Source organism: Streptomyces sp. NPDC056480 (genome assembly GCF_042795405.1).
Taxonomy (GTDB): domain Bacteria; phylum Actinomycetota; class Actinomycetes; order Streptomycetales; family Streptomycetaceae; genus Streptomyces.
In genome coordinates, this window is the sequence record NZ_JBHTSA010000018.1 from 7,873 (window position 1) to 99,512 (window position 91,640).

Below are 91,640 nucleotides of genomic sequence, written 5' to 3' on the forward strand. Positions count from 1 at the left end.
CCTTCTTTCCTTTCCCCCCCCCCCCCCGGCCCCGGGGGGTGGTGTGTGTAAACACCCCCCCTCCACCCCCGTTTTGGCGGGGGGGGGGGGGGGGGCCACGGGATCCGCGCGGACCCGTGCCCTCCCACCCGCTCACCCCTTGAGTGAGTACGTGAGCGAGAAGGCGGGAAGTCGGGAACATGGGTCAGCTCATCGCCGTGGCGGTCATCACCATTCTGGCTGTCATCAGCCCCGGCGCGGATTTCGCGATGACCGTCCGCAACAGTTATCTGTACGGAAGGACCGCCGGCGTTCTCGCGGCCGTCGGAATTGCGCTCGGTGTTCTCGTCCACGTCACTTACACCATGCTGGGTGTCGGACTTCTGGTCTCCCGGACGCCGATGCTTTTCACGGCGATGAAACTCATCGGCGCCGCCTACCTCGTGTACATCGGCTACAAGACGTTCGTCACCAAGGCCCAGGTGGACATCGACCTTTCGGAGGACGGCGGCCTTTCGAAGGCCGGTGCGCTGCGCACCGGCTTTCTGACGAACGCGCTCAACCCGAAGACGATGCTGTTCGTGCTGAGCACGTACACCCAGGTCGTCAGCGCCGACACCCCCGTCTTCCAGCAGGTCGGCTACGGACTCTTCATGTCCTTCGCCCACCTGGTCTGGTTCGGCCTGGCCGCGGTCCTCTTCTCCAACCAGGCCCTGCGGTCGCGGCTGCTGCAGCGGCAGACCGTGCTCAACAAGGTGATCGGAGCCGTACTGGTCGGACTGGGCATGCTGCTGGCGCTGACGCCCGCCATGGCCTGACCGGCTGACCGGCTGGCCGGCCGGGCCGGCCTGGTGGCTCCCGTGGCTCAGTCCGTCGAGACCCGCTCCACGCGCGGCTCCGCGATCGCCTTGTAGTCCTCCGACGACAGGGCGATCGAGCGGTCGAGCCGCGCGGCGTTGAAGTAGAACTCCCCGTGCGTCAGCAGGTCGGGGTCCACGAGGAGTTCGAGCCGCTCGTCGAAGGCGAACGGCAGGATCGTGCCGCTCGGCGAACCCGCGAGGTCCTCGGCGATCTCCGGGGACGCGAAGGAGACGTACGTGCCGCCGTACAGCGCCTTCACCGCGTTCAGGTCGATCCGCCGGTCGCCGGGGACGACGACCAGCGCGAAGCGCTTCTCCTTCTTGCCGATCTTCACCATGGCGATGATGCACTTGGCCGCCTCGGCGAGCGTGTGGCCCCGCAGCGCGCTGACCGCCTCGGTGCCGCCCTCGGGGGCGTGCTCGATCACCCGGTAGGCGGCTCCGCGCTCGTCCAGCAGGGCGAGCAGCTTCTCGTACGTCCCGTGGTCGGGCGTCACGTCGGTCACGGCGTCGGTCACGGCATCGGCGGTCATGGGGGTTCCTCCTCGGTACGGCATGTTTCAAGTGGTTTCGTACGACGGCGCGTTGACCCTACGCCGGTTGTCCAGGTGTCTGAGCAGCGCGACACCCGAGGCGTCCAGTTCGTACAGCACCCGTACGCCCGCCCGGCGCCGGCGCACCACGCCCGCGGCCACCAGGGACGTGAGGTGCTCGGAGACGGTGCTGGGCGCAAGGCCGAGCATCGCCGCCAGGTCCGAGGTGGTGGTCGGCGCGACGAGGCCGCGGACCACCCCGGCCCGGCTGCGGCCGAGCAGGATCTCGAGCCGGTCTCCGCGCGCGGGCTCGTCGGCCCCCTCGTCGGCCCGTCCGCCCGCACGGCCGCCGGCCCGCCGCCCGGGCCGGATCTCACAGGCCAGGACGGCGGCCCCCTCGGCCTGGTACGACACGGCGGCCACCCCGTTCGGGGCGAAGCCCAGGAGCGACGCCCCCCGGCCGAACACCAGGGGGACGAGGACGATGCGGGAGACGTCCCGCTTCACCGCGATCCGGCCCGGCGGTCCGGCGTGCAGCCGCAGGACGTCGCCGCGCCGTGAGACGGCCCCGTTCAGGGTGCCGAGGAGGCGGTCGGGGCCCTGGGTGGCGAGCACCCGGGCACGGAGCAGGATGTCGTCGTCCGTGACGGTCCGCAGCGGCGCTTCGTAAGGGGCGAGGGCGGCGCGCACATAGCGCGGGAGGAAGGCGCACAGGTCGGCCATCCGCGCCCCGGGGTCCGCGTACAGCGGGCGCACCTCGACGGGGACGCCCTGCGGGAACCACCGGTCCAGCTCCTCACGCACCCGGGCCGGGGACACCTCGCGGAGCAGCGCGATCTCGTCCGCCAGGTCCGGCTGCCGGGCCGAGGACGGGACGGGCAGGAGGAACGACGGCAGGGTGCCGCCGCCGGCCCGGAAGAGGTGGACGAGCCACCCCGGCAGGGTCACGTCGGCCCGCATCAGCGAGCGGCGGGCCGCCCGGCCCCAGTTGGTGTACGGCCAGGGCGCGAGCCCCCGGTAGGCGGACAGCAGCCCGATGCTGCCGAACGTCTCCCACAGCCGGCTGTCGGCGATCCGAAGGGCTCCGGCGTGGGTCCCGTGTTCGGACGTCGTCAACGAAATCTCGATCACATGCGCCCCCGTGCGCCTGGTCCACCGAGCGGTGGAGCGGGCACACGCTAACGCTCGAATGATCACCCACCCGCGCCCCGGAAGCGCAGAATGTCAGGTCGCGCCCGGAGGAATGTCAGGTCGGGGAGATCAGGAACGCCCGGGCGGCCGGGGGCGGTTCACACCGCGCCGTGCACCACCGACCCGACCGCCCTCACCAGCGCCTGCGCCCGCGGGTCGGCCGTCACGGTCTTCCGCATGCCGTTCGTCACGTACCCGAAGGCGAGGCCGGCGTCGGGGTCGGCGAAGCCGAGCGAGCCGCCGCGGCCCGGGTGGCCGTACGACGACGGCCCGAGGAGCGGGGACGCCGGGCCGTGCAGCATGTGGCCGAGGCCGAAGCGCGTGCCGACCAGCAGCACCTTGTCGGCTCCCGCCGACACCTCGGTCCGGGCGAGCGTGAGGGTGTCGGGGGTGAAGAGGCGCTCGGCGCCGTCCACGGGGCCGAGGGTGGCCGCGTAGAAGCGGGAGAGGGCGCGGGCCGTCGCGACCCCGGCGGAGCCGGGCAGTTCGGCGGCCCGGTAGGCCGGGTCGTTCTCGTCGGGCTTGGGGTCGATGACCCCGAAGGCGCGCCGGGTCAGGGAGTCCGGGTCCTGGTACGCCTCGGTGACGGAGCGCTTGGGGCGGAGCTTGAGGGCGCCGCTGCCGGGCGGTTCGATCTCCTCGACGGGGCCGAGGCGGCCGACCCGGTGGGCCTCCGCGTCGGGGAGCCCGATCCACAGGTCGAGGCCGAGGGGGGCGGTGATCTCCTCGGCGACCCAGCGGCCGATGGTGCGGCCGGTGACCCGGTGGACCAGGCCGGAGAGCAGCCAGCTGAAGGTGTGGGCGTGGTAGCCGTGGGCCGTGCCGGGCTCCCAGACGGGGGCCTGGGCGGCTATGGCGCGGGTCGCGGTCTCCAGGTCGACGGCCTCGGCGAGGGTGAGCGGCCGGTCGAGGACGGGGACTCCGGCGCGGTGCGCGAGCAGCTGCCGTACGGTCACGGCCTCCTTGCCCGCCGCCTTGAACTCGGGCCAGTACGCGGCGACCGGGGCGTCCAGGTCGAGCAGACCGCGCTGGTGCAGGAGCAGGGGGACGGCGGCGGCGACGCCCTTGGTGGCCGAGCGGACGACCTGGGCGGTCTCCTCGGTCCAGGGGGTCCCGCCGTCCACATCGCGGGAGCCTGCCCACAGGTCGACGACCTGGCGGCCGTCGTGGTGCACCGCGACGGCCGCGCCGTGCTCGCCCCGCTGCTCGAAGTTCCGCAGGAACGCGTCCCTGACCGGCTCCCAGCCCGCCGCCACCGTGCCCTGGACGTCCACGTCCCCACTCCTCACTCGCCGATCCGACTCTCCATGGTGCAACGCGGCGGGTGAGGGGCGGATTCCGGGGGTCTCAGGCCACCGAGCTCGGCACGAAGCCGAACGGCAGCTCCAGGCGGTGCCCGGCCATCAGCTCCTCGTCGGCGAGGATGTCGCCGGTCCGCCCGTCGGCGGCGATGACGCCCTCGCTGAGGATCACCGCACGCGGGCAGAGCTCCAGGGCGTACGGCAGGTCGTGGGTGACCATGAGCACGGTGACGTCGAGCGAGCGGAGGATGTCGGCGAGCTCGCGGCGCGAGGCCGGGTCCAGGTTGGACGACGGCTCGTCGAGGACGAGGATCTCCGGCTCCATCGCGAGGACCGTCGCGACGGCGACCCGGCGGCGCTGCCCGAACGACAGGTGGTGCGGCGGCCGGTCGGCGTACTCGGCCATCCCGACCCGGTCGAGGGCCCTCCGTACGACGGCATCCAGTGCGGCGCCGCGGAGGCCGGCCGCCGCCGGTCCGAAGGCCACGTCCTCCCGGACGGTCGGCATGAACAGCTGGTCGTCGGGGTCCTGGAAGACGATGCCGACCTTGCGCCGGATCTCGGCGAGGTGCTTCTTGCCGACGGGCAGCCCGGCGACGGTGACGCCGCCCGCGCCGCCGGTGAGGATGCCGTTGAGGTGGAGGACGAGGGTGGTCTTGCCGGCGCCGTTGGGGCCGAGGAGGGCGACCCGCTCGCCGCGCCCGACGGTCAGGTCGACGCCGAAGAGGGCCTGGTGGCCGTCGGGGTAGGCGTAGGCCAGGCCCCGTACCTCGAGCGAGGGGGGCATCGTCGGGGGGACGGGCGTCGAGGGGGCGGTCATAGGGTCCATCCCAGGAGGCAGATCAGAAGTGCGGTGAGCGGGAGCGCCGCCGCGTACGTCCACTGGGCGCGGGTCGCGGTCACCTCGTCGATGACCGGCATGGTGCCCGTGTAGCCACGGCTGACCATGGCGAGGTGGACCCGCTCCCCGCGCTCGTACGAGCGGATGAAGAGCGCGCCCGCCGACTTGGCGAGGACGCCCCAGTGGCGGACGCCCCGCGCCTCGAAGCCGCGCGAGCGGCGGGCGACGGACATCCGGCGCATCTCGTCGGTGATGACGTCGCCGTACCGGATCATGAAGGAGGCGATCTGGACGAGCAGCGGGGGAAGCTTCAGCCGCTGGAGGCCGAGGAGCAGCTCGCGCAGTTCGGTGGTGGAGGCGAGGAGCACGGAGGCGGCGACGCCGAGGGTGCCCTTGGCGAGGACGTTCCAGGCGCCCCACAGGCCGGGGACGCTCAGCGAGACCCCGAGGACCTCTGTCTGCTCGCCGGGGACCACGAAGGGCATGAGCAGTGCGAACGCGACGAACGGCACCTCGATGAGCAGCCGCTTCAGCAGGAAGCCGGCCGGGATGCGGGCCTTCGCCGCCACGACCGCGAGGAGCAGGGCGTAGAGGGCGAAGGCCCAGACGGCCTCGCGGGGCGTCGAGACGACGACCACGACGAAGCCGAGGACCGCGGCCAGCTTGGTGTGCGGGGGCAGCTCGTGGACCGGCGAGTGCGCGTGCCGGTAGAGCTTGTGCGTGTGCCCCGCGGCCATGTCAGACGGTCGTTTCCGCGTGGGTGCGGGGTTCCTCGTGCGGACGGCGGCGGCGGACGAGCCAGAAGGCCCCGGTGCCGACGGCGAGGGTCGCGCCCACGCCGATCGCGCCGGCCAGACCGCCGGAGAGGCGGGCGGTCTCGATGCCCTTGACGCCGTAGTCGGCGAGCGGGGAGTCGGCGGCCGCGTGGTCCTCGACCTTGCTGTCGATGCCCTTGTCGGCGGCGACCTTCTCCAGGCCGTCGGGGCTGGCGGAGGCGTAGAAGGAGACGAAGCCGGCGAGCACGAGCGCGGTGACGAGGCCGCCGATCCACAGCTTCCTCGGGGACCCGGCGGGAGCGGTGGCGGGCTCGGCGGCCGGGGCCGCGTCGACCAGCTCGCCGCCGACGCGCAGCTTGAGCGGGGCGGTCAGGCCGCGGGCGCCGTACACCAGGTCGGGGCGGACGGCGATGACCGCGCCGACGGTCAGCATGGTGATGACGGCCTCGCCGATGCCGATCAGGACGTGGACGCCGACCATGGCGGTGAGGACCTTGGAGACCGGGACGTCGGTGGTGCCGCCGATCGCGTAGAGGGCGGTGAAGGCGGCGGCCGCGGCCGGTACGGAGACGAGCGCGGCGACGAAGGAGGCCGCGGTCACCGAGGCGCGGGTGCGGGGCAGCAGCAGGACGAGGCCGCGGAAGAGCCCGTACGCGACGACGACCGTGACGACGCCCATGACCGTGATGTTCACGCCGAGCGCGGTGAGGCCGCCGTCGGCGAAGAGGATGCCCTGCATGAGCAGGACGACGGCGATGCAGAGGACGCCGGTCCACGGCCCGACGAGGATCGCCGCGAGCGCGCCGCCGAGGAGGTGTCCGCTGGTCCCGGCCGCGACCGGGAAGTTCAGCATCTGGACGGCGAAGATGAAGGCCGCGACGAGCCCGGCGAGCGGGGCGGTCCGCTCTCCCCCGTGCCCTTCTCCGAGCTCCCGCCGTGCCCCGCGCAGGCTCACGGCGACGGCGCCGGCGGCGACGACACCGGCGGCGACCGATACGGGGGCGTTGATGAATCCGTCAGGTACATGCACGCCCTGAATGATGAGCGCTCCTGCAAAGCACTTGCAAGAGCGCACAGGTCACAGAACAGCGGCGCATGGGTCGTGCGCGCGCCGGGAAGGAGTGGGACATTAGTCGATAAGAGGACAAACGGTGAGGAGCCCCCGATGGCTGCCGCAGACGATCGCGCACTCGACCACGAAGCCGCCCACTCAGTCGACCGCGACACCGACCTCGCGGTCGAGGACCACGCCAGGGGACGCATCATCAGCGACGCCCCCCTCTCCCGCCCCGTCCCCGTCGACCTCCGCTACGACCCCGGCTTCTCGCCCGCGACCGTCCGCTTCGTCTTCCCCGGCGACGTCGAGTGGTCCTTCCCCCGCGTCCTCCTGGAGACCGGCCTGCGCGCCCCGACCCGTCGCGGCGACATAGGCGTCTGGCCCTGCGGCCGCGTCCAGACGGTCGTCGAGCTCCACAAGGACGACGGTGTGGTGACGGTCGTCCAGTTCGACACGACGGCGCTGACCCGGTTCCTGAAACACACGTACGCCGCCGGCCCGTCGATGACGACGAGCTGACGGCGCACGCGATCAGGCCGTGAGGATCAGACCTTCACGAGGTCCGGCTTGGAGCCGGACGCCCCGTCCGCGGGCGTGTCCTTGGCGAGCCCCTCGCCCTCCACGTCCACGTTCGGCAGGATCCGGTCCAGCCACTTCGGCAGCCACCAGGCCTTGTGGCCGAGCAGCGCGAGGACGGCCGGGACGATCGCCATACGGACCACGAAGGCGTCGAAGAGGACCGCGACGGCCAGGCCGAAGCCGATCATCTTGATCATCTGGTCCGTCATGCCGATGAAGCCGGAGAAGACCGCGATCATGATCACCGCGGCGGCGGTGACCACCCGGGCACTGTGCTTGAAGCCGGTCACGATCGCCTCGCCGGGCCGCTCCCCGTGGACGTACGCCTCACGCATCCGGGTGACGAGGAAGACCTCGTAGTCCATCGCGAGACCGAAGACGACACCCACCATGAAGATCGGCATCATCGACATGATCGGGCCGGTCTGCTCGACCCCGAAGAGGCTCCCGAGCCAGCCCCACTGGAAGACCGCGACGACGGCGCCGAGGGCCGCGACCACCGAGAGCAGGAAGCCGAGGGCCGCCTTCAGCGGGACGAGGATCGAGCGGAAGACCACGGTCAGGAGCAGGAAGGCCAGGCCGACGACGAGGGCCAGGTACGGCACCAGGGCGTCGTTCATCTTCTGCGAGAAGTCGATGTTCATCGCGGTGGCGCCGGTGACGAGGACGTCGTCGCCGGTGGCGTTCCGGATGTCGTGGACGAGGGCCTCGGTGGCGCCGGAGGACGGGCGGTCCTTCGGGACCACGGTGATCATCGCGGCGTCGCCGGCCTTGTTCGGGGTCGCCGGGGTGACGGCGGCCCAGCCCTCGAGGCCCTTGATGGTGGAGACCGTCTTGTCGGCGGTCGCCTTGTCGCCGTCCACGACGACGAGCAGCGGGCCGTTGAAGCCGGGGCCGAAGCCGTCCGAGAGGGCGTCGTACGCCCGGCGCTCGGTGGTGGAGGTCGGCTTGACGCCGTCGTCCGGGAGGCCCATCTCCAGGGAGGCGGCGGGCAGCGCGATCGCGCCAAGGCCGAGGACGCCGATCAGCAGCACCATGACGGGGCGGCGGATGACGAAGCGGGCCCAGCGGGTGCCGCCGTTCGGCTTCTCGCCCTTGCCTCCGCTCTCGGCACCGGCTGCGGCACCGGCTTCGGCGCCGGCCTTCGCGGCCTTGCGCTGCTTGCGGCCGATGACCTTGTCGCCGGCGAAGCCGAGCATGGCGGGGATCAGGGTGAGCGCGATCAGTACGGCGATCACGACCGTGCCGGCGGCGGCGAAGCCCATCTTCGTCAGCATCGGGATGTTGACGACGGCCAGGCCGACCAGGGCGATGACGACGGTGAGTCCGGCGAAGACGACGGCGGAGCCCGCCGTGCCGACGGCGCGGCCCGCGGCGTCCTCCTTCTCGCGGCCGTCCGCCAGCTCCGCGCGGTAGCGGGAGACGATGAAGAGGGCGTAGTCGATGCCGACCGCGAGGCCGATCATCATCGCGAGGGTGGAGGTGGTGGAGCCGAGGTCGAGGACGCTCGCGAGCGCGGTGATCGACGAGACGCCGATGCCGACGCCGATGATCGCCGTGAGCAGCGGGAGTCCGGCCGCGACGAGCGAACCGAAGGTCAGGACCAGGACGATGCCGGCGATGACGACGCCGACGATCTCGCCCGAGCCGGTCTCCGGCATGGTCTGGAGGGCGTCACCGCCGACCTCGACGGTCAGTCCCTTGCCCTGCGCGTTGTGTCCGGCCTGGGTCAGCGCCTCGCGCGTCTCGTCGGTCAGCTCCATCGCGTTCACCTTGTAGGCGACGGAGACGTAGGCGGTGGAGCCGTTCTGGGAGACGGCCTGCCCGGTGTACGGGTCGGTGACCGAGACGATCTGGTCCGAGCCGGACTTCAGGGCGGCGACGGTCTCCTCGACTACGGCCTTGTGCGCCGGGTCGGTCATCTTCTGGCCCTCGGGGGCCTTGAAGACGACGCGGGCGGTGGCTCCGTCGGCTCCGGCGCCCGGGAAGCGCTCTTCGAGCAGGTCGAAGGCGCGCTGGGCCTCGGTGCCGGGGATCGAGAAGGAGCTGGAGGTCGCGACGGGTGCGGTGGCGGCGCCGATCCCGGCGACCGCCAGGAGGGCCACCCAGAGGAGGGCGACGAGCCGTCGGCGCCGGAAGGCGGAACGGCCCAACTTGTACAGGAACGTGGCCACGGGGGCGTCTCCCAGTGTGGGGTGGGACAGGGCATGGGGAGCCGGCCCGACGGCGGAGCGGTGCGTCGTCAGGGGGTGCGGTACTGCGGGTACTGCGGTGGGGAGGTGGCTCTAGACGCCGAGTGAGGGGAGCACCACGGCGTTGACATAGGTCTTGAGGAAGGCGTGGTCGACCGGCTGGTCGTCGATCAGCGGACGGGCGATGAACGCACCGATCAGCATGTGCGGGAGGAGTTTCAGCGCCGGGTTGTCGGCGTCGACCTCGCCCCTGCGGACCGCTCGGCGCAGCACCTCGTCGAGGCCGTTCATCTCGGGTTCGATGAGCAGCTCGCGCAGCGCCCGGTGCAGGTCGGGGTTGGTGTGGACGGCATGGGCCAGACCCCGCATCAGCGCGGAGTCCCTCTCCATCTGACAGTCGTCGGACCGGTCGACGAGTTCCTGGAAGTCGCCACGCAGTGTGCCGGTGTCGATCTGCGAGAGATCGGCGGGCTTGTTGTCGCGCAGCGCCCTGGCGACCAGCTCGGGCTTGCTCCCCCACTGGCGGTAGAGGGTGGCCTTGCTGGAGTGGGTGCGGGCGGCGACGGCGTCCATGGTGAGGGCGTCGTAGCCGACCTCTCGGAGGAGGTCGAGCACGGCTCCGTACAGCTCGGACTCACGCTCTGGGGTGAGCCTGCTGCGGGCCATGACCGGACTCCTGTCGAACGAAACGGTTTCGTACAGTACGAAGATACCCCCGCCCTCAACGAAACGAAACCGTTTCGTACGTGTCCTGGACCACACCGGAGCCGCGCCACGCCCCTGAAGACGCCCGCAAGCACGTACGAGTTGCCGCACCCCCTTCGCTTGGAAAGCATGAGGAGGTGAGTGACGACGTCGCGTATCTCCGCTTTCCGCACCTCCACGACGACCTGCTGTGCTTCGCCGCCGAGGACGATCTCTGGATCGCCCCGCTCGTCCCCGAGGGCCACCGCCCCGGCCGTGCCTGGCGGCTCACCGTCGACCGGACGCGGGTCGGCCACCCGCGCTTCTCTCCGGACGGCCGGCAGATCGCGTACACGAACTGGCGCAGCCTCGACCCAGAGATCCACCTCGTCCCCGTCGAAGGAGGGTCCGCCCGGCGGCTCACCTACTGGGGCTCGACCGACACCCGCGTCTGCGGCTGGACACCCCCCGACAAGGACGGCCGCTCGGACATCCTCGCCGTCTCCTCGCACGGCCAGCCCTTCTCGTACTTCTCCTGGGCCTACAACGTCCCCACCGACGGCTCCCCCGGCGGCCGCCTCCCCTGGGGCCCGGTCTCCGACATCGCCGTCACCGAACACGACGCCTACGGAAAGGCCGGCAAGGGAACCGACGAGGGCCAGGACACCGAGCGCCGCACCCTCCTCCTCACCGGAAAGCCGCCCCACGAACCGGCCGCCTGGAAGCGCTACCTCGGCGGCGCCACCGGCCGCCTCTGGCTGCACGGCGAGCGGCTGCTCCCCGACATCGGCGGCCACCTCGACTGCCCCATGGCCGTCGACGGCCGGGTCGCGTTCCTCTCCGACCACGAGGGCGTCGGCAACCTCTACTCCTGCCTGCCCGACGGCACCGACCTGCTCCGGCACACCGACCACGACGAGTTCTACGCCCGGCACGCCTCCAGCGACGGACGCCGGGTCGTCTACCAGTGCGCCGGCGACCTGTGGATCGTCGACGCCCTCACCCCCGGCTCCCGCCCCCGGAGACTGGACGTCCGGCTCGGCGGCCAGCACGTCGGCCGGCGCCCGTACCAGGTGCCCGCCGCCCACCACGTCGACGCCGTCTCCGTCGACGAGACCGGCCGGGCCAGCGCCGTCTCCGTGCGCGGCAGCCTCTACTGGCTGACCCACCGCGACGGCCCCGCCCGCACGATCATCGACACCCCCGGCGTCCGTGTCAGGCTCCCCGAGATGCTCGGCAGCGGCGGCCAGGTCGCGTACGTCACCGACGCCGAGGGCGAGGACGCCGTCGAGGTCGCCTATCTGCCGCGCGCCAGCGGCGACCGGCCGCCCCGCCGCCTCGCCTCCGGCGACCTCGGCCGGGTCGAGGAACTGATCGCCGACCCGGACGGCGAGCGGCTCGCGATCGCCTCCCACGACGGCCGGCTGCTCCTCCTCGACGCGACCGAGGACTCCGCGGACACCTCCGGGACGGAGTCCGGGGGAGAAGGGGTCACCGAACTCATCCGGTCCGTCAACGGCCCCGTCCGCGACCTCGCCTTCTCCCCCGACGGCGACTGGCTCACCTGGTCCCACCCGGGCATCGGCCGCTCCCTGCGCTCCATCAAGATGGCCCGGATCTCCGGCCCCGGCGCCCGCACCGTCATCGACGTCACCAACGGGCGCTTCGAGGACGAGAACCCCGTCTTCACCCGGGACGGCCGCTACCTCGCCTTCCTCTCCTGGCGGGGCTTCGACCCGGTGTACGACGTGCACACCGGCGACCTGTCCTTCCCCCTGGGCTGCCGCCCCTACCTGGTCCCGCTCTCCTCCGCGACGCCCTCGCCGTTCGCGCTGCTCCCCGACGGGCGCCCGGCCGCCGGCGGTCTCGACCCGGCCGACGACGACACGGAGGCGACCACCGACGGCACGGTCACCGTCGAGATCGAGGGGCTCGCCGACCGGGTCACGCCCTTCCCGGTCGCCGCCTCCAAGTACTCCGCCCTCCACCCGGTCAGCGGCGGCGGCCTCGTCTGGCTGCGCTGGCCCATCTCGGGCGCGCTCGGCGAGACCTTCGCCAACCCGACCGACACCTCGGGCAAGCCCACCCTGGAGCACTTCTCCATCACCAAGGCCCGCAAGAGCGAACTCGCCAAGGACCTCGACTGGTTCGCGGTCAGCGGCGACGGCACCCGGCTCGTGATCGCCGACGAGGGGGACCTGCGGGCCGTGCCCGCCACCGAGTCCGGGGACGGCGACTCCACCGTCTACCTGGACCTGCGGCGCATCCTCCACGAGGTCGAGCCGGGCGCCGAGTGGCGGCAGGCCTTCGACGAGGCGGGCCGGATCGTCCGCGCCTACTTCTGGGAGCCCGACATGGGCGGGGTCGACTGGACGGCCGTCCTCGACCAGTACCGGCCGCTCGTCGAACGCGTCTCCTCCCCCGACGAGTTCGCCGACCTGCTCCGCGAGGTCCTCGGCGAGCTGGGCACCTCCCACGCGTACGTCACCCCCGCCCGCCGCAACGAGGGACCCCCGCACTACCAGCGGCCCATGGGCCTCCTCGGCGCCAACCTCGTGCCCCGCGAGGCCGGCTGGACGGTGAAGCGCATCCTGCCCGGCGAGTCCTCCGACTCCAAGGCCCGCTCCCCGCTCGCCGGTACGGGCATCCGCGAGGGCGCCGTCCTCACCCATGTCGACGGCCGGCCCGTGGATCCGGTCACCGGCCCGTATCCGCTGCTCTCCGGCACCGGCGGCACCACCGTCGAGCTCACCTTCGTCCCCGCCGAGGGCGAGGGCCGGGCCCGCCGCGTCGCCGTCGTCCCGCTGATCGACGAGCGTCCCCTGCGCTACCAGGACTGGGTGGCCAAACGCCGGGCGGTGGTGCGGGACATCAGCGGCGGCCGCTGCGGCTACCTCCACATCCCCGACATGGGCGGCTCGGGCTGGGCCCAGTTCAACCGCGACCTGCGCATGGAGGTCTCCCGGCCGGCCCTCATCGTCGACGTACGGGGCAACGCCGGCGGCAACATCAGCGAGCTCGTCATGGAGAAACTCACCCGCAGGATCCTCGGCTGGGACCTCACCCGCAACGCCCAGCCCGTGGCGTACGCCTCCAACGCCCCGCGCGGCCCGGTGGTCGCCCTCGCCGACGAGGCCACCTCCTCCGACGGCGACATGATCACCGCCGCGTTCAAGCTCCTCGGCCTGGGACCCGTCGTCGGCCAGCGCACCTGGGGCGGGGTCGTCGGCATGACCGGCCGCCACCGCCTCGGCGACGGCACCCAGATCACGGTCCCGATGAACGCTGCCTGGTTCCCCGAGTACGGCTGGTCCCTGGAGAACCACGGCGTCGAGCCGGACCTCGCCGTCCTGCGCACCCCGCTCGACTGGGCGGAGGGCCGGCACGCCCAGCTCGACGACGCGGTCGAGGTGGCCCTCGCCCTCCTCGCGGAGACCCCGGCGGCGAGCCCCCCGGGCTACGTGGACCTCCCGGACCGGTCCCGCCCGAAACTGCCGCCGCGAGCGACGACCGAGGAGTGACGCCCGCCGGACAGACCGGCGCGCCACTCCCCGGGAGGCGGCTCGCCGATCAGGCCGGATCGGGGCCGCGAGCCCGCCTGACCGGCACGGCACCCCCTAGGCGGCGCTCCGCCCCACGCCGTCGGCCAGGTCCAGCTCGTACGACGTCCCCGCCCGCCCGTCGAGCGTCACGCTCCCGACCGCGCCGAACCCGACGCGCCCCAGCACGACCCTCGACCCGTCGTTGTCGAGGGTCGTGACGGCGGTCAGCCGGCTGAGCCCGTACTCCTCGCGCGCCAGCCGGCACACCTCCCGCACCCCGGCCGTCGCCACGCCCCGCCCGGTCGCCTTCTCGGCCACCCGGTACCCCAGCTCGGCGGTCCCGTCGGCGACGTCGACGAGGTTGAACCGCCCGAGGATCTCGCCGCCCTCCCCCACGAGCACATGGAAGTGGATCCCCCCGGTCTCCTGCTCGTCGAGCAGCGCCCGGTGCCGTTCCTCGAATTCGGTGAAGTACGCGTCCCCGCGGTCGGGCACGGACGCGGCGAAGTACCCCCGGTTCTCCCGCTCGAAGACGAGCAGGGCGGGGGCGTGATCGGATCGCAGTCGCTCAAGTACGGCCATGGGCGCCACCGTACGAAGATCCGGCGCCCGGTGCGTACGACTTTTCGGCCCGTCACGATCGCGCACACGCGGAGGCGCACCCGGCCTACCGGGTGCGCCTCGCTCGACACGGCACGCCAGGAAGGCGTGTCAGGCGTCGTAGTCCTGGTCGAGACGGTCCTGGGCCTCCTGCTGGGCCCTGCGCGTCTCGTCGTCGGGGCGGCCGCGGCCCTGGGAGGCGCGCGAGGAGGCCTCGTCCTTCGCCTTGCCCATGGCCTGCTTGGCCTGCTGCTTCAGCTGCTCCGACTTGTCCTTGAACTGTTCTGCCTTGCCCATGAAGGTTCACTCCTAGACGGGTGAGAGGGGACGGAGGCGATGCGCCTCCTGGGCCTCGACCAGCCTTGCACGAGCGAACATTCCACGCATGTCGATCGGTTACGGACGGCTACCGCGCGGGGAGCCGCCGACGGCCGCCGGCGGGGTCCCCTCCCGCCGCCCGGCCGGAGCCCGTCAGCGCGCCGCCGAGCCGCCCGTCCGCGCCTCCTCGTCGGCGGCGCCGCCGGCGCCCACCAGGCCCTTGGAGACCGAGCCGAGGCGCGGCTCGAAGCGCTTCATCTCGCGCTGCCCGACGGTCGCGATCATCCCCGGCAGGTAGCCGCGGACCGACTGCATCCCGCGCAGCCACCACTGGGCGTAGACGTGCGGGGAGCGCCGCTCGATGCCCGCGACGATCCGGTCGACGGCCGGGCCGAGGGGGTACGTGCGGTTCGCCGGCCACGGCAGCCGCTGGCGCAGCTCGCGCATCACGTCGTCCTCGTCGGCGCCCCGCACCATGTCCGTGTCGGTCCAGGAGAGGTAGCCGACGCCGACCTTCACCCCCTTGTACGCGACCTCGGCGCGCAGGCTGTGCGCGAAGGCCTCGACGCCCGACTTGGAGGCGCAGTACGCCGTCATCATCGGGGCGGGGGTCAGCGCGGCGAGCGAGGCGATCTGGAGGAAGTACCCCCGCGACTCCATGAGGACCGGCAGGAACGCCCGTCCCGTCACCGCGCCGCCGATCAGATTGACCTCGATGACCCGCCGCCAGGCGCCCGGGTCGGACTCGGCGAAGGGGCCGCCCGCCGCGACACCGGCGTTGGCGACGACGATGTCGACCTTCCCGAACCGCTCCTTCACCTCGGCCGCGACCGTGGCCATCGCCTCGTGGTCGGTGACGTCGGCGTGCCACCAGTCGGCCTCGGTGTGCAGCCGCCCGGCGACCTCCTTGAGCTGCTCAGGCTCCAGGCCGACGAGGGCGATCTTCGCGCCGCGCGCGGACAGCTTGCGGGCCAGGAGCTCCCCGACGCCGCGGGCGCCTCCGGTGACGACCGCGACCTGTCCTTCCAGGCTCACCCGGCTCATGCCTTCTCCTTCAGTTCCAGGTACGTGTCGGTCAGTTCGCGGATCCGCGCGGTGACGGCCTCGGGGGCCTCCACGGGTGTCATATGCCCCATTCCCGCCAGTTCGAGCAGGCCCACGCACTGCGGGAGGGCCTCGGCCATGGCACGGGAGTGGACGGGCGGGGTCAGCCGGTCGGCGGTGCCGACGACGACCGCGACGGGCAGGTCGAGCGCCCGCAGACCCACCTCGAGGTCGAGCTCGGAGAGGACCCTGGACCAGCCGACGCGGGCCCCGCGCGGGCAGGCGTGCACGATCCGGGCGCAGGCGTCGACCCGCTCGGGCGCCGAACCGGGGCCCATCGTCGCGTACTTGAGGATCCGCTTCGAGACGGCGTTGACGGGCCCGAGCGGCGCCTTCGCACCGAGGACGCCCCGGGTCAGCCGGGTGCGCCGGTCGCTGGGCCGGCCCGGGACGACGGTCGCCTCCGCGGTGAGCCGCGAGGGCCCGGTGGAGCAGAGCAGCACGGCCGCCGCGTGCTCCCGGAAGCCCGGCCGGTCGGCCGCGGCCATGAGGGTCATGCCGCCCATGGAGTGACCGGCGAGGACGGCCTTCTCGCCGGGGGCGAGGGTGCTCGCGAGGACCGCTTCGAGGTCGTCGGCGAGCGCCCGGGTGGCGTATCCGGAGGGCCCGGCGGGGGCCGGGGACCGGCCGTGGCCGCGCTGGTCGTAGGCGATGACCCGGTGGTCGGCGGCGAGGGCCCGTATCTGCTCGGCCCAGAAGGCGATCGAGCAGGTCCAGCCGTGGGCGAGGACGACGACGGGCGCACCTTCGGGGCCGTACACCTCGACGTGGATCCGGGCACCGTCGGCGGAGACGGCGGTGAGCTCCCGGGGCGAGGTCAGCGAGGTCAGGTGCCGGCTCACTGGGCGGCCTCCTTCTTGCGGGAGGAGGTACGGGGCTTCGCCGCGGCGGTCTCCCCGGCGGCCTTCACGGGCTTGGGGGCGCGGATGACCTCGTACTCGGAGAGGTCGACCTGCCGGGTCTCGCGCCGGAACTCGCCGGTCGTGCCCGGCCACAGCGTGGTGTTGCGCCCGTTGGCGTCGAGGTACCAGCTCTCGCAGCCGCCGGCCTTCCAGACCGTCCGCTCCATCCGGGCCTGGACCTTGCGGTTCCAGGCGCCGACGGCGGAGGGCCGGACGGCGAGGGCGGCGCGCCCGCCCAGGACGTTCAGCTGGCGCAGGTAGTCGGCCATGTAGTTCAGCTGGGACTCGATCATCAGGATCATCGAGGAGTTCCCGAGGCCCGTGTTGGGGCCGATGACCGTCATGAAGTTGGGGAATCCGGCGGCGGTGGCGCCGCGCAGCGCCTCCATGCCGCCCTTCCAGGTCTCGGCGAGCGTCCGGCCCTCGGCGCCGACGACCCGCTCGGCGATCGGCATGTCGGTGACGTGGAAGCCGGTGCCGAAGATGATCGCGTCGACCTCGGTCTCGGTGCCGTCGGCGGCGACCACGGTCGAGCCGCGGACCTCGCGCAGGCCGGAGGCGACGACGTCGACGTTGGGCTGCGCGATCGCCGGGTAGTACGTGCTGGAGAGCAGGATGCGCTTGCAGCCGATGCGGTACGAGGGGGTCAGCTTGGCCCGCAGGACCGGGTCCTTGACGGACTTGGCGATGTTGGCCTTCGCCAGCTTCTCGACGAGTCCGAGCTCGTTCGGGTGCTTGGTGAAGGCGCCGACCTGGAGTTCGCGGATGCCCCAGAGCAGACCGCGGCGCAGGGTGCCGGTGGCGGGCACGGCGCGGTGGAGCCAGCGCTCGGGTCCGGTGATGGCCCGGTCCATGCGGCGCATGACCCACGGGGGCGTGCGCTGGAAGAGGGTCAGCTTCCCGACCTGCGGCTGGATCGCGGGCACGATCTGGATGGCGGAGGCGCCGGTCCCGATCATGGCGACGCGCTTGCCGGTGAGGTCGTAGTCGTGGTCCCAGCGGGCCGAGTGGAAGACCTTGCCGGGGAAGTCGGCGATGCCGGGGATGTCGGGGATCTTGGGGTCGGAGAGCGGCCCGGTCGCGGAGACGACGACCTCGGCGCTGAAGGAGCCCCGGCTGGTCTCGATCTCCCAGCGGAGCGCCTCGGCGTCCCACTCCATCCGGACGACCTCGTGGTTCAGTCGCAGGTGGGGGCGGATGCCGAAGGTGTCGGTGACATGTTCCAGGTACGCCCGGATGTGGCGCTGTCCGGAGAAGGTCCGCGGCCAGTCGGGGTTGGGCGCGAAGGAGAAGGAGTAGAGGTGGGAGGGGACGTCGCAGGCGCAGCCGGGGTAGCTGTTGTCCCGCCAGGTGCCGCCCACGGAGTCGGCCCGCTCCAGGACCACGAAGTCGGTGATCCCCTCGCGGCGCAGCCGGACGGCGGCGCCGAGGCCACCGAATCCCGATCCGATCACCGCCACACGTACCTGCTCGTGCTTCGCCATGCCGCCTCCCGCGTGCCCGGCCAATCACGCCAGCAATCACTGGCACAGTCGGGACTGTAGAGCAGCTCCATACCGAGCGGTAGGGGTCGGACGAGGGAAAGTTACCGGCGGTACAACATAGGCTGGCGTCCGTGGCTGAAGGATCAGGCAGAGGGACAGGCGAAGGATCAGGACCCGACACGGTGACACACGAGGGTGCACGCGAGGACCGGCGGACCGGCACGGGCGGCAGCCCGCACCAGGTCACGCCCGGAACGCCCGGACCCGAGGGCGTGCGCGACGAGCCCGAGGGCGTGCGCGAGTACCGCATGGAGGAGCTGGCCGCCGCCGCCGGCATCACCGTGCGCACCCTGCGCTTCTACCGTGAGCGCGGCCTGATCCCCCCGCCCCGCCGCGAGGGCAGGATCGCCTGGTACGACGAGCACCACCTGGCCCGGCTGCGCACGATCGCCGCCCTCCTGGAGCGCGGCCACACCCTCAACGGCATCGCCGACCTCACCACCGCCTTCGAGAGCGGGCGCAACGTCCGCGAGGTGCTCGCCCTCGGCGCCCCCAGCGAGGAGGAGCCGGTCCGCCTCACCCCCGAGGAGCTCGCCGACCACTTCGCCGGCGAGGTCACCCCGGAGAACCTCGCCGCCGCCCTGGACCTCGGCTACCTCGTCACCGACGGCGAGGAGATCATCCACATCAGCCGCCGGCTGCTCGACGTCTCCGCCGCACTCGTCCGCGAGGGCGTCCCGCTCGCCGAGGTCCTCAAGGCCGGCGCCCGCGTCCGCGAGCACGCCGACGCCCTCGCCGAGCTCTTCACCGACCTGCTGCGCACCCACGCGGCCGAGGACGACCTGTGGCGGCTGCGCCCGCTCGCGAAGAGCGTGGTGGAGGCGGAGCTGTCGATGGCGCTCGACCGCCGCCTGAGCCCGGGAGCCCCACCGCAGGGCCCCTGAGCACCGACGGACTCCTACAGGTCGTAGACGGCGGTCACGGGCGCGTGGTCGCTCCACCGCTCGGCGTGCGTGGCGGCCCGCTCCACGTACGCCTTGACGGCCTTGGCGGCGAGCCCGGGGGTGGCGAGCTGGTAGTCGATGCGCCAGCCGCTGTCGTTGTCGAAGGCGCGGCCGCGGTAGGACCACCAGGAGTAGGGCCCCTCCTGCTCGGGGTGCAGGACGCGCACGACGTCCACGTAGCCCCCGTCACCCTCCTCCAGCACCCTCCCGAACCACTCCCGCTCCTCGGGGAGGAAGCCGGCGTTCTTCTTGTTGGCCTTCCAGTTCTTGAGGTCGGCCTCCTGGTGGGCGATGTTCCAGTCGCCGCAGACGACGACCTCGCGGCCGTCGGCGGCCGACCGCTCCCGGAGCTCCTTCAGGTACGGCAGGAACTCGGCCATGAACCGGTACTTCTCGTCCTGGCGCTCGGTGTCGACCTCACCGGAGGGCAGGTAGAGGCTGGCGACGGTGACGCCGGGCAGGTCGGCCTCGACGTACCGGCCGCTGGTGTCGAACTCGCTCGACCCGAAGCCCACGCGCACCCGGTCGGGCTCGCGGCGCGTGTAGAGGGACACCCCGGCTCGGCCCTTGGCGGCGGCCGGGGCGTGGACGGTGAACCACCCCTCGGGCGCCCGCACCTCCGGCGGCAGCTGCGCCTCCTCGGCGCGCACCTCCTGGAGGCAGACGGCATCGGCGGAGGTCCCGCCGAGCCACTCGACGAACCCCTTCTTGGCGGCGGCACGGAGACCATTGACATTCACGGACGTCACAGTGAGCATCCCGGGAGAATACCGACACCATGCCGTCGCATACATGTACGATACTCCGCATGAACATCCAGCCCACGCCCTACGACCACCCCGACGCCGTCGCGCTCAACGACGCGGTCCAGGCGGAGTACGCCGTCCGCTACGGCGACGAGGGCGACGCCACACCGCTGGACGCCGGGATGTTCGTCCCTCCCCAGGGCCTCTACCTCCTCGCGTACGACCCCGAGGGCAGGCCGGTCGCCACGGGCGGCTGGCGCACCCAGGACAAGAACGACGAGGGCTACGAGAACGGCGACGCCGAACTCAAGCGCATGTACGTGATCCCCGACGCGCGCGGCCTGGGCCTGGCCCGCCGCATCCTCGCCGCCCTGGAATCCGACGCCCGCGAGGCCGGCCGGAGCCGCATGGTCCTGGAAACGGGCACGGCCCAGCCGGAGGCGATATCCCTCTACACGTCGAGCGGCTACGAACCCTGCGCCAAATTCGGCATGTACCGCGACTACGACAACAGCCGCTGCTTCGCCAAGCCCTTGGTCTGAGGACTCCGGGGCGCCCCCAAGAGGGCGCCTCTCCACGCCACTTCCGGAAAAGCGGAAATCCCGCCCGATCTTTCGATCGGACGGGATTCCCGTTGTCTGTGGACCTGTGGGGATTTGAACCCCAGACCCCCTCGATGCGAACGAGGTGCGCTACCAGACTGCGCCACAGGCCCTTGCGACGTGTGAAACATTAGCATCCCGACCGGCTCAGGCAAAAATCCGTTCCCGCGCAGGTCAGCCGGGGGCCGTCGCGGGCCCCTTCGGGGTCATTCGTTGGCCGCCCGGGGGCGGTCGTCGTCCGCGTACTGGTCGAAGAGCGGAGTGCGGCCGTGGTCGCGGTTGCGGCGCGGAGCGGCGGTGCGCTGACGCGGGGCCGGCGACGGGGCGGGGGCCGGGTCGGCCGCCGTCGAGGAGCGGGCCGCGCTCCAGGTCTCCGGGTCCGTGATGTCGATGCCGCTCGTGGCGCGCGGGGCGACCGGGGCGGTGACGTAGGTGGGGAGCGGGACCGGGACCGGGTCCCAGCTGTCTCCGCGGGCCGGGCCGCGGTCGCGCTGCTGGTCGACCCACTCCGCGTGGTCGGTCTGCTCGACCAGGGCGCGCCGGTCCGCCTCCTGCGGGGAGGGGCCCGGGGCGGACTCGGGCGACGGCTCGGGCGTGGGCGTCGGGCGTCGGCTCTCGCGCAGCCGCGCCGCCGCGGCCTCCGCGCGCCGCCGGTCCATCACGTACACGAAGCGGCGGCGTTCCTGGATCCGCAGGTGCACGATGTACGCGCTGAGGAGCAGCGCGGGCACGGCCGGCACCCACAGGAAGGCGATCCCGCCGACGGCGGCGACGACCGCGCCGAGGGTGAAGCCGGCGAAGAGCAGCGTCGTGGTGCGGCGGCGGCGGGCGAGGACCTTGCCGCGGCGGGCGCGCTCGGCCGCCGCGCCCGTGGCGGGGCGGGGCGGGGCGGGGCTCGGGGCGGGTTGCGGCGCCGGCTCCCGCTCGGGGAGTTCCAGGCGCGCTTCCGTTCTGGCCGCGGGCGCGGAGAACGCCCGGACGTCGACCGAGCTCAGATGCTCGGTTTCCGCGTCCGGGTCCACGTCGGGCGTCGGGCCCTCCGCCGTACGGTCCCGCTGCTTGAGCTCCTTGGCATATCGGCGCTCCATGCCCGCCCGTCCGGAAAGCAGCCGGATGGCGGTGCTGAAGCGTTCCGTCGGACGGGCTTCGTTCAGCTCGTCCTGCCTGCGGAGCCACATCGGTACCAAGTAGGCGGCCCAGGCCCCGACGATGACTGCGTAGATGAGGCCGCTGCTGCTCACGCCTCACACGGTAGAGGGGTTCGCGCGACGGCATCGGCCAATTGGCCCGGTGTGTCGCACGATCTGGCTGATATCACTGAACTTTTTTGTGATTGTTCAGATCGATTGACTGCCAACTACCGATTGAATTCGAACACTTATTTTATTCTCGCCTGATGCCAGCGGCGCAGCAGCCCCTCCGGAACCTCCTCCGCCGTCAGCGCGAAGACCAGATGGTCCCGCCACGCGCCGTCGATGTGGAGGTAGCGGGGCCGCAACCCCTCCTCGCGGAACCCCAGTTTCTCGACGACCCGCCGCGACGGCCCGTTCTCCGGACGGATGCACACCTCCATCCGGTGCAGACCGACCGAGCGGAAGCAGTGATCGACCGCCAGCGCGACCGCCGTCGGCATGACACCGCGTCCGGCCACCTCGCTGTCCACCCAGTAGCCCACGTGCCCGGAGCACATCGAGCCCCAGGTGATGCCCGCGACGGTCAACTGCCCGACCAGCCTGCCCCGGTACTCGATCACGAACGGCAGCATCCGTCCGGCGTTCGCCTCCGACCGCAGATGGCGGACCATCTGACGGTACGTCGGCCGCTGGGCCACCGGCCCGCCCGGAGGCGGCGGCGGAACCGTCGCCTCCCAGGGCCGCAGCCACTCCCGGTTGCGCCGGTTCACCTCGCGCCAGGCCGCGTGGTCCCGCATCTTTATCGGGCGGAGCATCACCTCGCCGTCCACGAGGACGACCGGCCAGGTCGGGATCACGACGGTCTCGGGTGGTCGCCGCCGCGGATCTGGTCGACGGCGTGCCGCAGGACCGGCTCCAGGACGGTCAGCCCGTCCCGTACGCCCCCGGAGGACCCCGGCAGGTTCACGATCAGCGTGCCGCCCGCGACCCCCGCGAGGCCCCGCGAGAGCGCCGCCGTCGGCACCTTCTCCCGGCCGTAGGCCCGGATCGCCTCGGGGATCCCCGGGATCTCCCGCTCCAGGACCCGGCGGGTCACCTCGGGCGTCTCGTCGGTGGGCGAGATGCCCGTACCGCCGGTGGTCACGATCGCGTCGTACCCCGCGGCGATCCCGGCCCGCAGCGCCGCCTCGACCGGCGCCCCGTCCGGAACGACCTGCGGGCCCTCCACGGTGAAGCCCATCCGGGCGAGGGCCTCGGCGATCAGCGGACCGCCCTTGTCCTCGTAGACCCCGGCGGCCGCCCGGTTCGAGGCCGTGACGACCAGGGCGGAGTAGGCCGCCCCGCCCGCCGCGTCCGCCGACGGGGCCTCGGCCCCGCGCGCCTCGTGTCCCGCGTGCGCCTCGTGTCCCGCGTGCTCCTCGTGCTCGTGCACGCCCGACACCCGGCCCCCGCGCGTCACGACTCGCTCCGCGTCCAGTGACCCGACTTCCCGCCCGTCTTCTCCTCCACCCGTACGTCGGAGATGACCGCGCCCTTGTCGACCGCCTTCACCATGTCGACCACCGTCAGGGCCGCCACCGAGACCGCCGTCAGGGCCTCCATCTCGACGCCCGTCCGGTCCGTGGTCTTCACCGTCGCCAGGATCTCGACCGCGTCGTCGGTGACCGCCAGGTCCAGGGTCACGCCCGACACGGCCAGCGGATGGCAGAGCGGGATGAGGTCCGGGGTCTTCTTCGCGCCCATGATCCCGGCGATCCGGGCCGTGGCGAGCGCGTCGCCCTTCGGGACGCCCTCGCCGCGCAGCAGCTCGATCACGCGCGGCGAGACGAGAACCCGCCCGCTGGCGCGCGCCGTGCGGGACGTGACGTCCTTCGCCGATACGTCGACCATGCGGGCCGCGCCCGCCTCGTCGATGTGGGTGAGACCTTGCTGCGTGCTCATCGCCGTGACACTCCCGGTCGCTGTGTGGGACGACACCGTACCCCCACCCTCGCCCCCTCAGCCGAGGAGGACCACTTCCAGCTCGGTGCCCGGCTCCACGCTCTCCGTCTCCTCCGGGACCACGAGCAGGCAGTCCGCGTGCGCGAGGGCCGCGATCAGATGGGAGCCCGCACCGCCCACCGGAGTGACGGTGCCCGCCTCCGGGTCGTACGTCCCCCGGAGGAACTGCCTCCGCCCGGCGGGCGAGGACAGCGCCCCGTCGGCGGCCAGCTCGGCCCGCACCCGGGGCCGGTGCAGGTCCTCGACGCCCATCAGGGCCCGGATCGCGGGGCGGACGAACAGCTCGAAGGAGACGTACGAGGAGACCGGGTTGCCCGGCAGGGCGAGCAGCGGGATCTGCTCGGCGCCGATCGCGCCGAAGCCCTGGGGCTTGCCCGGCTGCATGGCCAGCTTGCGGAAGTCGACCTGCCCGTCGGCCGTCAGCGCCTCCTTGACCACGTCGTACGCGCCGACGCTCACGCCGCCCGTGGTCACGATCAGATCGGCCCGGATGAGCTGGTCCTCGATGGTGGCGCGCAGCGACTCGGCGTCGTCCGCGACGGCCCCCACCCGGTACGCGAGCGCGCCCGCGTCCCGCGCGGCCGCGGCGAGCGCGAAGCTGTTGGAGTCGTGGATCTGGCCCTCGCCCAGCGGCTCGCCGGGCTGGACGAGCTCACTGCCGGTGGACATGACGACCACCCGGGGGCGGGGCCGCACCCGGACGGTGCCGCGGCCGATCGCGGCGAGCAGTCCGATCTGCGGCGGCCCGAGCACCGTGCCGGCCGACAGGGCCAGCTCCCCGGCCCGTACGTCGCCGCCCCGCTCGCGGACATGGGCGCCGGCCTCCGCGGCGCGGTGCACCCGGACCTCGCCGGACGCGCCCTCGGGGGCGGCGCTCGCGGCGGTCATGCCGGTGGCCGCTCCCCCGCCCGTACCGCCGTCGGTCCACTCGACGGGGACGACGGCCTCGGCGCCGGGCGGCAGCGGGGCGCCGGTCATGATCCGGGCGGCCTGGCCGGGGCCGACCTCGGGCAGGCCGCCGGCGCCCGCCGCGACGTCGCCGACGACGGTCAGGACGGCGGGGAACTCATCGGTGGCACCGGCGACATCGGCGACCCGGACCGCGTACCCGTCCATCGAGCTGTTGTCGAAGGGCGGCAGCGCCACCGGCACCGTCACGTCCTCGACGAGGACGCAGCCCTGCGCGTCGAGGAGTTGCAGCTCGATGGGTTCGAGCGGGCCGACCGTCGCGAGGATGTCGGCCAGGTGCTCGTCCACCGACCACAGCCCGCGCGCGGGCCCCGCGCAGGGGTCGACCGCCTTCTCCTCGTCGCCATGGCCGTGATCGCCGTGATCGCCGTGGTCCTGGCCGTCGTGGTCCTGGCCGTCGTGGGACGGCGACGGTGCCGCGCTGCTGCTCAAGGTGCTACATCTCCTCGCTGACGTATCTCCGGAGCCAGGCCCGGAAGTCCGGTCCCAGATCTTCACGTTCGCACGCGAGTCTGACAATGGCACGCAGATAGTCACCGCGGTCACCGGTGTCATAACGGCGGCCCTTGAAGACGACGCCGTGCACCGGACCGCCGATCTTCTCGTCCGAGGCCAGCTTCTGCAGGGCGTCCGTCAGCTGGATCTCCCCGCCGCGGCCCGGCTCGGTCTCCCGCAGCATCCCGAAGACGGCCGGATCCAGCACGTAGCGGCCGATGATCGCGTAGTTGCTGGGCGCCTCGTCCGCGTCCGGCTTCTCGACCAGGCCCGTCACCTTCACGACGTCCGCGTCGACGGTCGCCTCGACCGCCGCGCAGCCGTACAGATGGATCTGCGCGGGCTCGACCTCCATGAGGGCGATCACGCTGCCGCCCTCGCGCTCCTGGATCTCCACCATCCGCGCGAGCAGCGGGTCGCGGGGGTCGATCAGGTCGTCGCCGAGGAGCACCGCGAAGGGCTGGTCGCCGACGTGCGGGGCGGCGCAGAGCACGGCGTGACCGAGGCCGCGCGGGGCGCCCTGGCGCACGTAGTGCATGGTGGCGAGGTCACTGGACTCCTGGACCTTGGAGAGGCGTTCGGCGTCGCCCTTCCGCGTCAGGGCCTCCTCCAGCTCGTAGTTCCGGTCGAAGTGGTCCTCCAGGGGACGCTTGTTCCGACCGGTGATCATCAGGACGTCGGAGAGGCCGGCCGCGACGGCCTCCTCGACGACGTACTGGATGGCCGGCTTGTCGACGACCGGCAGCATCTCCTTCGGCGTCGCCTTGGTCGCCGGGAGGAAGCGGGTTCCGAGGCCGGCGGCGGGGATGACAGCCTTGCTGATCCGGCCCAGCCTGGGGAGCGAGTGATTCATGCGGTGCACCTTAGCCGTTCGGAATGAGAGGAAGATGTGGCTTCGGTTAACTTCCTTCACATAAAGACAGTTTCGAGAGTTTGGCGAGATCGCATGGGACCGACATGACACCTGAGATGTCCGAAAAGACCGTGCTGCGCGGCCGACTTCTGGCCGCCCGCGCCACGCTGAGCACCGATTCCCTGGCCCGCACGGCCGAATCCCTCGCCCGCCGGGGACTGGAACTCGCCGAACTCGCGGAGGCGTCCACGGTCGCCGCCTATGTGTCCGTGGGCCGCGAGCCGGGCACGCGCGCGTTGCTCGACGCGCTCCACGCGCGCGGGGTGCGGGTCCTGCTCCCCGTGCTGCTCCCCGACAACGACCTGGACTGGGCGGCGTACGAGGGCCCGGAGGGGCTCGCGAAGGCCGGCCGGGGCCTGCTCGAACCGGTCGGGCCCCGGCTCGGCCCCGAGGCCGTGTGCGCCGCCGACGCCGTCCTGCTGCCGGGCCTCGCGGTCGACGGGCGGGGGATGCGGCTCGGCCGGGGCGGCGGCTCGTACGACCGGGTGCTCGCCCGGCTCACGCGCGCGGGTGCCGATCCGGCGCTCGTGGTGCTCCTCTACGCGGACGAGGTGGTCGCGCGGGTCCCGGAGGAACCGCACGACCACCCCGTGCACGCGGTGGTGACCCCGGAGGGAGTCACCCGCTTCCGGCCCTGATCAGGGCTTCAGCTTCAGCGTGTCCTTCGTCGCCGCGTCGACGGCCGCCTTGCCGTAGGACCAGTCGTACAGGTCGCCCTTCGCCCACGCGTCCGTCTGGTCGGTGTAGTGGGAGTTGAAGGCGTGACCGGAGGCGCCGGTGAGGTTGATCCACCGGGACTTGTCCCAGTCGCCGACGTTGACGACCATCCGCATCGACGGCACCCAGATGACCTCGTAGCCGCCGGCCGCGTTCCAGCCGGTGGCGTCGACGGCCGCCTCGCCGCCGCCCAGGTTCCAGGGGCCGCGGTTGAGGAGCTGCTGCACGACGCCGGGGCCGGCGGTGCCGAGGGTCTGGTTCTTCAGGGTCAGCTGGTGCAGCCGGCCCCAGCTCCAGGTGGAGACGTCCTTGCCGAGCTTGGCCGTCAGCTCCCAGCGCGCGTCCTTCATGGCGCGGGCGAGCAGCTGGTCACGGGTCTCGGTGGCCTGGTCGGTGCGGTTGCCCGGGGTGACCCACCACTCGCTCTTCTCCTGCTTGAGGAGCGGGCGGACCACCTCGTACCAGCGGTCGCCGCCGTCCGGCTGCGCGGAGTCGGGATCGCGCTGGCCGCATTCCCGTACGAGCTTGTTCTGCTCGTCGACGGGGCCGGTGGCGTCGGCCGGGCGCACGTTGATGCAGTCGCCCTCGGCGCGGAGCTCCTTGGGCAGCTTGTTGCCGAAGGACAGCTTGAGGACGTTGCGCCAGACCGCGTTGAAGTACGCGGCGGCGGCCGAGTCGGGCTCCTGGGTGTAGTCCCAGCCCTCCAGCAGCTTCTGTGCCTCGCGGACGTACGGGTCCGAGATGTCGATCTTCAGCAGGAGCGGGTTCAGGAGGGTCGCGATCTCGCTGCGGTTGTCCGTCTGCATGGTCCGCATGTCGTCCGGCGAGATCTTTCCGCCGTCCTTGATCTTCGACTCGATGAGGTCGTTGATCCGCTGGCTGCGCGAGCCGTAGCCCCAGTCCTTGGTGAGCAGGTCGGGGTAGGTCCCGGCGTCGATCACGGCCTGGTTGGCGGTGACGATGTAGCCGCGCTTCGGGTCGTACTCGTACGGCAGCTGCTCGAAGGGGATGTAGCCCTTCCAGCGGTACGAGGAGTCCCAGCCGGGGGCGGGCAGGGTGCCGTCGCCCTTGGCGCGCTGCGGGATCTTGCCCGGGGACTGGTAGCCGATGTGGCCCTCGGTGTCGGCGTAGATCAGGTTCTGCGAGGGGACCTCGAAGTTCTTGGCCGCGGCCCGGAACTGGTCGAAGTTCTTGGCTCGGTCGAGGGCGAAGATCGCGTCCATCGACCTGCCCGGCTGGAGGGCGGTCCACTGGAGGGAGACGCCGTAGCCGGTGCCGCGGTCGGGGGCGGCGTTGCCGACGGGTGCCTTCTGGCCGACCTTCTCCAGTTCGGAGGAGCGGTCGGAGACGAGCGGGCCCCGGTCGGTGGAGCGGACGGTGATGGTCCGGTCCTCGCCGCCGGCGACCTTGATGATCTCGTCGCGGACCGTGAAGGGCTTGACCTTGCCGTCGACGAGGTAGCCGTCGGGGCCGATCTTCTCCAGGTAGAGGTCGGTGACGTCGGCGCCGAGGTTGGTGAGACCCCAGGCGATCTTGTCGTTGTGTCCGATGATCACACCGGGCATGCCGGAGAAGGTGTAGCCGGAGACGTCGTAACGGCAGGTCGCCGAGACCGAGCGGCAGTGCAGGCCCATCTGGTACCAGAGGGACGGCAGCTGGGGCGCGAGGTGCGGGTCGTTGGCGAGCAGCGGCTTGCCGGAGGTCGTGTACTGCCCGGAGACGACCCAGGAGTTCGAGCCGATGCCGTTGCCGTTGGGGCCGAGCAGGGCGGGCACGCCGTCCAGGACCTCGGAGAGCGCGCCGAGCTGGGACTGCGCACCGGAGCCGTCCGAAGAACCGGAGGAACCGGAGGAGGAGTCGGAGCCGCTGCCGGGGACACCGCCCGGGGTCTCCCCGGTGGTCAGGTCGTCGTCGCCGTCGCCCGCCTTGCCCTTCGGGTCGAACTTCCCGGTGGACTCGTCCACCGCGCCCCCGTCGACGATCGGCTGGTGGAGCGCGTACGGGTAGTCCGGGTACAGCTGCTTGATCTGGCTCGCGCTCATCCGGCTCGTCATCAGCGAGCGGTCGATCTCGTCCTGCATGTTGCCGCGCAGGTCCCAGGCCATCGCCTTGAGCCAGGCCACCGAGTCGACCGGCGTCCACGGCTCGATCGCGTAGTCGTTGGTGAGGGCCAGGGCCGCGTACTCGACGGAGACGTCGGCGGGGTCCCGGTCCTTCAGATAGGCGTTGACGCCCTCCGCGTACGCCTGGAGGTACTTCTTCGTCTCCGGCGACAGGACCTTGTCGTACTCCTGCTGCGCGACCCGGCGCCAGCCGAGCGTGCGCAGGAAGGAGTCCGTCTCGATCTGGCTCTCGCCGAACATCTCCGAGAGCCGGCCCGCGGTCACGTGCCGCCGGACGTCCATCTCGTAGAAGCGGTCCTGCGCCTGGACGTAGCCCTGGGCGCGGAAGAGGTCCGTCTCGTTGTCGGCGTAGATCTGCGGGACGCCGTTCGCGTCGCGCTTCACCTCGACCTCGCCGGACAGGCTGTCGAGCCGGATCTCGCCCGTGGTCTGCGGGAACGAGGCCCGGACGGTGCTCACACCCCAGAACCCGCCGTATCCCACGCCCGCGACCAGAGCGAGGACCAGGACGAGGAGGATCAGGCGGGCGCGCCGCCCTTTCTTCTTGGCGGGAGGCGCGGTCGTGTTGGAGGGCATCGCTGTCCTTCGAGGGGCAGGGTGGTCCTGGAGTACGGGAGCAACCTTAGGCGCAGCGTCTGGAGGGCCCGGACGCGGTGTCCGGAAGAGAACCGTACTGGCGATCGAGGAGGCGCAAAGACGGCGTCAAGAAAACGTTAAAGATTAGGTAAGGTAACGAAGTGTCTGCCGCTGGAGGAACGATCCAGCCGCAGGCGACGGCCGCTGGAAGAACGCTCCAGCTGCATGTGAGGGGAAGGAACGGCCACTGACTGTCCACGAGCTCAACGAACTCCTGCTCATCAGCTCCCTCGTGCTGCTGATCGCGGTCGCGGCCGTACGGATCTCGTCCCGGAGCGGGCTCCCCAGCCTGCTGCTCTACCTCGGCATCGGCATCGCCATCGGCCAGGACGGCATCGGCAACGTCGCCTTCGACAACGCGGAACTGACCCAGGTCATCGGCTACGCCGCCCTCGTCGTGATCCTCGCCGAGGGTGGCCTCGGCACGAAGTGGAAGGAGATCAAACCGGCGCTGCCCGCCGCGGTCGTCCTCTCCACCGTCGGCGTCGCGGTGAGCGTGGGCATCACGGCCGCCGCCGCCCACTACCTCGTGGGCCTCGACTGGCGGCAGGCCCTGATCATCGGCGCCGTCGTCTCCTCGACCGACGCCGCCGCGGTCTTCTCCGTGCTGCGCAAGGTCCCCCTGCCGTCACGGGTCACCGGTGTCCTGGAGGCCGAGTCCGGCTTCAACGACGCCCCCGTCGTCATCCTCGTCGTCGCCTTCTCCACGGCGGGACCGGTCGACCACTGGTACGTCCTCGTCGGCACGATCGCCCTCGAACTCGCCATCGGCGTCGCCGTGGGTCTCGCCGTCGGCTTCCTCGGCGCGTACGGGCTGCGGCACGTCGCCCTGCCCGCCTCCGGCCTCTACCCGATCGCCGTCATGGCCATCGCCGTCGTCGCGTACGCCGCCGGCGCCATGGCCCACGGCTCCGGCTTCCTCGCCGTCTACCTGGCCTCGATGGTCCTCGGCAACGCCAAGCTGCCGCACGCGCCCGCGAACCGGGGCTTCGCCGAGGGACTCGGCTGGATCGCCCAGATCGGCATGTTCGTCCTGCTCGGCCTGCTCGTCACCCCGCACGAGCTCGTCCACGACTTCTGGCCCGCCGTCGTCATCGGCCTGGTCCTGACCGTGGTCGCCCGGCCCATGGAAGTCCTGGTCAGCCTGCTGCCCTTCCGCATCCCCTGGCAGGAACAGGCGCTGATGTCCTGGGCCGGCCTGCGCGGAGCCGTCCCCATCATCCTGGCCACCATCCCGATGGTGTCGGACATCGAGGGCAGCGAGCGGATCTTCAACATCGTCTTCGTGCTCGTCGTCGTCTACACCCTCGTCCAGGGCCCGACCCTGCCCTGGCTCGCGAAGGCCCTCAAGCTCGGCGACTCCGGGGAGGCGGCCGACCTCGGCGTCGAGTCCGCGCCCCTGGAGCGGCTGCGCGGCCATCTGCTCTCCGTCGCCGTCCCGGAGCACTCCCGGATGCACGGGGTCGAGGTCGCCGAGCTGCGGCTGCCCGCCGGAGCGGCCGTCACCCTCGTCGTACGGGAGGAGACGAGCTTCGTCCCGGGGCCCGCGACCGTCCTGCGGCGCGGCGACGAACTCCTCGTCGTCGCGACCGACCCGGTACGGGACGCCACGGAACGGCGACTCCGCGCGGTCGGCCAGGGCGGCAAGCTCGCCGGCTGGCTGGGCACGGGGGGCGCCACGGCGGTCAGCGAGCCGCACGGCACCGAGACACGCTTCCACCGCCATGGCCAGAAACGAACATCCGGTTAATCCGAGGCATTAATTCAAGGACAGGAGCGTTTTCCCAGGCAGGAAGACGCTCCTCCCTGTAGCATGAAGGCACACCTGATCGAACCAACTCTGCCTGACGCAGAGCTGGCGCGACCGTATGGCGGCCGTGGCGCCCCTCCGCAGTGGGGCCGGCCCGGTATCTACCGCAGTAACGCGCATGAGGACAGCTCTCGGCGACACCCGCACCACCGTGCCGGGGCGCGCTACCAGGCGGCAGAAAGGCCAGGACCGTGGCGTCCACGGTCATCTCGGACAAGCGGCCCGGCTACGGGCAGCTTCTGCGCACACCCGGTGCGTTGTCCTTCCTGCTCCCCGGCTTCGCCGCACGGCAGCCCTTCGCGATGCTGACCATCGGCATCGTCCTGCTCGTCCAGCACACCACCGGCTCCTTCGGCAGCGCCGGCGCGGTCGCCGCCGTCACCGGCGTCTCGATGGCGCTGTTCGCACCGCAGAGCGGCAAGCTCGCCGACCGCTTCGGCCAGCGCGCCGTCCTGATCCCCGGCGTCCTCGTCCACACCGCGTCCGTCTCGCTGCTCGTGGTGCTCGCCCTGGGCGGCGCCCCGCTGTGGGCCCTCTTCCTGGCCGCCGTGCCCGCCGGCGCCTCCGTGCCGCAGGTCGGCCCGATGGTCCGGGCGCGCTGGGCCGCCAAGCTGGACGGCACCCCGCTGATGCCGACGGCCGCGGCCTTCGAGTCCGTCACCGACGAGTTCACCTTCGTCGTCGGCCCCGTCCTCGCGACCGCCCTGTGCACCGGCGTCCACCCGGCCGCCGGCCTGATCGCCGAGGCCGCGCTCACCCTCTTCGGCGGGCTCTTCTTCGCCGCGCAGCGCGCCACCCAGCCCGCCTTCGGCATCACCGCGGCCGGCTCCTCGGAGCCGCACCGCTCGGCGCTCTCCATCCCCGGCGTCCGCGTCCTCGTCGTCGCCTTCCTCGGCATCGGCTCCGTCTTCGGCGGCATGCAGGTCTCCCTCACCGCCTTCACCGAGGAGATCGGCAACCCCGGCGCCAACGGTCTGCTCTACGGGGTCTTCGCCGCCGGCAACATGCTCGCGGGCATCGCCATGGGCGCCGTCGCCTGGAAGGTCGGCCCCCGCCGCCGTCTGATCCTCGGCTACGCCGGCCTCACCGTGGCCGCGTCGCTGCTGTGGACCACGCACTCCGTGCTGCTCCTCGGCGCCCTCGGTCTGGTCGTGGGCCTGTGCATCGCCCCGGCCCTGATCACCGGCTACACCATCGTCGAGACCCTGATCCCGGCGTCCGCCCGCACCGAGGCCTTCACCTGGCTCACCGGCGCCGTCGCGCTCGGCCAGGCCGCGGCCGTCACGGTCGCCGGCCGCCTCGCCGACGCCCACGGCGCGAGCACCGGATTCCTGGTGCCGATGGTCGGCACGGCGCTCGCCCTGGCCACGCTCCTCGCCCTGCGGTCGCGCCTCACGCCGCGCGAGACGAGCCGCGTCGCGGCGCGTGGTATCGGTCACCGCGTGCCGGTGGCGGTGGACTGAACCCGCGGAATACGTCAGTATGGATTGTCGTTAGCACTCGATGAGTGTGAGTGCCAGGAGGAAGACAAGTGCCGACCTACCAGTACCAGTGCACCGAGTGCGGCGAAGGCCTCGAGGCGGTGCAGAAGTTCACCGATGACGCGCTGACCGAGTGCCCCCAGTGCAAGGGCCGCCTGAAGAAGGTGTTCTCGGCCGTCGGCATCGTCTTCAAGGGATCCGGCTTCTACCGGAACGACAGCCGCGGCTCGTCGTCCAGCAGCTCGCCGGCCGCGTCGAAGTCCTCGACCCCGTCGTCCTCGTCCACGTCGTCCTCGACGTCGGACGCCAAGCCGGCCGCGTCGACCTCTTCGTCGTCCGCCTCCGCCTCCTCGACGTCCTCGTCGAGCACCGGAAGCTCGGCCGCCTGACCGCCGCCTGCCCCTGCACGAGCCTGATGTCAGGACGCAGTCCGTACGTTCTTCGCCGAGGGCCCCGTCGTTCGCGACGGGGCCCTCGGCGTTTCCCGGCGTCCCGCCTAGGGTGATCGCCATGGCGAACCAAGGCGCGTACGCGGACATCGGCGTGATCGGCGGCTCCGGCCTCCACTCCTTCCTCGAGGACGTCACGGAGGTGTCCGTCGACACCCCGTACGGCAGCCCAAGCGACTCCCTCCTCCTCGGCGAGATCGCCGGCCGGCAGGTCGCCTTCCTGCCCCGTCACGGCCGCGGCCACAGCGTCCCGCCGCACCGCATCAACTACCGCGCCAACCTCTGGGCCCTGCGCTCCGTGGGCGTCCGGCAGATCCTCGGACCCTGCGCGGTCGGCGGACTCCGCGAGGAGTACGGGCCGGGCACGCTCGTCGTCCCGGACCAGCTCGTCGACCGTACGAAGGCCCGCGCGCAGACCTACTTCGACGGGGAGCGGCGGGCCGACGGGGCCGTGCCCCGCGTCGTCCACGTGACCTTCGCCGACCCGTACTGCCCGGACGGGCGGCGGGTCGCCGTCAAGGCCGCCCGGGGGCGGGACTGGGACCCGGTCGACGGCGGCACGATGGTCGTGATCGAGGGGCCGCGCTTCTCCACCCGGGCCGAGTCCCGGTGGCACGCCGCGGCCGGCTGGTCGGTCGTCGGCATGACCGGGCACCCCGAGGCCGTCCTCGCCCGTGAGCTGGGCCTCTGCTACACCTCGCTGGCGCTCGTCACCGACCTGGACGCGGGCGCCGAGACCGGCGAGGGCGTCTCCCACACCGAGGTGCTGCGGGTGTTCGGCGAGAACGTGGGGCGGCTGCGGGAGGTGCTGTTCGACGCCGTGGGCGCGCTGCCCGCGACCTTGGACCGGGACTGCCTGTGCACGCGGGCGCACGAGGGCTGGGACCTGGGCATCGAGCTGCCGTGAACCTCTCGGGAGGGGGATCGAGCGCCGTGAATCCACCGGGAGGGTGAGGGAGTTGTCCACAGGCGGTGGGTGATCCCCAGGCTTGAGCGGGGAGTCGGCGCGGGCCGGAGAGTGGGAGCCGCTCCCATTTCCGACCAGGACGGCGGCACCCATGATGACCCACCCCTTCCCCTCCCCCTCCCCCGTTCCGGCGCCGTGCGTGGTGCCGCCCTTCGAGCCCCTGCGGGTGCGGGGCGCCAGGCTCCGGCTGCGCAGGGCGCTGCGACGCGGGCGCTGGGCCCCCGCGGTGCTCCTGGCCCTCGTGGCGGCGGCCCTCGCCGTCGCGGGCGGCGGCCCGCCACCGCCCGCCGGGGCGGCGCCCCCGCCGGGCGACCGGATCGCCCCCACCGCGGCTCGCGCACGGCCGTCCGTCGCCGTCCGCCTGGTGTCCGCTCCGGTACGGATCGCCGACGCCGCGACCGTACGGCTGCTGCGTCCCGGCGACCGGGTCGACGTGATCGCCGCGCCCAACTCGCCGCTCGGCGGGGAGGGTGAGGCCCGGGTGGTCGCGACGGGCGCCCGAGTGGCCGAAGTTCCGCACCCGGGTGAGACTCGTTCGGACGGAGGGGCGCTCGTCGTCCTGTCGGTGCCGCGGTCGACGGCCGCAGCGCTGGCAGGCGCCGGTGTCACGTCCCAACTGGCAGTGACAGTGTGCTGATTCGCACTGACAACCTGTCAATTCACCGGTCCGTGTGTACGGATTGGACGGCTCTGCGCCGTTCGCGGCCTAATGGCACCGCACACAGCAGCACAAGCGACGAAAGGCACCTTGGTGGCCGAGAAGAAGGAAAGTCTGATGGGCGGCTTCAAAGCCTTCCTGATGCGTGGCAACGTGATCGACCTGGCCGTGGCCGTCGTCATCGGTGCCGCGTTCACCAACATCGTGAACTCGGTGGTCAAGGGCATCATCAACCCGGTCGTCGGCGCCTTCGGCACGAAGGACCTGGAGAGCTACTCGTCCTGCATCAAGGACTCGTGCGTGGTCGTCAACGGCGAGGTGCAGGGCATCCAGCTCCAGTGGGGCCTGGTCCTCAGCGCGGTCCTCAGCTTCCTGATCACCGCGGCCGTCGTCTACTTCCTGATGGTCCTGCCCATGGCGAAGATCCTCGCGAAGCGTGCGGCGCACGAGAAGGCGAAGGAGGGCGTCGCGGAGACCATGGAGATCAGCGAGCTGGAGGTCCTCAAGGAGATCCGCGACCACCTGGTCTCCCAGCGCGGCCCCGTCACGGGCACGGGGACTGGCACGGGGACGGGCACGGGCACGGGGTCCGGTGGCGGTTCGGGGACGCACCCCACCTCCTGACCGACAGCTCGTGCCGGTGTCAGAGGTGGTGCGGCGGCTTCTCGTCGAGGAAGCGCGCGAGGTCGGCGGCGCTGTCGCCGCCGGCCGGAGGCCGCTCGCCCCATCCACGGTCCGTGTCGTCCGCGGACTGCTGGTCCAACGGATCGTCGAAGACGAGTGCCGGCTTCGGACTGTTCTCGGGGCTGGGACGTACGCCGGGCCGCTTCGCGTCTCGCGGTCCATGGGCGGGGGCGGTGCTCATACCTCAAGGGTACGCCCGCCGCCCCGCCCCTCACCCCTCTGATCTGCGTATCTCCGGCCCTTCCGAAGCCCCTCAGCGATCCTTCGGATCGAGCAGCCAGAGGCCGAGCACCACCAGGAACGACAGACAGAGGAAGCCCGCGCCCCACCAGGCGGTGCCGGTGTCCCCGGCCATCCACTCGTCGACGACGATCGTCAGGCCCCAGAGCTGGCCGATGACCACCGTGAGCGCCAGCGTGAGGCGGGCCGTCAGCTTCGACGAGCGCTCCGGCTCCTGCTCCGTGCCGGCCCCCGGCCCCGGCCCGGTGCGGGTGATGCGCGGGTCGCCGTATCCGCTGGTCGGGCGGATCTGCGGATACCGCTCGTGCACGGGACGGTTCAGCCGCGGCTGCGCACTGCCCGGGGTGTACGCCGGAGGCCGGGGGGCCTCCGGGGCGGCGGGCACCGAAGCCGCCGGGGTCGCCGACGACGCCCCGGCGGTGACGGGGGTGACGGGGGTGACGGGGGGCTTCGACGGTTCCGGGGCCTCCGGGTCGCGGGGGAAGGCGTCGTCTGTCATGTGCGCTGACTCCTCTCCGGCACCGCGCCCCGCGCGGACGCGCCGGGGCAGCCCAGCCGGTCGGCGAGTTCGGGGCGGTCGTCGCCGAGCTGGCGGCAGAGGCCCTCGCGGGCGCTCTCGCCCGAGCGGGCCGTGCCGATCGCCCAGACGCTGCCGTCGGCCTCCTCCACGAGCAGCACCTTCGGCAGCCCCCGGGGCGGCGGGCCCGCCGTGACCTCTCCCGTACGGGCGTCGAAGATGCCTTCGTGGCAGGGGCAGTACAGCTCGCCCTCGCTGCCGCGGTCCTTGCGCCAGAGCACGGCGCAGGCGAGGTGGGTGCAGACGGCGGAGTAGCCGGCGAGGGTGCCGTCCTCCAGCCGGATGGCGACCGCGCGGTCCTCGGAGCCCGGGTAGCGGAAGGCGAGGGACTCCCCGGGCAGGATCACGTCCGCGATCTTCTTCGCCTCCGGTGGCCCGTCGCTGTCCCCGTGCCGGTGCAGGATGCCGGAGGCGACGGCGACACCGCCGACGGCGAGGCCGCCGGAGACGGTGGCGACGATCCGCAGGTAGTCACGGCGGGTGGTGAGGGAGTCGGCGGCGATCCGGTCGTGGAGCGCTTCCTGGGCCGCGTCGGAGCGGGGGTCCGACGCGGGCGGCTGGGGGTCGGTGACGCTCAACGGACATCCCTTCCATTGATCTCGACGACGGGAAGCCCACCGGGGACCGGCCACTGGACCTTGTCGGCGGGGACGACCATCGCCACACCGGTGGAGACGGTCGTGGAGCCGAAGGTGAAGGAGTCGGCGACCTGGACGCCGGGGCGTTCGGCCTGGAGCTCTTCGAGGGTTCCGTAGAAGAGGGCGCCGGTGGGGCAGACGGTGGCGCACATCGGGGCGAGGCCGTAGGCGGTGCGGTCGTAGCAGAGGTTGCACTTCATCTGGAGCTTCGCCTGGAGGTCGATCTTGGGGACGCCGAAGGGACAGGCGTTGACGCAGTTGGCGCAGCCGATGCAGCGGGTGGTGTCGGCCTGCTGCACGACGCCGTCGGCGGTGACGAGGATCGCGTCGGCGGGGCAGACCTCGGCGCAGGGCGCGACGGGGTCCTCGCAGTGCATGCAGACGGTGGGGAGGGAGGCGACGGAGTGGCCCTCGTCGGGGTAGTCGAGGTGGATCATCGACTTGCCCCGGTGGGAGTCGCATTCCCGGCAGGCGGAGACGCAGGCCTGGCAGCCGATGCAGCGGCCCGGGTCGATGAAGATCGTGCGGCCCATCATGTGCGGGTCAGCTCCTCTCCGCGGTGCCGCGGCCCTGGGGGGAGGTGGGGGGCAGCGGGTCGGTGCGGGAGACCTGGGTCTCCGGGTAGGCCTGGTGGCCCGGTGCGGTGGGTGGGGCGGGGACCTCGTCGATCCGCTCGGCCGCCTCGATGCGGGCGGCGCAGACCTTGTACTCCGGAATCTTGGAGCGGGGATCGAGGGCGTCGATGGTGAGGGCGTTGGCCGCGGTGGGAACCGGCCAGTGGTACGGGACGAAGACGGTGTCGGGGCGGATGGCCTCGGTGACCAGGGCGGGGAAGACCTCGCTGCCGCGGCGGGTGACGACCCGGACGGGATCGCCGTTGCGGAAGCCGTGGGAGGGGTGGACCTCGACCCAGGGCCGCGGGGTCTGTTCGACGAGGGCGCCCAGGCGGCGGGTCTGGTTGCCGGAGAGGAAGTGGGCGACGGTGCGGCCGGTGGTCAGCGAGAGGGGGAACTCCTCGCTGTACGGGTCCATGGGCGGGTGCCATTCGACGACCTGCATGTGGATCTTGCCGTCGGGGTGGTAGGTGCGGCCGTTCTCGAAGAGGCGGGGGGTGCCGGGGTGCTCGGTGCTGGGGCACGGCCAGGCGATGCCGCCGGTCTCCTCCAGGCGCTCGTAGGTGATGCCGTAGTAGTCGTTGACGGTTCCGGCGGAGGCGACGCGGAGTTCCTCGAAGACCGAGCGGGAGTCGGGGAACTCGAACTTGTCGCCGGCGCCGAGCCGGCGGGCGAGTTCGCAGATGACCCAGGTGTCGGTGCGGACGCCGGCCGGGGGTTCCTGGGCCTTGTTGTGCTTGACGACCCGGGCCTCGGCGTTGGCCATGACGCCCTCGTCCTCGGCCCACACCGTGACGGGGAAGACCACGTGCGCGTTGGCCGCGGTCTCGGAGAGGAAGAAGTCGAACTGGGCGTGGAACTCGAGGGTGTCGTAGCCGTCCTTGACGGTGGCGTAGTTGGGCAGCGAGACGAAGGGGTTGTTGCAGATGCCGACGAGTCCGCGGATCTCCTTGCGCTGCATCTGCCAGACCATCTCCATCATGGAGGTTCCGGCGAGTGGGAGTTCGGCCTCGTCGATGCCCCAGATCTCACAGATCTGGCGGCGGTGCTCGGGGTTGGTGATGGAGCGGCCGCCGGGGAGGAGGTCGGACTTCTGGCCGTGCTCGCGGCCGCCCTGGCCGTTGCCCTGGCCGGTGATGGTGCCGTAGCCGGCGCCGGGCCTGCCGATGTGTCCGGCGGCGACGCACAGGTTGATGATGCTGAGGCAGTTCTCGACGCCCTGGGAGTGGTGCTCGACGCCGCGGGCGTGCCAGGCCATGGCCCGGTCCGCGCCGGCGAACATGCGGGCGACCTGGACGATCTGCTCCTCGGGGACCCCGCAGATCTCGGCCGACCTGGCCGGCGGGTACGCGGCGACCGTCGCCTTGACCTCCTCCCAGCCGGTGGCGTGTGCGGCGAGATAGGCCTCGTCGGTGAGGCCCTCGGCGACCACGACGTGGAGGACGGCGTTGAAGAAGGCGGAGTCGGTGCCCGGCTTGAGGGCGACGTGGAGGTCGGCGGTGCGGGCGATCGCGGTCTCGCGCGGGTCGACGACGATGAGGGTGGCGCCCCGGTCGCGGGCTCCCCACAGGTACTGGGTCATGACGGGGAAGCACTCGCCGACGTTGGACCCTGCGATGAGGAGGCAGTCGGTGAGGAGGATGTCGGAGAAGGGGTTGCCGGCCCGGTCGATGCCGAAGGCGAGCTTGTTGGCGCCGGCGGCGGAGACCATGCAGAGGCGGCCGTTGTAGTCGACGTGCCGGGACTTGAGCGCGACCCGGGCGAACTTGCCGACGAGGTAGGTCTTCTCCGAGTAGAGGCTGGCTCCGCCGAGGAGGCCGAAGGCGTCGTTGCCGTACTCGCCCTGGATCCGGCGGATCTCGGCGACGGTGTGGTCGAGGGCCTCGTCCCAGCTGACCTCGCGGAACTCCTCGTCGCGGTTGCGTCGCATGAGGGGCGCGGTGAGCCGGTCGGGGTGGTTGACCTGCTGGTAGGCGTTGATGCCCTTGGGGCAGAGCCGCATCCGGTTGATGTCGTGGTTGCGTGGTTCGACGCCGAAGACCTTGCCGCCGCGGTCGACGCGGAGGTACATGCCGCACTGGACGCCGCAGAAGCAGCAGTGGGTGGGGACGAGGGTCTCGCCGTTCTGGTCGGCGTGCCAGCGGTCGGCGGGGATGCCGCCGGCGTCGCGGAAGTTGCGGGTGCCGGGCGGGGCGAGGGAGGGATCGAGCGGCAGCGCCCTGTTCGGGTCGGTCGCGGTCACTTGAACCCCTTCTTCACGTGGTCGAGGTAGGCGTTGCCGCGCAGGACGCGTTTGCAGCGGGGGCAGTACTCGGCCCATTCGTCGAAGCCGAGGTCGAGGTCGCGCATGGTGCCCTTGAGGTTCTCCACGTAGGGGGCGGTGTCGATGGGCTCGTGGCAGCGGCGGCAGGTGAGCACCTCCTCGTCCTTGCGGCGGGCGGTGTACTTGAAGAGCTGCATGCCGACGGCGGCGGGCCGCTGCACGATGTGGAAGAACTTCCCGAAGGGGATGTAGATGAGGGTGAAGACGACCGACACCATGTGGAGGATCGCGAGGAACTCGTAGCCGCCGCCGTGCAGGAAGATCGACGAGAAGGTGAGCAGCAGCCCGGTCACGGAGATGACGATGAGGGCGAGCAGCGGCACCAGGTCGTAGGCGAAGCGCTGGCCGGTGATGGCGCCCCGGTCCTTCATGCGGCGCCAGAGGAAGTAGCCGGCGCCGGGGATGACCAGGACGGCGGCGATGTCGAGGCCGTGGAACATCAGCCAGCCGACGACGCTGAGGGCGTCGAAGCCGATGATCTTGAAGCCCCAGATCCGCATCTCGTAGCCGGGGCCCGAGCCGGTGGAGGAGGTGAAGGTGAACCAGCCCCAGGTGAGGGGGAAGGTGATCGCAGCGGCCAGCAGACAGCCCCAGAAGATGAGCTGGTGGGCGGCCCAGCGGGCGTGCGAGCGGGCGCCGAGGAACTTCTGGAAGCCGAGGTAGGTGGCGATCATCTTCGGCAGCGCGGTGGGCGCCGTGCGGAAGTTCGCGACGGAGAAGAAGGAGCCCCAGCCCTTGTGGAAGAGGCGGCGGGCGCCGGGGGCGGAGATCCAGACGGTGTAGCGGTAGGCGACGCCGAAGGCGAGGAAGACCGTGGCGACGGCGTAGGGCAGCAGGGCCGAGTCGAAGTCGCGGAGCAGACGGCTGCCGAAGACGATCGCGAGGATCAGCAGGACGGAGACGACGGTGCCCGCGAGGGTGGCGCGGCGGCGCACGGCTGCCGGGGTCTGCGGAGGGAGACCGGCGGCCGCCGGATCTCCCGGGGCGGGGCCGCCCGGTGCTGGGGCGCCTGGTGTGGGATCGCCCGGCGGAGGGGTCGGCTCGGCTGTCTGCGGTGGCTCGGTCACGCGGCCACGGTAAGGCCGTACGGGCGGTTTTGCCCTGTTTTGAGGGACTGTGGAGTGAGGGCGTCGCCCGGACGGGCCCGGGTGTCGCTCCGGGCCGGACCCCGGGCCTCCTCGGGGTTCCTCGGGCCGCCTCGGACCTCACCGGACGACCCGGGATCCGCCTCGGACCGCACCGGACCGCACCGGACCGCACCGGACCGCGTCAGACCGCGTGCAGGCCGTGGGCGCGGAAGACCTCGCGGACCTCGGCGACCTGACCGGGCGTCGGGGACGGCGTGTCGTGCAGGGTGAACGGCATGGCGAGTGCCTGCCACTTCGCTTCGCCGAGCTTGTGGAAGGGAAGGATGTCCACGCGGGAGACGTTGCCGAGACCCCCGGCGAAGGCGGCGACTCCCTCCACGTTGGCCGGGTCGTCGGTGAGGCCCGGGACGAGGACGAAGCGGACGTGGACCTCCTGGCCGAGGTCGGCGAGACGCCTTGCGAAGTCGAGGGTCGGCGCGAGCGGCCGGCCGGTGACCTTCCGGTACGTGGCGGGGTCCCAGGACTTGATGTCGAGCAGGACCAGGTCGGTGTCGCGCAGCAGGGCGTCGGTGGCGCGGACGCCCAGGAAGCCCGAGGTGTCGAGGGCCGTGTGCAGGCCGAGCTCGTGCTTCATCCGGTGCAGCAGCTCGCCGGTGAAGACGGGCTGGAGGAGCGGTTCGCCGCCGGAGACGGTGGCGCCGCCCCCGGAGGCGGAGATGAAGCGGACGTACTTGCCCGCCTCGGCGATCACGGCGTCGGCGGAGGTGCGCCTGCCGTTGCGCATCCGCCAGGTGTCGGGGTTGTGGCAGTAGAGACAGGTGAGGGGGCAGCCCGAGAGGAAGGTGACGAAGCGGGTGCCGGGTCCGTCGACGCCGGTGGACAGGTCCCAGGAGTGGACCGAGCCCTCGGAGGGACGCTGGGTCGCGGCGGCGGCCGGGGTGGCCGCCGGGGACACCGGGGTGGCCGCCGGGGTCGCGGGCGCGAGGGCGAGGCTTGTCATGGCGGGGCCTCCTTCGGAGGGGCCTTCGGGCGGTGCACGGAGGGACGGGGACACGGAGGGGGTGCGGAGGGACGGGGAGCGGAGGGGGTGCGGAGGGGTGCGGCCCGGGGCCGGGGGTGAGGGCCACCGGCCCCGGGTGCGGGGAGGGGCCGCCTAGAGCGAGCCGTGGAAGGTGCGGTTCAGGACGTCGAGCTGCTGCTCGCGGGTGAGCCGGACGAAGTTGACCGCGTATCCGGAGACCCGGATGGTCAGCTGGGGGTAGTTCTCCGGGTGCTCCATGGCGTCCATGAGGGTGTCGCGGTTGAGGACGTTCACGTTCATGTGGAAGCCGTCGCTCGCCGTGTAGCCGTCGAGGACGCCCGCGAGGTTCGTGATCCGCTCCTCGGGGGTGCGGCCCAGGCCGTCGGGGGTGACCGTGTTGGTCAGCGAGATGCCGTCCTCGGCGTCCTCGTAGGGGAGCTTGGCGACCGAGAGGGCCGAGGCCACGTAGCCGTGGGTGTCGCGGCCGTTCATCGGGTTGGCGCCAGGGGCGAAGGGCTCGCCGGCGCGGCGCCCGTCGGGGGTGTTGCCGGTCTTCTTGCCGTAGACGACGTTGGAGGTGATGGTCAGGACGGACTGGGTGTGTTCGGCGTTCCGGTAGGTGGGGTGCTTGCGCACCTTCTTCATGAACTCCTCGACCAGCCAGACCGCGATCTCGTCGGCCCGGTCGTCGTTGTTGCCGTAGGCCGGGTAGTCGCCCTCGACCGTGTAGTCGGTGGCCAGGCCGGACGCGTCGCGGTGCACGGTGACCTCGGCGTACTTGATGGCGGCCAGCGAGTCGACGGCCACCGAGAGGCCGGCGATGCCGAAGGCCATGGTGCGGCGCACGTCGCGGTCGTGGAGCGCCATCTCGATGCGCTCGTAGGCGTACTTGTCGTGCATGAAGTGGATGACGTTCAGCGCGTGGACGTAGACGCTCGCGAGCCACTCCATCTGCTCGTCGAACTTGGCCATGACCTCGTCGTGGTCGAGGACGTCGGCCGTGATGGCGCCGGTGTCGGGGCCGACCTGGGCGCCGGACTTCTCGTCGCGGCCGCCGTTGATCGCGTACAGCAGGGTCTTGGCGAGGTTCACGCGGGCGCCGAAGAACTGCATCTGCTTGCCGACGGGCATCGCGGAGACGCAGCAGGCGATGGCGGTGTCGTCGCCGAAGCGGGGGCGCATCAGCTCGTCCGACTCGTACTGGACGGAGGAGGTGTCGATGGAGACCTTCGCGCAGAACTCCTTGAAGCCCTGGGGGAGGCGCGGCGACCAGAAGACGGTCATGTTCGGCTCGGGGGCCGGGCCGAGGTTGTAGAGGGTCTGGAGGTAGCGGAAGGAGGTCCGGGTGACCAGCGGACGGCCGTCCTCGCCCATGCCGGCGATCGACTCGGTGACCCAGGTCGGGTCGCCGGAGAAGCCCTGGTCGTACTCCGGGGTGCGCAGGAAGCGGACGATGCGGAGCTTGATGATGAAGTCGTCGACGAGCTCCTGGGCCTGCTCCTCGGTGAGGACACCGGCCTCGACGTCCCGCTGGAGGTAGACGTCGAGGAAGGTGGAGGTGCGGCCGAGGGACATCGCGGCGCCGTTCTGCTCCTTCACGGCGGCGAGGTAGGCGAAGTACAGCCACTGGACGGCGTCGCGGCCGGTGACGGCGGGGCCGGAGATGTCGTGGCCGTAGGAGGCGGCCATCGCCTTGAGCTCGCCCAGGGCGCGGATCTGCTCGGCGAGTTCCTCGCGGAGCCGGATGGTCTCCTCGATCGAGCGGTTCCCGGCGGGGAGGGCGTTGAGCTCCTCCTTCTCCTCCTGCTTGACCTCGACGAGCCGGTCGACGCCGTAGAGGGCGACCCGGCGGTAGTCGCCGATGATGCGGCCGCGGCCGTAGGCGTCGGGGAGTCCGGTGACGACGCCGGCCTTGCGGGCGGCGCGGATCTCGGGGGTGTACGCGTCGAAGACACCGGCGTTGTGGGTCTTGCGGTACTCGGTGAAGACCTTCTCCAGGTCCGGGGAGACGGGGTAGCCGTAGGTCTCCAGGGCGCCGGCGACCATGCGCCAGCCGCCGTACGGCATGATCGCGCGCTTCAGCGGGGCGTCGGTCTGGAGGCCGACGATCAGGTCCTTGTCGCGGTCGATGTAGCCGGGGGCGTGGGCGGTGATGGTGGACGGCACGTCGTACGAGACTTCGTGGACGCCCTTGGCGCGCTCCTCGGGGAACCTGTCCGTGATGGCCTTCCACACGGCGGTGGTCCGCTCGGTGGGTCCGGCCAGGAAGGAGTCGTCACCCTCGTACGGCGTGTAGTTCTGCTGGATGAAGTCGCGGACGTCGACGGCGTCGCGCCACAGTCCGCCCTTGAAGCCCTTCCAGGCCCGCTCGTTCACCGTTGCTTCAGCAGGGGTCGCAGTCACTGCCCGCACCGCCTTCTTCGATTCATTCGATCGCGTTTCTGCCTACCTCCATTGCACCCCTTCTGATCGATCATTCCGGTCGGCATTGGTCACCTCCGGGCGGGCTTTGGTCCCGTTCCGGATACGCAAAAAGACCCCGCCGCGCGGGGTCTTTTTCCGGAGTGCCTCAGCTGGGGGCCTCGGCGCTCTTGCGGGCGTAGAACCACCAGGTCACGACCATGCAGCTGATGTAAAAGGCGACGAATCCCCACATCGCGCTGGTCACGGCCACCGAGCCGAACAGGGCCGGGATGAAGAAGAAGCCGTAGGCGGCGATGGCCGAGGTGAATCCGGTGACGGCGCCGGACTCCATCTCCGCCTGCTTCAGCGCCCTGTCGTATTCCGGGGTGCCTTCCGTGAGTCCCTTGAGGTGGGTTCCCCGGAAGATGACCGGGATCTGGCGGAAGGTCGAGCCGTTGCCGATTCCGGAGAAGAAGAACGCGGCGAGGAAGCAGAAGAAGAAGCCGTAGAACGAGCCGCCGTCGCTGCCCGAGGGCAGGAAGTTGATCACGCCGATGATCGAGACCGCCATGCCCACGAAGGACAGGATGGTGACCCGGGCACCACCCCACTTGTCGGCGATCCAGCCGCCGCCCCAGCGGGCGAGCGCGCCCACGGCGGGGCCCATCCAGGCGTACGTGGCGATCGAGTAGTCCGGGAACGTGGTCTTGATCAGCATCGGCAGGGCGGCGGCGAAGCCGATGAAGGAGCCGAAGGTGCCGACGTACAGCCAGGTCATCAGCCAGTTGTGCTTGCGCTTGAAGATGATCTTCTGCTGCTTGAACGGGGTCGAGGCCACCTTCAGGTCGTTCTGCCCGAACCAGGCGACGGCCGCGAGCACCAGCAGCACCGGGACCCAGAGGAACGCCGCGTTCTGCAGATAGACCGGGGTGCCGTCGGCCTTGTGCTGGGCCGAGCCGATGGCGATGGTCGACCAGGTGATGACGATCGGGGTCAGCAGCTGCACGACGGAGACGCCGAGGTTGCCGAGACCGCCGTTGATGCCGGTCGCGCTGCCCTTCTTCGCCTTGGGGAAGAAGAAGCCGATGTTGGCGAGGGAGGAGGCGAAGTTCGCGCCGCCGATGCCGCAGAGGGCGGCGATGGCGACCATCACGGCGTACGGGGTCGTCGGGTCCTGGATGGCGATGCCGAGCCAGATCAGCGGCACGATCAGCACGACCGTCGACAGCGCGGTGAAGCGGCGCTGGCCGACCATCGGGCCGAGGAAGGTGTAGAGGATCCGGGCGGTGCCGCCGGTCAGACCGGGGATGGCCGTCAGCCAGAACAGCTGGGAGGTCGAGAAGCCGAAGCCGACGTCCTTCAGGTTGGTCGCGGTGACCGACCACACCTGCCAGACGACGAACGCCACGAGCAGCGCCGGCACGGCGATCCACAGGTTGCGGGTGGCGACCTTCCTGCCGATCGACTTCCAGAAGAGCTCGTTCTCGGGCTCCCAGTCGGTGATCGGCCTGCCGGGGCGGTACTGCTCCGTGTCGTACGAGGCGGAGGGCCCGCCCGTCCTTCTGCTGTCCTGGACTACGGAACTCATGGCGCTTCCCTGACTTCCCTGTTCGGGGCTGAGCTTCGAGGCTTTTCCTTGCTCTTCCAGGCTGCGCCGCGGGATGGGGGCCGGGTCAGTGCCGATGGTCGTCGGACGGGCGGGCCTAGGTCGGGCCGCCGGGCGGGCCAAGGTCGGGCCGCCGACGGGCCTAGGTCCCCTCAGGGGCGGGCCATAGGCACCGGGAGCACCGGGAGGGTGACCGCCGGGTCGTCGAGGCAGGCGCCGGTCCGCAGGTCGAACTCCTGCTTGTGCATGGGGGACGCCACCACCGGCACCCCGTCCCGGCTGCCCATGATCCCGTTCGCGATGACATCGGCGCCCGAGAACGGGTCGCGGTTGCCCACCGCGTACACCTCGCCGTCCCCGTCCCGGAACAGCGCCGCCTCGGTGCCGTCGGCGAGGACCGCGGCCCGGCCCCGGCCCGGCTCCAGGAACTCCACCCCGGCCACGTGCGGCTCGAAGCGGGCCAGGGCCGCCGGGTCGTCGAGGACGGCCTGCCACTCGTCGCGGTACGCGGCCACGTGCCGGTCCATCTGCGCCTCCAGCTCCGCGCAGATCCCCAGCGAGTCCTCGATCAGGACCTCCCTGAGGTGGCCGGTCCCGCCGCCGAGCCGTTCCAGCCACGCCGAGGTGCGTTCGAGGCGCTCCCCGGTCCGTACGTAGTACATGAGGAACCGGTCGATCAGCGCGAACAGCTCGGCGGCCGAGAGGTCCGAGGCGAGCAGGTCGGCGTGGCGGGGGTTCGTGCCGCCGTTGCCGCAGACGTACAGGTTCCAGCCGCCGGCGGTGGCGATGACGCCGATGTCCTTGCCCCGGGCCTCCGCGCACTCGCGCAGACAGCCCGAGACCCCGCCCTTGATCTTGTGCGGGGCGCGCAGGCCCCGGTAGCGGAGCTCCAGGTCGATCGCCAGCTGCACCGAGTCGCCCTGCCCGAAGCGGCAGAACCGCGAGCCGACACAGGACTTGACCGTGCGCAGGGACTTTCCGTACGCCTGCCCCGACTCGAGACCGGCCGCGATCAGCCTGCGCCAGATGGCGGGGAGCTCCTCCTTCCGCGCGCCGAAGAGGTCGATCCGCTGACCGCCGGTGATCTTGCTGTAGAGGCCGTGGTCCCGGGCCACCTCGCCGATGACGATGAGCTGCTCGGCGGTGATCTCACCGCCCGGGACGCGCGGCACGACCGAATAGGTGCCGTCCTTCTGGAGGTTGGCGAGGAAGAGGTCGTTGGAGTCCTGGAGCGCGGCCTGCTCGCCGTCGAGGACGTGCCGCAGGCCGAGTTCGGGGGTGAGGGTGCCGAGGACGTTGGCGACGACGGGCTTGCAGACGGTGCAGCCGACACCCGCGTTCCCACCGGCACCCGTGCCTGTGGGGCTCCCGCCCGTGCCCGTGCCTGCGCCGGTGCCGCTCCCGCCCACGTCTGTGCCTGTGCCCGTGCCCGTGGGGCTCCCGCCCACGCCCGTGCCTGTACCCGTGTCCGTGCCCGTGGGGTTCCCGCCCGTGCCCGTGCCCGTGCCCGTGCGCGTGCCGCCGGAGCCGTACCGCTCCATCAGCTCGGTGTACGAGCGGATGTGCTCCGTGTGGATCAGTGCGTAGATCTCGGGCCGGGTGAGTTCCGGGAAGTGCTCGCACAGCCCACAGGACTTCTCCACGCCCGCCGCGTCGAGGACGGCCTGAAGCGTGTTCACACAGCCGCCGCAGCCCGTGCCCGCCTTGGTGCAGCGCTTGACGCCGCCGACGTCGGTCAGGCCGTGCTCGGCGATCGCACCGGCCACCGCGCCCTTGGTCACGTTGTGGCAGGAGCAGACGACGGCGTCGTCGGGGAGCGCGTCCGCGCCGGGCGGCTCCGCCCCCGCCGCCCCGGCCGGCAGCAGGAACGCCTCGGGCGGGCCGGGAAGCCGCCGGCCCGCGTGCGGCTTGAGGGAGCCGTACGCCTCGGCGTCGCCGACCAGGATGCCGCCGAGGAGCTGCCCCTCGGGACCGAGCAGCAGCTTCTTGTAGACGCCCTCGCGTCCGTCCGAGAACACGATCTCGGTGGCCCGCGGCCCGCCGTCCCGTCCGTCCGCGAACGGGTCGCCGAAGGAGGCCACGTCCGCACCGAGCAGCTTCAGCTTGGTGGAGGTGTCGGCGCCCGTGAACACCGCCGCCCCGGATCCCGCGAGCTGGTCGGCGACCGCCTCCGCCATCTGGTAGCCGGGCGCGACCAGGCCGTACACCCGCCCGTCGGAGGTCTGCGCGCACTCGCCGATCGCGTACACGTACGGGTCGGTCGTCCGGCAGCGCTCGTCCACCGCCACTCCCCCGCGGTCCCCGACCGCGAGCCCCGCCTCGCGGGCGAGCCGGTCGCGCGGCCGCACCCCGGCGGAGAAGACGACGACGTCGGCGGGGAGCCGCTCGCCGTTCGACAGCTTCAGGAGACAGGCCTTCCCGTCGGCGTCCGTCTCGACCTCGGCGGCGCCGACCCCGGTGTGCACGGCCACGCCCATCGACTCGATCGTCGCGCGCAGGGCCGCCGCGCCGCCGTCGTCGACCTGGAGCGGCATGAGCCGGGGAGCGAACTCGACGACGTGCGTGGCGAGTCCGAGGGTGCGGAGCGCCCCGGCGGCCTCCAGGCCGAGGAGTCCGCCGCCGATGACGACACCCGTCCTGGCCTGCTCGGCGTACCGGGTGAGGGCGTCGACGTCGTACAGCGTGCGGTACGTGAAGCAGCCGGGCGCGTCGGCGCCGGGGATCGGCGGCACGAAGGGGTACGAGCCGGTCGCCAGGACCAGGGCGTCGTACGGCACGACCGCGCCGGAGGTGGTGGTGACCGTGCGGGCGGCCGGGTCGAGCTGCTCGGCCGGGTCGCCGAGCCGCAGGTCGATGCCGTGGCCGGAGAGGAACTCGGGGGTGGAGAGACCCAGTCGGCCGGGATCGGTGCCGGTGAAGACCGAGGACAGGTGTACCCGGTCGTAGGCCGGTACGTCCTCCTCGGCGAGGACCGTGACCTGCCAGCCGGGGCCGCCGGGCACGGCGGGGTCGGCGAGCGCGCCGCGCTCGGCCAGCGCCTCCAGGAGCCGGTGTCCGACCATGCCGTGGCCGATGAGCACGAGGGTCTGCGTCCGCTGGGCGGCCATGGCGGTCTCCGTGGGGTGGGGTGGGGTGGGGAGGGGCGGGGAGGGGTGGGGGGTTCGGGTTCGCGGGACCGGCCCGGGTGCGCGGGACCGGCGGCCCGGGTGCGCGGGACCGGCTCGCGTACGGGTGGCCGGCTCGTGTGCGGATGCCTTCTCCTCCGACCGTAGGGGCGCCGGGTGGGCGTGTCGGGGCCGTGAAGGGCCCGAGGATCCGGGACTTGCGACCCCCCGACCGGGGCCGAACGGCGCGGCCGCGGGGCGGCGGCGCGGGCTTAGCGTGAACGGGTGGGGCCGCGACGACGAACGACACCGTCGCGCGGCCCCCGACGGGGCCGAAAGGCACTCACCGACCGCACGACCGGGGGCGGGTGGAGGTACGGATGACACCGCGCGACCTGGTCCTCGCCGTGCACGGGAGCACCGTGCCCGAGGCCGCCGCGACGATCGCCCGGCTCGCCGACTCCGTACGCGGACCGACCGGCGCGCCCGTCGCCGTCGGACACCTCGACCACCAGGCCCCCTCCCTGCCGCACGTCCTCGCGGACCGGCCCGGTGCGGTCGTCGTGCCGCTGCTCCTCGGCGACGGCTACCACCGCACCGTCGACATCCCGGCCGTCGCCCGCCCCTTCGACTGCGCGGTCACGCGCGGTCTGAGCGGCGAGCACGCCGTGGCCCTCGCCCTGTACGACCGGCTGCGGGCCGCCGAGCGGGCGGCCGGGGGTCCGGCGGACGCGGTCGTCGTCGCCGGGGCGGGCTCCTCCCGGCCGGGCGGCAACGACGGCACCCTCGCGGCGGTCCGGCAGCTGGGCCTGCTCCTGCCGGTACCGGTGACGGCCGCGTACTGCTCGGCGAGCACCCCGACCCCGGCCGAGGCGGTCGCGCGGCTGCACGCCCGCGGCTTCCGACGGGTCGCGGTGGCCACCCACCTCCTCGCCCCCGGCCGCTTCACGCGCGCGCTGGCCTCGGTCCCGGGCACCTGGGCGATCGGGGCCCCGATCGCCGACCACGCGCGCGTGGCACGGCTCGTGGCGGCGCGGTACGCGTCGGCGGGGGCGGGCGTGGAGGTTCCGATGCGCGTGGCATGTCTGCGGGAGAGCCTTCCGCTCTGATGTGCTGGGGCCATGACACAACCGTTCCTCCCCCTCACCGCGCGCTCCCGCGAGGAGTCGCACCGGGCGGCCACGCCCCTGGAGCTGTTCTTCGACCTGTGTTTCGTCGTCGCCGTCGCGCAGGCGGGCGCGGAGCTCGTGCACGCGGTCGCCGAGGGCCACGCGGGCGAGGGGATCCTCAACTACGCGATGATCTTCTTCGCGATCTGGTGGGCGTGGATGAACTTCACGTGGTTCGCCTCGGCCTACGACAACGACGACGTGCCGTACCGCGTCGTCACCCTCGTCCAGATCGCGGGCGTGCTGATCCTCGCGGCCGGGGTCACGCGGGCCTTCGCGGAGCACGACTTCCTCGTGGTCTACATCGGCTACGTCGTCATGCGGCTCGCGCTCGCCTCGCAGTGGCTGCGGGCCGCGCACCACGCCACCGATCCCGCCGAGCGGACGATGTGCCGGCGGTACGCGGGCGGGGTCGTCGCCGTGCAGATCGGCTGGATCGCCCTGCTCCTCGTGCCGGAGTCGGCCCGTCCGTGGGTCTTCCTCGTCATGGCGCTGGCCGAGATGTCCGTGCCCCTCTTCGCGGAGCGGGACGCGCCCAGCACGTGGCACCCGCACCACATCGCCGAGCGGTACGGCCTGTTCACCATCATCGTGCTCGGTGAGACCGTCGCCGCGGCGACGGTGGCCGTGAAGACCGGCATCGCCGAGAACGACGCCCTGGGCGAGGTGCTGCCGATCGCCGCGGGCGGGCTGCTGCTCGTCTTCGCCGCCTGGTGGATCTACTTCGTCGTGCCCGCGCACAACCGGCTGACCTCCAGCCGCGAGGCCTTCCGGTGGGGGTACGGCCACTACGTGATCTTCGCGGCGGCGGCGGCCGTCGGCGCGGGCCTGGAGATCGCCGTGGAAGAGGCCGTGGGCAAGGCCCACATCTCCACGCTCGCCGCCTCGTCCGCGGTGACGATCCCGTCCGCCGTGTTCCTGCTGTCCGTGTGGCTCCTCCACGCCCGCTACTTCAAGGTCGGCATCGCGCAGCAACTCGTCCTGCCCGTCTCGTCGCTCGCGATCCTGATGTGCTCGTTCGCGGGCCGCTGGGCGGTCCTGGCCGCGGGCGTCGTCGCGGCGGCGACGGTCGCGGTCGGCGTGACCCTGACGGCGAGGAACCCGGCGACGCGACCGGGCACGGGTCCGGGTCCGGGGACGGGTCCGGGGACGGGTCCGGGGACGGGTACGGCGACCGGCTGAGCCCGTACCCGTGGTAGGCAGGAGACATGACACAGCCCGAACAGCACGGGACGACGGACTCGATCACCGATGTGCGCGGACTGCGCGTGGGGCACGCGCGCGTGGCGGGCGCCGGGGCGCTGAGCGGTACGACCGTGGTGCTCGCGCCGGCCGGCGGGGCCGTCGCCGCCGTGGACGTACGGGGCGGCGGGCCGGGCACGCGGGAGACGGACGCGCTCGACCCGCGCAACGTCGTCCAGCGGATCGACGCCGTCGTCCTGACCGGCGGCAGCGCGTACGGCCTGGAGTCCGCCGCCGGGGTGATGGCCTGGCTGGAGGAGCGGCACCGGGGGGTGCGGGTGGGCCCCGATCCCTCCCACGTCGTGCCGGTCGTGCCGGCCGCGTGCGTCTTCGACCTCGGCAGGGGCGGCGACTTCACGGCCAGGCCCGGCCCGGCGACGGGGCGGGCGGCGGTGGAGGCGGCCGACGCGAGCGGGGACCACGCGCGCGTGGAGACGGGCGCGGTCGGCGCGGGCACGGGCGCCGTGGTCGGCGGTCTCCGGGGCGGGGTGGGCACGGCGAGCACCGTTCTGGAGTCGGGGATCACGGTCGGCGCGCTCGTGGTGGTGAACGCGGTGGGCTCGGCCGTCGATCCGGCCACGGGTGCCCTCTACGGGAGTTACGGGGACCACGGGGCGCCCGGGAGCCCCGGAGGTCCTGGAGGTCCCTGGAGTCCCGGGGGCTCCCTCACCGGCGGCCTGCCCTCCTTCCCCGATCCGGCGGTGCACCAGGCCGCGCTGCGGCGTCTCGCCGAGGCGCGGGAGGCGGCGGCCCCGCCCCCGCTGAACACCACGCTCGCCGTCGTGGCGACGGACGCCGTGCTGACCCGTGCGCAGGCGCAGAAGGTCGCGGGAACGGCGCACGACGGCATCGCGCGCGCCCTGCGCCCGGTCCACCTCATGAACGACGGCGACACCGTCTTCACGCTCGCCACCGGGGCGCGCGAACTACCGGAAGGTCCTGGGCCGCTGGCCCTGAACGAGATCCTCGCGGCCGGCGCGGACCTGGTGACGCGGGCGATCGTCCGGGCGGTGCTCGCGGCCCCCGGCGGCCTGCGCGGACCGGGCGGGGACTTCCCCTCGTACCGGGAGCTCTACGGCGGTCCGCACGCGGCGAGCTGACCGCGATCGGAGCCGTACTCCCGGTAACTGCAAGGGAGTTGAGCCGAAACGGCCCCGACAGGGCGGGAACTCCCCTCCGACGCCCTTCGTTTTCCGGAACCCCGGACGCGATGTCGGACCCAGGGACTACGTTAAGCAAGCACCAAGTGACATGCGGCGACGGCCTGGAGACCCTCTTGAACGATCCGCAGGATCCTCACGATCCGTACGAGACGACCGAGACGCACCTTGAGCGCCTCCTCGGCCGGGCGCTCAACTCCTTCGACCTGCCCGACTCGACCGTCGAGCGCCTCGGCACGGCGCTCGCGCACTCCAGCGCGCTCCACTCCTCGCACCACAGCGCGTCGCTGCACCGCGCCACCTACCGCCACACGTATCTGCTGAGCGACGGCTCCGCCCTCAGCCTCTGGGAGCTCACGCACAACGCCGGCCGGGACGGGGCCGAGCAGCACGAGCTGTACGCCGAGGAGTCGGAGGCCCGGCTCGCCGCCTCCCGCCTCCCCGCCGGCCCCCTGCCCGGCTGGACCGCCGAGCACGCCGACGGCCGCGCCCTCGACGAGGACGACGACCTGGAGCTGCTGAGCGCGCTCCTCGCCCGCCCGATACCCGCCCAGCCCCGGATGTACGTGCCGGACAACTCCGCCGACCACGCGCGCCGCGTCCTGCGGCGCGCGGAGAACGCGGACCGGCCGGGCCCGGCGACGGCCCGCCGGCTCCGGCTGGCCTTCGCCCACCACATCACCCAGGCCTTCGGCCGCCACTGCCCGGTGGAGGGGGGCCGGGACGCCGGCTTCACCCTCTACGAGCACCAGTTCCTGCTGCTCGACGGCAGCGAGGCGAGTCTCTGGGAGGTCGAGCACACGGCGACACCGGACGGACGCCACATGTGCGAGGTGTACGAGGACGAGCGCGCCGCCCGCGACGCGATGGAGTCCCGCTCCCGGGTCCGCTGACGTCCCCGAGGACGACCCCGAGGCGGCCCCGCGGTCGTCCCCGCGGTCGTCCTCGCGCCCCGGTCCCGCCCCCGTACGACTCCGGGGGCTCAGACCAGCGCGGGGGCGTCCGCGGTCTCCGTCAGGCGCTGGACGGCGAACGCCCGGTTGGCGCGGGTCTGTTCGCGGTACGTCTCCGGCAGGTCCGGCAGACCGAGCAGCCGGTCGCAGGCGGCGAGGGAGGCGGCGTGGTCGCCGACCCAGTACGCGGTGATCGAGTACTCGAAGAGCAGCCCCCACCGGTACACCCAGGGCTGCATGAACAGCAGGTCGTCGGGCTGCCTCCGGTCCAGGACGGCGGAGACCACGGCGTGGGCCGCCCGGTAACGGCGCATCTTCCGCAGCCGCGCCACCAGCTCGTAGCAGGCCTCGAGGCGCTCCGGCCGGGACTCCCAGGCGCGCGAGAGCGCGTCCATCGCGGTCGGCCAGTCACCGGACTCGGCGCGGAGGACACCGGACTGGAGCAGGGAGTAGTAGACCTCCTCGCCCCAGCCGCCCATGGCCGCGCGCCGCTCGTACAGGTCGGCGGCCTCCTCGGTGCGGCCGAGGTCGCGGTAGGTCTGCGCGAGATAGAAGACCGTGCGCGGGTTCGCGGGGTCGCGCTCCAGCTCGGCGCCCAGGAGGCGGGCGTCGCGCTCGAACTTGTCGTGGCGTGAGCCGCCGTCGGCGTAGTCCTCGATGACGAGGGCGTCGAGGTTCTCCTGGACGCGGTCCCCCTCGGCCGTCAGGTACTCATGGGTGACACCCTCGTACCGCCACGGCAGACCGGCTCTGACCAGGCGTTTGATGCGGTACTCCAGTGCCCCCTCGTGCCGGAGCATGTACCCGTCGGCGGTGAGCGCGGGCAGCGGGCCGTCCTGGCGGAGGACGTGGTCGGCGTCGAGGAGCAGGAGATAGTCGGCGCGGCCGTGGGCGTGCGCGATGTTCAGGCTGCGGTTGTGGCCGAAGTTCACCCACGGCTCCTCGCGCAGCTCGCCGGGAATGCCGGCGAGGGCGGTCCGGATCAGCTCCTGGGTCCCGTCGGTGGACCCCGTGTCCGAGATGACCCAGGTGTCCACGAGACCGCGGACGGAGGCGAGGCAGCGCTCGATGACCGCGGCCTCGTTCTTGACGATCATGCACAGGCAGATGGACGGCTTCACGGCAACACCACCTCCGGTGGGAGCGGGGAGCGGGGTAGGGGCAGCGATCGGGGGGCGACCCTACGGACGCCGCCCGCGCGCGCCGTGGCGGCGCGCCGACGGACCGTTCGAAGTTCGCCGTCGCATACGCATCCATTCGACTGTCCGCGCTAGGCCATGGCGTTGAGAGTGGCGCGAGACCGTCAAGACCTCGCAGGCGCAGTCCGATGAACCGACTAACGGAAGTGAGAATTCCGCTTCCTCGGACCTCACTCGCACCGGATCCGATCCGGTGGAGGAAGGAGCACTGCATGCGTCCTGATGCCAGGACCAGGTCCCCGCTCGGCCCGCTCCCCCGACGACGCCCTTGGCGCGCCGGCGGGGCCATCGCCTCGGTCGCACTCGTTCTCACCGGCTTCGCCTCACCGGCGATGGCCACCACATGGCCCGAGTCCCCCGAACTCGACGTCTCGGGCATGGCGACGACGAACGCGTCGACGGGCGGCCACTGCGAGGAGCGGCCCCCTCACCACCAGGACGGACCGCCGCCGTGGGAGCAGCACGGACCCCCGCCGTGGGAGCAGGACGGCCCGCGCCACGCAGAAGCGTCCGGCGGCTCTCCCTCGGCCGATTCACTCCAGGCGTTCCTGGACGAGCAGATCCAGCCCCTGGTCGAGGGCCGGCCGGCCGCCGCTCTGCGCGCGGTCCCGAGCAGTGGCGGCGACGACTGCAAGGCGGGCCCGACAGGGCCGCCCGGCCCTCAGGGGCCGAAGGGCGACACGGGAGCGACGGGCGCGACCGGGGCGACGGGCGCCACTGGCGCGACCGGAGCCACCGGCGCGACGGGCGCGACGGGCGCCACCGGGGCTGACGGGGCCACGGGAGCCACCGGAGCGACGGGAGCCACCGGAGCAACGGGCACCACCGGAGCCGACGGAGCGACCGGCGCGACGGGCGCGACGGGCGCGACCGGAGCCACCGGAGCTACCGGAGCAACGGGCACCACCGGAGCCGACGGAGCGACCGGAGCGACGGGAGCCACCGGAGCGACGGGTGCGACGGGTGCGACCGGCGCGACCGGCCCTGACGGAGCCACGGGAGCGACCGGCGCGACGGGCGCGACCGGAGCCACCGGCGCCACGGGTGCGACCGGAGCCACCGGCGCCACGGGCGCCACGGGTGCGACCGGGGCCACCGGCCCGTCCTCCTGCTACGAGATCGACACGTTCGCCCCCTCGAACACCGAGGAGTTCAGCGCCGCCCTCATCAACGGGAAGGCGTACGCCGGCCGGGCCACGACGGCGGGTGGACCGATCACCTGGGTCGACCTGACCGACACCCTGCCCAACGGCCAGCCCTCGAACTACCCCGCCAACGCCTGCGGCATCTCCTTCACGGACCAGGGCAACGACGCCTACGTCAAGGTCGTGACCACGGGCGGGGCCGTCTGGCAGACCCACGGCACCACCAACGGCCAGACCTTCACCTGGGTCGAAGCCTGGACGGCGCAGTCGCCCATCCCGACCCTGCGGACCCGAGCAGGGAAGGAGGAGTTCAAGGGCGACCTGGCCTACAGCGGCCGGCCGAACCACCTCCCGAGGACGCTGAACCGCTCATGACGGAGCGCTGAACACACCGAGGGGCGGTTCGTTCGCCGATACCGCGCCGCCCCTCGTGACCGGCCCCGGGCCGGGACCGGTCAGGCCGCCACGGCCACCCCGGTCCCGGTCGGGGCCAGTTCTCCTGCCGGTGCCGCCGCCTCCGGGGCCGGCTTCCGCAGGCCCTCGAGGAGGATGACGACGCCCGCGCTGACGACCGTGCCCGCGACGATCGCGAGCAGGTAGAGCAGCGGGTTGCCGATCAGCGGCAGCACGAACAGGCCGCCGTGCGGGGCCCGCAGGGTGCACTCGAAGGCCATCGACAGGGCACCGGTGACCGCGCCGCCCGCCATCGTCGCCGGGATGACCCGCCGCCCGTGCCCGGACAGGGCGAAGGGCCCTGCTCCCGGGACGATTCCCGGGACCAGGGCCCTTCCACGGCCGACTCAGTGGGTCAGCACCGGCTCCTTCTCGATCACGGCGTCGCCGTCATCGCCGCCGTCGCCACCCTCCAGGTGCTGCTTCGGCTTCGCCGGAAGCGCGAACATCACCAGGAAGATCACGCCGAGCACGACCGCCACCCAGCCCATCGCGTTCTGGAAGGCGTCGGCGAACGCCAGGCCCGCCTCCGTCGGGGACTTCGGCGCGGGCTTGCCGTCGATCACGCCGAAGAAGACCACCGACACCAGGCCGAGCCCGAGCGCGTTGCCCATCTGCCCGGTCGTGTTGATCAGACCCGAGGCCGACCCCGCGTGCTCCTTCGGCACCTCGGAAAGGACCGCGTCCGTCAGCGGCGCCACGATCAGACCCATGCCGAGACCCATGACCAGCAGCGGCGGAATCATCTGCCAGGACTCGATCTCCACCCCGTACCGGCCCGCCTCGAAGAGGTAGAGCAGCACGCCCGCGATCATCGTCAGCGCGCCCGCCTGGAGCACCTTCCGGCCGAAGCGCGGCACCAGCTTCTGCACCGAGAGACCGGCCGCGGTCGACACCGCGATGGAGAACGGCACACCGGTCAGACCCGCCCGCAGCGGGCTCCAGCCGAGGCCGATCTGCATGTACAGCGTCCAGACCAGGAAGAAGATGCCCATCACGACACCGAAGGTCAGCTGCACCGCGATGCCCGCCGCGAAGCTCTTCACCTTGAACAGCGACAGCTCGACGAGCGGCGAGCCGTCCTTCTTCGTCTTGTACTTCTCGTACGCCACGAGGGCGCCGAAGACGACCAGGCTGCCGGCCATCATCAGGTGGCCCCACAGCGGCCAGTCCAGCTCGCGCCCGCGCGTCAGCGGGTAGATCAGCATCAGCAGCGCGGCCGTCACCAGGAGCACGCCGACCATGTCGAGGCGGAGGGCCTTCGGGGCCTTCGACTCGGTGATGAACTTGCGGCCCAGGAGCAGGCCCGCGATGCCGACCGGCAGGTTGATGAGGAAGATCGGGCGCCACTCCAGGCCCGCGATGTTCCACTGCGTGAGCAGCGCGCCGAGCAGCGGGCCGGAGACCGCGCCCAGACCGATGATCGCGCCGAACATGCCGAAGACCTTGCCGCGCTCGTGCGCCGGGAAGGTGACGTGGATGATCGACAGCACCTGCGGCACCATCATCGCGGCCGCCGCGCCCTGGAGCAGGCGGGAGCCGACCAGCATCTCCTGGTTGGCCGCGAAGCCGCAGAGGGCGGAGGCGATCGTGAAGCCCGCCGTGCCGAGCAGGAAGAGCCGCTTGCGGCCGTAGATGTCGCCCAGCCGGCCACCGGTGATCAGACCGGCGGCGAACGCCAGCGCGTACCCCGCGGTGATCCACTGGATGGCCCCGAAGGAGGCGCCGAGGTCCCGCTCGATGCTGGGGATCGCGATGTTGACGATCGTGGCGTCGACCAGGTCCATGAAGGCGGCCGTCATGACGATGGCCAGGGCTATCCAGCGTCGCTTGTCGGACGTGTCGGTGGGGGCCGCGTCCGTGACGGCGTCGGCTTCGTGTGCACTCATACGGAGAAGATAAAGGCCATCTAGGTCAAATGATGTCCTAGATGGCCCTCATCCTGAAACGTATGACGGACACCCCGGTACGACTCCTGAATCTGCTCTCGCTCCTTCAGACCCCGCGCGAGTGGCCCGGAAGCGAGCTCGCCGAACGGCTCTCGGTCTCCCCGCGCACCATCCGCCGGGACATCGACCGGCTCCGCGACCTCGGCTATCCCGTCGAGGCGACGCTCGGCGCGGTCGGCGGCTACCGGCTCGTCGCCGGTACGGCCATGCCGCCGCTGCTGCTCGACGACGAGGAGGCCGTCGCCATCGCGGTCGGGCTGCGGGCGGGTGCGGGGCACGCGATCGAGGGCGTCGAGGAGGCGTCCGTACGGGCCCTGGCGAAGCTGGAGCAGGTCCTCCCGGCCCGGCTCCGGCACCGGGTCTCGACCCTCCAGAACGCGACGCTCCCCCTGACGCGGGGGGACGGCGCGACGGTCACCCCCGCCACCCTGACCGCCCTGGCGGGCGCGGTCACCGGCCGCGAGAAGCTCCGCTTCGGGTACCGGGCGGGCGACGGGGCCGAGTCGAAGCGCCTGGTCGAGCCCTACCGGCTGGTCTCCACCGGGCGCCGGTGGTACCTGGTGGCGTACGACCTGGGGCGGGAGGACTGGCGGACCTTCCGGGTGGACCGGGTGAGCGACCCGCTCGCCACGGGGGCCCGCTTCACACCGCGGGAGCTGCCGGCGGGCGACGCGGCACAGCTCCTGGTGCGCTCCATGTCGCGGGCGCAGCCGGAGCTCGACCTGGACGTCACCTTCGAGGCGCCGGCCGACTTCGTCACGGCGCGGCTCCCTTCCCATCTGGTCCCGACTGCGACGGGCCCGACGACGTGCCGCCTGCGCGCCCGCTCGACGGACTCGGTCGAATGGCTGGCCATCCGCCTGGCCCTGGTGGACGCCCCCTTCACGATCCAGAGCCCGCCGTCCCTGCTGACGTACGTGGAAGACCTGGCGGCGCGGCTGACCGCGTCGACGACGGGGTGAGGGCGGGGGTGCCGGGCGCGGGTGCGGGCGAGTGCGGGCGCGGGTGCGGGCGGGTGCGGGCGGGTGCGGGCGCGGGCGGGTGCGGGCGGGCAGGTGCGGGTGCGGGCGCGGGCGGGTGCGGGTCGCTCGGCCTCCGGCCGAGCGGGATGCTCCCACCCGCGCCACCCGTACAACCAGGACTCCGTCTGCGGGCCTCCCTGTGGGCCCCCTGCGCCGTCGGCGGCCGCAGCCAGGCGGGGCGCCCACGCACGGCGGGCCCGGCGGGGCCCGCCGTGCGCCGACGGCGGGCGACCCCCACGGGGAAGCCCGCAGTCGACATCTCAGCCGCACGGGTGGTGCGGGCGGGAAACCCGAGCCGGCCGCAGGCCGGGCACGTGCGGGCCCGGGGCCCGGGGCCCGGGGCTCGCCCCCGGGCGCCGGGTCCGCGCCGCGCGCCCGGGCCGCCGGCCGCCCTAGGCCACCGCGTCGAAGCCCGTGTCGTGCGCCATCTTCTTCAGTTCGAGCAGCGCGTGCTTCTCGATCTGCCGGATCCGCTCGCGCGTCAGACCGTGCTGCTTCCCGACCTCCGTCAGCGTCCGCTCGCGGCCGTCCTCGATCCCGTACCGCATGCGGATGATCGAGGCCGTCCGGTGGTCGAGCTTGTCGATGAGGTCGTCGAGCTCCTCGCTGCGCAGCAGCGTGAGCACCGACTGCTCCGGCGAGATCGCCGACGTGTCCTCCAGGAGGTCGCCGAACTGCGTCTCGCCCTCGTCGTCCACCGACATGTTCAGCGAGACCGGGTCACGCGCCCAGTCGAGCACGTCGACGACCCGCTCGGGCTTCGTGTCCAGCTCGGCCGCGATCTCCGCCGGCTCCGGCTCGCGGCCGTGCTCCCGGTTGAACTCGCGCTGCACCCGGCGGATCCGGCCGAGCTCCTCCACCAGGTGGACGGGGAGCCGGATCGTGCGGGACTGGTCGGCGATGGACCGGGTGATGGCCTGGCGGATCCACCACGTGGCGTACGTGGAGAACTTGAAGCCCTTCGCGTAGTCGAACTTCTCGACCGCGCGCACCAGGCCCGCGTTCCCTTCCTGGATCAGATCGAGCAGCGGCAGCCCGCTGCGCGGGTAGCGCCGGGCGACGGCCACCACGAGCCGCAGGTTGGACTTGATGAAGAGGTCCTTGGCACGCTCGCCCGCCTCGTAGAGGGCTTCGAGCTCCTCGCGGGACGCGCCGCCGGCCTCGGTTTCCACCTCTCCGTCGAGTATCTGCCGGGCGTAGACGCCCGCCTCGATCGTCTGGGAGAGCTCGACCTCCTTGGCGGCGTCGAGCAGGGGCGTGCGCGCGATCTCGTCGAGGTACATGCCGACCAGGTCGCGGTCGGCGATCTCCCCGCCCACGGCGCGAACGCTGCTGGCCCGTGCGGCCCCGCTCTTGGCGGAGGTCTGACGACGGGCGACGGCACGGGTTGCCATGCGTGCTCCCTTGCTGAGTAGGTCGCGACACCTTTTCGGGTGCCCTGCATCCGACGGAAACAACGACTGGAATCAGGACAGAATTCCCACCCGGCGCATGGATTTTCGCGATCATGCAGTATCCTGCGCGGCCGCCGCCCTTTCGGGCATGCCGCCGGCACCCACGGAGGTGCAGGTCAGACCGGGCACGGGGGTGATTCGACGTCGCTCGCGGGGTCCCCGACCACGCCGTCGGTGAGACCGCGATCACATGCGGCGTCATCCCCCAAGACGCGTGGACGGGCCATCGGGTTGCGCGCGGGCACGGACCATCGGGTGGCGCGCGCACGGGCCATCGGGTGGCGCGCGGGCCGGCGGAGCCCGTCTCGGTCTCCCGGACTAGGTCCCGGGCCGCCTCTCCTCCTAGGTCCCGCGCCCGTTACGGCCCGCCCCTCCCCCGCCCTAGCGTCGCCCCCATGAGCGACGCATCCGGCACCGACACCTCCGGCACCCTCGACGAAGCCCTCGAACGTCTCCACACCACGGGCCCCGAGCGCAACGGCTGGCTCACCAACCACGCCCCCATGGCCGTCGAGGCCCTGGTCCGCAACGGCCAGGCCCCGACCGTGCACCGCTGGCTGGACCACTACGCGCACAAGCTGGAGGAGCTGCCGCCGCCGTCCCGGCCGGTGACGGCCGACGGCTGGCGCGAGGCGCTCGGCGACCCGGCCCGGATCACCGACTGGACCCGTTTCTTCGGCCGCGAGCTCGACGCGCACCCCTGGCGGGAGGTCCTCGCCACCTGGTGGCCCCGGCTGCTGCCGGGGATCTCGGCCTCCGCCACGCACCCCGTGATCCGTACCGGTCACGCCGTGCGGACCCTCCTGGAGTCCGAGGCTCCCGGGGGCGGGGGAACGACCGCGCCCCGCCTCGCCGAGCTCGCCCACGCCCTCGGCTACTGGGCGGCCCGCAATCAGCCGCTGCCGCCGCTCGCCGCGCTGGCGGTGGCGCCGACGGCGGCCGCCGCGCTCGACGCCGTACCGCCGGTTCCGATGCGGGAGGGCGGGATCCGTGACCGGCTCCCGCAGCTGACGGCGTTCCCGGTCTGGGGCGCGGCCTCGGACCCCGACACCGCGAAGGCCCTGCTCACCGAGCTGGTCACGGCGGCCACGCACCGGTACGCGACCCACGGCCACGGCGAGCCGATCATGCTGGTCCACGCGGCGACCGCGCCCAACGCGGTCCTGCGCGCCCTGCCCGCCCTCCCCCGCGAGCTGTGGGCGCCGAGCCTGGCGGCGGCGTGGACGGCGGCGGCCGCGGTGACCGCCGCGTACACACCGCCGGAGCCCGCCGCGTACACCCCCACCCTCCTCAGCGCCGAGGAGGTCTTCGAGCGGGCCGCGGCGCACGGCGACGACCACACGATCAAGTTCACCGACACGGCGCTCGACGTCGGCGATCCGCTCGCCCTGGCCGCCGCGACCCGCTCGATCGAACTGAATCCACCGTTGCTCCAGTGAGCTCGTGCACGGTGGGGCCCGGCGGGAGAGGCGGTCCCGGTACCGGGCGGCCCCCGGGGAGGGCCGGACCCCGCCGGCTACCCGAACTGCACCGACCGCTTGGCGAGTCCCATCCAGAAGCCGTCGATGACCGACCGCTCCGCGTCGAGGTCGCCCGACGCGTCCGCCGCGCCCATCGTGACGAAGAGGGGGGCGAAGTGCTCCGTACGCGGGTGGGCGAGGCGCCCGGCCGGCGACTTGTGCTCGAAGTCGAGGAGCGCGTCCACGTCCTGCGCGGCGAGGGCCTCGTGCCCCCAGGCGTCGAACTCGGCCGACCAGCCCGGCACGCCGCCTCCGGTGTGGCGGAGGGCGGCCAGGTTGTGGGTGAAGAAGCCGCTGCCCACGATCAGGACGCCCTCGTCGCGGAGCGGGGCCAGCCTGCGCCCGATGTCCATGAGGCGGCGCGGGTCGAGGGTGGGCATGGAGATCTGGAGCACGGGGATGTCGGCGCCGGGGAACATCTCGACGAGCGGCACGTACGCGCCGTGGTCGAGGCCGCGGTCGGGGATGTCCTGGACGGGATGGCCGGGCGCGCGGAGCAGCTTGCGGACGGCCTCGGCGAGCCGGGGCGCGCCGGGGGCCGCGTACTGGACGCGGTAGTAGTGCTCGGGGAAGCCCCAGAAGTCGTAGACGAGCGGAATGGTCTCGGTGGCGCCGAGGGCCAGGGGGGCCTCCTCCCAGTGGGCGGAGACCATGAGGATGGCCTTGGGGCGCGGAAGGCCCGCGGACCAGGCGGCGAGTTCTCCGGGCCAGACGGGGTCGTCGGCGAGCGGCGGGGCGCCGTGGGACAGGTACAGGGCGGGCATCCGCGCGCGCGTGGCCTCTGTTTCCAGCGTGGCGTCCATGGCGACCACCTCCGGTTTCTCGATCTGGGGCAGGTTCTTGAAACTTCAAGCGTCCTGCCCCACACCGTAGACCTATGTAGTTCAACTTTCAAGAATGAGTCGTACGATTGGGCACCATGGGAGACATGACCGAACCCCGCTGGCTCACCGACGAGGAGCAGCACGTCTGGCGCGCGTACCTGCACGCCACCACGCTCCTCGAGGACCACCTCGACCGCCAGCTGCAGCGCGACGCCGGGATGCCGCACATCTACTACGGGCTCCTCGTCCAGCTCTCCCAGGCCCCGCGCCGCCGGCTGCGGATGACCGAGCTGGCCAAGAGCGCCAAGATCACCCGCTCCCGCCTCTCCCACGCCATCGCCCGGCTGGAGAAGAGCGGCTGGGTGCGGCGCGAGAACTGCCCCTCCGACAAGCGGGGCCAGTTCGCCCGGCTCACGGACGAGGGCATGGAGGTCCTCCGGCAGAACGCCCCCGGCCATGTCGCGGCGGTCCGCCAGGCCCTCTTCGACCGCCTCTCCCCCGATCAGGTGAAACAGCTCGGCGCGATCATGCGCGTCATGGCCGAGGGCCTCGAACCGGCGGACGCGGACGCGGACCTGCCCTGGCTCCGCTGACGAGCAGCGGAACCAGGGCAGGAGTCACACGACGTACGGGACGAGCGTGCGCGGAACGCGTACGCGCGGCCGGCGTGCGCAGGGAACGCGGAGTGCGGCCGGCGCGCGTGCGGAACGCGTGCGCACGAGGCGCGCGTACCGAACGCGTACGCGCGGCAGGCGCGCCTACGGATCAGTGCGCGATGACCGGCACCTTCATCTCGTCCTCCGCGCCCTCCCCGGAGCCGGCGACGACGCCGGTGTCCGGCTTCCCCGTGTTGATCAGGGTGAAGGCGATCACGGCCGAGGCGACCAGGATGCCGACGGCCCACCAGATGGCCGCGGTGTAGCCCTCGACCATGCCCTGGAGCTGGAGCAGCTTCTGCGCGGCCGGAGTGGTCGCGCCCGCCGCGTTGTCCGTGAGGTACGCGGTGGTCGCCGAGGCGGCGATCGTGTTCAGCAGGGCCGTACCGATGGCGCCGCCGACCTGCTGCGAGGTGTTGACCATCGCGGAGGCCACACCGGCGTCCCGCGGGTCCACGCCGTGCGTGGCGAGCGACATGGCCGGCATGAACGCCGTACCCATGCCCAGACCGAGCAGCAGCTGCGCGGGCAGGATCAGACCGGCGTACGAGGTGCCGATCTCCAGCTGGGTGAGCAGCAGCATGCCGATGCCGGCGGTCAGGAAGCCCGGGGCCATGAGCAGCCGCGGCGGGACGCGGGTCATGAGCCGCGTACCGATCTGCGTCGAGCCGATGATCATGCCCGCGATCATCGGGAGGAACGCGAAGCCCGTCATGACCGGGGAGTAGCCCTTCACGACCTGCAGGTAGTAGGTCAGGAAGAGGAACAGGCCGAACATCGCGATGACGGCGAGGCCCAGCGACAGGTAGACACCGCCGCGGTTGCGGTCGGTCAGGACGCGCAGCGGGAGCAGCGGGGACTTGACCTTCGCCTCGGTGAGCACGAAGGCACCGAGCAGCACGACGGAGCCGACGAACATGCCGATCGTGCCGGCGTCGCTCCAGCCCTCGGACTCGGCGCGGGTGAAGCCGTAGACGAGCGCGACCAGACCCAGGGTGGAGAGGATCACGCCGGGGATGTCGAGCGTGGAGCGGTTGCGGCTGCCCGCGGGCTCACGGATGACGAGGTACGCGCCGACGGCGGCGACGATCGCGAACGGGATGTTGACGAAGAAGGTCCAGCGCCAGTTCAGGTACTCGGTGAGGAAACCGCCGAGGATCAGGCCCACGGCGCCGCCACCACCGGCGATCGCGCCGTAGATGCCGAAGGCCTTCGCGCGCTCCTTGGCGTCGGTGAAGGTCACGGCGAGCAGCGAGAGCGCGGCGGGCGCGAGGAGCGCACCGAAGGCTCCCTGGAGCGCACGGGCGCCGAGCATCATGGCCTCGCCGGTCGCGGCGCCGCCGAGGGCGGACGCGAGGGCGAAGCCGATCAGGCCGACGACGAAGGTGCGCTTACGGCCCCACAGGTCGGCGATGCGGCCGCCGAAGAGGAGCAGACCGCCGAAGGCGAGGGCATAGGCGGTGATGACCCACTGCCGGTTGCCGTCCGAGATCCCCAGGTCCTGCTGGGCGGAGGGCAGCGCGATGTTCACGATCGTCGCGTCGAGCACGACCATCAGCTGGGCGAGCGCGATGAAGACGAGCGCCTTCCAGCGGCCCGGGTCGGGGTGGGTCACGGTGTTGACGGGGACTTTCGGCATGGGGGTAGCCACCTCTTGGCGCGTACTGGTGAAAAAGGACGTAAAGACAGGTCGAACCGGGGGAGTTCGGGTTACGCGAGCCGGAGTCGGTTCACGCGGGCCGGGATCCCCGAGGGAGGACGCTCACGACGAGCACACTCACGGCGAGGACGCTCACGACGAGCAGGAGTCGCGTCTCAGGTCCTCCAGGGTGGCGGCCTTCCCGGGCAGCTCGGAGCGCGCGGGCGCCTCCAGGCCGTCGAGGAACAGCAGCAGATGACGACGGACGAACTGGTCGAAGGACGCGCAGCCCGATCCGGGCAGCGGTCGGGTCAGCTGGGAGAGCGCCACCATCAGGTCCCCGACGCCCACGTCGGTGCGCAGCCGGCCGGCCCGCTGCGCCCGCTCCACGAGTCCCTGGACGGCCTCCTCCAGGCGGTCGCGCTCGGCGATCAGGTCGGGGTGGTCCTTGTCGAAGGCGCCGTCGAGCATCGGGCACAGGGCGCCGACGCGCTCATCGGCGGCGCCGAGGGTGAACCGGCGGAGGGCGGCGAACGTGTCGCCCTCCTCCTCGGCGGCCCGTTCGGCGACCTCGGTGACGCGGGCCATCAGCGAGAGGACGACCTCGTGGACGAGGTCGGTGCGCTCGGGGAAGTTGCGGTAGAGCGTGGCGTTCCCGACGCCGGCCCGGCGCGCGATCTCGTCGTAGGGCACCTGGGAGCCGAACTCGACGAACATCTCGCGGGCCGCCGTCACGATCCGCTCGCGGTTGCGCAGGGCGTCCGCGCGTGGGCGGGGTACGCGCCGGGCGGGCGCGGAATCGGCGACGGTGCTGGTCACGCCACGACCTCCTCTGAGGGTCATCTCGGGGATATCCGGGGAGGGAGTCCCCACTTCGCTGAACACAGTCATAAACGGGGACCCAGTCCCCGGTTATTTCCCCGAATGGATGTGACCTGGGTCACATCTCCCTCGCGGCCCGGCAGACCCGCGCTCGACCGCCTCTCGGGCTCCGCTCGGCCTCCGCTCGACCTCCGCTCGGCCTCCGCTCGGCCCCTGCCGGGCCCCCGCCCCGCGGTCCACCGATCGGGCCACCCGGCGCGCGCACCGGAAGCACTCGTCACAGAGTGATCGCACAGCGCGGCCCCGCGCCGACCGGATGGGGCCGCGCCGCCGACCTGCCCCCACCGGAGAGGCGCCCGTATGCAGCACCCCCGACGACGGATACGCAGACCCGTCGCCATGGCCGCGACCACGGCGCTCTCCCTCACGCTGCTCGCCTCCGCGAGCACCACCCTCCCCGGGCCCGCGCCGGCCTCGGCGGGCCCCGTGGCCGCCGCGCCCGACGGCGCCCAGCTGGGGCCCTGCCGCATCGCCACCACCCTGGGCGTGCAGATGTCGGAGGGGCTCCCCACGGCCCCCGGGTACGTGCGCTCCACAGGCCGGGTCAGGGCCCTGAACCTGATGGTCGACTTCTCCGACGCCCCCGGGGACGGCACCGCGATGGGCCGCTTCCGCGAGTTCTTCCCGCAGACCGCCGAGTGGTTCCGCGTCAGTTCGTACGGGCGGCTGCACTACCAGGCCGAGGCCCCGATACCCGACTGGCTGCGCATGCCGAAGGCCTTCTCGGCGTACGGGATCGAGCGCGGCTCACCGTACGAACCGGGCTACCGCTCCCTCGTCGAGGACATCGTCACGGCGGCCGACCCGAAAGTGGACTTCAGCGCGTACGACCTGGTCAACATCCTGGTCACGCCGAACGCCGGGCCCTCCGCCCTCGACACCGTCCTGTCCGTGACCTTCTCCGGAAACGACGACGCCCCCTACGCGGACGGCGTGCCCCTGGCCAACACGTCCTTCGTCTACAGCCGCCAGGACGACGGCTCCGGCAGCTTCGGGGAGACCGGCTACCGGGTCCTTCCGCACGAGAACGGGCACGTCTTCGGCCTGCCCGACCTGTACACGTCGGACGGCGGCGGGACTGTCGGGCACTGGGACATCATGTCCGAGGACTGGGGGGCCAACAACGACCTGCTCGGCTGGCACAAGTGGAAGCTGGGCTGGCTCGACAACGACCAGATCGGCTGCGCGTCCGGCCCCGGCACCGGCGACTACACGCTCACCCCGCTGGCCGTCGCCGGCGGCCCCAAGCTCGCCTTCGTCCCGCTCTCCGACACGTCCGGATACGCGGTCGAGGTCCGCAGCAAGGAGGGCAACGACGAGGCCGTCTGCGAGCACGGAGTCCTCGTCTACCGGGTGGAGTCCGACGTGGACACCGGCCACGGCCCGGTCACCGTCTCCGACAGCGAGCACGCGAGCGGCGGCTGCACGCGGCGCGCCAACGTCCACGCGGAGCTGTCGGACGCGCCGTACCGCCCCGGCGAGACGTTCACCGACCGGGCCAACGGCATACGGATCAGCGTGCTCGACGAGGACGAGAACGGTACGTACCGGGTGCGGATCACCCGGAGCTGAGGCGGCACCGCGCAGAGCCGGCTCAGCTCACGCGCCGCCGACCGCGCCGCCCTGCCGGCCGACCCGCAGGCTCCCCCGCAACTCCCGCTTGAGGAGCTTCCCGGTCGGGTTCCGGGGCAGCTCCTCCTCGCGCACGAGGACGTGGACGGGCACCTTGAAGGCCGCGAGGCGCGCGCCCACGTGCGTGCGCAGCTCGTCCACGCCGACGGCGGCGCCGGGCCGCAGCCGGACGACGGCCGCGACCTCCTCGCCCAGGAGCGGGTGCGGTACGCCGAGGACGGCGGCGTCGACGACGTCCGGATGCTGCTGCAGCACGTCCTCGACCTCGACGCAGTACACGTTCTCGCCGCCCCGGACGACCATGTCGGTGAGCCGGTCGACGATGGTCACCCGCCCGTCCTCGTCCACCCGCGCGAGGTCCCCGGTCCGGAACCAGCCGTCCTCGGAGAACGCCGCGCGGGTCGCCTCCTCGTTGCCCCAGTAGCCGCGGACGAGGGACTGCCCGCGCAGCCACAGCTCGCCGACGCCCTCGGCGTCGGGCCGGTCGATCCGCACCTCCGTGACGGGCGAGGGCCGGCCGACGCTGCCGGGGTGGGCGCGGTACTCGGCGCCGACGTTGGACAGGACGCCGCCGCTGGTCTCGGTCAGCCCGTAGCCGTTGCGGGGCTCGAGCCGCTCCCCGTACCCGGCGGTGATCCCGTCGACGATCCCGGGCGGGGCGGCGGCGCCACCGGTGCTGAGCAGGGTGAGGCTGTCGAGCGGGTCGCCGGTGGCGCGGGCGAGGTCGAGCAGCTGGAGGGCGGTGGTGGGGACGCCCGCGTAGTGGGTGACGCGGTGCTCCCGGATCAGTTCGAGAGCCCGGCCGGCGTCCCACTTCCGCATCATGACCAGGGTGCCGCCCGCCGCCATCACCCCGTAGAAGGAGGTGAACGCGGCCACGTGGAAGAAGGGGAACGTGGTCAGCGACACGGGCACCGGCCCCGTGCCGGGCACGTCCCCGCGCGCGAGGGCCGCGGCGGCGGCGAAGTACCGCGGGTTCATGGCCGCCCCGGCCTGCGCGAGGTGGGTGGCGACGGCGCCCTTGGGGCGCCCGGTGGTGCCGGAGGTGTAGACGATGGTGGCGTCGTGCTCGGGCAGGACGTCGACGAGGGGCGGCCCGAGGTAGGGATCGGCGTCGGGGACGTACGGCACGAAACCGGCGGCCCCTGGAGCGCGCCCGCCCTCCCCGTCCGCCCGGTCCTCGCCGCCCTCCTCGTCCGCCCGGCCCTCGCCGCCCTCCCCGTGGAAGACGATGCCGGGCACGTGGTTCCGGGCGGCCCACTCCCGCACCCGCCCGACCCGCTCCCCGTCGACGAGCAGCACCGCGGGAGCGCAGTCGTCGAGGGCGTACGTGAACTCGTCCTCGGTCCACCAGGCGTTGAGCGGTACGGCGACGAGCCCGGCGAGCTGGGCGGCCCAGAAGGCGACCTGCCACTCGGGGTGGTTCCGCATGGCGACCACGGCCCGGTCCCCCGGCCGCAGCCCGTACTCCCCGACGAGCCGCCGGGCAAGACCGCAGGCGGCGTCGAAGAACTCGCGATAGGTCGTCCGCCCGTCCTCGGACACCAGGAACACCCGGTCGTCATAGCCCCAGACGACCTCGACGAACTCCCGCAGCGTGCGGGGCCCGGAGGCGTACACCCCGTCCTCGACGGCGAAGGGCGCCCCGTCCGCGGTGAGCCGCTCGTCTCCACCTGGCACTGCCACCGCACAACCCCCTGAGCATCCGCTCGTCGTCCCAGCGCGGCGACGCTATGCGCACCCCCGAACCGGGTCAACCCCGACGGCCCGCCACGAAGCGGCGGGGCGGGGGGGGGCGGCGGTCGGGGTGGTGGTCGGGGGTGGTGCTGTGGCGGGGAGGGCCGGGGGCGGCGGGCAGGGCTGGGGGTGGTGCGGCGGGGAGGGCCGGGGGCGGCCATCGTGGCGCCAACCCGGCAACACTCTGGCGCAGCATGGCGCACCGTGGCGCCAGATGACTTGCAATGGCGCCATGATGGTGCCACTATTGCGTCATGGACCTCACCCCGTACGTGGACAATCTCCGCCATGAGCTCGGCGTGGCCGCCCAGGCGGGCGGCGACGAAGCCCGCGCCCTGGCGGACCGACTCACCGGACAGCTCGAGTCGGCCGCCCGGCTGACCCTGCTCAACGCCCTGTCCGACGCGATGGACGAGATCACCCGCGACCTCGCGCCCGGCTCGGTCGATCTGCGGCTGCGCGGTCTGAACCCCGAGTTCGTGGTGACCGCACCGCCGACCGCCGACCTCTTCGAGGAGACCGAGACCGCGCTGCCGGCCCCGCCGCCCCCGGTCACGACCCCCGTGGAGGGCGAGGACGGCGCCACCTCCCGCATCAACTTCCGGCCGCCCGCCCAGCTCAAGATCCGGGTCGAGGAGGCCGCGAGCCGCGAGGGACTCTCGGTCAACGCGTGGCTCGTCCGGGCCGTGGCCGCCGCCCTCGAACCGGGCAGCGCCCAGGGCCGCACCACCCGCAAGGGCACGACGGGCGTGGGCCCCGCCGTCGGCCAGGGCTTCACCGGCTGGGTCCGCTAGCAGCAGGCCCCCGGCACCGGGCCCGCCCCGACACGGGGCCCGCACACCTCACTGCCGCACCGAGGCACGTCACCCGGCACTCACCTCTCCTCAGTCAAAGGACGGCACAGCCATGCCTACGTTCGACACCCCCGCACCCCTCTCCGCCACCGTCGAGATCGAGATCGGGCGGGCCCGGATCATCGCGGGCAAGCGCACCGACACCGTCGTCGAGGTGACGCCGAGCGACCCCGGCGACAAGCTCGACGTCCAGGCCGCCGCCGAGACCAACGTGACCTGCACGGGTGGAAAGCTGCTGGTCAAGGGCCCCAAGAAGCGCTCGCTCTTCGGCAAGATCGGCGCCGTCGACGTGACCGTCGAACTGCCCGCCGGCTCGGATCTGACCTGCAAGACGGGCCTCGGCGAGCTGATCGGCGAGGGACTGTTCGGGAACTGCCGCCTCACCACCGCCGCCGGGGACATCCAGCTGGACGAGGCCGCGGCCGTACGGCTGAAGACCTCGCACGGCGACATCCTCGTGGACAGCACGACCGGCGAGACCGAGATCCACGGCTCCGGCCGGGTCCGGATCGGCCGGATCGACGGATCGGCGACGATCCGCAACCTCAACGGCGAGACCACGGTCGGCGAGATCACCGGCGAGCTGCAGGTGAACTCGTCCAACGGGCCCATCGGCGTGGGCCGCACGGAGTCCTCGGTCACCGCGAAGACCGCCAGTGGCGCCATCCGCCTCGGCGAGGTCGTCCGCGGCCGGATCACGCTCGACTCCGCCGCCGGCGGCCTCGAGGTCGGCATCGCCGAGGGAACCGCGGCCTGGCTCGACGTACGGTCCACGGCCGGCCGCGTACGCAACGAACTGGGTGCGGCGGAGGGCCCGGGCCAGTCCGAGGAGACGGTCGAGGTCCGCGGCCGCACGAGCGTCGGCGACATCGTCATCCGCCGCGCGTAGACGCCCGGCACAACGAACCGAGGGGGGACGGAAGCCCGATGGAACGCGGACCACAGACCAGCACCACCGGCGCCACCGGCACTCCCGGCGCCTTAGCCTCCTTCGTTCGCTTCGTGATATTCGGCGGCGGGGTCGGCCTCGCGTCCAGCGCGGCCGTCGCCCTGCTCGCCGCCCTCCTGCCGTTCGCCCTCGCCAACGCGCTGGTCACCGTCGTCTCGACGATCCTCGCGACCGAGCTGCACGCCCGCTTCACCTTCGCGTCGGGGCTCCGGCCCTCCGCCGGGCGCGGCCTGCTGCGCTGCGGTCTCCGCCACCACCTGCAGTCCGCAGGGACGGCCGCCGCCGCCTTCTCCGTGACCACCCTCGCGATGCTCGTCCTGCACGCGATCGAGAGCACGCCCGGCCTGGCCGTCGAGCAGACCGTCTACCTCTCCGCCTCGGGCCTCGCCGGCATCGGACGCTTCCTGGCCCTGCGTCTGTACGTCTTCGCCACGGCCCGCAAGCAGCCCGTGCCGGTCACCCTGGACCTCCACCGGTCTCCGACGCTCCGCGCGTCGCTCACCACGGCGTCCTGACCCGACTGGGAGCGGCGGCGATCCCCGCCCCGCACCACGCGCCTCTCGCGCCTCACGTACCCCTCACGTACGCCTCGCGTCCCTTTCGCGCTGCGGTTCACGCGCCCGCGTACCCACTCCGTATCGCCCCGTACGCCCGTACCGGCCCGTACCGGCCCATACCGCCCGCGCCGACCCGGATGCCTGCGCCGGCGCCGTAACGCACCGCCCCGCACCTCCCCACGCCGCCATGGCGCCATGTCGTGCTGCCCCACCGAGCTCCACCCCGCAACCCCCGCCCGACCGCCACCACCACCACCACCACCACCACCACCACCACCCGACGGGAGCCCACCGTGGCTACGTTCCTCTCCAAACTGGGCCGCCTCGCCTTCCGCCGCAAGGGGGTGACGCTGCTGCTCTGGCTGCTGGCCTTCGTCGGCATGGGCGTCGCCGCCTCGTCCGCGCCGACGCCGCCCGCCGACACGTTCTCGATGCCGGGCACCGAGTCGCAGGAGGCCTTCGACCTGCTGGCCGAGAAGTTCCCGGACGCGAGCGTCGACGGCGCCACCGCCCGGGTCGTCGTCCGCGCCCCCGCGGGCACGAAGATCACGTCACCCTCGACACGCACCGAGGTCGAGCGTCTCGTCACCGAGCTGGGGGCGTCGTCCCCGCAGGTGGTGGGCGTCGCCGACCCCTACAGGTCCCCCGCCGTCAGCATCAGCGGCGACGGGACCACCGCCTACCTGGTGGTGACGTACAAGGTCCCCGCGGCGGCCGTCGACGACGAGGCGCACGACGCGCTCGACGCGGCCACCGAGCAGGCCCGCGAGGCGGGTCTCACCGTCGAGGCCGGCGGTGACGCCGTGAAGATCGAGCAGGCCATGGGCGGCACGGGCGAGCAGATCGGCATCCTGATCTCCGCGTTCGTCCTCGTTCTGACCTTCGGCTCGATGATCGCGGCCGGAATGCCGCTGATCACCGCGCTGATCGGGGTCGGCATCGGCATCTCGGGCATCACGGCCCTCGGCTCCACCTTCGGCCTCTCCGGCACCACATCGACCCTCGCGATGATGATCGGCCTGGCGGTCGGCATCGACTACGCGCTCTTCATCGTGTCCCGTTTCCGCGCCGAGCGGGCCGAGGGACGTACTCCCGAGGAGGCCGCGGGACGGGCCGTCGGCACCGCCGGCTCGGCCGTCGTCTTCGCCGGTCTCACCGTCATCGTCGCCCTCGCCGGGCTCGCCGTCGTGAACATCCCGATGCTCACGAAGATGGGCCTCGCCGCGGCCGGCACCGTCGCCGTCGCCGTCCTCGTCGCGATCACCCTGGTCCCCGCCCTCCTCGGCCTCGCGCCGGTCAAGGTGATGGCCCGCAAGGGACGTCAGCGGTACGCCGTGAAGCCGCTGTCGGACCGCCTGCGGCGCAGGGCCGCCAAGCACGAGGCGAAGCTCGCCCGGAAGACGAAGCCCAACCTGGGCACCCGCTGGGCCCGTTACGTCCTGCGCCACCCCGTGGTCGTCCTGCTCGTCGGCGTGATCGGCCTCGGCACCATCGCCGTACCGGCCGCGAGCCTGGAGCTCGGCCTGCCGGGCGAGGGCCAGATGTCGACGCAGACGACCCAGCGCAAGGCGTACGACCTGCTCTCGGAGTCCTTCGGGCCCGGCTTCAACGGCCCGCTGATGGTCACGGTGCAGACCGGATCCACCGACGGCACCGATGCCACGGGCACCGACACCGGTACCGGCACCGCGACCGGCACGGGCACCCGTACCGGTGCCGGTGCGGGAGCCAAGGCCGCGGCCGACGAGATCGGCAAGGCCCTCGCGAAGACGCCCGGCGTGGCCTCGGTCTCGCCGGCCACCGCCAACAAAGCGGGCGACACCGCGATCCTCACCGTCGTCCCCACCAGCGGCCCGACCGAGAAGAAGACCGAGGAGCTGGTCCAGGCCCTCCGCGACACCGCCGGCGGCCTGGAGCGGAGCACCGCGTCCCGGATCCTCGTCACCGGCCAGACGGCCATGTTCATCGACTTCTCGCAGACCCTCGACGACGCGCTCCTGCCCTACCTGGCCCTGGTCGTGGGTCTCGCGTTCCTCCTTCTGATGGTGGTCTTCCGCTCCGTCCTGGTCCCGCTGAAGGCGGCCCTCGGGTTCCTGCTCTCGGTGGCGGCGGCGCTCGGCGCGGTCGTCGCGGTCTTCCAGTGGGGCTGGCTGGCCGATGTCTTCGGCATCGACGCACCGGGCCCGATCATGAGCACGATGCCGATCTTCATGATCGGCGTGGTCTTCGGCCTCGCGATGGACTACGAGGTCTTCCTGGTCAGCCGGATGCGTGAGTCGTACGCCCACGGTGCCCGCCCGGGCGAGGCGGTCGTCGACGGCTTCCGCCACGGCGGCCGGGTGGTCGCCGCGGCCGCGGTGATCATGATGAGCGTGTTCTCCGGCTTCATCGTGGAGGACAACGACTTCGTGAAGATGATCGGCTTCGCCCTCGCGATCGCGGTCCTCTTCGACGCCTTCGTGGTCAGGATGGCGATCGTGCCGGCGCTCTTCGCCCTGCTCGGCAGGTCCGCCTGGTGGCTGCCGAAGTGGCTGGACCGGATCCTGCCCCGGGTGGACGTGGAGGGCGAGAAGCTCGCCGCGACGCAGCCGGCGCCACACTCGCCCCGGCGGAGCACCCTGGTCGGCTGAACACCTCGCGGATCCACCGGATCCGGTGGATCCGCCCCGTAGCCCCATCACCCCATCACCGCATCACCGCATCACCGCATCGCCGCATCGCCCATCGCCCATCGCCCCGACAACTGGCGCCCCATGGCACCGGCCCGCCCAGGCCGGCGCCATGGGGCGCCTTTCCGCTGGAGGGGCGGATCCCGACAAAGACGCAGGCCAGAAGCGCAAGGCGCCACGTGGCGACACAAGAACGCAAGCATGGCGCCACAATGACTCGACATGGCGCCATCCCTGTGCCACGATGATGGCGCAAGCACGGCACGGAATGGCGCCAAACAAACGCCACTCCACGACCGGTCGCAGGCATCAAGCACACAGCTCACCCCAGCCCCACCGACCGACCCGGCACCACCCCGCGCATCCAGCCCCACCCCCGCCCTCCCAGAAGAGAAAGGCCCGCAGACCATGAGCACCACGAACCACCCCACGCACACGGCCACCGCAGCGGCCGCAGCGGCCACCGCGGCCACCGGCCCGCGCTCCACGGCGATCTCCGCGACCGGCCTGCGCAAGTCGTACGGCGACAAGGTGGTGCTCGACGGCATCGACCTGCGGATCCCCGAGGGCACGATCTTCGCCCTGCTCGGCCCCAACGGCGCGGGCAAGACGACGACGGTCGAGATCCTCTCCACCCTGATCACGGCCGACGGGGGCGAGGCCCGGATCGCCGGCCACGACGTGAAGGCCGACGCCGACTCGGTACGCACCCTGATCGGCGTCACCGGCCAGTTCGCCGCCGTCGACGGGCTGCTGACCGCCGAGGAGAACCTGCTCCTCATGGCCGACCTCTACCACCTGAGCCGCAGCGAGGGCCGGCGCCGTACCGCCGAGCTCCTGGAGCGGTTCGACCTCACCGAGGCGGCCCGCAAGAACGTCGCCACCTTCTCCGGCGGCATGCGCCGCAAGCTGGACCTGGCGATGACGCTGGTCGGCCGGCCGCGGATCATCTTCCTCGACGAGCCCACCACCGGCCTCGACCCCCGCAGCCGCCGCGACATGTGGGAGCTGATCCGGGACCTGGTCACGGAGCAGGGCGTGACGATCTTCCTCACCACGCAGTACCTGGAGGAGGCCGACCACCTCGCCGACCGCATCGCGGTGCTCGACCACGGCAAGCTCGTCGCCGAGGGCACGGCGGAGGAGCTGAAGCGGCTGATCCCCGGCGGTCACGTACGCGTCCAGTTCGCCGACGAGACCCACCTCGCCACGGCGGCCGCGGTCTTCGGCATCGCGACCCGGGACGACGAGGCGCTCGCGCTGCAGATCCCCAGCGACGGCTCGGTCACCAACCTCCGCGCCATCCTCGACGCCCTGGACAGCACCGGGGTCCAGGCGGAGTCGCTCACCGTGCACACCCCCGACCTCGACGACGTCTTCCTCACCCTCACCGGCAAGCAGAACGCCCCCACCGTCCCCGCCCCGTCCACCGCCGCCACCACCACTCAGAAGGAGTCGAACCGATGAGCACCGCGACCCTCGCCCCGGCCAAGCCGGTCAAGCCCACCCGCTCGTACGCCCTGCGCGACTCCCTGACGATGCTGCGCCGCAACATCAAGCACATGCAGCGCTACCCGTCGATGACGATCTCGATCCTCGTCATGCCGCTCCTGATGCTGCTGCTCTTCGTGTACGTCTTCGGCGGCGCGCTCGGCGCCGGCATCGGGGCGGGCGGCGACCGCGGCGACTACATCAACTACCTGGTGCCCGGCATCATCCTGATGGCCGCGACCTCGGGGGCCGTGGCGACGGCCGTGTCGGTCTGCACCGACATGACCGAGGGCATCGTCAACCGCTTCCGCACGATGTCGATCTCCCGCGGCTCCATCCTCACCGGCCACGTCATGGGCAGCGTCCTCCAGGTCGCCGCGGTCCTCGTCCTGGTCACCGGCGTCTCCCTGGCGATCGGCTTCAGGCCCGACGCCTCGGTCGTCGAGTGGGCGGCCGCCGCCGGCCTGCTCCTCTTCCTCGCCTTCGGCATGGCCTGGCTGTCCGCCGCGATGGGCATGGGCGCCAAGACCGTCGAGTCCGCGAGCAACGCCCCGCTGCCGCTGACCTTCCTGCCCTTCCTCGGCAGCGCGGTCGTCCCCCCGGAGTCCATGCCGACGGCCCTGCGCTGGTTCGCCGAGTACCAGCCCTTCACCCCGATCAACGAGACCCTGCGCGGCCTCCTGCTCGGCACGGACATCGGAAACGCCGGCTGGATCGCCCTGGCCTGGTGCACGGCCCTGTCCGCCCTCGGCTACTTCTGGTCCCGCTCGGTCTTCAACCGCGAGGTAACCCGCTGACCCCACCGGCCGCCCCAACGGCCGACCACCAGAGGAGGGCGGCACCGGGAACGATCCCGGTGCCGCCCTCGACAACACCCCATCACCTCAGCACACCCCCACACCCGTCCGCTACGCTGTCTCCGTCCGCCTTCGTAGCTCAGGGGATAGAGCACCGCTCTCCTAAAGCGGGTGTCGCAGGTTCGAATCCTGCCGGGGGCACAAGCGCAAAGGCCACACCTAAACGTTTAGGTGTGGCCTTTGGCATCTACGCCTGACACCAACGCCAGCGGTCACGTACGCCGGACCGTGTGCTGCGGCCAGGACCGAACCCTTTGGCGGCACTGGGCCGACCGCCCGGAGGAACCGCTGGAGCTCTGCCCCTTCCCCGACTTGGTCCGCTGACCTCCACAGTCGCGGGTATCGTCCGGACCGGTCGATCAGTCGGTAGGGGGCGGCATGTACAACGAGCGGCACGACGAGCGGCTGTCCGATGAGGAGCTGGAGCTGTTCGTCCAGTACCTGCACCGGTTCGCCAACCACGACGTGGACATCTGCCTGGCGCTCGAAGCCGGAGACACCGACAACCCCGTCTACGTGACGTTCTGCAGGGACTGTCCCCCGGTCGGGGACGCCTCGGACTACCGGCGGCCCTTCGCGGACCGGCGACAGCCGACGTCCACGGCTGACATCGACGACGGTGGATCGCGGCAGTCCCCCACGGCTCCTCGCGGCGACCGCGAGCAGCAGTCCGACCCCGGCAGCGCACACCCCGACCGAACCCCTCAAGCGGGTGTCGCAGGTTCGCATCCCGCCGGGGGCGCAGACGAGAAGACCATTCGGTGACGTCATCGGGTGGTCTTCGTCGTGTCAGCCCCGTAGGTCCCGTAGCCGGACGGAAGTGGGCGTCGTGAGCTTGTTGCCGTGGGTCGATGAGCATGTCGTCGTCGTGGACGCCGGGGTCGACGAGGTGTGGTCGCGGTTGCTGGTGAAGGTCGGGCGGTCGCTTTCCACGGCGGGCGGGGCGCGGTACGCGCGGGTCGTGGGGGCCGTTCCCCGGGAGACCGGTGGGGTGCGGCCGCTGGGTGTCGGGTCGGAGTTTCCCGGGTTCCGGGTCGCTCGGCTCGTGCCGGGGCGCGAGCTGGCGCTCGAGGGGCGGCACCGGTTCTCCTCGTACAGCCTGGTCTTCCGGGTCGAGGAGACGGCCGACGGTCGCTGTCGGCTGCGTGCCGAGACCCGTGCCGTCTTTCCCGGGGCGGCGGGGCGGGTCTACCGGGCGCTCGTCATCGGGAGCGGTGGGCACGCGTTCGCCATGCGGCGGCTGCTGGCCGGCTACCGGCAGCCGTGACCCGGCGTCGTCCGGCTCAGCGGCGTTCGTCGTGACGCGGCGTCGTCCGGGTCAGCCGCGTTCGTCGTGACGCGGCGTCGTCCGGGTCAGCGGAGTTCTTCCGGGCAGGGTGTGCCCCGGGAGAGCTTGTACGGGGCCGCAAGGCGGTAGACGCCGGCCTTCGGGGCGACCAGTTGGGTCCATTCGTCGCCCTCCGCGTCCGCCTCCGTCTTGAAGAGGCAGCCCTCCTCGTTGGCGAAGACCTTCGGGATCTCGGTGTCCGACTCCTCGCGGGCCAGCTTCGACGCCTCCGTCTCCTGCGGAGGTTCGATCTTGCCGCCGTTCTCGTCCACCAGGGCCAGCCACGGCGAGTACGGGACGCGGATGAGGATCCGGCCGGGGGTCTCGACGCGGATCACGACCTCGTTCTCCTCCGCGCTCTGCACCACCGCCGGCGCCTCCGCGAGGGGCGTCGGGTCGGCGACCTCGTACAGGCGCCAGTTCTCGTCCGACCACACCTGCTTCAGATACGGCAGGCCCTCGCCGACGAGCTCCGCCTCCTGCTCCGCTCCCGAGTCGGGCGCGCCCGTCGGCAGCACCACGTAGTGGACGGCCCAGCGGTGGAGCCACTCCTCGTAGTTCACGGAGTTCAGCGTGTCGTCGTAGAAGAGCGGGTTGCGCTCCATGTCCGCCTGGCGGTTCCAGCCCCGCGCCAGGTTGATGTACGGGCTCAGCGCCGAGGACTCGCGGTGGCTCGACGCCGGTACGACCTCCACCCGCGCCTTGCGCGCATCCCGTACCTGGAGCTGGTTGATCAGCGGCGCGAGCTCACGCGCCCAGGAGGCGTCCGGGGCCGTACGGATCACGTCGTCGACGCCCTTGAAGCCGATCCAGAAGTTCAGGCCGACGAAGGCCAGCACCAGCGCGTACCAGCGGCGTGAGCGCGGCGCCGTGTACGGCAGGGCCGCCAGCAGCACGACGCCCGCGAAGAGCATCGGGAGCCGCGAGATGTTCGAGCCGATCTGCGAGTCGATCAGCCAGGTGAGCAGCGTGCCGATCGTGTACACCGCCGCGGCGGTGCGGACCGTCCGCCAGTCCTTCGGGACGAGGAGGAAGGTCAGCACCCCGAACAGCAGCGGCAGCGCCGTCGAACCGAAGGCCATCGGCTGCGTGCCCGAGAAGGGGAACAGCCACGAGGACAGGGCGACGACGGCCACCGGGGCCAGACCCAGCGCGTACGCGCCCGGCCGGCGGCGGTTCAGGAACAGCGCCGCCGCCGCAACTCCCAGGAACAGACCCGCCACCGGGCTGCACGCCGTCGCCAGACCGGCGAGCGGCGCCGCCACCGCGGCCTTCGCCCAGCGCTTGCGGCGCCAGCGGTGCGGCCAGCAGAACACCGCCGCGACCGCGCCGACCGCGAACATCATGCCGAGGCCGAAGGTCACCCGCCCCGACAGGGCGTTGCAGAGGAACGCGAAGACGCCCGCGACCGAGCACGCCAGCGGATTGCGGACCGCCCGCACCCGCACCAGGATCAGCGCGGTCAGCCCCGCCGACAGCGTCCCCGCGATCATCATCGTGCTGCGCACGCCGAGCATGGACATGAGGTACGGCGACACGACGCTGTACGAGACCGGGTGCATCCCGCCGTACCAGGCGAGGTTGTACGCCGAGTCGGGGTGCCGGCCGACGAACTCGGCCCACGCGTCCTGTGCCGCCAGGTCGCCGCCGCTGTTCGCGAAGAAGAAGAACCACAGGATGTGGGTGACGGCCGCGAGGCCGGTGGCCGCCAGGACCGTGTAGCGGCGCTTCCGCCGCGGGGCCGGGGCCGGGGCGGTGGACGCCGGGGCCGGCCGCTGCGCCGGAAGCACTATTCGCGGGAGCGAATCACGCGACGCGCCAGATTCCGCGTCGGATTCCGCGTCGGATTCCGCGTGGGATCCGGCGCCGGAGCGGGCATCGGCAGGGGCGTCGGGACGGGCACCGCCACCGGCGTCGCCGCCGGCACCGCTACGGGAACCGGCACCGGCATCGCCACGGGCACCGCCGCCGGCATCGCCACGGGCATTCCTGCGACCGTCGGCATGGTCGGAGTCTGGGGCTGAGTCCGCGCGGTCGGCGCGTGTCGGCTCGGCGGTGGTCACTGCGGCCCTTTCCCGTGCTGCCCGTCTCACATCGCTCGCGTCACATCGCTCGCGTGTGTCACGCGTCGTACTCGTCCCCGGGAAGACGCTAACAGCTGGGCTCCCCTGAGAACCCGGGGAGCCCGGCCGAGCGGGTGGCCCCGGACCCGGTGACCGGGTCTGGCCGGGCGCCGATCCGGGTGCCGCGCGGGCTGCCGCCGGGGCGCCGATCCGGGTGCCGCGCCCGGTGCCCCGCCGGGGTGCCGCGCGGGGACCCCGACGGGCCGGGCGCCTGGCCTGGCGCCGGGCCCAGCGGCCTGGTGACCTGGATACCGCCCCGCCCGGCGGCCCGGTGGCCCGATGGCCGCCCGACCCGGCGGCCCGGTGACCGCCGGCCCCGGCGGCTCAGCCGACGCGCGTCAGCTTCTTGTCGAAGCCGGGCTCCGCCAGGTCCTGCTGGAGCGCGACCGGGGAGCTGACCTTGCCCGCGCCCGTGCCGATCGACACCTGACCGACGATGTCGCCCGCCTTGCCGGTGTGCGGGACGGCCTTGCCGCCGTCCGTCAGCGCCAGCTTCACCCGGAGGCCCGGCCAGCCGATGGCCTTGAGCTCCTTCGTCGCCACGACCGGGATCCGGCCGCCGAGGCCGTCGTCGACGTAGCCGAGGACCTGGCCCTTGCGGACCACGGTCGCCGAGGTGACGTCCTTCTGGGCCTGCTGGATCAGCTTGTAGCTGTTGTCGATGGCGAGCTGGAGCTTCTGGCCCAGCTGCTCCGCGTCCTTCGCACCCATCACGATGCCGAGGATGCGCCGGTTCTGGCCGTCGACGACGGTGTTCGCCGACCAGAGCAGATTGCCGCCCGCCGGGGTCGACGAGCCGGTCTTGATGCCGCTGACACCCGGCTTGAGCAGGATGTTGTTGTTGTTCTCGATCCGGCCGGGGATGCCGTCCACCGTCACGTTCGGCATGTTCACGATCTCGCGGAACACGTCGTACTGCATGACCGCCTTCGCCAGCTTCAGCTGGTCCTGCGGGGTCGACACCGTGCTGTCGAGCAGACCCGACGGGTCCGTGTACGTGGACTGGGTCATGCCCAGGTCCTTCGCGGCGGCGTTCATCTTCTCGACGAACGCGGCCTCCGAACCGGCGTCCCAGCGCGCGAGCAGCCGGGCCACGTTGTTCGCGGAGGGGATCATCAGGAGCTCCAGGAGCTCCTTCTCCGAGTACGTCTGGCCCGTCTGGACCCGCGCCGTCGACTCGTGCTCCGCCTTGCCCTGATCGGCGGCCTTCTGGTCGATCTCGATCTCGGGGCCCTTCTGGCTCCCCTTGAGCGGGTGGTCGCGGAGGATCACGTACGCCGTCATCGTCTTCGTGACGCTCGCGATCGGGGCCGGCTTCTGCGCCCCGTACGTCCCCATGGATCCGACGCCCTCGACCTCGACGGCGCCCTGTCCCTCGGTGGGGAACGGCAGGTTCAGCTCGCCGCCGCCGAAGGTGAAGGTCGGCGCCGCCGACAGCGTCAGCACGGGCGCGGGCAGCGGGCGGACCATCTGCACGATCGCAAAGACGATCAGGACCAGGAGGACCAGCGGGGTCCAGATCCGCACCCGGCGCACGGTCGTCCGCAGCGGGGTCGGCGGCGGGGGCGGCGTGTTCGTCAGCTCGGCGAGCAGGTCGAGCGGGGGCAGCGGCGGGAGCGGCTGCTGACGCGTCCGCTCCGCCTCGGCGAACGCGGGCACGGGCGAGGGCGCGGCGGCGGGTGCCGACGCGGACGGCGCCTTCGGCTGTACGGGGGCGGAGGCGGCGGGCTTGGGAGCCTCGGGCGCCTTGGGGGCCGCCGCGGCCGCCTGGGCCTTCTGCTCGGCCGGGATGTCCGCCCGCAGCGGCAGGAAGGTGCTGGTGCGCTCGCTGTCGGCGTCCCCGGCGCTCCTGCCGCCACCGCCACCGCTGCCGGCGCCGGTCAGGGAGGACGGAAGCTTCAGCGCGGTGGTGGGCTGGTCCACGGGCAGCCGGACGGCCTTGAACATGGTCGTCGGCTGGTCGACCGGCTCGTCGTCGACGTCATCCGAATCGGAGTCGGCACCGGAATCGGATCCGGAGTCGGAATCGTCGGAGGGAGCGTCAGCGGGCTCCTCGGCCGAGGCCTTCGCGTCCGCCGCGGGCTTCCGCGCCGAGAACCAGGATTCCGCGGAGGACTCCGCGGCCGTCTTCGCCTCGACGGACTCCTCGTCGGAGTCGTCGTCGGAGTCGTCGCCCGTCTCGTCGTCCGACTCGCCCTCGTCGGAGGCGGACTCGGACTCGTCCTCGGGCTCGTCGTCCTCCGGCCCGGACTCGGTGTCCGCCTCGGCGGCCTCGGCGGCCTCGTCCGGCTCCGCGTCGTCCGCGTCGTCCGCCTCGGACTCCTCAGGGGCGTCCCGCGGCTCCGACTCCGGCTCCTCCGCCGTCGCCACCCACGCCGCCACCGCGGCCTTCAGGCGGTCGCTCTCGGGCTCCGGAGCCTTCTCCTGCCCCGACGGCTCCGTCCGCTCCGTCCGCTCCGGCGCGGCCGCCGGCGCGTCGTCCTCCGGCGTCCGCGGCGCGAGCGTCTTGAAGACGGCCGTCGGCTGGTCCACCTGGACCGCCGAAGCCGAAGACGACGCAACCGAAGCCGCCGACGAGGCGTCCGACTCATGGAGCACGGAAAGCCGAGGATCCCTGCCGCCGCCGCCCGAGGCCTTCGTCTCCTGAGACGACCCCTGCTGCTCCGCCTTGTCGGGGGACTCGCCCGCCACCGTGCCTCCTCCATGCGTCGTGCGTACGTACGGACCATGTACCGGTCCGTGTACCAGTGTCCTGTGTGAACCCCTTGGCCCCCGTGCTAGACGAGAACGACATACCTACTGGTTCCCGGATGAACCACCCAGGCACTCTCGACAGATGAATGTGAGAGGGGTCACCCTGTCATTCATCCACGCGGGGAGGCATGGATGGGCAGGAGCCGCAGAACCATTCCGGAGGAGCTTCTGCTGCTCGCTCTGGACCCGACCACGGGTACCACAGCGCAGCCGCAGTCGCTCGACCTCGGCCTGGCCGGTGCACAGCTAGTGGAGCTGGCGCTGGCAGGCCGGATAGCCCCTGACGGGGATCGTATCGCCGTGGTGATGCCACGGCCGACCGGAGATCCGACCTTGGACTCCGCACTGGAACTGCTGCGCAGGCGTGGCAGTCCGGTTCGGGCCGTCCACTGGATCGGCGGGCCCCGACTGGGGCTTCGCCAGACGTATCTCTCGCATCTGGAGCGATGCGGCATGGTGCATGCCGTGGAGGGCCAGATGTGCGGGGTGTTGCCGACGACTCGCTATCAGGCGACGGACACGGCGATCAGTCGGGAGATCCGTTCCCGGCTGGACAGTGCGATCCGCACCGGCGTACCGCCGGACCCGCGGACCGCGGCGCTTGCCGCGCTGGCCCACGCGGTCGGACTCGGGAAGCACCTCTACCCCGGTAACGAAGGACGGTCGTCGCGGTCCCGGCTGCGCGATCTGATCCGGCACGACCCGATGGGCGGACTCGTGGCGCACGCCGTGATGGACGTCCAGAACGGCGCGGCGGCACAGCCGCGTCGGAGCGCCGCGGGTGTCCCGGCGCAGCCTCGCGGCAGCATGGCCCGCGCGGCGGCGCACTAGGCACCACGGACAGAACAGAACCAACCCGGGAGCCGCACAAGTGTGCGGGGCGGTCTGGACGGCCGCCCCGCACACGCGCGTCCACCGGCCGTTTCCGGCGTTCGGCCGGGCATACGTTGTGGTCGTTTTCCAGCGCACACCTGGGCTTTGGTGGCAGTCTGCCAAGCGGTAGATACTCACAGCTACGCAGCAGACAGCCGGAGGTGCAGTTTCCGTGGCGTCCAACGTCAACCCCACCGTCAGGCGACGCCGATTGGGCCAGGAGCTGCGCAAGCTCCGGGAAGCGAAGAACATGACGGCCGAGCAGGTCGCCGAGCGTCTCCTCGTCTCCCAGTCCAAGATCAGCCGGCTGGAGAACGGCCGTCGCTCCATCAGCCAGCGCGATGTGCGCGACCTGTGCGGTGTGTACGAGGTCGAGGACGAGCGCATGGTCGACTCGCTCATGCAGATGGCCAAGGACTCGCGCCAGCAGGGCTGGTGGCACGCCTTCGGCGACATCCCGTACAGCGTCTACATCGGCCTGGAGACCGACGCGGAGAGCCTGCGGATGTACGAGCCGCAGATCATCCCCGGACTGCTCCAGACGCACGCGTACGCGGAGGCGGTCATCACCGGCGCGCTGCCGGAGTCGACGCCCGCGGACATCGACAAGCGGGTCACGGTCCGCACCCGCCGCCAGGAGCGCATCCGGGACGAGGAGCGTCCGCTGCGCCTGTGGGCGGTCATCGACGAGGGTGCGCTGCACCGGATCGTCGGCAGCAGGCAGCTGATGGTGGAGCAGCTGGAGCACCTCATCGAGCAGTCGCACCTGCCGCACGTCACCGTGCAGGTGATCCCGTTCGAGATGGGCGCGCACCCCGGGATCAGCGGGCAGTACTCGATCCTGGAGTTCCCGGACACGTCCGACTCCAGCGTCGTCTACATCGAGGGCGTGACGAGCGACCTGTATCTGGAGAAGGCACAGGACGTCGGCAAGTACAGCGTCATGTACGAGCACCTCAGGGCGCAGGCGCTGAACGTCGAGCAGACCCGTGACTTCATCTCGGAGATGGTGAAGAAGCACGCCAGGGGCTGAGCCGAAAACCGTCGCCGCGCGGGTCCGAAAAACAGCGGGGCGGGTACGGTACAGGGCGTACTCGCTCCCACGGAAGCCCAGTTGGAATATGCCACTCGGACGTGTGAACGCCGGTCCCGTCGGACGGGACCGGCGAGTAGCGTCGATCACGCCGGCAAGAACGTTGGCGCGACACATCCACTGGCAGAACCGGAGCTGAGCAGCATGGCGATTATTCAGGGTGGCACCGACACCTGGACGAAGTCCTCGTACTCCGGAGGGAACGGGGCCTGCGTCGAAGTGAAGTCCCCCCTCGTGACCGCGATCGCGGTGCGCGACTCCAAGGCCCCCGAGGGTCCCTCCCTCTCTTTCGGACCGGGATCGTGGAACGCCTTCGTCGGCAAGGTGAGCAACGGGGCCCTCTGAGCCCCGTCGCTCGAGCCGTCAGCCAAGCGTCACCCGTAGTACGGGCAACACCCGTACTACACGCAGTACACGTAACTCCCGTAGTACACGCACCACACGCAGTACGAAAGAGCCCTCTCGACCGGTCCGCCGTCCTGGCCGAGGGGGCTCGGCCCTGCCCGGACCGGTCAGCGCAACTGGTCCACGTACAGATCCGTCCCCGGCACCGTCGGGATGAAGGGTGCCACCAGTTCCACGCGGCCGCCGGCGCCCTCCCCCAGTGACTCCAGGTCCCCGAAGTGCTCCGTCCAGCACTCCCTCGGGTCCCGTTCCAGGAACCACAGCAGGGTCAGCCGGGTGTCGACGCCCTCGACCTGCTTCACGTAGGTCATGCGGTCGCCGGGCAGCGGGGTGGGGCGGAAGACGGTGACCATCGCCGCCGGTGAGCCGGCGAGCCGGCGGGGCAGTTCCCCGGTCCGCAGGCGTTCGAGGAGGGCCGCGCGCTCCTCCGGGCCCTCCGTGTCGACGACCTGGAGGATCAGCCCCGCATAGGGGTGGTCGAGGGCGTGGAAGTCGCGCGGGCCGGCCGCGCCGTCGCGGTAGACGGTCACCTCGTGGTCCTGGAACGCGGTGAAGACATGGGTCCGTTCCTGGTGGACGCGGGCGTCGCGGTTGAGCCGCTTGTTGATGCCGACGGTCCACTTCATGTGGTCGTCGTAGCGGCCCTCGGTGATCCAGTACGTGGAGAGGTAGCAGCCCGCGGTGACGGGCCGGGCGACGGCGGACTTCTCCGGGCCGCGCAGTTCCTGGAGTTCGCGGGTGGCGACCCAGCGGCGGCCCGCGTACATCCAGGGCATGGCCATGGCGCCGGCGTAGTAGTGGTCGTCTTCGTACCAGCGGTTGTACGCGTACTCGTGGCCCGGATGCGGCTCGACCATGGTGATCAGCGCGTGGCCGGGCCGCACCCCGTACGGGCCGACGGACGCCAGCTCCGCGTACGTCTCGCTGCGGGTCTCCTCGCTCATCCTCGTTCCCCTTCCCTTGTCGGCGACTCGGCCTTCCCTTGTCGGCGACTCGGCCCTACTCTGACGGACCGTCAGATCGATGAACAGGCCCAGGGAGGACCCGGATGCTGCTCCAGGGGAAGACGGTCGTCGTGTCGGGCGTCGGCGCGGGGCTCGGCCATCGCATCGCCGAGACGGTCGTACGGGACGGGGGCAACGCGGTCCTCGGCGCCCGCACCGAGGCCAATCTCGCCAAGTCCGCCGCCGAGATCGACCCGGAGGGCGGCCGCACGGCCTACCGGGCCACCGACATCACCGACGAGGCGCAGTGCGAGGCCCTCGCCGCCCTCGCGACCGAGCGTTTCGGGGGGATCGACGCGGTGGTCCACGTCGCCGCCTGGGACTCCTACTTCGGCGGCCTCGAGGACGCCGACTTCGCTACCTGGCAGGGCGTCCTGGACGTCAACCTGCTCGGGACCCTGCGGATGACCCGGGCCTGCCTGCCGGCGCTCAAGGCGCGCGGGGGCGCGGTGGTCCTGATCGGCACGCAGTCGGCGGTCGCGGCGCCCACACAGGTGCGGCAGGCGGCGTACGCGGCCTCGAAGGGGGCGCTGACCTCGGCGATGTACTCGCTCGCGCACGAGCTCGGGCCGCACCGCATCCGGGTCAACACCGTGCTGCCCGGCTGGATGTGGGGCCCGCCGGTGCAGGCCTTCGTCCAGTTCACCGCGCACACCGAGAAGGTCCCGGAGGCGGAGGTGCTCGCCCGGCTCACCGAGCGGATGGCGCTGCCGGAGCTCGCGACGGACGGGGACGTGGCGGAGGCCGCGGCGTTCCTCGCCTCGGACCGGGCGCGGGCGATCACGGGTCAGTCCCTCCTGGTGAACGCCGGGGAGCTGATGCGCTGATACCCGCAGGAACCTTCTGATTCCCCGCCGATTCCCCGCGGGAAGAGTTCATGGACATGAACAAGGGTCAGCAAACAGAACGATTTTACTGTCCCTTGACCCTCCATTGCATTGTCCCTGCCTTGTAACTCGCCACACCATGAACGGCGTTCACAAGGCGGACCAGAACCCCTGGAGGGGGCTCCATGAACAGTCTCGACTGGGTCGTGCTCATCGGCTATTTCGGCGTGATGGTCGCGATCGGTGTCTGGTCCCACAAGCGGGTGGACACCGTCTCCGACTTCTTCACGGCCGGCGGCCGCATGCCCTGGTGGCTCTCCGGCATCTCCCACCACATGTCGGGCTACAGCGCGGTGATGTTCACCGGGTACGCGGGCATCGCCTTCACCTACGGCGTCACGTCCTACGTCACCTGGTCCTTCCCCATCGCGATCGGCATCGCCATCGGCGCCAGCCTCTTCGCGCCCCGGCTCAACCGGCTGCGCTCCCGCCTCAAGGTGGCCTCCCCGCTCGAATACCTCAAGGACCGCTACAACCTCCCCACCCAGCAGGCCCTCGCCTGGTCCGGCGTCCTGCTGAAGATCGTGGACGTCGGCGCCAAGTGGGCCGCCATCGCCACCCTGCTCTCCGTCTTCACCGGCATCTCCCTCAACCAGGGCATCCTCATCACCGGTGTCGTCACCGGCATCTACTGCACCGTCGGCGGACTCTGGGCCGACGCCCTCACCGAACTCGGCCAGTTCGTCATCCAGCTCCTCGCCGGCGTCGCCATGCTCGTCGCCGTCCTCGGCAAGCTCGGCGGCTTCAGCGCGCTGTGGACCGTGTGGGACCGGCCCGAGCTCCAGGGCCACACCGCGCCGACGGCCGGCCCGTACACGCTGACCTTCCTCCTCGCGTACCTCTTCATCAAGACCTTCGAGTACAGCGGCGGCATGTGGAACCAGGCCCAGCGCTACATGGCCACCCCCAACGCCCGCGAGGCCACCCGCTCCGGCCGGCTCTCCGCGGTGCTCTGGTTCGTCTGGCCGCTGGTCCTCTTCTTCCCCATGTGGGTCGCGCCGCTGCTCGTCGACCCGAAGAAGCCCGACGCCTCCGACTCGTACGCCCTGATGACCGAGCAGCTGCTGCCGCACGGTCTCCTCGGCCTCGTCGTCGTCGGCTTCTTCTCGCACACCATGGCCATGTGCTCCTCCGACGCCAACGCCATCGCCGCCGTCTTCACCCGTGACATCGCCCCCGCCGTCAGCAAGGCCGCCCGGGGCTGGAGCCAGAAGGCCGGGCTGCTCGCCGCGCGCTGGTCGACGATCGCCTTCCTCGCCCTGTCGATGGCCATCGCCACCCAGGTCAACTCCCCCACCTTCAAGGACATCATCACCGTCGTCATCAAGTGGGTCGCCGGACTCATGGGGCCGATCGCGATCCCCTTCATGCTCGGCCTGCTCCGCACCTTCCGGAAGTCCGGCCCGACCGCGGCGCTCGTCTCCTGGGCCGCCGGACTCTTCGTCTTCTGGCTCACCAACTACGGCCTCGACGGCATCGAGCTCCAGATCCAGATCGTCTCGCCGCTCGCCACGTCCCTCGTCCTGTACGTGCTCATCGGCTTCATCAGGCCCGAGGACACCCCGGAGCGGGACGCGCTCCTGGCCCGGATCGGCACGGACCCGGACGACGACGGGGACGGGGACGGGGAGAACGGCGCCACGATCCCCGCACAGGGCGGCGAGCGCGCGGACCAGGCCCTCGGATGACCCGCGCCGATCAGCCCCTCGGGTAGCGCGCCAGCCAGCCCGGCGACGACTCCGTCGGGCTGTGCAGGGCGGCTCCCTGGGTCATCTCCATCGAGAAGTCGTCCGCGAGCTCCAGGACCGTCGCACGGCCCTCCAGTTCGGCCAGCCAGGCCGGCGGGAGGGCCGTCTCGCCGTGCAGGGCGCCGAGCAGCGCGCCCGTGAGCGCCCCGGTCACCGCCGACGGCCCGTCGTGGTTCACCGCGAGCCGCAGCCCGTGCCGTACGTCCTCGCCGACCAGGGCGCAGTACACGGCCGCCGCCAGCTGCCCCTCCGCCCGGTCCTCGGTCGCCCCGAGGGCGGCCACCCGCTCCGGATCCGGAACCCCTTCCCGTACGGCTCCGAGGGCGCGGCCCAGCGCCTCGGTGACCGGCTCGTGGCCGGGGCGCGCCGCCACCTGCCCGAGGGCCCGGTCGACGGCCGCCTCCACGGAGCCGCCGCGCGCGAGACCGTGGACGACGACCGCGAAGGCGCCGGCGGCGAGGCCCGCGGCCGGGGCGCCGTGGGTCTGGGCGGCGCACTCCACGGCGAGCTGGCACACGAGCTGCGGCTCCCAGCCGACGAGCAGCCCGAAGGGCGCGGAGCGGACGAGCGCGCCGGAGTCGGCGGCCTCCGGGTTCTTGGGCTTGTCGAGGGTGCCGAGGATCTCGTCGCCGAGGCCGGTGAGGCAGGCGCGGGGCGGGTTGCGGCGGGTGTAGAGCCATTCCTCGCGGGCCAGCCAGCCGTTGTCCTTGCGGCGCTCGTCGGGGCCCCAGTCGCGCTGGGTGGCCGCCCAGCGCAGATGCGCCCGGTGGACGTCGGTGGGCGGGTGCCAGGCGCCGGTGTCGCGGCGTACCTGGGCGCGGATCAGGCCGTCGACGGTGAAGAGCCCCATCTGGGTGGCGGCGGTGACGGCGCCGCGGCGGCCGAACGCGGGCGCGGGCTCGCCGAGTCCGTCAGGTCCGTGGGCGTCCCTGATCTCGGCGAGGGTGAGCCCGTCGGCGCCCGCGCCGAGCGCGTCGCCGAGGGCTCCGCCGAGCAGACAGCCCCGTACGCGGGCGCGGAAGTCCTGCTGTTCGGCGCGGCCCCACACGGCCGCGGCTGTCGTGGCCACGACGTGCCCTCCCCCCGTAGACCGGTCTGCGCAGCACTGTAATAGACCGGGTACGTCCGTTCGGGGGCCGGAACGTTATGTGATCCGAAGCCCTTCAGTCCACTTTTGACCGCAGTTCACCCAAGGTTTGGGCATGACTTGAACGATCCGCGTCATGAACCCCCTGACACGAGTCACGTCCCTCTCCACCGCGGCCCTTGCGGCCGCCCTGCTCACCGGCCTCGTCGCCCCGCCCGCCTCCGCGCACTCCCACGGCCACCGGCACCAGGACGAGCGGCGCGTCCCCTTCACCGCCGCGACCGTCACCGAGAACGCCGGCGGCACCTACACCGTCGCGTGGAACGCCCCCGGCACCCACGGGGTCACGATCCGCACCGGCGGCCGCACCGTCGCCCGCGGCGGCGCCACGGGCTCCGTCACCGTCTCCGGCCTCGCCGCCACCGACCGCCGCTGGTTCGACCTGGTCCCCGACCGGGGGACCCCGCTGCACCTCGCCGACCGGCTGATCCGCCTCCAGGGCACGGTCAACTTCCGTGACGCGGGCGGCTACCGCACCACCGACGGCCACTGGGTGAGGATGGGCGAGGTCTACCGCTCCGACTCCCTGGAGAAGCTCACCGACGCCGACCTCGCCAAGCTGAAGCGCCTCGGCGTCCGCACGGTCTTCGACCTGCGCATGGAGTCCGAGCGGACCACCGCGCCCGACCGCGTCCCCGCCGGGGCCACGCACGTCGTCGCCGACGTCCTCGCCGGCACCGGCACCTTCACGTCGATGCCGAAGAGCCCCGCCGAGGCCGAGGCGATGATGGTCGAGGGCAACCGCTTCATGGTGAGCGGCGACACCGCCCGCACCGCCTACACCACCGTCTTCGACGGCATAGGCACCGACCGCAGGCGCGGCGTCCTCTTCCACTGCACGGCCGGCAAGGACCGCACCGGCTGGTCGAACGCCGCCCTGCTCACCGCCCTCGGGGTCCCCGAGGAGACGGTCATGGCCGACTACCTGGCCAGCAACTCCTACCGGGCCGCCGCCAACGAGGCGATCCTCTCCCACCTCCCGGCCCCGCAGGCCGCCGTCTACAAGCCGCTCCTCGACGTCCGCCCCGCGTACCTCAACGCGAGCTTCGACGAGGTCGAGGAGGAGTACGGCTCCTTCCGCGGCTACCTGCGGAAGGGCCTCGGCATCGACGACCGGGAGCTCAAGGAGCTGAAGAAGGACCTGCTGGTCGGCTGACCCCCGATCCCGCTACTCCTGCGGAAGGACCGGCAGCAGGTCCGGGAGGTGTCCGTCCGACGCCCTTGCCGTGCGCTGTCGTTCTTCGGGTACTTCGCCGTAGAGGGTCGTCCGGGGCTTCGCCGGGCGGCCTGCCGCGTGGGCGATGGCTTCGAGGTCGTGGAT

The 91,640-nt window shown here is 72.1% G+C and carries 78 protein-coding genes, 2 tRNA genes and 1 pseudogene; 37 read left to right on the forward strand and 44 right to left on the reverse strand.

All coding sequences use genetic code 11. The features are described from left to right. Positions 1–179: 179 nt before the first annotated feature. Entirely contained in the window at positions 180–797 is a 618-nt protein-coding gene (locus ACFQ79_RS10975; protein ID WP_073916102.1) for a LysE family translocator, read from the forward strand. Positions 798–844: 47 nt separating this feature from the next. On the opposite strand, the gene ACFQ79_RS10980 is transcribed toward ACFQ79_RS10975, so the two are convergent. The 6 genes from ACFQ79_RS10980 to ACFQ79_RS11005 all read right to left on the reverse strand — a co-directional run bounded on the left by ACFQ79_RS10980 (position 845) and on the right by ACFQ79_RS11005 (position 6,511). Then, positions 845–1,372, reverse strand: coding sequence for a YbaK/EbsC family protein (locus ACFQ79_RS10980; RefSeq protein WP_383581359.1), 528 nt, complete (start codon positions 1,370–1,372; stop codon positions 845–847). Positions 1,373–1,399: 27 nt separating this feature from the next. Next, entirely contained in the window at positions 1,400–2,488 is a 1,089-nt protein-coding gene (locus tag ACFQ79_RS10985; protein ID WP_383581361.1) for a helix-turn-helix domain-containing protein, read from the reverse strand. Between the two features lie 173 nt (positions 2,489–2,661). Further along, entirely contained in the window at positions 2,662–3,837 is a 1,176-nt protein-coding gene (locus ACFQ79_RS10990; protein ID WP_383581364.1) for a serine hydrolase domain-containing protein, read from the reverse strand. A gap of 73 nt (positions 3,838–3,910) precedes the next feature. Beyond that, entirely contained in the window at positions 3,911–4,693 is a 783-nt protein-coding gene (locus ACFQ79_RS10995) for an energy-coupling factor ABC transporter ATP-binding protein (protein ID WP_383581366.1), read from the reverse strand. Beyond that, complete coding sequence (gene cbiQ, locus ACFQ79_RS11000; RefSeq protein WP_383581369.1) at positions 4,681–5,442, reverse strand: cobalt ECF transporter T component CbiQ; 762 nt, start codon at positions 5,440–5,442, stop codon at positions 4,681–4,683. Before cbiQ ends, ACFQ79_RS10995 begins: the two co-directional genes overlap by 13 nt. A gap of 1 nt (position 5,443) precedes the next feature. Then, positions 5,444–6,511 carry an energy-coupling factor ABC transporter permease gene (locus ACFQ79_RS11005; protein ID WP_383581372.1) on the reverse strand — a complete coding sequence of 356 codons (1,068 nt, stop codon included), beginning with the start codon at positions 6,509–6,511 and terminating at the stop codon, positions 5,444–5,446. A gap of 135 nt (positions 6,512–6,646) precedes the next feature. Between ACFQ79_RS11005 and ACFQ79_RS11010 the strand changes: the two genes are divergently transcribed. Next, complete coding sequence (locus ACFQ79_RS11010) at positions 6,647–7,057, forward strand: SsgA family sporulation/cell division regulator (RefSeq protein WP_383581375.1); 411 nt, start codon at positions 6,647–6,649, stop codon at positions 7,055–7,057. A gap of 26 nt (positions 7,058–7,083) precedes the next feature. Here ACFQ79_RS11010 and ACFQ79_RS11015 read toward each other — a convergent pair whose 3' ends face one another. Then, positions 7,084–9,291: an MMPL family transporter gene (locus ACFQ79_RS11015; protein WP_383581378.1), complete on the reverse strand. Its 2,208-nt coding sequence runs from the start codon at positions 9,289–9,291 to the stop codon at positions 7,084–7,086. A 111-nt stretch (positions 9,292–9,402) separates the two neighbouring features. Further along, positions 9,403–9,975: a TetR/AcrR family transcriptional regulator gene (locus ACFQ79_RS11020; RefSeq protein ID WP_383581381.1), complete on the reverse strand. Its 573-nt coding sequence runs from the start codon at positions 9,973–9,975 to the stop codon at positions 9,403–9,405. Between the two features lie 176 nt (positions 9,976–10,151). On the opposite strand from ACFQ79_RS11020, the gene ACFQ79_RS11025 reads away from it, so the two are divergent. Continuing rightward, the gene (locus ACFQ79_RS11025; protein ID WP_383581384.1) at positions 10,152–13,514 is read left to right on the forward strand and encodes a S41 family peptidase; all 3,363 of its coding nucleotides are present in this window, start codon (positions 10,152–10,154) and stop codon (positions 13,512–13,514) included. 96 nt (positions 13,515–13,610) lie between these two features. Here ACFQ79_RS11025 and ACFQ79_RS11030 read toward each other — a convergent pair whose 3' ends face one another. The 5 genes from ACFQ79_RS11030 to ACFQ79_RS11050 all read right to left on the reverse strand — a co-directional run bounded on the left by ACFQ79_RS11030 (position 13,611) and on the right by ACFQ79_RS11050 (position 17,943). Continuing rightward, complete coding sequence (locus ACFQ79_RS11030) at positions 13,611–14,117, reverse strand: GNAT family N-acetyltransferase (protein ID WP_383581387.1); 507 nt, start codon at positions 14,115–14,117, stop codon at positions 13,611–13,613. 129 nt (positions 14,118–14,246) lie between these two features. After that, positions 14,247–14,432, reverse strand: coding sequence for a hypothetical protein (locus ACFQ79_RS11035; RefSeq protein ID WP_383581390.1), 186 nt, complete (start codon positions 14,430–14,432; stop codon positions 14,247–14,249). Between the two features lie 174 nt (positions 14,433–14,606). Continuing rightward, positions 14,607–15,497 carry an SDR family oxidoreductase gene (locus ACFQ79_RS11040; RefSeq protein ID WP_383581393.1) on the reverse strand — a complete coding sequence of 297 codons (891 nt, stop codon included), beginning with the start codon at positions 15,495–15,497 and terminating at the stop codon, positions 14,607–14,609. Further along, a complete protein-coding gene (locus ACFQ79_RS11045) occupies positions 15,494–16,399 on the reverse strand; it encodes an alpha/beta fold hydrolase (protein ID WP_383581395.1) in 906 nt (301 codons plus the stop codon). The genes ACFQ79_RS11040 and ACFQ79_RS11045 overlap by 4 nt, the downstream gene beginning before the upstream one ends. Beyond that, a complete protein-coding gene (locus tag ACFQ79_RS11050) occupies positions 16,396–17,943 on the reverse strand; it encodes a flavin-containing monooxygenase (protein ID WP_383581398.1) in 1,548 nt (515 codons plus the stop codon). The genes ACFQ79_RS11045 and ACFQ79_RS11050 overlap by 4 nt, the downstream gene beginning before the upstream one ends. A 308-nt stretch (positions 17,944–18,251) precedes the next feature. Between ACFQ79_RS11050 and ACFQ79_RS11055 the strand changes: the two genes are divergently transcribed. Then, positions 18,252–18,887, forward strand: a complete 636-nt coding sequence (locus ACFQ79_RS11055; RefSeq protein WP_383581536.1) for a MerR family transcriptional regulator — start codon at positions 18,252–18,254, stop codon at positions 18,885–18,887. Positions 18,888–18,901: 14 nt separating this feature from the next. On the opposite strand, the gene ACFQ79_RS11060 is transcribed toward ACFQ79_RS11055, so the two are convergent. Further along, positions 18,902–19,705 carry an exodeoxyribonuclease III gene (locus tag ACFQ79_RS11060; RefSeq protein ID WP_383581401.1) on the reverse strand — a complete coding sequence of 268 codons (804 nt, stop codon included), beginning with the start codon at positions 19,703–19,705 and terminating at the stop codon, positions 18,902–18,904. 50 nt (positions 19,706–19,755) lie between these two features. Between ACFQ79_RS11060 and ACFQ79_RS11065 the strand changes: the two genes are divergently transcribed. Next, positions 19,756–20,235 (forward strand): GNAT family N-acetyltransferase, encoded by a 480-nt coding sequence (locus tag ACFQ79_RS11065; protein ID WP_383581403.1) that lies wholly within the window; start codon positions 19,756–19,758, stop codon positions 20,233–20,235. A 99-nt stretch (positions 20,236–20,334) separates the two neighbouring features. On the opposite strand, the gene ACFQ79_RS11070 is transcribed toward ACFQ79_RS11065, so the two are convergent. The 7 genes from ACFQ79_RS11070 to galU form a co-directional block, all read right to left on the reverse strand. Beyond that, positions 20,335–20,408: transfer RNA gene (locus ACFQ79_RS11070), tRNA-Ala, on the reverse strand. Between the two features lie 93 nt (positions 20,409–20,501). After that, a complete protein-coding gene (gene glpR, locus ACFQ79_RS11075; RefSeq protein WP_383581405.1) occupies positions 20,502–21,536 on the reverse strand; it encodes a gephyrin-like molybdotransferase receptor GlpR in 1,035 nt (344 codons plus the stop codon). Between the two features lie 137 nt (positions 21,537–21,673). Then, complete coding sequence (locus ACFQ79_RS11080; protein ID WP_266966579.1) at positions 21,674–22,243, reverse strand: GNAT family N-acetyltransferase; 570 nt, start codon at positions 22,241–22,243, stop codon at positions 21,674–21,676. A 38-nt stretch (positions 22,244–22,281) separates the two neighbouring features. Further along, positions 22,282–22,887, reverse strand: coding sequence for a molybdenum cofactor biosynthesis protein B (locus tag ACFQ79_RS11085; RefSeq protein WP_383581407.1), 606 nt, complete (start codon positions 22,885–22,887; stop codon positions 22,282–22,284). Then, complete coding sequence (gene moaC, locus ACFQ79_RS11090) at positions 22,884–23,369, reverse strand: cyclic pyranopterin monophosphate synthase MoaC (protein ID WP_055600182.1); 486 nt, start codon at positions 23,367–23,369, stop codon at positions 22,884–22,886. The genes ACFQ79_RS11085 and moaC overlap by 4 nt, the downstream gene beginning before the upstream one ends. A 57-nt stretch (positions 23,370–23,426) precedes the next feature. Beyond that, on the reverse strand, positions 23,427–24,830 hold the full coding sequence (gene glp, locus ACFQ79_RS11095; RefSeq protein ID WP_383581409.1) for a gephyrin-like molybdotransferase Glp: 1,404 nt from the start codon (positions 24,828–24,830) through the stop codon (positions 23,427–23,429). A gap of 4 nt (positions 24,831–24,834) precedes the next feature. After that, positions 24,835–25,746: a UTP--glucose-1-phosphate uridylyltransferase GalU gene (gene galU, locus ACFQ79_RS11100; protein WP_383581412.1), complete on the reverse strand. Its 912-nt coding sequence runs from the start codon at positions 25,744–25,746 to the stop codon at positions 24,835–24,837. Positions 25,747–25,850: 104 nt separating this feature from the next. Between galU and ACFQ79_RS11105 the strand changes: the two genes are divergently transcribed. Further along, positions 25,851–26,444 (forward strand): 5-formyltetrahydrofolate cyclo-ligase, encoded by a 594-nt coding sequence (locus ACFQ79_RS11105; RefSeq protein WP_383581414.1) that lies wholly within the window; start codon positions 25,851–25,853, stop codon positions 26,442–26,444. On the opposite strand, the gene ACFQ79_RS11110 is transcribed toward ACFQ79_RS11105, so the two are convergent. Then, positions 26,445–29,222 (reverse strand): penicillin acylase family protein, encoded by a 2,778-nt coding sequence (locus ACFQ79_RS11110; protein ID WP_383581417.1) that lies wholly within the window; start codon positions 29,220–29,222, stop codon positions 26,445–26,447. A gap of 247 nt (positions 29,223–29,469) precedes the next feature. Between ACFQ79_RS11110 and ACFQ79_RS11115 the strand changes: the two genes are divergently transcribed. From ACFQ79_RS11115 to mscL, 6 genes are all read left to right on the forward strand, one after another. After that, entirely contained in the window at positions 29,470–31,032 is a 1,563-nt protein-coding gene (locus tag ACFQ79_RS11115) for a potassium/proton antiporter (protein ID WP_383581539.1), read from the forward strand. Positions 31,033–31,283: 251 nt separating this feature from the next. Further along, the gene (locus tag ACFQ79_RS11120) at positions 31,284–32,555 is read left to right on the forward strand and encodes an MFS transporter (RefSeq protein WP_383581420.1); all 1,272 of its coding nucleotides are present in this window, start codon (positions 31,284–31,286) and stop codon (positions 32,553–32,555) included. Between the two features lie 68 nt (positions 32,556–32,623). Continuing rightward, entirely contained in the window at positions 32,624–32,962 is a 339-nt protein-coding gene (locus tag ACFQ79_RS11125) for an FmdB family zinc ribbon protein (protein WP_383581423.1), read from the forward strand. Positions 32,963–33,083: 121 nt separating this feature from the next. After that, complete coding sequence (locus ACFQ79_RS11130; protein WP_383581427.1) at positions 33,084–33,929, forward strand: S-methyl-5'-thioadenosine phosphorylase; 846 nt, start codon at positions 33,084–33,086, stop codon at positions 33,927–33,929. Between the two features lie 151 nt (positions 33,930–34,080). Further along, complete coding sequence (locus ACFQ79_RS11135; RefSeq protein ID WP_383581430.1) at positions 34,081–34,626, forward strand: hypothetical protein; 546 nt, start codon at positions 34,081–34,083, stop codon at positions 34,624–34,626. Positions 34,627–34,698: 72 nt separating this feature from the next. Then, positions 34,699–35,271 (forward strand): large conductance mechanosensitive channel protein MscL, encoded by a 573-nt coding sequence (gene mscL, locus ACFQ79_RS11140; RefSeq protein ID WP_383581433.1) that lies wholly within the window; start codon positions 34,699–34,701, stop codon positions 35,269–35,271. Between the two features lie 19 nt (positions 35,272–35,290). On the opposite strand, the gene ACFQ79_RS11145 is transcribed toward mscL, so the two are convergent. The 10 genes from ACFQ79_RS11145 to ACFQ79_RS11190 form a co-directional block, all read right to left on the reverse strand. Further along, the gene (locus ACFQ79_RS11145; RefSeq protein WP_383581436.1) at positions 35,291–35,512 is read right to left on the reverse strand and encodes a hypothetical protein; all 222 of its coding nucleotides are present in this window, start codon (positions 35,510–35,512) and stop codon (positions 35,291–35,293) included. 72 nt (positions 35,513–35,584) lie between these two features. Beyond that, on the reverse strand, positions 35,585–36,070 hold the full coding sequence (locus ACFQ79_RS11150; protein WP_383581439.1) for a hypothetical protein: 486 nt from the start codon (positions 36,068–36,070) through the stop codon (positions 35,585–35,587). After that, positions 36,067–36,726: a Rieske (2Fe-2S) protein gene (locus ACFQ79_RS11155; protein WP_383581442.1), complete on the reverse strand. Its 660-nt coding sequence runs from the start codon at positions 36,724–36,726 to the stop codon at positions 36,067–36,069. The genes ACFQ79_RS11150 and ACFQ79_RS11155 overlap by 4 nt, the downstream gene beginning before the upstream one ends. Continuing rightward, positions 36,723–37,322 (reverse strand): 4Fe-4S dicluster domain-containing protein, encoded by a 600-nt coding sequence (locus ACFQ79_RS11160; protein ID WP_030315529.1) that lies wholly within the window; start codon positions 37,320–37,322, stop codon positions 36,723–36,725. The genes ACFQ79_RS11155 and ACFQ79_RS11160 overlap by 4 nt, the downstream gene beginning before the upstream one ends. Positions 37,323–37,329: 7 nt before the next feature. Continuing rightward, positions 37,330–39,642, reverse strand: a complete 2,313-nt coding sequence (locus tag ACFQ79_RS11165) for a molybdopterin oxidoreductase family protein (protein WP_383581446.1) — start codon at positions 39,640–39,642, stop codon at positions 37,330–37,332. Next, positions 39,639–40,790 carry an MFS transporter gene (locus ACFQ79_RS11170; RefSeq protein WP_383581449.1) on the reverse strand — a complete coding sequence of 384 codons (1,152 nt, stop codon included), beginning with the start codon at positions 40,788–40,790 and terminating at the stop codon, positions 39,639–39,641. Before ACFQ79_RS11170 ends, ACFQ79_RS11165 begins: the two co-directional genes overlap by 4 nt. A 202-nt stretch (positions 40,791–40,992) precedes the next feature. Next, positions 40,993–41,811 (reverse strand): pyruvate formate-lyase-activating protein, encoded by an 819-nt coding sequence (gene pflA, locus ACFQ79_RS11175; RefSeq protein ID WP_383581452.1) that lies wholly within the window; start codon positions 41,809–41,811, stop codon positions 40,993–40,995. Positions 41,812–41,964: 153 nt separating this feature from the next. Continuing rightward, on the reverse strand, positions 41,965–44,244 hold the full coding sequence (gene pflB, locus ACFQ79_RS11180) for a formate C-acetyltransferase (RefSeq protein WP_383581455.1): 2,280 nt from the start codon (positions 44,242–44,244) through the stop codon (positions 41,965–41,967). A gap of 157 nt (positions 44,245–44,401) precedes the next feature. Further along, a complete protein-coding gene (locus ACFQ79_RS11185; RefSeq protein WP_383581458.1) occupies positions 44,402–45,823 on the reverse strand; it encodes an MFS transporter in 1,422 nt (473 codons plus the stop codon). Positions 45,824–45,993: 170 nt separating this feature from the next. Further along, positions 45,994–48,948: an FAD-dependent oxidoreductase gene (locus tag ACFQ79_RS11190; protein WP_383581460.1), complete on the reverse strand. Its 2,955-nt coding sequence runs from the start codon at positions 48,946–48,948 to the stop codon at positions 45,994–45,996. A gap of 377 nt (positions 48,949–49,325) precedes the next feature. Between ACFQ79_RS11190 and ACFQ79_RS11195 the strand changes: the two genes are divergently transcribed. The 4 genes from ACFQ79_RS11195 to ACFQ79_RS11210 all read left to right on the forward strand — a co-directional run bounded on the left by ACFQ79_RS11195 (position 49,326) and on the right by ACFQ79_RS11210 (position 53,409). After that, entirely contained in the window at positions 49,326–50,054 is a 729-nt protein-coding gene (locus ACFQ79_RS11195) for a sirohydrochlorin chelatase (RefSeq protein ID WP_383581463.1), read from the forward strand. Positions 50,055–50,066: 12 nt separating this feature from the next. Beyond that, the gene (locus ACFQ79_RS11200; RefSeq protein ID WP_383581466.1) at positions 50,067–51,296 is read left to right on the forward strand and encodes a low temperature requirement protein A; all 1,230 of its coding nucleotides are present in this window, start codon (positions 50,067–50,069) and stop codon (positions 51,294–51,296) included. 26 nt (positions 51,297–51,322) lie between these two features. Further along, the gene (locus ACFQ79_RS11205; protein WP_383581468.1) at positions 51,323–52,456 is read left to right on the forward strand and encodes a P1 family peptidase; all 1,134 of its coding nucleotides are present in this window, start codon (positions 51,323–51,325) and stop codon (positions 52,454–52,456) included. A gap of 110 nt (positions 52,457–52,566) precedes the next feature. After that, a complete protein-coding gene (locus ACFQ79_RS11210) occupies positions 52,567–53,409 on the forward strand; it encodes a DUF6227 family protein (RefSeq protein ID WP_383581471.1) in 843 nt (280 codons plus the stop codon). Between the two features lie 89 nt (positions 53,410–53,498). Here the strand turns inward: ACFQ79_RS11210 and ACFQ79_RS11215 are convergent, their stop codons facing one another. After that, entirely contained in the window at positions 53,499–54,590 is a 1,092-nt protein-coding gene (locus ACFQ79_RS11215; RefSeq protein ID WP_383581473.1) for a glycosyltransferase, read from the reverse strand. Positions 54,591–54,880: 290 nt separating this feature from the next. On the opposite strand from ACFQ79_RS11215, the gene ACFQ79_RS11220 reads away from it, so the two are divergent. After that, the gene (locus ACFQ79_RS11220; RefSeq protein WP_383581476.1) at positions 54,881–56,188 is read left to right on the forward strand and encodes a hypothetical protein; all 1,308 of its coding nucleotides are present in this window, start codon (positions 54,881–54,883) and stop codon (positions 56,186–56,188) included. A gap of 80 nt (positions 56,189–56,268) precedes the next feature. On the opposite strand, the pseudogene ACFQ79_RS11225 reads toward ACFQ79_RS11220, so the two are convergent. Both ACFQ79_RS11225 and ACFQ79_RS11230 read right to left on the reverse strand, forming a co-directional pair. Then, positions 56,269–56,583: pseudogene (locus ACFQ79_RS11225) on the reverse strand (PTS lactose transporter subunit IIC); the annotation flags it as partial. Between the two features lie 30 nt (positions 56,584–56,613). Beyond that, positions 56,614–58,155 (reverse strand): MFS transporter, encoded by a 1,542-nt coding sequence (locus ACFQ79_RS11230; protein ID WP_383581479.1) that lies wholly within the window; start codon positions 58,153–58,155, stop codon positions 56,614–56,616. 62 nt (positions 58,156–58,217) lie between these two features. Between ACFQ79_RS11230 and ACFQ79_RS11235 the strand changes: the two genes are divergently transcribed. Beyond that, positions 58,218–59,177 carry a helix-turn-helix transcriptional regulator gene (locus ACFQ79_RS11235; protein WP_383581481.1) on the forward strand — a complete coding sequence of 320 codons (960 nt, stop codon included), beginning with the start codon at positions 58,218–58,220 and terminating at the stop codon, positions 59,175–59,177. A gap of 452 nt (positions 59,178–59,629) precedes the next feature. Here ACFQ79_RS11235 and ACFQ79_RS11240 read toward each other — a convergent pair whose 3' ends face one another. Beyond that, positions 59,630–60,631 (reverse strand): RNA polymerase sigma factor RpoD/SigA, encoded by a 1,002-nt coding sequence (locus ACFQ79_RS11240; RefSeq protein ID WP_209495283.1) that lies wholly within the window; start codon positions 60,629–60,631, stop codon positions 59,630–59,632. 455 nt (positions 60,632–61,086) lie between these two features. On the opposite strand from ACFQ79_RS11240, the gene ACFQ79_RS11245 reads away from it, so the two are divergent. Next, positions 61,087–62,130 (forward strand): questin oxidase family protein, encoded by a 1,044-nt coding sequence (locus ACFQ79_RS11245; protein WP_383581483.1) that lies wholly within the window; start codon positions 61,087–61,089, stop codon positions 62,128–62,130. Positions 62,131–62,207: 77 nt separating this feature from the next. On the opposite strand, the gene ACFQ79_RS11250 is transcribed toward ACFQ79_RS11245, so the two are convergent. Beyond that, positions 62,208–63,014, reverse strand: a complete 807-nt coding sequence (locus tag ACFQ79_RS11250) for a dioxygenase (protein ID WP_383581485.1) — start codon at positions 63,012–63,014, stop codon at positions 62,208–62,210. 125 nt (positions 63,015–63,139) lie between these two features. On the opposite strand from ACFQ79_RS11250, the gene ACFQ79_RS11255 reads away from it, so the two are divergent. Continuing rightward, positions 63,140–63,628 carry a MarR family winged helix-turn-helix transcriptional regulator gene (locus ACFQ79_RS11255; protein ID WP_383581488.1) on the forward strand — a complete coding sequence of 163 codons (489 nt, stop codon included), beginning with the start codon at positions 63,140–63,142 and terminating at the stop codon, positions 63,626–63,628. Between the two features lie 172 nt (positions 63,629–63,800). Here the strand turns inward: ACFQ79_RS11255 and ACFQ79_RS11260 are convergent, their stop codons facing one another. Together ACFQ79_RS11260 and ACFQ79_RS11265 are read right to left on the reverse strand one after the other, a co-directional pair. Continuing rightward, positions 63,801–65,330, reverse strand: a complete 1,530-nt coding sequence (locus tag ACFQ79_RS11260) for an MFS transporter (RefSeq protein WP_383581490.1) — start codon at positions 65,328–65,330, stop codon at positions 63,801–63,803. 153 nt (positions 65,331–65,483) lie between these two features. Then, the gene (locus tag ACFQ79_RS11265) at positions 65,484–66,173 is read right to left on the reverse strand and encodes a TetR/AcrR family transcriptional regulator (protein ID WP_383581492.1); all 690 of its coding nucleotides are present in this window, start codon (positions 66,171–66,173) and stop codon (positions 65,484–65,486) included. Positions 66,174–66,512: 339 nt separating this feature from the next. On the opposite strand from ACFQ79_RS11265, the gene ACFQ79_RS11270 reads away from it, so the two are divergent. Beyond that, complete coding sequence (locus tag ACFQ79_RS11270; RefSeq protein ID WP_383581495.1) at positions 66,513–67,784, forward strand: M6 family metalloprotease domain-containing protein; 1,272 nt, start codon at positions 66,513–66,515, stop codon at positions 67,782–67,784. 27 nt (positions 67,785–67,811) lie between these two features. Here the strand turns inward: ACFQ79_RS11270 and ACFQ79_RS11275 are convergent, their stop codons facing one another. Further along, the gene (locus tag ACFQ79_RS11275; protein WP_383581497.1) at positions 67,812–69,530 is read right to left on the reverse strand and encodes a class I adenylate-forming enzyme family protein; all 1,719 of its coding nucleotides are present in this window, start codon (positions 69,528–69,530) and stop codon (positions 67,812–67,814) included. Positions 69,531–69,835: 305 nt separating this feature from the next. Between ACFQ79_RS11275 and ACFQ79_RS11280 the strand changes: the two genes are divergently transcribed. The 9 genes from ACFQ79_RS11280 to ACFQ79_RS11320 all read left to right on the forward strand — a co-directional run bounded on the left by ACFQ79_RS11280 (position 69,836) and on the right by ACFQ79_RS11320 (position 78,225). Further along, on the forward strand, positions 69,836–70,375 hold the full coding sequence (locus tag ACFQ79_RS11280) for a hypothetical protein (protein ID WP_383581499.1): 540 nt from the start codon (positions 69,836–69,838) through the stop codon (positions 70,373–70,375). 112 nt (positions 70,376–70,487) lie between these two features. Further along, the gene (locus ACFQ79_RS11285) at positions 70,488–71,324 is read left to right on the forward strand and encodes a DUF4097 domain-containing protein (protein WP_383581501.1); all 837 of its coding nucleotides are present in this window, start codon (positions 70,488–70,490) and stop codon (positions 71,322–71,324) included. 38 nt (positions 71,325–71,362) lie between these two features. Continuing rightward, positions 71,363–71,899 (forward strand): hypothetical protein, encoded by a 537-nt coding sequence (locus tag ACFQ79_RS11290; protein WP_383581503.1) that lies wholly within the window; start codon positions 71,363–71,365, stop codon positions 71,897–71,899. 335 nt (positions 71,900–72,234) lie between these two features. Next, positions 72,235–74,571, forward strand: coding sequence for an MMPL family transporter (locus ACFQ79_RS11295; RefSeq protein WP_383581541.1), 2,337 nt, complete (start codon positions 72,235–72,237; stop codon positions 74,569–74,571). A 447-nt stretch (positions 74,572–75,018) separates the two neighbouring features. Then, on the forward strand, positions 75,019–76,077 hold the full coding sequence (locus ACFQ79_RS11300) for an ATP-binding cassette domain-containing protein (protein ID WP_383581506.1): 1,059 nt from the start codon (positions 75,019–75,021) through the stop codon (positions 76,075–76,077). Then, positions 76,074–76,898: an ABC transporter permease gene (locus ACFQ79_RS11305; protein ID WP_383581509.1), complete on the forward strand. Its 825-nt coding sequence runs from the start codon at positions 76,074–76,076 to the stop codon at positions 76,896–76,898. The genes ACFQ79_RS11300 and ACFQ79_RS11305 overlap by 4 nt, the downstream gene beginning before the upstream one ends. A 128-nt stretch (positions 76,899–77,026) precedes the next feature. Further along, positions 77,027–77,099: transfer RNA gene (locus tag ACFQ79_RS11310), tRNA-Arg, on the forward strand. Between the two features lie 237 nt (positions 77,100–77,336). Beyond that, the gene (locus tag ACFQ79_RS11315) at positions 77,337–77,723 is read left to right on the forward strand and encodes a hypothetical protein (protein WP_383581511.1); all 387 of its coding nucleotides are present in this window, start codon (positions 77,337–77,339) and stop codon (positions 77,721–77,723) included. A gap of 64 nt (positions 77,724–77,787) precedes the next feature. After that, a complete protein-coding gene (locus ACFQ79_RS11320) occupies positions 77,788–78,225 on the forward strand; it encodes a hypothetical protein (protein ID WP_383581513.1) in 438 nt (145 codons plus the stop codon). An 86-nt stretch (positions 78,226–78,311) separates the two neighbouring features. Here the strand turns inward: ACFQ79_RS11320 and ACFQ79_RS11325 are convergent, their stop codons facing one another. Further along, positions 78,312–80,075, reverse strand: coding sequence for an MFS transporter (locus tag ACFQ79_RS11325; RefSeq protein ID WP_383581515.1), 1,764 nt, complete (start codon positions 80,073–80,075; stop codon positions 78,312–78,314). A 63-nt stretch (positions 80,076–80,138) separates the two neighbouring features. On the opposite strand from ACFQ79_RS11325, the gene ACFQ79_RS11330 reads away from it, so the two are divergent. Next, positions 80,139–80,309, forward strand: a complete 171-nt coding sequence (locus tag ACFQ79_RS11330; RefSeq protein WP_383581518.1) for a hypothetical protein — start codon at positions 80,139–80,141, stop codon at positions 80,307–80,309. A 423-nt stretch (positions 80,310–80,732) separates the two neighbouring features. On the opposite strand, the gene ACFQ79_RS11335 is transcribed toward ACFQ79_RS11330, so the two are convergent. Continuing rightward, the gene (locus ACFQ79_RS11335) at positions 80,733–82,940 is read right to left on the reverse strand and encodes a D-alanyl-D-alanine carboxypeptidase family protein (RefSeq protein WP_383581520.1); all 2,208 of its coding nucleotides are present in this window, start codon (positions 82,938–82,940) and stop codon (positions 80,733–80,735) included. Positions 82,941–83,294: 354 nt separating this feature from the next. Here ACFQ79_RS11335 and ACFQ79_RS11340 point away from each other — a divergent pair, with 354 nt between their 5' ends. The 3 genes from ACFQ79_RS11340 (at position 83,295) to ACFQ79_RS11350 (ending at position 85,473) form a co-directional block, all read left to right on the forward strand. Beyond that, positions 83,295–83,993 (forward strand): GPP34 family phosphoprotein, encoded by a 699-nt coding sequence (locus ACFQ79_RS11340; RefSeq protein ID WP_030315572.1) that lies wholly within the window; start codon positions 83,295–83,297, stop codon positions 83,991–83,993. Between the two features lie 214 nt (positions 83,994–84,207). Next, a complete protein-coding gene (locus tag ACFQ79_RS11345; RefSeq protein WP_229315753.1) occupies positions 84,208–85,068 on the forward strand; it encodes a helix-turn-helix transcriptional regulator in 861 nt (286 codons plus the stop codon). A gap of 204 nt (positions 85,069–85,272) precedes the next feature. After that, entirely contained in the window at positions 85,273–85,473 is a 201-nt protein-coding gene (locus ACFQ79_RS11350) for a DUF397 domain-containing protein (RefSeq protein ID WP_229315754.1), read from the forward strand. A gap of 167 nt (positions 85,474–85,640) precedes the next feature. Here the strand turns inward: ACFQ79_RS11350 and ACFQ79_RS11355 are convergent, their stop codons facing one another. After that, positions 85,641–86,477 carry a hypothetical protein gene (locus ACFQ79_RS11355; RefSeq protein ID WP_383581522.1) on the reverse strand — a complete coding sequence of 279 codons (837 nt, stop codon included), beginning with the start codon at positions 86,475–86,477 and terminating at the stop codon, positions 85,641–85,643. A 104-nt stretch (positions 86,478–86,581) separates the two neighbouring features. Here ACFQ79_RS11355 and ACFQ79_RS11360 point away from each other — a divergent pair, with 104 nt between their 5' ends. After that, complete coding sequence (locus ACFQ79_RS11360) at positions 86,582–87,364, forward strand: SDR family oxidoreductase (protein ID WP_383581524.1); 783 nt, start codon at positions 86,582–86,584, stop codon at positions 87,362–87,364. A gap of 185 nt (positions 87,365–87,549) precedes the next feature. Further along, positions 87,550–89,112 (forward strand): sodium:solute symporter family protein, encoded by a 1,563-nt coding sequence (locus ACFQ79_RS11365; protein WP_383581526.1) that lies wholly within the window; start codon positions 87,550–87,552, stop codon positions 89,110–89,112. Between the two features lie 10 nt (positions 89,113–89,122). Here ACFQ79_RS11365 and ACFQ79_RS11370 read toward each other — a convergent pair whose 3' ends face one another. Beyond that, positions 89,123–90,241, reverse strand: a complete 1,119-nt coding sequence (locus ACFQ79_RS11370) for an ADP-ribosylglycohydrolase family protein (protein ID WP_383581530.1) — start codon at positions 90,239–90,241, stop codon at positions 89,123–89,125. A gap of 154 nt (positions 90,242–90,395) precedes the next feature. Here ACFQ79_RS11370 and ACFQ79_RS11375 point away from each other — a divergent pair, with 154 nt between their 5' ends. Beyond that, a complete protein-coding gene (locus tag ACFQ79_RS11375; protein ID WP_383581533.1) occupies positions 90,396–91,475 on the forward strand; it encodes a tyrosine-protein phosphatase in 1,080 nt (359 codons plus the stop codon). Positions 91,476–91,640: the final 165 nt, after the last annotated feature.

Coding starts and splice junctions, on each gene's coding strand:
- ACFQ79_RS11035 (WP_383581390.1), bottom strand. CDS start 14,432: ATGGGCAAGGCAGAACAGTTCAAGGACAAGTCGGAGCAGCTGAAGCAG.
- ACFQ79_RS11255 (WP_383581488.1), top strand. CDS start 63,140: ATGACCGAACCCCGCTGGCTCACCGACGAGGAGCAGCACGTCTGGCGC.
- ACFQ79_RS11360 (WP_383581524.1), top strand. CDS start 86,582: ATGCTGCTCCAGGGGAAGACGGTCGTCGTGTCGGGCGTCGGCGCGGGG.
- ACFQ79_RS11130 (WP_383581427.1), top strand. CDS start 33,084: ATGGCGAACCAAGGCGCGTACGCGGACATCGGCGTGATCGGCGGCTCC.
- ACFQ79_RS11055 (WP_383581536.1), top strand. CDS start 18,252: ATGGAGGAGCTGGCCGCCGCCGCCGGCATCACCGTGCGCACCCTGCGC.
- ACFQ79_RS11030 (WP_383581387.1), bottom strand. CDS start 14,117: ATGGCCGTACTTGAGCGACTGCGATCCGATCACGCCCCCGCCCTGCTC.
- ACFQ79_RS11060 (WP_383581401.1), bottom strand. CDS start 19,705: ATGCTCACTGTGACGTCCGTGAATGTCAATGGTCTCCGTGCCGCCGCC.
- ACFQ79_RS11280 (WP_383581499.1), top strand. CDS start 69,836: ATGGACCTCACCCCGTACGTGGACAATCTCCGCCATGAGCTCGGCGTG.
- ACFQ79_RS11210 (WP_383581471.1), top strand. CDS start 52,567: ATGTCGGACCCAGGGACTACGTTAAGCAAGCACCAAGTGACATGCGGC.
- ACFQ79_RS11160 (WP_030315529.1), bottom strand. CDS start 37,322: ATGATGGGCCGCACGATCTTCATCGACCCGGGCCGCTGCATCGGCTGC.
- ACFQ79_RS11080 (WP_266966579.1), bottom strand. CDS start 22,243: ATGCTCCGCCCGATAAAGATGCGGGACCACGCGGCCTGGCGCGAGGTG.
- ACFQ79_RS11135 (WP_383581430.1), top strand. CDS start 34,081: ATGATGACCCACCCCTTCCCCTCCCCCTCCCCCGTTCCGGCGCCGTGC.
- ACFQ79_RS11315 (WP_383581511.1), top strand. CDS start 77,337: ATGTACAACGAGCGGCACGACGAGCGGCTGTCCGATGAGGAGCTGGAG.
- ACFQ79_RS11195 (WP_383581463.1), top strand. CDS start 49,326: ATGACACCGCGCGACCTGGTCCTCGCCGTGCACGGGAGCACCGTGCCC.
- ACFQ79_RS11235 (WP_383581481.1), top strand. CDS start 58,218: ATGACGGACACCCCGGTACGACTCCTGAATCTGCTCTCGCTCCTTCAG.
- ACFQ79_RS11220 (WP_383581476.1), top strand. CDS start 54,881: ATGCGTCCTGATGCCAGGACCAGGTCCCCGCTCGGCCCGCTCCCCCGA.
- ACFQ79_RS10975 (WP_073916102.1), top strand. CDS start 180: ATGGGTCAGCTCATCGCCGTGGCGGTCATCACCATTCTGGCTGTCATC.
- mscL (WP_383581433.1), top strand. CDS start 34,699: ATGGCACCGCACACAGCAGCACAAGCGACGAAAGGCACCTTGGTGGCC.
- ACFQ79_RS11020 (WP_383581381.1), bottom strand. CDS start 9,975: ATGGCCCGCAGCAGGCTCACCCCAGAGCGTGAGTCCGAGCTGTACGGA.
- ACFQ79_RS11245 (WP_383581483.1), top strand. CDS start 61,087: ATGAGCGACGCATCCGGCACCGACACCTCCGGCACCCTCGACGAAGCC.
- ACFQ79_RS11040 (WP_383581393.1), bottom strand. CDS start 15,497: ATGAGCCGGGTGAGCCTGGAAGGACAGGTCGCGGTCGTCACCGGAGGC.
- ACFQ79_RS11145 (WP_383581436.1), bottom strand. CDS start 35,512: ATGAGCACCGCCCCCGCCCATGGACCGCGAGACGCGAAGCGGCCCGGC.
- ACFQ79_RS11065 (WP_383581403.1), top strand. CDS start 19,756: ATGAACATCCAGCCCACGCCCTACGACCACCCCGACGCCGTCGCGCTC.
- ACFQ79_RS11050 (WP_383581398.1), bottom strand. CDS start 17,943: ATGGCGAAGCACGAGCAGGTACGTGTGGCGGTGATCGGATCGGGATTC.
- cbiQ (WP_383581369.1), bottom strand. CDS start 5,442: ATGGCCGCGGGGCACACGCACAAGCTCTACCGGCACGCGCACTCGCCG.
- ACFQ79_RS11270 (WP_383581495.1), top strand. CDS start 66,513: ATGCAGCACCCCCGACGACGGATACGCAGACCCGTCGCCATGGCCGCG.
- ACFQ79_RS11250 (WP_383581485.1), bottom strand. CDS start 63,014: ATGGACGCCACGCTGGAAACAGAGGCCACGCGCGCGCGGATGCCCGCC.
- moaC (WP_055600182.1), bottom strand. CDS start 23,369: ATGAGCACGCAGCAAGGTCTCACCCACATCGACGAGGCGGGCGCGGCC.
- ACFQ79_RS11260 (WP_383581490.1), bottom strand. CDS start 65,330: ATGCCGAAAGTCCCCGTCAACACCGTGACCCACCCCGACCCGGGCCGC.
- galU (WP_383581412.1), bottom strand. CDS start 25,746: ATGAATCACTCGCTCCCCAGGCTGGGCCGGATCAGCAAGGCTGTCATC.
- ACFQ79_RS11205 (WP_383581468.1), top strand. CDS start 51,323: ATGACACAGCCCGAACAGCACGGGACGACGGACTCGATCACCGATGTG.
- pflA (WP_383581452.1), bottom strand. CDS start 41,811: ATGACAAGCCTCGCCCTCGCGCCCGCGACCCCGGCGGCCACCCCGGTG.
- ACFQ79_RS11350 (WP_229315754.1), top strand. CDS start 85,273: ATGGCGATTATTCAGGGTGGCACCGACACCTGGACGAAGTCCTCGTAC.
- ACFQ79_RS11285 (WP_383581501.1), top strand. CDS start 70,488: ATGCCTACGTTCGACACCCCCGCACCCCTCTCCGCCACCGTCGAGATC.
- ACFQ79_RS11355 (WP_383581522.1), bottom strand. CDS start 86,477: ATGAGCGAGGAGACCCGCAGCGAGACGTACGCGGAGCTGGCGTCCGTC.
- ACFQ79_RS10980 (WP_383581359.1), bottom strand. CDS start 1,372: ATGACCGCCGATGCCGTGACCGACGCCGTGACCGACGTGACGCCCGAC.
- ACFQ79_RS11340 (WP_030315572.1), top strand. CDS start 83,295: ATGGGCAGGAGCCGCAGAACCATTCCGGAGGAGCTTCTGCTGCTCGCT.
- ACFQ79_RS11365 (WP_383581526.1), top strand. CDS start 87,550: ATGAACAGTCTCGACTGGGTCGTGCTCATCGGCTATTTCGGCGTGATG.
- ACFQ79_RS11290 (WP_383581503.1), top strand. CDS start 71,363: ATGGAACGCGGACCACAGACCAGCACCACCGGCGCCACCGGCACTCCC.
- ACFQ79_RS11105 (WP_383581414.1), top strand. CDS start 25,851: ATGACACCTGAGATGTCCGAAAAGACCGTGCTGCGCGGCCGACTTCTG.
- ACFQ79_RS10995 (WP_383581366.1), bottom strand. CDS start 4,693: ATGGACCCTATGACCGCCCCCTCGACGCCCGTCCCCCCGACGATGCCC.
- ACFQ79_RS11375 (WP_383581533.1), top strand. CDS start 90,396: ATGAACCCCCTGACACGAGTCACGTCCCTCTCCACCGCGGCCCTTGCG.
- ACFQ79_RS11305 (WP_383581509.1), top strand. CDS start 76,074: ATGAGCACCGCGACCCTCGCCCCGGCCAAGCCGGTCAAGCCCACCCGC.
- ACFQ79_RS11300 (WP_383581506.1), top strand. CDS start 75,019: ATGAGCACCACGAACCACCCCACGCACACGGCCACCGCAGCGGCCGCA.
- ACFQ79_RS11190 (WP_383581460.1), bottom strand. CDS start 48,948: ATGGCCGCCCAGCGGACGCAGACCCTCGTGCTCATCGGCCACGGCATG.
- ACFQ79_RS11150 (WP_383581439.1), bottom strand. CDS start 36,070: ATGACAGACGACGCCTTCCCCCGCGACCCGGAGGCCCCGGAACCGTCG.
- ACFQ79_RS11230 (WP_383581479.1), bottom strand. CDS start 58,155: ATGAGTGCACACGAAGCCGACGCCGTCACGGACGCGGCCCCCACCGAC.
- ACFQ79_RS11185 (WP_383581458.1), bottom strand. CDS start 45,823: ATGAGTTCCGTAGTCCAGGACAGCAGAAGGACGGGCGGGCCCTCCGCC.
- ACFQ79_RS11200 (WP_383581466.1), top strand. CDS start 50,067: ATGACACAACCGTTCCTCCCCCTCACCGCGCGCTCCCGCGAGGAGTCG.
- ACFQ79_RS11265 (WP_383581492.1), bottom strand. CDS start 66,173: ATGACCCTCAGAGGAGGTCGTGGCGTGACCAGCACCGTCGCCGATTCC.
- ACFQ79_RS11110 (WP_383581417.1), bottom strand. CDS start 29,222: ATGCCCTCCAACACGACCGCGCCTCCCGCCAAGAAGAAAGGGCGGCGC.
- ACFQ79_RS11010 (WP_383581375.1), top strand. CDS start 6,647: ATGGCTGCCGCAGACGATCGCGCACTCGACCACGAAGCCGCCCACTCA.
- ACFQ79_RS11240 (WP_209495283.1), bottom strand. CDS start 60,631: ATGGCAACCCGTGCCGTCGCCCGTCGTCAGACCTCCGCCAAGAGCGGG.